Raw genomic sequence first — 86190 nt, 5'->3', positions numbered from 1 at the left:
CATTACCACGGGCCGTGACGCCAGCGTGTGCACCGGGCGTTCATTCCACGTGGCGTCGCTGCATTCCATCTCGATGTTCGCCTACCAGCAGGGCATGAAGTTTATCGCCAATGGGCGGGTCGATATCCAGTCGCAGAAAGATCAGATCGCAATGCAGGCGCTTGGCGATATCACGGTCAGCAGTTCGAACGGCAAGCTCATTCTGACCGCGGATCAGGAAGTGTGGATCGGCGCTGGCGGCTCGTATATTCAGATCAACGGCGGCGGCATTACCAACGGCTCGCCGGGGCCGATTCTGGAGAAGGGCGCGACGTGGGGCAAGCTAGGTCCGGTTTCGGCATCCATCGCATCGGCTATCGCTGGCGGTGCGGATTCAGGCATTTGTCTTGAATGTCTGCTGCACGCAGTTGAAAGCGGTGCGTCCTCCCTGGAGCGCGCATGATCCCCGAGGAAATTCAATCGCGTTTGCTTGCGCATTCAGAGCAGCATACGAACCTGCGGGTCTACGTGCTCGTCGATGGCATCCAGTTTCACAAGCACACCAGTACCGCTATCCAGCCCCAGGCGGGAAGTGTCATTGCGCTTTTTGCGGGTACGCTGGATGAGCGGCTGGCTCCAGCCGGGCCTTGGCTCATTGATCCGGTTCGTGCAAAGGGCCTTGCACGAATTATTGTCGAGATGGAACCGGACCTGCCTGGTGTCGTGTGGCTGATCACATCTCTGGATATCGACGCGCAAGCCGAATTGTTGCGCCTGAAAATTAGCGCACGCCTGCCGAATCAACGGGAACTCATGGTGCGGTTCTGGGACCCGCGTGCACTGGTGTCGCTCTATCAATCAGTGAGTCGCGAAAAGTGGCGCGCCTATTTCGATGGCGTACACGAGTGGCTTTTCATTCACGAAGGGAAACGGACTTTTATCGAAACCCATGCTTGAACTTACAGAAATGGAATGGGCTGCGCTTCAAGCCGCAGACGAACGAACATTCGTGTCCGTCGTTCGGAATGACATCGTGCGGGTCGAACCAGCACTCGTAGACGATCCGAATCTTCTGGATCGCCTCCATGTGGCTTACGGGCGTGCAAAGCAGCTCGGTTTCGTACACGACAAAGCGATTGTTGAGTTTCTGTACCTTGATGCGAGCGTACCAGGTTTTTACCAAAACCCTTCGATAGCAGGGTGGTTGGCGAAGCCGGGAACTACAGGCGAGGAGCGGTTCGAGATGTTTCTTTCGGTGTTGCGTGCAAAAGTGCGTGATAGACAGGAGAACAACTGATGGTTGCGTTGGCGGTCATACCACTTGAAATTGGTGCTGAATGGCTCCTTGCGGCATTGGGCGTCGCTGCGGTAGGTACCACAGCGGTAGTGGTATTGGATAAGTCGAAAACTGACGACAAGACTGATGCACCTGCGATACCTGATATAGCGACCCGAACGCGATCACGTAATTGTAAATGTCCACCAGACAAAGGAATTAAAATCCGAAGAAATCATGGCGTAAACTGGAATTCTTATAGGTACCAGGCGCGCATTACAGGTTTCGCATTCGATCAAGTTGGGTGTGCATGGAGCGAGGAGTGGAGTTGGCTCGGTCGCGATTTTGACGGGTACCAGCAGGGCGAATGTCTACTACAGGAAGCCAAAGGAAACTACGATCAGTTCCTCGACAGGAATGATCGACCACTTTCATTTTTCGAGGGATTCGAGAAGATGACAGAGCAAGTTGAAGAACAGGCAACAAGAGTACATGCCAATCCGCCAGCAAAACTCATGTGGTATTTTCAGACACCACGAGCAATGGAGTACATGATTCCCGTGCTTGCTGCTAATGCCGTACCATTCGTTTGCGTTCCTTAAATCCATGAATCTATTTTCTCAGCATCGAGATCGTGCCGATCTTCCAGGTGGAGATTTTTTTTATCATTTTGATCGTCTTCGACCTATTGTGAATCTATTGAGGCAGAAAGATCGTCACATGGAAGAATGGTATCTAAAGGGCGGAAACTTGAGCGATGCACTCCGATTTTCTGTTTATGGAGTGGATGAGAGACCGCGGAAAACGGCTGTTGATGAGCTAATTCGAAGATATAAAGAAAAGAAATCGGTTGACACAAAGGTTGTTGGGATTTGGAATGGTGAGAAGTCGGATGATGATGGTGCTTCGCTAGCCTTCTCTATAGATGGAGAGGGTGTACTTCCACGCCTGCTTGACTTTAATTTAAATGAGCGAGGTGAAGGAGTTTCCCGTCTAGGGAGTTACCAATCAGTCGCGGAAATTGTTGCCAAGGTGGCTGAAATATATGGATCTTCTTATGTCACATATGGACCTCGCAAATATGTTTCTAAAAAAATCTTTCAAGACCGCCCGGGTGTAAGCTGGATGCTTTATTTGCCGCGTGTGCTCACGGTAATGGACGTACCAGAAGCGCGTGCCCTGATTTCAGTCATGCAGGATGATGGCCGGCAGCAAGGCACGATCATCGTCAGTGTGACGGATGCCGTGTTTGATGTGAATAATCAGGCGCATGTAAAGGTCGCAAACGCAATCGAAATTCGTCTGGCCGATCAGGATATGTTGCCGCGATTTATTGACCTTTAAGAGCAAGGGAGGATTCATGGATTTCATCCGGCTTGGCGATACCACTGACCACGGCGGCGTAGTCGTGACTGCCTCAAACACGATGGACTACGATGGCAGGCCAGTCGCCCGTAAGGGCGACCTAATTGAATGTCCTCTGCATCCACAGATACAACCGAACGCTATCCTGGAAGGTGACGAGGAAATTAGCGACCACGGTATCCCCGTCGCTCGCCACGGCCATCACGCCACGTGTGGGTGCAGTCTGATATCGAGCATCACCTGAGCAACGGGTCCGCGCAAGCGGCCCTATCATTAACCGGGAACGAATCGATGGAACAGGTAGCACAACGCACCAGACTATTAGCAAAACTGATTGATTGGCTGCTTGCCTCTCCGTGGATCCACGCTTTCCTTGCCCTCATGCGCCGCATCAGTGTCAATCCGGCTATCGACCCGGTCGTCACAGCCATGCGTCCGCACGCGAAACCGTTTCGCGTCGGCCAGAAACCGAGCCTTATCTTCGCACCGAGCGAAGTGGCGGAAGCAAAGATCGGCGGACTGCATATCCGGCTTTACGGCCTGGGCATGCTCGGACCCAACGGGCTGTTGCCAATCTATGTCACCGAGATTGCCCGCGAGCGTGAGGAGCATCGTGGGGACGCTACGCTCAGCAACTTTCTCGACATCTTCCACCAGCGCTCACTGAGAATCCTGTGCCGCGCCTGGGCGGTGGGGCAGGCGACAGCAAACCGGGATCGCCTCGGGCACGACCGGTTTTCGTTCTACGTGGGCTGTCTTTCAGGTCTGTCGCCCAGACGGGGCGAACGGCATCGCATGCTTCCGCATGCACGGCTCGCGGCAACACTGCGCCTTACGAGCGAGCCGCGTAATAGCAAAGGACTGTGTAACTGGATCGCCCATCAGTTCGGTGTCCCGGTCAGCATGGTGCAATAGGCGCTGAACTGGCCCGTGCTACCGCCGGAGCTTCAATGCCGATCCGGCGAGGGGCGCAGGTCAGCCGCTCGGCGGCGGCGCGATCCTCGGTGAGTGCTTACCGAGCCGAACGCAGCGGGTCTCCTCACCCTCGGGCCGCTGGACATTCAGACGTATCACCGCTTCATGCCGTAGGGTGACGACCTGCTGATGCCGGTCGCGCTCATACGCGCTTCGTTGAACCCAAAAATCATACCCAGTGATTTCCCTGCATCAGCGGGGCAGGCAGCCACTGCCATTGTGCAGATCGGCCCCCTCCACCAAAGAAAGATGCCCGAATGCGCTCGTCCCAATCTCCAATTTAAAGAAATGCGGAATCCTGCCTAAATCTCGCAGCCTCCATTCTTCTCACACCCTCCAATAAACCAATAAATCAGACAAATACCCCACCAACAAAACATTACATAAACCAATCCACAAAATTACATTTCCATTAATCCAGTTGAATATAAAAAACCCCACATTTTGTAGCTGAAACGCATCAATCAATTGAAATAAACGGAAAGATCTGGAATGATACTGATTCTCATTTGCTTGCCCGGATCCACACCGTTCCGGGCTTGTTGAATCCAACCTAGCCAGCCTGTCGTCGAGCCTTCGTCAACTGAAGGGGCGGCCAGCCAGCCAACAGAATCCGCGTCGATCGCGCCTCCTTCGCGCGTTCCATCGACTGGCTTTTCGCCGCACAGGGACCCCCATGTTGAACAGGACGCCGCTCGCGAGTGCGCTCGCGCTGGCTTTTGCCGTACCTATCGCATCGCCCGCGTTCGCTCAGAGCGCGCCCATCGCCGCTTCGGCGGTGAGCGCCGCTGCGCCCGCCAACAAGAACGCCGCGTCGGACGGCGCCACGCTGCCCGCCGTCTCGGTGTCGGCCGATGCGCCGTCGCAGGATTTCCAGGCCGAGAAATCGTCGGTCGGCGCCAAGACGCCCACTGCGTTGCGCGATATTCCGCAGTCGGTCACGGTGATCAACAAGGCGCTGCTGCAATCGCAAGGCGCGACCTCGTTCCAGGACGCGCTGCGCAACGCGCCCGGCATCACGATCGGCGGCGCGGAAGGCGGCCAGATCGGCAACAACATCAACCTGCGCGGCTTCACGGCCCAGAACGACATCTATCTCGATGGTTTTCGCGACCGCAACCAGTACTATCGCGACACCTTCGACCTCGAATCGATCGACGTGCTGTACGGCCCGTCGTCGATGTTGTTCGGGCGCGGTTCGACGGGCGGTGTGATCAATCAGGTGAGCAAGCAGGCCGGTCTCAAGCCGATCACCGAAGTCTCGACGACGGTCGGCACCAGCGACCGCTATCGCGCGACCGTCGACGTCGATCGTCCGCTCGGCGACCACGCGGCGTTCCGCCTGAACGCGTTCGGTCAGTCGCTCGGCTCCACGCGCGACCAGATGAAGAACAAGGACTACGGTTTCGCGCCGACGCTGCGCTTCGGCATCGGCACGCCCACGGAAGTCACGCTTTCGGCGCTCATCCAGCACAACTACGATCAGCCCGATTACGGCGTGCAGTCGATCAACGGTCATGCGTTCGCGCCGTCGAAGGGCACCTACTACGGGCTCACCGACGACCGCACGATTCAGGACGTGCAGACCGTGTCCGCGCGCGTGGATCACAAGTTCAACGATCAGTTCAAGATCAGCAACCAGACGCAGTTCTCGCACTCGCTCACCGATGCGCGCGAGACCGCGGCGGGCGCTGTGCTGACCGGGCCGCTCGCGTCGAGCACGGCGCTCAAGAACGGTAACTACACGACGCTGCCGCTTTCCGATCTCTACGTGAAGCTCGCGAGCCACGATCGCGTGATCGAGAACCACTCGATCTACAACGATACGATGGCGACGTACAAGTTCAACACGGGACCGCTCAAGCACGAGATGCTCGCGGGCATCGAGATCGGTCACGACAGTTATACGAATCAGGCGTACACACGCAACAATCTGCCGATTGTGTCGCTGCTCGATCCGGTCTATATCCCGACACCCTCGAACGTCACGCAGACGGTCGGCAATCACGCGGAGTCGGGCGCGACCACGTTCGCGGCGTACTTCAACGAAACGATGTCGATCGGCGAGCACTGGAAACTGATTGGCGGCGTGCGCTGGGATCGCTTCCAGGCGCACATCGCGAATACGATCAGTGCTCCGAACTACGCGGATCAGACCAACACGTTCACTAGCGTGCGCGCGGGCGCGATCTATCAGCCGACCGACTGGCAGTCGTATTACTTCTCGTACGGCACCTCGTTCGATCCGTCGCTTGAAGCGCTCACGGTCACGAACAACACGCAGAATCTCGCGCCGGAGCACACCAAGTCGTATGAGGTGGGCGGCAAGTGGGATCTGCTTGGCGGCAATCTTTCGGTGACGTCGGCGTTCTTCCAGCAGGAAATGGACAACGCGCGCACGCAGACCTCGACGGGCGAGTACACGCTCGAAGGCGACATTCGCGTGCGCGGCTTCCAGGCGGGCGCGACGGGCCACATCACCGACAAGTGGCAGGTGTTCGCGGGCTACACGTATATGGACGGCATCGTGCTTCAGGCGGCCGACGGCACGCAGGGCCACACGCCCGCGAACACGCCGCGCAACACCTTCACGCTGTGGACCACCTACGCGTTCGCGCCGCATTGGGAAGTGGGCGGCGGTCCGACCTATATGTCCTCGCGCTACGCGGCCAACACGAATTACGTGGAAGTGGGCGGCTACACGCGCTGGGATGCGATGGCCGGATACCATGCGAAGAAGTGGGACGTGCGTCTGAACGTGCTGAACATCACGAACAAGTTCTACTACGATGCGCTGATCCAGTCGGACGGCGGGCGTTCGGTGCCGGGCGTTGGCCGCACGGTGCTCGCGACGTTCGACTACCGGCTCTGATCGGTTCGACGACTGGAGTTGCCGCGCCGTCGTGTGAGTAATCGTGTGCGCGCGCATCGAATCGGCGATGCTTGAACGTTGCTTCGATGCACGCGCGCACGGCAACGCGGATGTCACGCAAAGCCCGCATGATCATGCGGGCTTTGGCGCGTCCGGTGCGATCGACGTACGAAGCGAAGTGCACAATACCGCTTGAAACAAGGCCTGAAATACGGCGTAACACGTGCGGCGCGAAGTCAACTGTAAGCCAGCGAAGAAGGAAGCGATAATGCTGATTCACATCCCCAATGTACTGACACCCGAGCAGGTGCGCGCGGTGCGCGAACGGCTCGACAATGCGGGCGATGCCTGGGTCGATGGCCGTGCAACGGCCGGGTGGCAGGGCGCGCCCGTCAAGCGCAATCAGCAGATCGCGGAACACACGCCGATCGCGCGCGAACTCGGCGACGTGGTGCTGGCCGCCATCGAGCGCAATCCGCTTTTTATCAGCGCCGCGCTGCCCAATCAGGTTTATCCGCCGCTGTTCAATCGTTATGAAGGCGGCATGACGTTCGGCTCGCATGTCGACGGTGCGGTGCGCGTGCTGCCCAACGGCCTGAAGCTGCGCACCGATGTGTCGGCCACGCTGTTTCTCTCGGCGCCCGAGGAGTACGACGGCGGCGAGCTCGTGATCGAAGACACCTATGGCGTGCAGGAAGTGAAGCTGGCCGCGGGCGACATGATCGTGTATCCGGCCACGAGTCTGCATCAGGTGAAGCCCGTCACGCGCGGCGTGCGCGTCGGCAGCTTCTTCTGGGTGCAGAGCCTCGTGCGCGACGACACGAAACGCGCGCTGCTTTTCGACATGGATACCGCCATCCAACGCTTGAACGCGAGCGACGCCGACGCCCAGGCGCGGCGCAGTCTCGTGGGCTGCTACCACAATCTTTTGCGTATCTGGAGTGAGACGTGAGTTCTTCTGAATCGGCCGTTTTTATCGACGATAACCAACGCGCCGAACGCGCGAAACGTTCGCGCCGCGCCACCTTCATCAAGTGGCTGCGCAAGGTGCATGGCTGGGTGGGCTTGTGGGGCGCGGCTCTCGGCTTGCTGTTCGGCGTGACGGGCTTCGTGCTCAATCACCGCATGGAGCCGCTGCGCATTTCGCCGGGCGCGCCGCAGGTGTCGTCGATGCAGCTTCCCGTGCCCGATCCCGCGCCCGACACGCCGCGCGAGATGGCGAAGTGGCTCAAGTCGCAGCCCGATCTCAAGCTGCCGCAGCGCATGGGCCGCGTGCAGAAGGAGCCCGAGCACAAGGTGGCCTGGGGCGATCGCGAGACCGTGCAGCCCGAGCGCTGGCAGATGATGTTCACGGCGCCGCATGAAAACGTGGCCGTCGAATACTGGGTGGGCAACGATTTCGTCACGCTCAAGCGCACCGACAATTCGCTGATGGCGACCATCACGAATCTGCACAAGGGCGTGGGCATGAGCATCGGCTGGGTGCTGTTCATCGACACCTTCGCGGGCGCGCTGATTCTGCTTTCGCTCACGGGCGTGCTGCTGTGGACCGAGCTGAACAAGCGCAAGACCATCGGCGCGGTGCTGCTGATCGGTTCGATCGTCGTGGGTGTGTGCGTCGGGCTGGGTTGAATCCGCGCTTGATGCGCGCTCGATCCGCGCTCGATCCGCGCTCGATCCAGTCAGCCCAGATGCCGCGCGAGATAGTCGATGAATGCGCGCACTTTGGGCGGTAAAAAACGGTTGGGCGGATAGAGCAGCCAGACCGGGCCGAAATAGGCGCGCGCTTCGAACGTCCATTGCGGCAGCACTTCGACGAGGTCGCCGGCGCGCAACGCGTCGGCGGCGGTGAACTCGGGCAGGCAGGCAACGCCCCAGTCGTCGATGGCCGCTTCGAGCCGCGCGCCCGCGTGGTTCGCAATATAGCGGCCCTTCACCTCGACAGTCTGCGTCTGCGTACCGCGACGCAAACGCCAGCGATGATCGTCGGCGCTTTCTCCCAGCCACAGGCAATCGTGCCGCGCGAGATCGCGCGGCGTCTTCGGCGTGCCGCGCGTTTTCAGATAGGCGGGCGACGCGCACAGCAGCCAGCGCACCTCGCCCAGCTGACGCGCGGCGAGTCCCGGCGGCGGCGTGCGCGTCGGGCGGATCACGAGATCGAGCCCGTCGCGCAGCGGATCGAGTTCGTGATCGGCGAACACGAGCTGCACGTCCACATCGGCGTATTCGCGCAGAAAACCCGGAATCAGCGGATGAATCACGGTCTTCGCATAGGCCGTGGGCGCGCTCACGCTGACGCGGCCCTGCGGTTTGGCCGCGAGCTGGCCCGCCGCGTCGACGGCGCCCGCCGCCGCGCTCACCATGTCGCGGCAATGCCGATACACCTCCTCGCCCGATTCGGTCACGCGCACCTGACGCGTCGATCGCTCCAGCAGACGCGCGCCCAGCGCTTCTTCGAGACGCTTGATCTGGCGGCTGACCGTCGACGGCGTGCTGCCGAGCTGGCGCGCGGCCACAGAGAAATTGCCCGCTTCGACGACGCGCGCGAAGGCGGCGAGGTCGGGCAGCAGGGCGAACAGGGTGTTCGGATTCATCGTTTCCCGACGAAGCGTGGATGACGCGATTTGTGCGTTTGCGACATAAAAGCTGTGCGCGACGACCCGATTATCGCGACGAATGCAAGGCTGGACAATAGGCGCTCGCCGCTGTTTTCCGTCGCTTTGCGCTGCAATGTCCGTCAACGAGGTCCACGCCATGTCCGCTCCGCACCACCCATCGATGCATCTCGCCGACTGGCTGCTGCTCGTCGTCGCCTTCGTCTGGGGCACGAGTTACGGCGTGGTGAAGGACGCGCTCGCGTTCTATCCGGTGCTGGGGTTGCTGGCGCTGCGCTTCGGCATCACCTTCGTGCTGCTCTCGCCCGCGCTGCGGACGTTGCGCACGGCGTCGCGCCGCGCGCTCGGCGGCGTGCTGTGCGCGGGCGCGCTGCTGCTGGGGATTTTTCTGTGCGAGACCTTCGGCGTGATGCTCACGCGCGCGTCGAACGCGGCGTTCCTGATCAGCCTGTGCGTGGTGCTCACGCCGCTCGCGGAATGGGCGATGTTGCGGCGGCGTCCGTCGCGTGCGGAATGGGCGGCGGTGGCCGTCTCGCTCGCGGGCGCGTGGCTGCTGGCGGGCGGCGACTACCGGCCCAACGCGGGCGACGCGCTGATCCTGCTCGCGGCGCTGCTGCGCGCGGTTTCCGTCTGCGTGACCCGGCGCGTGATGCGCGACGCGGCGGTCGCGCCGCTCGCCGTGACCGCCGTGCAGGCGGGCTGCGTGGCGGCCGGCAGCGCGGTGATCGCCCTCGTATTCGCGCGCGGACAGTGGCAGCCGCTGCCCACGCTCGCCGCGCATTGGCCGTTCTGGAGCAGCGTGGCGTGGCTCGTCGGCGCCTGCACACTCTTCGCCTTCTTCACCCAGAACTACGCCGTGCGCCGCAGCAGCCCGACGCGCGTGGCCTTGCTGATGGGCAGCGAACCGGCGTTCGGCGCGCTGTTCGCCTGCGTGTGGCTCGGCGAGCGCCTGAGCGTGGCCGCGTGGACGGGCGGCGCGCTGATCGTCGCGGCGTCGCTGTTCGCGGTGGTGCCGTGGCGGCGCACGGCGGCGAACCGCGCGAGCGAAGCCGTCAACGCCTGAACGCGCGCATCGATAAATCGCTCGCCCTCGAACGCCCTCAGTCCTTCACGCCGCGCTTGCGCAGCAGATACGTATCCATGATCCAGCCGTTCGCCTCGCGCGCCTCGGCGCGCACGCGCACGATCTCGTCCTTCACATCGTCGAGCTTGCCCGCCACGAGAATTTCGTCGGGCGTGCCCACATACGCGCCCCAGTAGATGTCGAGATCCTCGCCATCGAGCTGCGTGTAGGCGTTCTGCGCGTCGAGCATCACGACCGCGCTATCGGCATCGGCCGGAAAGCCGTTTTCGACGAGCCGACGCCCCGTGGTGATGCTCACCGGCTTGCCGATGAAATTGAGCGGCACGCGATGCTTCGCGGCCAGCGCCTGCACGCTGCTGATGCCCGGGATGACCTCGAATTCGAACGCGAGCCGCCCTTCGGCGAGGATCGCATCGAGAATGCGGATCGTGCTGTCGTAGAGCGCCGGATCGCCCCAGACGAGGAACGCGCCGCATTGCCCATCGGCGAGTTCATGCTCGATCAGCCCTTCGAACACGCGCTGCTTGTCGCGATTGAGCTCGTCGACGGCTGCCTTGTATTCGACGCCGTCGCGCCGACGTTCGGGACTCGTCGCCTCGACGATGCGGTAGTTCGGGTCCTCGATAAAGCGCGCGCAAATCTCTTTGCGCAGCGCCACGAGCTTGTCTTTCGCGGGGCCCTTGTCCATCACGAAGAACACGTCGGCGGCGTTGAGCGCCTTGATGGCCTGCATGGTCAGATAGTCGGGATCGCCCGCGCCGATGCCGATGATGAGGATCTTTTTCACGTCGATAGTCCGGTGAGTGCGTCGTCCGCGCGCGTGCCGTAGATTGCCGCGCGCGGCGAGCAGAAGGCCGGAAATGATAGCGCGAGTTCGATCGCGCGCCCATTTCGCGATGTCGACGCGCTCACGGTCATTTTCTTCAATACGCGCGGGCGCGCGCTGCGTACGCTCGACGCTGAATCATCGCCGCCCGGCGTATCGAGGAGAATCGTGAGCACTGTCCTGTCCATGGCCGCCTTTGCGCTGGCCACTTCCATCACCCCCGGACCCGTCAACATCGTCGCGCTCGGCGCGGGCGCGCGCTACGGCTTGCGCGCGAGCCTGCGCCACGTGACGGGCGCGACCGTGGGCTTCGCGCTGCTGTTGCTGCTGATCGGTCTCGGCCTGCACGAACTGCTGGCGCAATGGCCGTTTCTCACGCGCGCGATCGAATGGGCGGGCGTGGCGTTTCTGCTGTACGTGGCGTGGCGGCTTGCCATCGACGATGGCCGTATCGACGCCTCGCGCGACGCGCGCGGCCCCTCGCTGATGACCGGCGCGGCGATGCAATGGCTGAACCCGAAAGCGTGGCTCGCCTCGGTGGCGGGCATGGGCGCGTACGCGGCGTCGGGCGAGAAGGCGCTGGTCTGGCAGTTCGCCGCGATCTATTTCGTGGTCTGCTACGCGTCGATTGCGTGCTGGGCGTGGGCGGGCGCGTCGCTGCGCCAGGCGCTGCGCGAGCCGTCGCGCGTGCGCTTCGTGAACCGGCTGATGGCCGCGCTGCTGGCGGCCAGCGCGTTGTGGCTGCTGTTCGGCTGATGCGTGCTTGACGCCGGCCCGAGCCTTCAGCCGCGATACTGCCCAGGCGTCGCCGCGACGAATTGCCGGAACGCGCGCTGCAGATGCGCCTGATCGGCGAAACCCGCTTCGGCGGCGACGTCGGCGATGGCGTGGCCGCGCCGCAATTGCGCGCGGCTGAACTCGATGCGCCGGTTCACGACATAAGCGTGCGGCGTCATGCCGTACTGCTCGCGAAACGCGCGGATCAGATGCGAAGGCGAGAGGTCGGCGGCGGCGCAAATCTCGTCGAGCTTGAGCGCGCGCGTGTAATTGCCGTCGATGAATTCGGCGGCGCGCGCGAGACGCGCGTTCGATTCGCGCGCGGCGAGCGGCGTGGGATCGGGCTGCATGGCCGGGTGCACGGCTTCGTGCGTGGCCTGAATCAGCGCCGTGAAATACGCCGTCACGGCGCGTTCCTTGTTCAGCACGCTTTCACGCGGATCGGTCAGCGTGTCGTACAGCGCGTTGAGCCCGGCGAACAAGGCGGGATCGCGCGTGAGCGTCGGCTCGAACGGGCGCAGGCCGTCTTGCGCGCCGAAACCCAGCGCGCGTTGCAGATTCGCGAGCCACTCCACATCGACATAAAACATGCGATACGCCCACGGTTCATCGGCGGCCGGATTGCACGCGTGCACGACGTTCGCGTTGATGATGACCACCGTTCCCGCGCCGATGTGCTGCAAGGTATTGCCGTTCAGATAGCTGCTGTGCCCGCCCGTGACCGCGCCGATCGAGAACGTGCTGTGCGCGTGACGGCCATAGCTGACCTTGCGGCCATCGGCGATGGCGCGCACTTCGATGAAGGGCAGGGCGTCGTCGCGCCAGAAGCTCGGGGTGCTCGGCGCCAGCGTGCTGGCAGCGTTGGCGGACGTGGACGGCATGGGCGGGCTCGCGGAAAAACAGCGTGAAGGCTTGATGGTAGCGCAAAGCGGGCGGGAATTCGGGCGAGGCGGGCAAGCGCGTCCGTGCTACCTTGCTCGCTCCCGGATTCGCCGCCATCGCCAGACTATGCCTATGAACGAAGTGCCGAACGCCGCGCTGCTCACCATCCGCACGCTCGCTGAAAACGATATCGATGCCTTTCGCGCCATGCGCGTGCAAGCCGCCGAAGACACGCCGTTCGCCATCGTGTCCACGCCCGAAGAAGAGGCGCGCTGGACTCGCGAGGAGAACCTTGCGCGCGTGCGCGAAACCGATCGGCAATGCGTGTTCGGCGCGTTCGACGGCGCGCGGCTCGTGGGCATCGTCGGCTGGCGGCGCGAGCCGCGTGTGAAGTTCGCGCACAAATCGCTCATCTGGGGCGTGTTCGTCGATCCCGCGTACCGGCGCACCGGCCTCGCGCGCCGCTTGATGGAAAGCGCCATCGAGCGCGCGGGTGCGTGCGGCGTGGAGCAGGTTCAGCTCAGCGTCAGTGCGCGCAATCCGCGCGCGCAGGCGCTCTACCGCGCGCTCGGCTTCGAAATTTACGGCACCGAACCTCGCGCGATGCGCATCGCCAACGACTATTTCGACGAAGACCTCATGGTGCTTTCGCTCGCCGCACCATTAAGCACAATAAAGAATTAGAGTCTGTGTGCTAGTACACGAATTAAGTACGTTCATCATTTCGTCATACGGATGCGCCGATAATTCCCTTTGAATAATTGGCCTCCCGTGTCACGAGCCGCGCAACCATTAGCGCGGCCGGCACGGTGCGGCTCGGGGGTTTTACACATGACCATTCGTCACCGCATCACGCTTCTCATCGTGCTGATGTTCGTCGCGTTGTCCGCCATCGGCGGCTACGCGGTCTATCAGACGCGCCGCAGTGCCACCGACGTCCATCAGGTCACGCAGGGCGTCGTGCCGAGCGCACTCGCTTCCTCCGACCTCGTCTCGATCGTGAAGGACGTGCAGCTCGCGACGATGACGCTCGTCTACGCGCCCGACGCGACCACCGCGCAACTCGCGCAGGACGACCTCAAGAAGAAGGAAGCCGACTTGCGCGCCGCGCTCGACGTGCAGCGCAAAGCCGCCGCGAGCCACGCGCAGGACGGCCTCGTCGCGCAGGCGCAGGAAAGCATCACGAATTATTTCAGCGCCATCGACGACACCGCGAAGATGAAAGCCGCGGGCAAGAACGAACTGGCGCAGGCCTATCTGTTCGCGAACGTGGCGCAGTATCGCGACGAACTCGAAGGCATCGTCACCACGATGCGCGTCGAGAAGAACCGCCAGAAGGACGACGCGATCAGCGCGCTCAACGGCATGCTCGACACGACCACCAGCGCGATCGCCGGTGTGACGGGCGGCGCGGTGCTGCTGCTCACGGTGATCGGCCTGCTGTTGTATCGCCAGATCACGCGCCCGCTCTCGCGCATGCAGCAGGAGATGAGCGAGATTGCCACGAGCCAGGACTTCACGCGCCGTGTGCCGGTGGGCCGTCTCGACGAGATCGGCCATTCGATCGTCGCGTTCAACGGCATGATCGAGAAGATCCAGCACAGCTCCGCGCAGCTCAAGCGCAAGACCGCCGACATTCAGGCGATGCTGCAGAACATGCAGCAGGGCATTCTCACGGTGGTCGAAGGCGCGACCATCCACAACGAGTATTCGGCCTATCTGGAAGCGATTTTCGAAACCAGCGAGATCGCGGGCCGCTCGCTGATGGACCTCGTGTTCTCGGACACGGAACTCGACGCCGACACGCTCTCGCAGATCGACGCCGCCGTGCATGCGTGCCTCGGCGAAGACGACGTGAACTTCGCGTTCAACCAGCATCTGCTCGTGAACGAAATCACGCGTACGATGCCCGATGGGCGCACCAAGGTGCTCGATCTGTCGTGGTCGGCGATCACCGACGAAAACGACGTCGTCGTGCGTCTGATGCTCTGCGTGCGCGACGTGACCGAGCTGCGCGAACTCGCGGCGGAAGCGGGCGAGCAGAAGCGCCGCCTGCAGATGATCGGCGAAATTCTCGCGGTCAGCGAAGAGAAGTTCCATCGCTTCGTGGAAAGCTCGAAGACGTTCATCCACGAAAACGAGCGCATCATTCGCCAGCACGATTGCGCCGATATGGACGCCGTCGCCGCGCTGTTCCGCAACATGCATACGGTGAAGGGCAACGCGCGCACGTATAGCCTTCAGCATCTCACGGGCGTCGTGCACGAAGTCGAGCAGCGTTACGACGCGCTGCGCCGCGAAGATCCCGATCACGTGTGGGATCAGCAGGCGCTGATCGCCGACCTGCATCGCGTGCGCGAAGCGGTCGATCACTACGCGTCGATCAACACCGACAGCCTCGGCCGTGGCGGCCGCACGCAAGACGGCAGCATCGCCATCGGCCGCGAGCAGATCGACGCGAGCCTGCGCCTGATCGACGACGCCAACGACCACGATCTCGACTCGCTGCGCGCGATGCGCGCCGAACTGCGCCGCGTGCTCGGCGCATTCGGCACCGAGAGCGTGCGCGACGCGCTCGCGGGCGTGCTCGATTCGCTGCCATCGCTCGCGCAGGAACTGGGCAAGGCCGCGCCGGTTGTGCAGATCGACGATCACGGCTGGCGTCTGCGCAGCGAAGCGGCGGGCACGGTCAAGGACGTCTTCACGCATCTGCTGCGTAATTCGCTCGATCACGGCATCGAAACGCCCGCACAGCGACGCGAACAAAACAAGGACGACGCGGGCCGCATTCATGTCGATGCGAACGTGATCGACGGCGCACTGCGTCTCGCTCTCGCCGACGACGGCCGCGGTCTCGCGCTCGAACGCATTCGCGGCATCGCCGTGCAGCGCGGCTGGCTCGCCGAAGACGACATGGCGAGCGATGACGCGATCGCGGCCTTTATTTTCCGCGCGGGCTTTTCGACGGCGCAGCAGGTGACCGAAGTGTCGGGCCGTGGCGTGGGCATGGACGCGGTGCGCGACTTCCTCGAACGCGAAGGCGGCCGCATCGAACTGCGCTTCACCGACAGTCGCGAAGGCGCCGATTACCGGCACTTCGAAACGATCGTGTATCTGCCGCGCGCATGGGCCGTCGAAGGCGAGCCGGCGCGCGCCGCGCAGCAGGAAGAGGAAGCGCTGAGCTAAGCGCGGTTTGGGGGGGGCTGTGGTGTTTCCTTATCTGATTGGCGCGCTGGCGGGCGCTGTGGTCGTGGCGATTTTCGCGGCGGTGCTGCATCTGCGCGTGCGCGCCCGCACGAACGCGGCTGCGCAACGACAACTCGCGCAACACGACGAAGCGCTCGCGCAGGCGCAAGCGCAAATCGACGACGCGCAGTCGCGCGCCGCCGAAGAACATGATGCGCTGGACGCGCAGATCGAGACGCTGCGCGCCGAACTCGCGCAACGCAAAGCAGTCGCCGACGCGATGGAAGCGGCGCTGGCCGCCGAACGCGCGCGCGGCGCCGACGCCTTGCAGCGCGTCGAGCGCATCGCGGCAGAAGCGGCGCGCCTCCGGCAGATGTCGATGACGTTCGAGCGCTGGCACGAGCAGATGATCTCGCTGATGGCGCAAAACCACGACATGCACCAGAAGAATCAGGAGCTCTCGTCGATCGTGAGCCATGTGCTGATCGTGTCGCTGAACGCGTCGATCGAAGCGGCGCGCGCGGGCCCGGCGGGCCGGGGATTTTCGATCGTCGCGGGCGAAGTGCGCACGCTCGCCACGCGCTCGCAGGAATTGTCGAAGAGTTATCGCGACAGCTTGCATCGCAACGATTTGATTACGGCGGCGACGTTCCAGGACGTGCAGGCGGGCGGCAAGATGATCGCGGCCTCGCTCGCGAGCGTGGATTCGCTCACGCAGCAGTTGCGCACGCAGCTCGACGAATCGCGTAACAGCCACCTCGATTCGCAGCCCGATTCGCACACGCAGGCGCACGCATGATCGGTTCGAACGCGCAGGACAGTTTCGAGCGCATTTTCTTCGCGGCGGCGCGCTCGCGGCTCGTGACCGATGCGCAGCACGCGTGCGAATTCACGTCGGCCTCGAACGAGGTGGCGCAGGGCGAGCACGTGATCGTGCTGACGATCTCGTCGATGCAGTTTCGTGTGTTGCTATTAATTCATCTTAAGGATGACGAAGCAACGCGCGCGTATTACACGGGCGAGTCGGCGGCGGGCGCGGGTCGGCCGCTCATCGAAACGTTCACGGAGTTCGGCAATCTGTGCTGCGGCTCGATGAACCAGCAGCTGGTCGAGCACTTTCCCGATCTCGGCATGTCCACGCCGTATGCGCTCTCGGGGCAGTGTTTGCCTTATCTGCGCGAACTGAAGCCCGATAGCGTGAAGTCCTGGGCGCTCACGCTCGATGGATCGGTGCGGCTGGGCGCGACGCTGTGCATCTGCACGCGCGCGCCGCTCGATTTCGTGGCTGCCGACATGGCGGTCGAGAGCGAAAGCGCGGGCGAACTCGAATTCTTCTGACGCGCCGCGTGCGCGTCGGTGACGTAAAGCAGGGAAGTCGGAAAGAGACGTATGAATACGAACAAGCCGGTCAGCAAGGTGCTGCTGCTCGAAAGCGATTCCGCCCGCGCGCTGGCGCTGGCGCAACCCGATGCCGCGCATCGCCTGATGGGCGTGCCGGTGCGCCGTGATGCGCTCGCGGCCGCGCTGCATGCGCACTACGACCTGGGCGGCGTGCTGCTCGGCGAGGACTTCGGCGGTTCGGCCGAAGCGGCGGCGGCGGTGGCCGTGGCGCTCGAAGTGGAGCGCCCGGAACTGCCGATCGTGCTGCGCCGGACCACGGACGGCGAATTGCCCGAAGCGCTGCGGCGCGTGCCGCGCGCGAGCTGGGACGAGCGCGATCCCGAGTCGCTGCACGCCGCGCTCGACGCGCATGTGTTTTCGCAGGACTACCCGGACCCGCTCGTGGACGGTATCGCCGACATGACGCTCGGCCGTCTGCGCGGGCTGTTTCCGGGCCTCGAAGTGAACTGGGACACGCCGAGCATCGTGCGCGACCGCATCATTTTCGGCGAGGTGCTCACGCTGATCCCGATCGAGACCGCGTGGTGCCGTGGCTGGCTGCTGATGCAGACCGAGGAGACGCCGCTCATCGACATGCTGCCGCCGCGCGAAGGGCGCGGCGCGCGCGAGGAAGCGAGCGATTTCCGCGATCTGAACGGTGTGCTCGGCGAACTCACGAATCTGGTGTGGGGCGCGTTTCGCAACCGCTATCTCGGCCACGCGCGTCATGCGGGTGCAGGTGCGGGTGCGGGTGCGGGTTCGGGTGATGAAGCCGGCGATGGCGGCTGGGTGCGTGCGCAGGTGCAGGTGCCGCTGCTCATCAATCATCGGCGGCGCTATTTGTCGTTCGGCTCGGACAATCCGCAGCTGTGCATCAAGTACCGGCTCACGTGTCCGAAGACGGGCCGCGAGGCGGTGATCGATCAGCGTTTCGTGTTCAGCCTCGGCTGGTCGCGCGAAGGTTTCGACGAGACGGCCGCTCTGGCCGCGGCCGCCGCCGAGCCGGAACCGGTGAGCGGCGAACTCGAACTGTTTTGACGTCAAGATGCGCCGCACACGGCGCAAAGGAAAGAGACAACATGGCAAAGATTCTGGTGGTGGACGATTCGAGCACGGTGCGCGACGAAGTCGCGGGCTTTCTGCGCAAGAACGGCCTCGACGTCGATACGGCGGTGGACGGCAAGGACGGCCTCGCGAAGCTGAAGGCGAATCCGGGCGTGAAGCTCGTCGTGAGCGACGTGAACATGCCGAACATGGACGGCCTCACGATGGTCGAAAAGATCCGCAGCGAACTCGCGAACACGGCGGTCAACGTGGTGATGCTCACCACGGAAAGCAGCCCGGCGATGAAGGAGCGCGGCAAGGCCGCCGGCGTGCGTGGCTGGATCGTCAAGCCGTTCAAGGGCGAGGCGGTGCTGGAGACGTTCAGGAAGATGGCGGGGTGATCGCTGACTGAGCGATTCGTGCGCCCATGAAAAAAAGGCCTGCGTTTGCAGGCCTTTTTCTTTTGATTCCGCATTCATGGCCTGTTTTCGTGAGCCATCCATGTGGATGTAAATAACGAGTGAATGGAATTTCTCATTTTTATCACTAAGTTATCCAAAATATTAAATCTGAGCGGTATCGAAAGCAGTCGGTCCATTAACGCGATGGAAATGTGTTGGCCCCGAAACGCGAAGTCGTTGCCAGTGTGTTTCAAGGAGTCGAGCAGGCCGTGGTGTGGCGCGATGAACCGCCATCGATCGTCGGCGTTTGTCTCAAAACGCCATTTTTTACGAGGCCGTTTATGGATACGTCAAGTGATTTGAATTTCGCATGACGAGGGTCGTGTGCGGCGCAGCTTTCTGTTAAGCGATGTCAAATCCACGTCTTGAAAATTGAGTCCGACCCTCTTCGGTGATATCTATTGCCGAGGCCGTTGTCTGCACAACAAATGATGCTGCGCGTCGCGCAGGCGCAATCACCGCAATCCGCAACGGGCCAGTTTTCCACTGAAACCCGGAGCGAGGACGGCGCAGATGAAAGACACACACGGTCGCGACATGGCACGGCTTGGCGACACCACCGATCACGGCGGCAAAGTCATCCAGGCCTCGGGGGATCTGACCCACATGGGTATCCAGGTCGCGCTCGATGGTCATCTCGTGATGTGCCCGAAATGCGGCGGCCCTTTCCCGATCATCGCCCTCGGTCAGCGTACTCACGCGGGCACCCGTGTCGCCTATCTCGGCGACAAAACCGCGTGTGGCGCCACGCTCGTGCGCGCCTGATCTTCGTTTCCCGTCATGTCCATGTACACACCCTCGCAGCCACGCACGCTTGCCCTTTCGGGGGCTGCGCTTCCCACGACTTTCGACGGCAAGCCCGTGCTCGTGCCCACGGGTCTTTGGGGCACCGAGGCGCTGGGCAAGCTCTCGCAATACACCATCGAGGCGAAGACGCCGGATGCGCTGAACTTCTCGCGCAGCGTGGGCGCCAATGTCGATCTCGATGCGCTGGTGGGCACGGAAGTGACCGTGTCGATCGAAATCACGGGTATCGGCACCTTCATTCCCGGGATGCCGGGCAACCTCGGCGCGGGCAATATTGGCGCGTACACAAGGGAGATCACCGGGCTGGTCGATTCGGCGTGCATCGTGCGGGAGGAAGGCCGCTCCATTGTCTACCGGCTCGTGATCCGTCCGTGGCTGCATCTGGCGACCCGTTCGCAGGACTGCCGGTTGTTCCAGGGCATGGACGTCGTCGAGATATCTGGGACGGTGCTGAAAAAGTACGGGTATTCCCATGAGCTGCGCCTCGCCGGTCCCGGATTGAAGGACGGTTATCCGAAGCGCGATGTGCAGCGGCAGCACTTCGAAACCGACTTCGATTTCCTGCAGCGCCTGTGGGAAGAGTGGGGGCTCTGGTGGTGGTACGAACACTCAGGCGGCTTTCATCGTCTGATACTGGCCGACACGCTGGGCGCGTTTCGTTCTCACGGTCCCGCGCATGAAACGGTCCGCTATCTTGCTCCGGGCGCGAGGCGCATCGACGAAGAGCACATCGATGCGTTTTCGGTAACGAGCACGCTCACGACCGGCAAGGTTACGAACGTCGATTTCGATTACATGTCGCCGCGCATGGGCGAGCAGTTCACGCCCTTTTCGGAACGTAGCGAGATGCCGCGCGATACGGCCAACGCGAATCTCGAGGTCTATCAGTGGGGGGATTTTGCCCAGCCGCTGGCGGGCTGGAGCGGGCTGAGCGGCGAACCGAACGACGGGCGCGCGGAGGCGGCCCATCTGGCGCGCGTGAGCATGGAGGCCCTGCATTGCGAAGGGCTGCGCACGAAGGGGCACGGCAATCTGCGCGGGCTTGTGACGGGCCGGAGCTTCACGCTCGAGGGCTATCCCCAGCAGAAGGCCAATCGCGAATATATCGTCGTTTCCTGCACGCTGGACATCCGCGAAGTGGGCGTCGAGGCCGGGGCGCCCCAGACGTTCACGTGCGAGTCCGACTTCGAGGCGCTGCCGTCGAATATCTACTTCCGCATGCCGCAAACCGCCCGCAAGCCGCGCACGAGCGGGCCGGAATATGCGGTGGTGGTCGGCCCCGAAGGCCATGACGTCTGGGTCGATGCCCAGCATCGCGTGAAGCTCCAGTTTCCGTGGGACCGTCTCGGGCAGTTCGACGAAAGCGCAGGCATCTGGGTGCGCGTGGCCATGCCGTGGCAGGGCAGCCAGATGGGGGCATCGTTCATCCCGCGCATCGGCACAGAAGTGCTGGTCGATCACATCAATGGCGATCCCGACCTGCCGATTATCGTGGGCTGCCCGGCCAACGGCGCGAATCCGCCTTCGTGGAGGCTGCCGGGCAACCAGACCGTTTCGGGCATGCGTAGCCGGAGTTTCGATGGCGGCGGCCAGGCCAACCACCTTGCCTTCGACGACACGAAGGGCGAGTTGCAGGCCCAGCTGTTCAGCGACCACGGCGCATCCATCCTCAGCCTGGGATTTATTCGCCGGCTGCTGGGCAACCAGGGGCGGCAGGACGCACGCGGCACGGGCTTCGAACTGCGCACCGACCTGTGGGGCGTGCTGCGCGCCGCAAAGGGCTTGCTCGTGTCGACCGAGGCGCGCAGCAATGCAAAAAATCACGCGAAGGACATCGGCGAGACGGTGACGAGGCTCACGCAGGCGCGTGATCTTCAGGAAAGTCTGGCCGGACTGGCGCAGGAGCATGGCGCCCAGCAGCACGATGCCGACCAGAGCGATGTCGCGAGGTCGCTCAAGGAGCAGAACGACGCCATCCGCGGCAGCGGCGACTCCGACGGCAAGGATTTTCCCGAGTTCACGGCGCCGCACCTGGTACTGGCCAGTCCCGCCGGTATCGAAACCACGACGGCAGGCAGCACGCACATCGCGAGCGACCAGAATCTGGCGCTGACCACGGGCGGGCACATCGGCGTTGCGGCGGGCAAATCGTTTCTCGCCAGCATCGCCAACGTGTTCTCGGTCTTCGTGCAGAAGCTCGGCATCATGCTGGTCGCTGCTTCCGGCAAGGTGCATGTCGAAGCGCAGGACGACCGGATCGAGATCATCGCGAAGAAGGCGCTGGAACTCATCAGCACAACTGACTGGATCGAGCTGAGGGCGAAACAGGGCATCCGCCTGAACGGCGGCGGCACGGAGCTGGAGATCAGCCCGCAGGGGTTGCTCGGTTTCACGAACGGCCAGCATCACATTCACGCAGCGGGCCACTCCACCGATGGCCCGCAGGCGAAGGGCAGCGGCTTTCCGGCGTCGCCCCGCTCGGGACCGGGCCAGCTCGAAATATTGCGGAAGTACGTCACGGGTGCGCCGGTGGGCGGCAGTGACTTCAAGGTGACGGACAGCCTGGGCGCAGTGCACAGCGGCACGCTCGATTCAAACGGCCGCGCCCTGGTCAGCAACCTCGCGCCGGGCGCGGTGAGCGTGGCGCTCGGTCACGATCCGCACGATCCGTGGGTGATCGGCAGCTACCAGGATCCGCCGGCGTGGCAGCCCGCCGATGCACAACCCATCGACGCACAGGCCGCCGCGGTTTCCTGAACCGCCATCGGCGTCCCCGAAGAACCGAAGAACAAGACCTCCGTCATTCATGGCCTCCCAGCAATCCGTCAACGCCGCTGTCGACGCGGCTATCGTCCCGCTGAACAATGTGCTCGTCGCCGACCTGGCCTCGGGCGAGCAGCGCTTCGACCACTGGCTGCGCGAACAGACCGGCGACTATGTCACGCTGGAGCGTGTCAAGGAATTCTCCGCCGCCTTGCCGATACTCGGCAACATCATCGCGGCCGTCGACCTGTGCGGCGACATCGTCACGCTCTACGAGAGCCGTCACACGCACCGGCCCGCGATCGAGCAGGCGCTGGACTGGGCGAGCCTCGGCATCAACCTGATCGGCGTGCTGCCCATCCCGCCGGGCACGGCGGCGGCGCGCATGTCGCTGCGCCCGACGCTGGGCATCGTTCGCCAGACCGTGAAGGCCGGGTCGAAGGAACTGGGTGACGCGATTGTCGGCGTGATTGCCGCGCACGTCACCGCCACGCTCATGGGTGAGCTCCAGCCGTTCGTCGAGCAGGCGAAGGCCCGGCTGGCGGAAATCCTGAACGCCTGCGCAGACAAGGCCGAAGAGATGCTGCGCAAGCTCGCCGATGGGCTGGACCAGATCGCGGTGCGCATCGCGAGCGGCCAGCTGACGCATCCGGGTGACAACCTGCGCGCGGCGCGCAAGCACGCGTCGCAGGTATCGGCCAGCGCGCTCGTGCATTCGCCGTTGAAGACGATCGACAACCTGTTCGGCGCGGTGCAGGAGGTCGGCAAGGCGGCGCTGAAATCGGAAGCCAATGTGATGGCGGGTGCGGTGGCCGGCGTCCTGCCACAGAGCGCCACACAGCAGGTCCATGAGCTGGCTGCGGACTTGCGCCGTTTCATTCCGGCGGTCAGGGAGAAACTCGCGAGCCTGTCGCGCGACGATGCCGGCACGATCATGTACATGATCAACATCCTGATCCGCGCGCTTCAGGTCTATGAGAAAAAACGGCGCGCCATTGAGGCGACCGTGAAGCGCAACGACCCCAGTCAGGCAAAGAAGCAGCACGACGGGAACCAGGTCGAGTCGCGTAGCGATGAAGCGATGGCGCAGAAGCCGCCGCCGGGGTGCAAGCTCTGCGCCCAGGGCCAGCCGGCGCCGGGCACGCCGCTGTCGATCGGATTTGCGCTGGGCGAAGAGACGTTCACCCATACCGACTTCGTGCTGCCGGGCGTGATCCCGGTGGAATGGGCGCGCACCTATCGTTCGAACTTCGGCGCGCATGACGGGCAAGGCCCGATCGGTCCGCGCTGGACCACACCGTTTCACGCGAGTCTTGAAGTCGACGGCACGAAGCTCGTGCATCACGACGCGTCCGGGCGCAGCGTCACCCATCCGTTACCGGCAGCCGGCAAGTCGCACTACGATCCGGTCGAGCAGATCACGCTCACGCGCGTCTGCGCCGACGAGATCACGCTGCGCCACGGTGCGGTGATCACGGAGACGTTCCGGCGCGAAGGCGCGCGCTACCGGTTGACGCAGGTCGCGGACCGCTCGGGCAACGCCATCGCGCTCGGGTATGCCGGCGGGCAACTGGCGAGCCTCGTGACCGGCGCGGGCGAGCGCATCGCGTTCACGCACGACGAAGCCGGGCGCATCACGCGCATTGTGCTGCTCGACGACAAGGGTCAGCCTGCGCGCACGCTCGCGTCCTACCGCTACGACGAAGCGGGTGACCTTGCCGGCGCGAGCGACGAGAACGACGCGTCGTGGTCCTATGGATACGCGCATCATCTCGTCACCCGCTACACCGATCGCACCGGGCGCGGCGTGAACCTGCAGTGGGACGGGACGGACCTGGATGCGAAGGCCGTGCGCGAGTGGGCCGACGACGGCACGTTCGACACGCGCCTGGCGTGGCATGACCGGCTGCGCCTGACGTTCGTGACCGATGCGCTGGGCAATACCACGCAGCAGTATTACGACATCAACGGCTATCCGTATCGTGTCGTCCATGCGGACAGCACGGAGGAATGGTTCTTCCGCGACGCGGCGAAGAACGTCACGCGCCACGTGCATCCCGACGGTACGGAAGAGTCGTTCACGTGGGACGAGCGCAGCAACCTCGCCTCGCATACCACGCAGGACGGCCGCACGACGTACTACGTGCATGACCGGCACGACAATCTCACCGGCATCCAGGACGCGGAGGGCTATCGCTGGGAGCGGTACTACGACAGCAGGGGCAACGTCATCGAGACGACCGATCCGCTCGGGCATGTGACGAAGTACGAGTACAGCCGCGAAGGTCTGCCGACCGGCATCATCGACGCGAAGGGCGGCAAAAAGCAGATCGCGTGGCGTGCGGACGGCCAGATCGCCAGCTTCACCGACTGCTCGGGCAAGACCTCCACGTGGAAGTACGACGCACGCGGGCGGCTCATCGAGGCGAAGAACGCTGCGGGCGAGGCGACCCGCTACGGGTACGAGGCCGGGCAACTGGCCGCGCTGATCCACCCGGACGGCTCGCAGGAAGCGTTCGCGCGCGACGCCGAAGGTCGCTTGCTCACGCATACCGACGCGCTCGCGCGGCAGACGCAGTACCACTACACGGACGCGGGCCTGCTCGCGAAGCGCGTCAACGCGCGTGGCGATGCGCTGGAATATGTCTGGAACCGGCTCGGCCAGATCACGAAGCTGCGCAACGAAAACCGCAGCGAATACGTGTTCGGCTATGACGAGTACGGCCGCCTGAACGCGCAGACGGATTTCGACGGTCGTACCACGCAGTACTATCGCGCGCCGAACGGACAGGTGACACATCGCCTTTGCGGCGGTGTGATGCAGTCGTTCGGCTACGACGCGATGGGGCGCCTTGCGCGCCGCCGGGGCTGGCAGGCGCAGTCCACTGACCGGGGGCGCGTGTTCACTGAGCCGCAGGGCGATGTGCACGTGGATGAGGAGACGTACGCCTACGATGGCTTCGGGCGCGTGCTGCAGGCGCTCAACGGCGACGCACGTGTGAGGCGCACCTACGACGCCCTGGGCAACCTCGCACGCGAGGAAGTGCACATGCTGGGCGGGAGCGAGGCTCGCACGTTCGTGTGGCGCCACGAATACGACGAACTGGGCGTGCGCCGGGCGACGGTGCGCCCGGACGGCCACCGCCTCGACTGGCTGACCTACGGGAGCGGCCATGTGCACGGACTGCTGCTCGATGGCGCGACAGTGGCGGACTTCACGCGCGACGACGCGCACCGGGAAACCGGACGTGAACTCGCGAACGGCCTGACGCAGACCACGGCGTACGACGAGGCGGGCCGGCTCGCTCGCCAGGTGTTGCAGGGCACGGGCGGCAAGGTGGCCGAGCGCCGCTACGGCTTCGACGCGGCCGGCCAACTGACGCAGATCGCCGACATGCGACGCGGCGAAACGCGCTATGCGTACGACCCGCTGGGTCGGCTCACGCGAGCCCAGGGCGCGTACGGCGAGGAGAAGTTCGGCTTCGACCCGGCGAGCAACATCCGCATCCCGACCGCGCTCGATGAGCACGGTATCGGTGTGCTGGGCGGCAAGCTGTCCGCGCCGCTGCTGGACAACCTGCTGAAGGAGTTTGCGGGGACGCACTACGCGTACGACGATCGCGGCAACCTGAGCGAGCGCAGTCACAACGGCGAGCGCATGACGTTCGACTGGGACAGCTTCGACCGGATGGTCTCGGCGAGCGACCGGAAGATGCAGGCGTCGTACCGCTACGACGCGCTGGGGCGGCGCATCTCGAAGCACACGCAGCCGCACGTGGCGGTCTCCAGCGCGGCGGGCAGCGGCTATCGGGATATGCTGCGCGCGCGCCTGAAGGCAGAGCACGGCTACGGGCTGACGGTGTACGGCTGGGATGGCGATACGCTCGCGTGCGAGTTGGACTGCGAGCAGCGCGCGACGACGCACTATATCTACGAGCCGGGCAGTTTTACGCCGATGATGCTGGCGCGCGGGGCGCTGGTGATGGATTCTGCGGATGCGGCCGAGGTGCCCGACGTGCCCGACGTGCCCGATACGCCGCAGCCGTTCACGGCGCTGGCGTACTACCATTGCGACCAGATCGGCACGCCGCGTGAGTTGACCGATGCGTCGGGCGAGGTGGCGTGGAACGCGTACTATCAGGCGTGGGGCAAGGCGCACGAAGCGATCAGCGAGGCGGCGAGGAAGGCCGGGATCACGAATCCGCTGCGCTTTGCGGGGCAGTATTTCGATCGTGAGACCGGGCTGCATTACAACCGGCATCGGTACTATGATCCGGGGACGGGGCGGTTTGTGAGCAAGGATCCCATTGGGTTGGCGGGGGGGATCAATGTTTATGCGTATGCGCCGAATCCGACGGGGTGGGTCGATCCGTTCGGATTGAAATGTGGGATTCCATTTGGGTTCAAAAGCTTTGGCCAATTCAAACAGTTTGGTCAGGCGCTTCAAGCAGGACTCAGCAAAGCCGGGTTTCCTGGAGCCACGTCGTACATGCAGGGCAGCGCCACGTCAGGAGTTAGCTTTTCGACAGGACAGCCGTTCGACGTTGGCCGCGTGAGTGATTTTGATGTGGCAATTTCACATCCTGACCTGTATGAGAGGGCCGAAGCGTTAGGAATAGGAAAAGGTGGTCGTACCAGACCTATTGAGATGGGTAGCGATCTAGCTAAGCAGCTAGGAATTGATGATACATTGCAAAAAATGTCCAAGATGTCAGGTGGTCGAGATGTCAATGCAATGATTTTTGCGTCACCGGATGATGTTAAAGCTAAAAACAGTAATGGAATTCGTATTCCGGGAAGGTGTGGAGAGTAAATGATGAGGAAATCCTACTTCCTGAAGTACGGTACTGATAAAGACAAAAGCGAAATTCGTGCTCTTCTTGGGTCAATTATGGATCTAATGTTTGTGGAGCATGATAGCGAATATTTTGGAGTATATTTTTTATATTCTGGTTTGTACGCGGATAGGTTGAAAATCGGAGATAACTACGTCTCTCATGCGAAAGAGTGGGTGGATGGGGTGAGTAGATGTAAGACACTTATAAATCTATCTTTTACTGAAGGAAAGAACGCTGATAAATTGAGTAGATTCAAATACATGAAAGATGTATTCGAAAATCTTGATGAATTAATATTTCTTGATGAGCAATGCCTGGAAGATGAATCGTAGAAACACATGGGGACGCTAACGCGGCCCTATGTGTTTCTACTCGACGGTATGGTTAGTCGCCCGTATTCAATGTTGATCCTTACGCGCTGCCTGGAGTGAATCCGGCGCGCTCGATCTAGTCGGCGAGCGCATGACGTTCGGCTGGGACAGCTTCGACCGGATGGTTTCGGCGAGCGACCGGAAGATGCAGGCGTCGTACCGCTACGACGCGCTGGGGCGGCGCATTTCGAAGCACACTCAGCCGCACGTGGCGGTCTCCAGCGCGGCGGGCAGCGGCTATCGGGATATGCTGCGCGCGCGGCTGAAGGCGGAGCACGGCTACGGGCTGACGGTGTACGGCTGGGATGGCGATACGCTCGCGTGCGAGTTGGACTGCGAGCAGCGCGCGACGACCCACTATATCTACGAGCCGGGTAGCTTTACGCCGATGATGCTGGCGCGCGGGGCGCTGGTGATGGATTCCGCGGATGCGGCCGACGCGCCCGATGTGCCCGATACGCCGCAGCCGTTCACGGCGCTGGCGTACTACCATTGCGACCAGATCGGCACGCCGCGTGAGTTGACCGATGCGTCGGGCGAGGTGGCGTGGAACGCGTACTATCAGGCTTGGGGCAAGGCGCACGAAGCGATCAGCGAGGCGGCGAGGAAGGCCGGGATCGCGAATCCGCTGCGCTTTGCGGGGCAGTATTTCGATCGTGAGACCGGGCTGCATTACAACCGGCATCGGTACTATGATCCGGGGACGGGGCGATTTGTTAGCAAGGATCCCATTGGGTTGGCGGGGGGGATCAATGTTTATGCGTATGCGCCTAATCCGACGGGGTGGGTCGATCCGCTGGGACTGGCTCGTAAATGCCAACTCGGCACTTATGGGGCATTAACTGGAAAGGCGAATTCTGGTGATGGGTTAGATACACATGAATTCGTGCGAAATGAAGCTTTGGAGCAAATGGGTTTAACTCCCGAAGGAGTTCGCAACAAAGCAAACCCGTCAATTGCTCTCCCGCGGTCGATGCATACTGAAGTTCACAAAAACGAGAGCGTACTGGCAGTTCTTCATTTGAAGGTCGGCCGCGATGAGTTCCAATTTGGCCCAGACGGCTTGCCTACGAAGCGTCAGATGGATGTTTGGCAAGGGGCTTTGCGCCAAGCAGGTGTTCCTGCCTCGCGTGCCCGTGAGCTTAGAAAGCAGGCGCAAAGTTTTTTGTCGGGCTGCCCTTGTCCATGTAACTAGGAGAATCGTAGATGTTCAACGAACTAACCTTCGTCGACGGGACACCAACCCCATCCGTTGCCTATTTCGGCGGTAATCCATTCTTTCCGGAATCGCTCAATTGGCCTGTCGATTCGAGCGGAGCTCCGATGCTTCATGTGGCGACTTTTCCCGCAGAATTTCTTGACAAATATGTTCCGACGCTGCGAGTAAGAAGTGATTTGGTTGTATCTGTCTTCTCGCCATATTCGATTGCAGATGATGGATACATCGATAGGGTCATGACCGAGGGCGGTGTTGCGCTGGCGTACCGGCCAAGTAGCACCTCTATTGATAGATATGGGAGCCCCATCGCCCCCCCAAAACTGATTAACGTTATAGCGAATCCTGAGGACGACAGTGAAGAAAACGGTGTTGCAAAAATCGGTGGAGTTCCAGCATGGGTACAAGACGAGGAGCAGAGAGACGCGATGGTCTATGTCCTTCAGCTTAACAACTCTCGTTTGAATCGAGCAGCGTCTACACATAAGAGCATTCTCGTAGGTGGAATCGGCTACCTGCTCTTGAAAGCAGATCTGCATCACGAAGACCTTTATGCTGGGGTGCTTATCATCCAAACATCATGATTCTTTCGCTCAATCAGCGGTAATGGTCAGCCGCCCTTTTTCGGCGTTGATCCTTACGCGATGCCCCCGCCTCAAAGCCCGCATGCTTTGAACCCATGGCCCTGCGAGATTCATCCATTGATAAAGCGGCGGCGTGTAACGAGTTCCCCATTTGCGTAGTTGTCGCTGTGACATTGACGTAGTTGACGCTGAAGTTCACAGGATCCCCGGGCTTTAAGCAGAGCGCATGACGTTCGACTGGGACAGCTTCGACCGGATGGTCTCGGCGAGCGACCGGAAGATGCAGGCGTCGTACCGCTACGACGCGCTGGGGCGGCGCATCTCGAAGCTCACGCAGCCGCACGTGGCGGTCTCCAGCGCGGCGGGCAGCGGCTATCGGCATATGCTGCGCGCGCGCCTGAAGGCAGAGCACGGCTACGGGCTGACGGTGTACGGCTGGGATGGCGATACGCTCGCGTGCGAGATGGACTGCGAGCAGCGCGCGACGACCCACTATATCTACGAGCCGGGCAGTTTTACGCCGATGATGCTGGCGCGTGGGGCGCTGGTGATGGATTCCGCGGATGCGGCCGACGCGCCCGAAGTGCCCGATACGCCGCAGCCGTTCACGGCGCTGGCGTACTACCATTGCGACCAGATCGGCACGCCGCGTGAGTTGACCGATGCGTCGGGCGAGGTGGCGTGGAACGCGTACTATCAGGCGTGGGGCAAGGCGCACGAAGCGATCAGCGAGGCGGCGAGGAAGGCCGGGATCACGAATCCGCTGCGCTTTGCGGGGCAGTATTTCGATCGTGAGACCGGGCTGCATTACAATCGGCATCGGTACTATGATCCGGCGAGTGGTCGTTTCATATCCAAAGATCCGATTGGGCTGGCTGGTGGGATCAATGCGTTTCAGTACGCACCGAATCCGATTAGTTGGACTGATCCTCTTGGCCTGACGCGTTGTAAATGCCCATGTCCAGACGGCACTATTGATCCCGCCAGCGTGCACTTTATGCAAAGTAGCGCGAAGAATACGACGGGCGATTACACCGTTCGCGGAAACGCACAAGCTCTGCAAGACGGGACGCTTGACGCCAGTATATTGAAAGCCAAGATTTGGAAGGATAACGCGGGCAAGCTATAGAAGGTTGGCTGCGTTCAGGTTGGCACGCAAATGCATGCCATATCAAATGGCATCGAAAGCTGAAGTTGATGCGCAAATGTGGAAGATGACTACCAAAAATGGTGGTAAGTCAATTCGACTAAAAATGGAGGACGGTCAATCAATGACCGTTGAGTGAAGTCATGATTGACCAGAAAAGAGTTGCTGCAATGAAGACGAGAGAAGACTTTATTGAGTTCATGAGAATTTTTGTGAACTCAATAAGAGATGGCGAGCCGATAGAAAACGCCTCTACAGGCGCGTATCTTGATGGAATCACTTCTTGGGTGGAAGATATGGACGGTTATTACGAAAATATGGGAATAGCAGATGAGGTAAAGCTTGACGCGATGAACTGGCGAGTTGTCGCGGACATCTTGGTTGCTGCGACGATGTATGAATGAACGAAGGGGCGCTAATGACGCGGCCCTTCGTGTTTTTACTCGGCGGTAATGATAAGCCGTCCGTGTTCCACATTGATTCTGACGCGCTGGCCTGCCTCGAATCCCGCCTGCTCAACCCACCGCCCGGCGAGTTTGAGCCACGGGTAAAGCGGCGGTTTGGGTCGCTGCCAGTAGGGTTTCTTCGAGCGGCTATCGCGTCGAGATTCCTGAACGGTCACGAAGCGTTCCGTAACGTGTGGACGTGCTTTAAGATTGGCATTCGCCATGATCAACTCCAGTGTTGAGTTGTTGGTGGTCAGCGGGCTGTATGGGTTGCCGCCCATGCAGTCCGCGTTCTTTACAACCGGCATCGGTACTATGATCCGGGGACGGGGCGGTTTGTTAGCAAGGATCCCATTGGGTTGGCGGGGGGGATCAATGTTTATGCGTATGCGCCTAATCCGACGGGGTGGGTTGATCCGCTTGGATTGTCAAAGACGCCGGGAGGTGCCGGAAGAAAACAAGCGTCTTCAAAGGCGAATCAGAACGCTAAATGCCCATGCAGGAACAAGTGGGAAGTGAACCGCTTTGATCGGGTCTGTGAGGCAATGTTAAACGGAATGCGCGTGAAATATCTCCGTGACCCCACTACAGAACTATGGTGGTCTCAAGATACCGAAGGGCATGGAGGATCTGCCTGGAAGGTAATGGCCCAAGTTGGCAACAATCTTGTTCATAAACAAGACGCTGACATTTACGGCGACTACATGAGTAAGCATAAGGGCGATACCGGCAAATCAATGCCCATGGGTAATATGAAGTGCCGAGATGCCAAGGGAAACGGGGAATGATTCATAGCGCGGAAGAATTCAAGCGATATGTTGAAAGCGATAACGAAGATGAGTTTCTAAAATCTCGCGAAGCCGCTTCAGATGACGTATGGTTTGATGTATTGTCGAAGTATCCCGAACTGTCTCGACAAGTTGCGTTTAACAGCAGCATTTCGGGACATGTTCTTGAGCGTTTATCGGAAAGCAGCGACAGTGAAGTCCGCTGGGACGTGGCAACAAAGCGAAGAATAAACCGTACTACATTTGAGCGTTTGGCGCACGATATCGATGCAAGTGTTAGGCACAGGATTGCATGCAATCCAAATGTGCCAGAGGACATTCTGGTACAGCTTGCTTCTGACGAAGATGAGCTTGTTTCTGAGGCGGCGAAGAAAAGACTGAAGGCTTCACCATGATGAATTTGGGGCGGCTAACGCGGCCCCTCGTTCATTCAGCGGTAATGGTGAGCCGCCCGTGTTCGATGTCGATCCTTGCATGCTGCCTCCGTGTGAATCCCGCATGCTCGATCTATTCACGGATAGAACTGCGGCGTATAACCGACTCTCCAGTCGCGCGGCTGGCGCGGTGGCTGCTGGATCGTCATGAACCGTTCTATGACGTTTGACCGTGCCTTGAGATTGGGCGTCGGAACTGTCGGGGACGTCGGGCAAGGTGGCCGAGCGCCGCTACGGCTTCGACGCGGCCGGCCAACTGACGCAGATCGCCGACATGCGGCGTGGCGAAACGCGCTATGCGTACGACCCGCTGCGTCGGCTCACGCGAGCCCAGGGCGCGTACGGCGAGGAGAAGTTCGGCTTCGACCCGGCGAGCAACATCCGCATCCCGACCGCGCTCGATGAGCACGGTATCGGCGTGCTGGGCGGCAAGCTGTCCTCGCCGCTGCTGGACAACCTGCTGAAGGAGTTTGCGGGGACGCACTACGCGTACGACGATCGCGGCAACCTGAGCCAGCGCAGTCACAACGGCGAGCGCACAACCTTCGGCTGGGAAGCTTCGACCGGATGGGCTAGTCGAGCGACCGTAAGAAGCAGTCGTCGTACCGCTACCACGCACTGGGCCGGCGCATCTCGAAGCTCACGCCGCCGCACGTAGCGGTCCCCAGCATGGCGGGCAGCTTTACGCCAACGATGCAAGCACGCCCAAAGCGGCAATCGGCGCCCACTAAAGCAGCGCCGCCTAGCGAACCCTCGCAAACCCTCAAGCCGCCAACGCCGCCGCCCCCGCCTTCGCCGGCATCAATAACACCGGAATCGACTTCGACGTCGGCGTGCCCGCGCCATCCGCGATCGACTCCAGCGGGACGAGCGGATTCGTCTCGGGATAGTACGCACCCAGACAGCCGCGCGGAATGTCGTACTCCACGAGCATGAAGTCGGTCACATGACGCTCGATGCCATCGTCCCAGACGCTCGTGATATCCACGAACTGGCCCGGCTCGAAGCCGAGCATCGTCATGTCCTCGCGGTTCGCGAACAGCACGCGGCGCAGGCCGTACACGCCGCGATAACGGTCGTCGAGACCGTAAATCGTCGTGTTGTACTGATCGTGCGAGCGCGTGGTCATCAGCGTCATGAGCTTCTGGCCGTGTTCGGCGCGCGCGCGGTGGATCGGCGTATCGAGCGCAATCGCGTGCACCACGAACTGCGCCTTGCCGCTCGGCGTCTTCCACACGCGGTCGCGCGACGCGACGCCCAGGTGGAAGCCGCCCGGATGCTTGAGGCGCTCGTTGTAGTTCTGGAAGCCGTCGAACACCTGTTCGATGCCGTCGCGGATCTTCGCGTAATCGCCGGCCTGATCGAGCCAGTCCACCTTCTCGCTGCCGAGCGTGGCGTGCGCCATGCGCGCGACGATGGCGATTTCCGAAAGCAGATTGTTCGACGCCGGACGGTTCATGCCGTACGAGATGTGCACCATGCTCATCGAGTCTTCGACGGAGACGCCTTGCGGCACGCCGTTCTGCAGGTCGATTTCGGTGCGGCCGAGCGTCGGCAGGATCAGCGCGTCCTCGCCATGCACGAGATGGCTGCGGTTGAGCTTGGTCGTCACGTGCACCGTGAGCGCGCACGAGCGCATCGCGTCGAAGGTGCGCGGCGTGTCGGGCGTGGCGATCGCGAAGTTGCCGCCGAGGCCGATGAACACCTTCACGTGGCCTTCGAGCATCGCGTGAATGGTTTCGACCACGTCGTAGCCGTGCTCGCGCGGCGGCTCGAAATCGTAGGCCTTGCCCAGACGGTCGAGGAACGCCTGAGTCGGCTTTTCCTCGATACCGACCGTGCGGTCGCCCTGCACGTTCGAGTGGCCGCGCACCGGGCACAGGCCCGCGCCGCGGCGGCCGATATTGCCGCGCATCATCATCAGATTCGAGAGCAGCTGAATGGTCGCCACCGAATTCTTGTGCTGCGTAATGCCCATGCCCCACGTCGAAATGACGGCCTTGCCCTTGATGTAGATGTCGGCGAGCTTGAGCACTTCTTCGAGCGGCACGCCCGCTTCGGCGACGATCGTGTCCCACGATTCGGCGCGCAGATCGGCGGCGAAGCTCTCGAAGCCCACCGTATGCTCGGCGATGAAGGCGACATCGAGAATGCGTTCCGTGCCTTGCGCCACGGCTTGATCGTCGACTTCGATCACGCGCTTGGCCATGCCCTTGATCAGCGCGAAGTCGCCGCCGATGCGCGGGCGGATGAACACCGAGCTGATCTCCACGCCCTTCGGCGAGAGCATGTCGAGCGTGTGCTGCGGGCTCGCGAAGCGCTCCAGGCCGCGTTCCTTGAGCGGATTGATCGAGACGATGGTCGCGCCGCGCTTGGCGCATTCGCGCAGTTCGCCGAGCATGCGCGGGTGATTGGTCGCGGGATTCTGACCGAAGATCAGCAGCGTGTCGGCGTGCTCGAAGTCGTCGAGCGTGACCGTGCCCTTGCCGATGCCCACCGTGCCCGGCAGGCCGCGGCTGGTGGCCTCGTGGCACATGTTCGAGCAGTCGGGGAAGTTGTTGGTGCCGTACATGCGCACGAACAGCTGATAGAGGAACGCGGCTTCGTTGCTCGCGCGGCCCGAGGTGTAGAACGCGGCGCGGTCTGGATCGTCGAGCGCCTTGAGGTGCTTCGCGATCAGCGCGAACGCGTCGTCCCATTCGATCGGCACGTAGCGGTCGCGCTGGGCGTCGTAGACCATCGGATCGGTCAGGCGGCCGTGCTGCTCCAGCTCGTAGTCCGACTGCGCCATCAGTTCGGTGACGGTGTGCTGCTCGAAGAAGGCCGGCGTCACGCGCTTGCTGGTCGCTTCGGCGGCCACGGCCTTCACGCCGTTCTCGCAGAATTCGAAGGTCGAGGCGTGCTCGCGGTCCGGCCACGCGCAGCCGGGGCAGTCGAAACCGTCCGGCTGGTTCTGCTTGAGCAGCGTGCGGTAGTTGCCGCCCGAGACCTTCTCCTTGATCAGGTTGATCGCGACCTGCTTGAGTGCGCCCCAGCCAGCGGCGGGGTGGTGATACGGTTCGATGCGACCTTGCGGCTTCTTCATGCTTCGGCTTCGGATTCGTGAGGGCGGATGGCCCGATGAGGCGAGACTACTGTGTTCCTGTGTCCCTGGTGATCACAGAAATCTGGAAAGCGGAGGGATACAGTTGCGACGATTTGTCATAGACTGGCGGGGTTTGCGCCGGCCGCCCCCGCCGGCCTCCTTTCGCTTGCCTTTCTCATGCCCGCGCCGCCTTCCTCCCTGACCCGCTACGAGCAGCTCGCCGACGACATCGAAGCCGCCGTGCGGCGCGGCGTGTTCGGGCCGGGCGAGCGCGTGCCCTCGGTGCGGCGGGCGAGCCAGCAGCACGGCGTGAGCATCAAGACGGTGCTGCACGCCTACGCGTTGCTGGAGAGCCGGGGCGTGATCGAATCGCGGCCGCAGTCGGGCTTTTTCGTGCGCGCGCGGCCGGTGGCGCGCGGGACGGGCGAGGCGGGGCGTGACAGTGGCGGCGAACGGGGCCACGAAGGCAGCCGCGTGGCGCACGACGCCCGCGCGCGCCGTCCGGGCGGCGCATCGAAGGCGCCGGTCGCACCACCCGCGCCGCCCACGCCACCCGCGTCGGCGCCCGCGCCCGTCGACGTCAGCCGCCTCGTGCTCTCGACCTTGCGCACCATCGGCGCGCAGGACGCGGTGCCGCTCGGCTCGCCGTATCCCGACCCGGCGCTGTATCCCTGGCGGCGCATCAACCAGTACGCGAATGCCATCGCGCGCCGCCACGCGAGCTGGAACCTGATCGACGACCTGCCGCCCGGCAATCCCGAACTGATCCGCCAGATCGCGCGCCGCTACGCCGAAAACGGCGCGACCATCGACCCGGACGAGATCGTCATCACCGTGGGCGCGACCGAGGCCATCAACCTGAGCCTGCAAGCCGTGGCGCGTCCCGGCGACACCGTGGCGGTCGAATCGCCCACCTACTACGCGATGCTGCACGCGATCGAGCGTCTGGGCATGCGCGCGATCGAGGTGAGCACGCACCCCGACACCGGTATCGACCTCGACGCACTCGAACGCGTGCTCGCGCGCCAGAAGGTCGCCGCCTGCATGGTGATGCCGAACTTCCAGAATCCGCTCGGCTTTCGCATGCCGGATGCGAACAAGGCGCGGCTCGTCGAGATCGCGCAGGCGCACGATCTGCCGGTGATCGAGAACGACGTCTATCAGGAGCTGTACTACGGCGAGACGCGGCCTTCGTCGCTCAAGCAGTTCGACACGCGCGGGCTCGTGCTGCATTGCGCGTCGTTTTCGAAGAGTTTGTCGGCTTCGTACCGGATCGGCTGGGCGATGCCGGGGCGCTACCGCGCGCAGGTCGAAAAGCTCAAGTTCCTCAACACGCTCACCACGCCTTCGGTGCCGCAGGTGGCGCTCGCCGACTATCTGCGCCATGATGGCTACGACCGTCATCTGCGCCGATTGCGACACTTCTACCGGCTGCAGGCGCGGCTCATGACGGCGATGGTCGAGCGTTTCTTTCCGGCGGGCACGCGCACGTCCGATCCGCAGGGCGGCTACGTGCTGTGGGTGGAACTGCCGCCGCGCGTGGATTCGATGCGGCTTTACCAGGCCGCGCTCGCGCAGGGCATCACCATCGGGCCGGGTTATATGTTCTCGATGCGCAACGACTTTCACCACTACATTCGCCTGAACTATAGCTATCCGTGGACCGCGCAGACCGAGGCGGCGCTGAAGACGCTCGGCGAGCTGGCCGCGAAGATGGCCTGAGGAGACACACGATGCACGACGAAGACAACGACGACGACCTGCACAACGGCAATGGCGCGCCGGATGACGAAGCAGGCGAAGCCGGCGAAGTCGATCCCGCGCTGGTCTCGATCCTCGAACAGCTCTGGCGCGCGCATCGCGAGACGCCCGATCGCGAGTGGTCGCTGGCCAAGCTCTCGAAGCAGGCGGGCGTGCCGATGAGCGGCCTGCGCCGCCATCTGACCGGACTCGTCGACAGCGGCCTCGTGGTGACCACGCTCGCCGAGGACGGCACGGGCCGCGCGAGCCTCTCGGAAGACGGCCGCGCGTTCTGCCTGGAGGTGTTCGGCGGCGCGGAACGGTCGGACTGAGCGGAACACGCGGGCGCGCCGGGCCTGCATATCAGGCGAGTACCCAGGCGAGTACCTTAAACGCGCCAAGCGCGTTTGCGCGCGGCGCATTACACTCGCTCGAACTTCATCGTCATCGCCATGGACTATATCGACACCTTGCGGATCTTCCGTTCCGTGGTCGAGGCGCGCAGCTTCACGCGCGCCGCGGACATGCACGGCCTCGCCACGCCGGTCGTCTCGCGCGCGATCGCGCGGCTCGAAAAGCGCCTCGGCAGCCGACTGTTCCACCGCACCACGCGCGCGGTTTCGCTGACCGAAGCCGCCGAGCGCTTCTACGACGGCTGCTGCCGCGTGCTCGACGACCTCGACGCGCTGGAGGCGGGCGCCACCGAGCAGACGCGCGAGGCCAACGGCGTGCTGCGTCTCGTGGCGCACACCACGGCCACGGTGAACCGGCTCGTGCCGCTCATTTCGAGCTTCAAGCGCGCGCATCCGAAGGTCACGCTCGACGTGATGCTGACCGAGCGTCAGGTCGATCTGGTCGCCGACGGCTACGACCTCGGCCTCGTGCTGCCGTTCATGCTCAACAACGACACCACGGTGACGAAGCTGCTCGAACGCATTCCGCTCGCGCTCGTCACCTCGCCCGCGTATCTCGCGGCCACGTCCACGCCGCGCCATCCCGCCGACCTCGCGCAGCACGTTTTCGTGCCGATGCCACCTTCGCTGCGCAAGCCCACGCTCACGTTCCGCGGCCGCGACGGCGAGGACGACGTGACCGTGCAACTGAAGTACGAAATCGCCTCGAACAACCCCGAGTTCAATCGCGCGATGGTGCTGGAAGGTTTCGGCATCGGCATCTTGCCGAACGCGCTGGTGCAGGAGGATCTGGCGGCGGGCCGCCTCGTTACGCTGCTCGACGACTTCCCGATCAGCGACATGCAGATCGAGATCCGGCTCGCGTACACCTCGCGCACGCTGCTGCCTGCGAAGGTGCGCGCCTTCATCGACCACGCCACGGAATTTTTCGGCGGCGTCACGCATGCCGAGCCGCGCACCCAGGCGCTCGCGGACGCGCAGGCGCAGCAGGTCGACTGAAAAGTAAGCGCGCGCTTCAATCGTCGTGTGAAAGGGATTATTGCCGCCGCGGTCATAAAGTGATGCCGCGCGCGGCAGTTGTCGCGGCCCCGCATGCCGTCTAATCTGTGCGTATGCACACTTCTGACCGATCCTCGCTCGCACAGCCGCATTGCGCTCCGTCTCTGGAGCACGACGACTGCTTCGCGGTGCGCCAGGCGGCCCGCCATCTCTCGCAGCTTTACGAGCGGCATCTGAGCGCGGCGGGGCTCACGCCGACGCAGTTCAGCATCCTCGGCGCGCTCGGTGCGCTCGGCTCGCTCGGTGCGACAGACCCGGCCGACGGCAAAGCTTCGCTGACGATGGCGCAACTCGCCCGCACGATGGTGATGGAACGCACGACGCTGGTGCGCGCGTTGCGGCCCTTGTTGCGCAGCGGTCTGGTCGCCGATCGGGCAGGTTTGCAGGACGCCGGAGGTGCAGCGGCACGCACGGATTGCCGCCGCCGCGAAGTGTCGCTCACGGCGGCAGGACGCGAGCGGCTGGGCGAAGCGGGCGTGCATTGGCGCGCGGCGCAGGACGAATTCGAGCGCCGTTTCGGTGCGCCGCGCGCCGCGTGGCTCCGGCGCGAATTGCTGCGCATCACACGGGCGGTGTGACGCGCCGCCATTTTTTATCTTCAACAGTGCATATACACAGGTGAACGTCATGTCGAGTCCTTCCACTCCTGCCACGGGTGCCGCGCCGCGCGAACGCGCGCGTCTGCCCTGGATGCGCCTCGCGCTCGGCGCCGTGGCGCTCGCGCTCGCGGCGGCGCTTGGCTACTGGTTCCTCGTGCTGCGTTTCGTGCAGTCCACCGACGACGCCTACGTGGGCGGCAACGTCACGGTGATGGCGCCGCGTGTGAGCGGCTTCGTCGCCGAAATCGACGTGCAGGACAACCAGCGTGTGAAGGCCGGGCAAGTGCTGATCCGGCTCGACGCGCGCGACTACGACGCGAAGCTCGCACAGGCCGACGCCGAACTCGCGAGCGCGCGTGCCGCCGTGGACGAACTCGACGCGCGCCGCACGCTGCAAGCCGCCGTCATCAACCAGAGCCAGGCCGAGGCGCGCGCCTCGAACGCCGAACTCACGCGCAGCGCACAGGACCAGACGCGTTACCGCGCGCTGGTGAAGGACGACGCGGTGTCGAACCAGCTCGTTGAACGCGCCGACGCCGACGCCGCGAAAGCGCAAGCCTCGGTCGCGAAAAGCGGCGCGTCGGTGGTGGCGGCGCAGCGTCAGCTCGACGTGCTGGCCGCGCAGATCGTCGACGCACAGGCGCGCGTGGCGACCGCCGAAGCGAGCCGCCGTCTCGCCGCGCTCAACGTCGACTACACGACGATCCGCTCGCCGGTGGACGGCTTCATCGGCAATCGCACGGCGCGTGTGGGCATGCTCGCGAACGTGGGCGCGCCGCTGCTGACCGTGGTGCCCGCGTCGGACCTCTGGGTGGATGCGAATTTCAAGGAGGATCAGCTCCGCAAGATGCACGCGGGCGATGCCGCCGACGTCGAACTCGACGCCGCGAGCGGCACGCTGCACGGCCGCGTGGAAAGCCTCGCGCCGGCCACGGGCGCGACCTTCAGCGTGCTGCCGCCCGAGAACGCCACCGGCAACTTCACGAAGATCGTGCAGCGCGTGCCGGTGCGCATCCGCGTGCAGGTGCCGCCGGGCATGGAGGGCGTGCTGCGTCCCGGCCTCTCGGCGACGGTGACGGTGCATCTGGACCGCGGCACGCAGCACGCCGCCGCGCAATGAGCGCTTAAACACGAGGCCAACCGACATGAACGCCCCCGTTTCCGAACTCGAAGCGCGTCCCCCGCTGACCGCGCGCGAGCTTGCGCCCGAACTTGCGCCCGCGCCGCGCGCGCTCCAGCCGCATGAGCAGCCGATGGCGCAGCGCTCCTTCGCGTTCGCGCTGATGTGCATCGGCTTCTTCATGGCCACGCTCGATATCCAGATCGTCGCTTCGTCGCTGCGCGATATCGGCGGCGGACTCTCCGCGAGCCAGGACGAACTCTCGTGGGTGCAGACCGCTTATCTGATCGCGGAAATCATGGTGATTCCGATGTCGGGCTGGCTCTCGAAAGTGTTCTCGACGCGCTGGCTGTTCGTCGGCTCGGCGGTCGGCTTCACGATCACGAGCATGCTGTGCGGCCTCGCGTGGGACATCAATTCGATGATCATCTTTCGCGCGCTGCAAGGCGCGCTCGGCGCGGCGATGATTCCCACCGTGTTCACCACGGCGTTCGTGCTGTTTCCGGGCAAGCAGCGCATCGTCGCGTCGACGACCATCGGCGCGCTTGCCTCGCTCGCGCCCACGCTCGGCCCCGTGATCGGCGGCTGGATCACGGACCAGTGGTCGTGGCACTGGCTGTTCTATCTGAACCTCGTGCCCGGCATCGCCGTGGCCGCGCTGGTGCCGAAGTACGTGCACATCGACGAACCCGATCTCTCGCTGATCAAGCGCGGCGATTATCTGGGCATCGTGCTGATGAGCGCGTTTCTCGGCTGCCTCGAATACGTGCTCGAAGAAGGCCCGCGCAAGAACTGGTTCGGCGACGACGTGATCGTGCTTTGCACGTGGATCGCGGCCATTGGCGGGTTTCTGTTCATCGTGCACGCGCTCACCGCGAAAGATCCGATCGTCGATCTGCGCGCGCTCTCGGTGCGCAACTTCGGCATCGGCAGCGTGCTGTCGTTCGTGACCGGTATCGGCATCTTCGTGGCCGTGTTTCTGACGCCGCTGTTTCTCGCGGAAGTGCGCGGCTTCAGCTCGCTGCAGATCGGACTCTCGCTGCTTTCGGTGGGCGCGTTTCAGTTGATTGCGCTCGGTTTCTACGCGTTCGCCACGCGCTATTTCAGCATGCGCGCGCTGCTGCTGTTCGGGCTCGTGTGCTTCGGGCTCGGCTGCTATCTCTATGTGCCGCTCACGCACGATTGGGGCTGGCAGCAATTCCTGCTGCCGCAGGCGCTGCGCGGTATCGGCCAGCAGTTCGCGGTGCCGCCCATCGTGACGATGTCGCTCGGGTCGCTGCCGCCTTCGCGGCTGAAGTCGGCGAGCGGGCTGTTCAATCTGATGCGCAATCTGGGCGGCGCGATCGGCATCGCGGTGAGCGCGACCATGCTCAACGACCGCCTGAATTTCCACTATCTGCGTCTGAACGAGAGCGTGACGCACGGCGTGCCGCAAGTCGAATCGCTGCTCGCGGGACGCACGGCGTACTGGTCGGCGATGGCGGGCAACACGCTCGACGCCGCGCAGGCGGGCATCGCGCAACTGCACGCGCTGGTGCTGCGCGAAGCGCTGGTGATGACGTTCTCCGATACGTTTTTCGTGCTCTCGCTGTGCTTCGTGGTGGCGATTGCCTGCGTGGCGTTCTCGCGGCCGATCACGACCGCCGCGCCGCCGCCCGACGCACATTGATTCCGCAATGAGTTCGCACTGAGTCCGCATCGAGTTTCCGAGGTCCAACATGTCACCTTCGACGCTTTCCCCTTTGAAGCCGCTTCGTCTCGCGCTGTCGGCACTGGCTGTTGCCGTGCTCGCGGCCTGCGCCGTGCAGCCCGCGCAACATGCCGATTTGCCCGCAACGGTGCACGAGACCGCGCCCGCCGCGTGGCGCATCGACGCCCCGCAGGACGCTATCGACGCGCGCGCCTGGTGGGCGCAATTCGACGATCCGACGCTCGACGCGCTGCTTGGCACAGTGCTGAGCGGCAATCTCGACTTGCAGGCCGCCGCCGAGCGCGTGAAGCAGGCGCAATCGATCACCACGCAAAAGCACGCGGCGCTGCTGCCGCAACTCGACTTCACGGCGCAGGGCGCGTACACGCGGCAGAACACGCCGCCGCCGCTCGGCTACGTGAAGCAGGCGGGCGCGGGTCTCGCGCTGAGCTGGTCGCCCGATGTGTTCGGCGGCGAGCGGCTCGATCTGCTGGCGGCGCAGTCGAATCTCGTCGGCCAGCAGCATGCGCTCGATGCCGTGCGTCTCGCGCTGGCGGCGGATACCGCATCCGCGTATGTCGATTTGCGCTGGGCGCAGGCGGAACTGAAGATTCTTCAGGATAACGTAGGAATACGGCAGCGCACCTTGCAGCTCACGCAGGACCGCCTGAAATACGGGCTTTCGACGCAGCTCGACGTCACGCGCGCGCAAACGCAGTTGAGCGAACTTCAGGCGCGCATTCCGCGCGCGCAGGCGAGCATCGACCATCAACTGAATCTGATTGCGGTGTACACGGGCCGCACGCCGGAAGCCGTCGCGCAACTCGCATTGACGACGCCCGCGCCCATTCCGTCCGCGCCCGCGAGCGTGCCGCAATTGCTGCCGTCCGAAGCGCTGCTGCGCCGCCCCGACGTGCAGGCCGCTTACGCCACGGTCCAGCAGCGCGCGGCGGAAGTGGGCGTGGCGCGCGCGGAGCGCTATCCGAAGTTCTCGCTCAATCTCGCGGATGGTGTGCTCGCGGCCTCGTATCTCGGTCTGCCCACGCTCACGGACAACCTGTTCAGCGCGGCACTGAGCGCGACGAGCCCGATCTTCAACGCGGGCCGCATCACCGCCGATATCGAGCAGAGCGAAAGCCGCATGCGCGAATCGCAACTGAAGCTGCAACAGACGATGCTGCAGGCGCTGCGCGAAGTCGAGGACAGCCGCACCGATCTCGTGAGCACGGCCGCGCAGACGCAGCAGCTGCACGATGCCGTGACGGCGTCGGCGCAATCGCTCAAGCTCGCGAATCAGCTTTACAAAGGCGGCGCGACCGATTTTCTCGACGTGCTGAGCGCGCAGCAAACCTGGCTCGCCGACGCCGATCTGCTCAACAACGCGCAGCGCGAGCGCGCGCTCGCGGCGGTCGCGCTGTACCGGTCGCTCGGCGGCGGCTGGAGCGAAAGCGGCGAGGTGGTGGCGTCGTCGCCAGGCGCCGCGCGTGGCGGCTGAGCCGATGACCGCGCGCTCAGGCCTCGGCGCGCGCGGCGGCGCGCCATTGCGCGGGCGTCATGCCGACGTGGCGCTTGAAGCCGCGCTGGAACGCGGCATCGGATTGATAGCCGACGAATTCGCCGATCTCGGCCACGGGCTGGTTGCCCTGCGCGAGCAGACGGCCCGCGAGCGTCATGCGGATATCGGTGAGCACGTCGGCGGCCGAGCGTCCGATCGCTTCGTCGAAATGGCGCGCGAAGGTCGCGCGCGACATATGGCAGAGCGCGGCGAGATCGGGCAGCGTCCACGGGCGGCCCGGCGTCTCGAACATGGCGTCGATGGCCGGTTGCAGGCGCGGCTGCCGGGCGAGCGCGAGCAGGCCGCGCGGCGGCGCGTCGGTGCCGCTCGCGTAACGCAGCGTGAGCGCGAACAGCGCGCCCGAGAGATGGTTGACGAGCGAATCGCTGCCCGGCCCCGCTTCGAGCGCCTCGTCGCGCAGCAGCGCGATCAGGCGCACGAGCCGCTCGGGCGCGTGGCCGCCCGCGGGCGCGCTGTGCACGACGAGACGGCCGGGCAGGTTCTCGCGCAGCAGCCGCTGCGGCACGGCGGGCAGCAGGAAGCGGCCGCACAGGACATCGGTGCGATGCGTGTCGGTCTGGTTTGTCGCGACTTCGAGACCGTTTTCCACGCGCTTTTCTACCGCGGAAGGCGTCTCGCCGCTGCCGTCGTGGAGCACGTGCGCGCCGCCCGCCGGGAACAGCACGATGTCGCCCGCATGCAGCGCGGTGGGCGTGCCGTGCGCGTCCTCGACGATGGCCGAACCCGCGACCAGCACGTGATAGCGGATCTCGCGCGGGCCGGCACCCGGCTCGTCGATGCGCCACGGCGCGCCGAAGTGGCAGCGCACGTCGAGTCGGCCCGCGACGGGCATGAGCGAGAGCAGGCGGCTGAGGATGTCCATGATCGGCGGCGGCGTGGGTGGCTTGCGTGAAAGGACGGTGAGACGATCGAGCATGAATTCGCGCCATTCTGGCATTAAAAGCGTCGGCGTGCGCGCCTAGACTGGCGTCATGCCATCGACGATGGCGGTGCAGCAGAAACGCGATGCCGGGCACCTTCCGCGCGGCGCGCCTTTTCAACGAATTCAGCGAATTCAACGAATCAGGAGTCGATCATGTCCCGTCTTTCTTCCATCAAGCCCGAAGCCGCCACCGGCGCCGCCGCCGACGTCTTCGCGAAGATCCGCAAGGCCGTCGGCAAGGTGCCGAACGCGTACGCCACCATCGGCACGCATAGCCCGGAAGCGCTCGCCTCGATCCTCGGCGTCGAAGCCGTGCTCGCGGGCGGCTCGCTCTCGAAGCCCGACATCGAAGCCGTGAAGCTCGCCGTGAGCGAAGTGGCGGGCTGTGATTACTGTCTCGCCGCGCACACGCTGGCGGGCAAGTTCGCGGGCCTCGCGCCGGAGACGATGAAGCAGATCCGCGCGGGCGACGCGACCGGCGACGCGAAGCGCGACGCGCTCGTGCACTTCGTGCGCCTGCTCGTGCAAACGCACGGCACGGTCGACGAAGCCGAGGTGCAGGCGATCCGCGACGCGGGTTATACGGAGCGCCAGATCGTCGACATTTCGCTGGCGATTGCGTCGATCACGTTCACGAATCTCGTGAACCGCATCAACGATACGACACTCGATTTTCCGGCCGTCGCGTAAGCCGTTTCATCAGCCGTTCGCCGCGAGGCGAACGAGTAGGTCAAGCGACAGGCCATCCGCGCTGCATGCGCCGCCGACATAAAACGTGCCACGAATCACGAGTATCGATTCGATGAAACCGTTTGGACGTGTGCATATGCATACATAGAATGAAGTCGTGCATGCAGCGGTTTTGCTGTTCCATCGAATGACTCTGGAGAGAACACGATGAGCCTGTCGCAATCCACTTCTAATTCCCCGCTCAATACGAGCACGAACGCCGCGCGCGAGATCGTCCTCTGCCATCCCGTGCGCACGGCGATCGGCGCGTATAACGGCGCGCTCAAGGGCGTGCCCGCCACCGAACTCGGCGCGATCGCGGTGCGCGAAACGCTCGCGCGCGCGCAGCTCGATCCCGCGCTGCTCGGCTCGGTCGTGCTCGGTAACGTGATCCAGGCGGGCAACAAGATGAATCCCGCGCGCCAGGCGGAACTGGGCGGCGGCGTGCCGGTGCAGGTGCCCGCGCTCACGGTGAACCGCGTCTGCGGCTCGGGCGCGCAGGCGGTGGCGAGCGCCGCGCAGGAAGTGCTGCTCGGCCTCGCCGATGTCGCGCTCGCGGGCGGCATGGAGAACATGGACCGCGCGCCGTATCTGCTCGACGGCGGCCGCTGGGGCTATCGCATGGGCAACGCGCAGATTCACGACAGCATGCTGCGCGACGGTCTCGTCGATGCGTTTTCGGGCGAGCATTCGGGCTGGCATACCGAAGACCTCGTGACGAAGGCCGAACTCACGCGCGACGAGCAGGACCGCTGGGCCGCGCGCTCGCAGCAGCGCTTCGCGGCGGCGCAGGCGGCGGGGCGCTTCAAGGAAGAAATCGTCGCCGTGGAGTTGAAGGGCAAGAAGGGCGTGGAGCGTTTCGATACCGACGAAGCGCCGCGTCCCGACACCACCTTCGAGGGGCTCGCGAAGCTCAAGCCCGCGTTCCGCCCGGACGGCACGATCACGGCGGGCAACGCGCCGGGGCTGAACAGCGCGGCGTCGGCGATGCTGGTGGCCGAGCGCGGTTTCGCCGAAGCGCACGGCCTCGCGCCGATGGTGCGCCTCGTCGCGTGGGGCGTGGCGGCGGTCGAGCCGGGCCTGTTCGGCCTCGGGCCGGTGCCCGCCGTGCAGCTCGCGCTGCGGCGCGCGGGCTGGTCGCTCGGCGACGTCGAGCGCTTCGAGATCAACGAGGCCTTCGCGGCGGTGCCGCTCGCGGTCATCAAGCAGCTCGGCATTCCCGCCGACATCGTCAACGTGGAAGGCGGCGCGATCGCGCACGGCCATCCGATCGGCGCGACGGGCGCGATCCTCACCACGCGGCTGGCCTGGTCGATGCAGCGCGACGGCGTGCGCCGGGGCGTCGTGACGCTGTGCATCGGCGGCGGCCAGGGTATCGCGCTCGCGCTCGAGAAAGTATGATGGCCGGGCGCGCGCGTCGGGCGCCACGATGGCTTCGACGCGCGCGCCCATGATCCACGATATCCACGAAACGGCGAACGAAGCACGAGAAGGTGAACGGCGATGACGAAGCGAGTGACGCGCGAAGAATGCAACTGTTTTGCACTGCGGCAGGCGGCGCGATTCGTCACGCAGCTCTATGAGCGCCATCTCGCGCAGGCGGGCGTGACGGCCGCGCAGTTCACGATACTCTCGCGTCTCGCGGGCCGCCCCGACGCCACCGCCGCCGAACTCTCCGACGACCTCGTGATGGACCGCACCACGCTCGTGCGCGCGCTCAAGCCCTTGCAGCGCGACGGCCTCGTGCTCACCGCCGCCGCCGAACACGACACGCGCACGCTCGTCTACCGGCTCTCCGCGAGCGGCCTGCGCCGCTACGACAAGGCGCACGCGCTCTGGCAGGACGCCCAGGCGGAATTCGAAAAGCATATGAAGCGCGACCGCGCGAAGGCGCTGCGCGCCGAACTGTTCGCGCTGACCAAAGCGGCGGCGTGATGCGCATTGCGTAAGCGCGCGCCGGATGGGCGGGCGGCGCTTACGTAGCTTTCAGCCGGGCGGCACCCTCGCAAACACCAGCGTCCCGATCCGGCGCGAAAATGGCATGATGGGGTTCCTGGAGTTCGACGCATCGCCGCCGGGTTCTCATGAGACGAGATCGTCCACCTTTGCCGCATTTCATGCGCGACACCTCGCACCCCGCGTGGCGCGATATCGCGCTGTCCACGCTGCCGGTCGTGCTGTTCTGCATCGCCGTGATCGCCGTGGTCGTGTGGCTCGTCGATCCGGCGCCGCCGCGCGCCATCACCATCAGCGCGGGCCCGCGTGACAGCTCGTTCATGCAGATGGCCGAGGGCTATCGCACGGTCCTCGCGCGCAACGGCGTCAAGCTCAAGATCGTCGAATCCGATGGCTCGGTGCAGAACCTTCAGCGTCTGCTCGATCCCAAATCGAAGGTCGATCTCGCGTTCGTGCAGGGCGGCGTGGCCGACGGCGTAGACACGCGCTCGCTGATGTCGCTCGGCAGCGTGGCCTATCTGCCGATCGTGGTGTTCTATCGCGGCCGTGGATTCACGCAGCTTTCCGATCTCGACGGCAAGCGCATCGCCATCGGCCGCGTGGGCAGCGGCACGCGCGAGCTCTCGCTCAAACTGCTGCACGCGAACGGCATGGACCCCGGCGGCGACTCCACCTTCCTGCCGCTCGACGGCATGGAGGCGGCCACCGCGCTGGTCTCGAACCGCGTCGACGTTGCCATGCTCAGCGGCGACTCCACCACGCGCACGCTGATGCTGCGCCTCTTGAACATACCCGGTATTTCGGTGATGAGCTTCGAGGAATCGGCCGCGTATACGCGGCTCTTTCCGTATCTGGAGGGCATCGACCTGCCGCCCGGCGTGCTCGATCTGCGCCGCCGCGTGCCGCCGCAGACCGTGCATCTGATCGGGCCGACCGTGGAGATCGTCGCGCGCGACACGCTGCATCCGGCCATCTCCGATCTGCTGATCGAGGCCGCGAGCGAGGTGAACGGCGTGCCCGGGCTGATGCAGCGCGCGGGCGAATTTCCGAGTCCGGTGGCGCACGATTTCCGCATCAGCGAAGACGCCACGCGCTACTACAAGTCGGGCAAGAGCTTTCTCTATCGCACCTTGCCGTTCTGGCTCGCGAGCGTGGCCGACCGTCTGCTCGTGCTGCTGCTGCCGCTCGCGGTGCTGGTGTTTCCGGCGCTGCGCGCGATTCCCGCGATGTACCGCTGGCGCGTGCGCTCGCGCATCTATCGCTATTACGGTGCGCTGATCGCCATCGAGCGCGACGCGCTCAAGCACACCAACGAAGCGGAACGTCATGCGCTGATCGAGGAGCTCGACGAGATCGAGCGTTCGCTCAACACGCTGCGCATGCCGCTCGCGTACGCCGATGCGTTCTATGTGCTGCGCGAGCATATCGGTTTCGTGCGCATGCATCTCGTGCCGAAGCAGCGCCGCACCGCGCACGCAGAGCATTGATTCGACACTACGCTTCGATGCCGCGCGGATTGTTGCGTTCGGCGCATTCGACAGCTTCATTGATACGTCTCCTGAAACGCCGCGCTTTCGCGTGTGCGCAATTGACATTGCCGCCGCGCGCCCTTTATTTTGGGCCGGTACGTTTTGCGCGCAGCCTGGTGCACAAGTGCGTTATATAGCAGTACGTCGCGGCTGCGCATCGTCTGGATTCGTGCTGCGACGTTGCGACGTCATGCGCTGCATAAGGCAGGGCGCCTCGCCTCGTGCGTCATGGCAAGCGTCACAGCAAGCCTCACAACCTGCATTGCATCGAGCATCACATCGTGCCCATCAGCAACCAGGAGGACCGTTACGTGAAATCGTCCGGTGTACGCCAGCGTGCTGCCTGGCTCATGTGCGCCGCGCTCGCGGCCGCACCGCTTTTCGTCGGCCCGGCCGGGCCCGGCGTCGCGCTCGCGCAGAACGCCGCGCATCTGTCGAATCAGCAACTCGATGCGCTCACCGCGCCCGTCGCGCTCTATCCCGATGCGCTGCTCGCGCAGGTGCTGATGGCCACCACGTTCCCGCAGGACGTGCAGGCCGCGGCGGCATGGTCGAAGGCCAATCCGAAGTTGCAGGGCGACGACGCCGTGAAGGCCGTGGCCTCGCAGCCGTGGGACCCGAGCGTGCAGTCGCTGGTGGCGTTTCCGCAGGTGCTGGCGACCATGGAGTCGAAGCCCGACTGGGTCGAGCAGATCGGCACGGCGTTTCTCGCGCAGCCCAACGACGTGATGGATTCGGTGCAGCGTCTGCGCGCGCAGGCGCAGAAGGCGGGCAACCTCAAGTCGAACGAGCAGCAGAAGGTGGTCGTGCAGCAGGCGCCCAGCAGCACCACGCAGACCATCGTGATCGAACCGGCGAATCCGCAGGTGGTGTACGTGCCGACCTATAACCCGACGGTGGTGTACGGCACGTGGCCGTATCCGGCGTATCCGCCTGTCTATATGCCGCCGCCTCCGGGCTATGCGCTCGCCACCGGCTTCGTCAGCGGGCTCGCGTTCGGCGCGGGCGTGGCGGTCGCCAATTCGTTGTGGGGCGGCTTCGGCTGGAATTCGCATGACGTGAACATCAACGTCAATCGCTACAACAACATCAACGTCAACAACCGCATCAACACGACCAACGGCACGGCGAACTGGAATCGCAACGCCAATGTCGAGCGCCGCAATGCGAACATCAACAACGCGAATCTGAACGGCCAGCGCAACAACTTCCGCGGCTACGACCAGTCGCGCTCGCAGGCCATGCAGACCTTGCAGAACCGCACCGGGCAGAACATGGGCGGCAACGCGAGCGAGCGTCTGCAAGGCATCCAGCAGGGCGGCAACCGGGCCGGCGCGAACGGTGGCGGCAATGCGCTGAATAACCGCGGCGAAGGCGGCCGGGCGGGCGGGCAGGGTGCGCAAGGCGGACGCGTCGGCGGCCAGGGCGGCACGCAGAACAACGCCGCGAACCGCGCGCAGAACGCGAACCGCCAGAACGATATCGGCAACCGCGCGCAGAACGCGAACCGCCAGAACGACATCGGCAACCGCGCGCAGAACGCAAACCGCGACAACGCATTGCGCGGCGCGGGCGACGGCGGCGCCGCGCGCGCCGATGCGCAGCGCGGCCAGCAGAGCCGTCAGGCGCTGCAGAACCGCGGCGGTGGAGGCGGCGGCTTCAGCGGCGCGCAATCCGGCGGCGCGCGGCCCTCATTCGGCGGCGGCGGTGGAGGCGGCGGCCGGATGGGCGCAGGCGGTGGCGGCGAACGCCACATGGGCCGTCACCGTTGAACCCCGACAGGAGACTCGCGATGATCCGCAATCAAGCACGCCGTTTGCCGCAAGGCGCGCCGCGCCGCGCCTTCGGCTGGGTTCGCGCGAGCGCGTCGGCTGCCGCCGCGCTCGCGTTCGCGCTGGGTGCCGCACCCGCCGCGTTCGCCCAGGCCGTCTATCCCACGCCCGACGCCGCCGCCGAAGCGTTCACGAACGCGCTCGCCAGCAACGACCACGAAGCGATGAAGCACGTACTCGGCGGCGACTTCGAGCAGTTCATTCCCACCCAGAACATCGGCCGCGACGATATCGACGACTTCCTCGGCGCCTGGTCCAAGGGTCACGAGGTCGTGCCCGATTCGCCGCCGGTCGCGGGCAAGGCGAGCGCGCATCTGGCCGTCGGCGACAGCGGCTGGACGCTGCCGATTCCGATCGTGCAGGGGGCGGGCGGCTGGCGCTTCGATCCGCGCGAAGGCGCGACCGAAGTGCTCACACGCCGCATCGGCCGCAACGAGCGCTCGGCCATGCTCACCGCGCTTGCCTATGTCGACGCCCAGAACGAATACAAAGGCCAGATGCAGCACTACGCGCAGCGCCTGGTGAGCACGCCCGGCACGCACGACGGCCTTTACTGGCCGGCCGGCGAAGGCGACACCGAAAGCCCGCTCGGCCCGCTCGCCGAGACCATGCCGCACGACGCGAAGATCTCGCCGAAGGACGGCTATCACGGCTATCACTTCCGCATCCTCGCGGCGCAGGGCGCGCACGCGGGCGGCGGTGCGCGCAGCTATGTGCAGAACGGCCAGTTGACGGGCGGTTTCGCGCTGGTGGCGTGGCCGGCGCAGTACGGCAAGACGGGCGTGATGAGCTTTATCGTCAACCAGGACGGCAAGCTGTATCAGAAGAATCTGGGGCCGAACGGGGCGCGCGTCGCGGCGTCGCTGAAGGCCTTCGATCCCGATCCGTCGTGGCAGCCGACATCGCCTTGAGCGGGTGCGCGGGCGACTCGCCCGCGCTTCCCTTGCCGGATTTCAACGCCCGCTTACGATAAATCGGGCAGAATCGTTGCGGAGTGGGATGCGGCTCGACGCAGCCGCCCCGCTTGCGCCTGAGGTTGGAGCGGCGCGGCGCCCGTCTGAAGCCGGGCACGCGGATTGCTGTACCTCAGCGCAAACTCTCATTCGTGTGGAGATAACGACATGCAACGACGCAACTTCATGCTTTCGGCGGCCGCGGCGCTCGCCACCGGCGGTTTCGCGCTCGCCGGCTGTACGACCACAGGTACGAACACCTCGAACGCGGCGACGGATATGTCGAAGCGCCAGTCGATCGACGCCAGCGTCGATAACGCCATGACCAAGCTGTACTCGACGGTACCGGGTTCGCACGAACTGATCGCCAAGTCGCGCGGCGTGCTGGTGTTCCCGTCGGTGCTGCAAGCCGGCTTCATCGTCGGCGCGCAGTACGGCGAAGGCGCGCTGCGCGTGGGCGGCGCGACCTCGGGCTACTACAGCACCGTGTCGGGTTCGTTCGGACTGCAGGCGGGGGCGCAGTCGAAGGCCATCATCTTCGCCTTCATGACGCAGGACGCGCTCGAAAAATTCCGCTCCACCGACGGCTGGGCCGCGGGCGCCGACGCTTCGGTCGCGCTCGTGACGATCGGCGCGAACGGCGCGGTCGACACCAACACGGCCACGCATCCGGTCGAAGTGTTCGTGATGACCAACGCAGGCCTGATGGCCGACGTCTCGCTCGCGGGCACCAAGGTCTCGCGTTTGAAGATTTAAGGCGGACGCCGGCCCGCGGGCTGGCGGCGTATGTAAAAAGGGCAAGGCGAAACGCCTTGCCCTTTCTTTTTTACAGCGACGAATTTGCCATCGTCGGCGCACCGAACCCGAACCGCCCGACCGCCGCCGACCACGCTCACGCCGTTTATGCCGCTTACGCCGTACAAGTCCAAAGTTAGCGTAATATATCAGCGGACATAACGGGGGCGGAATCTTGCGGGCGTGTCATCCGAAGCGGTGCGCCGCCCTCCGAATCGGGAGACAGGCGATGTTCATCCGTCAACTCAACTACCTCGTGACGTTGGCCAGGGAGCAGCATTTCGCGCGCGCCGCGGAACTCTGCAATGTCACGCAGCCGGCGCTTTCGTCCGCGATACGCAGCCTCGAAAACGAACTCGGGCTCGTGATCGTGCGGCGCGGCCGCCGCTTTCTCGGTCTCACCGAGGAGGGCGAACGCGTGCTCGGCTGGGCGCGGCAGACCATCGCGGCGCTCGATCACATGCGGCAGGACGTCTGCGCGTCGAATCTGCTGACCGGCACGGTGCGAATCGGCGTGATTCCCACGACGATGCCGGTCGTGAGCATGCTGATCTCGACCTGTCGCGAGGCGCATCCGAGGCTGAGCTTCGCGGTGCGCTCGCTGAGTTCGGACGCCATCCTGCGGCAGCTCGACGACTACGAACTCGACATCGGCTTCACCTATCTCGACGATCACACGCAGGCCGGGTTCGAAGTGCATTCGCTGTATCGCGAGCGCTATGTGCTCGTGTCGCCATCGGGAACGGGCAAGAGTCTGTGCTCGGGCGCGCGCCGCTGGGATGCATTGGGCGAATTGCAATTCGGTCTTCTGGATTCCTCAATGCAGAATCGTCAGGTGATCAACGCTGCGTTTCGTCGCGCAGGCGTGCAACCCAAAGTCGTGCTCGAAGCCGATTCGCTGCTCACGCTGATGTCGAACGTGCAGCATGCGGGTCTTCATACGGTGCTGCCGCATAGCGTGCTGAGCGTCATGGACGGCACGCAGCGCGATGCGGTGACGCCGCTCGAACCCGAACTCACGCGCGAGATCGGCCTGATCGCGCGCGATCTGCCGTCGCGACCACCGCTAGTCGCGGCGCTGTGGAAAGCCGCGAAACACCTTGATTTGCAGGCCCGTTTCGATGCCTTCATCGAGCGGCCGCGCGTGTCCGTCGAAGCGTCGTCGGCCGTTTGATAAGTCTCGCTTATCAGCTCATACATCGAAAGAATTGGATCGCTATCGAGCTTCTCGTCGACACTCTGTCCGTCGATCGATCGCATGCAGCGCGGTCGTACAGCCGGCGGCGCCAAGGGCCACCGGATTCTCGCCCCTCAGAGTGGAGACAACATCGTGGCAAAAATTGTTTGTGTGCTTTACGACGATCCGGTCAACGGTATGCCGAAGCAATACGCGCGCGACTCGCTTCCTGAAATCACGCGCTATCCCGACGGACAAACCACGCCGACGCCGCGCGCCATCGACTTCACGCCGGGCCATTTGCTCGGTTGCGTGTCGGGCGAACTGGGCCTGCGCCAATATCTGGAATCGCACGATCATCAACTCGTGGTGACGTCGAGCAAGGACGGCGCGGACAGCGTGCTCGACCGCGAACTGCACGACGCCGAAATCGTGATCTCGCAGCCGTTCTGGCCGGCCTATATGACGGCCGAGCGCATCGCGAAGGCGAAGAAGCTCAAGATGATCGTCACTGCCGGCATCGGTTCGGATCACACCGATTTGCAGGCCGCGATGGATCGCGGCATCACCGTGGCGGAAGTCACCTATTGCAACAGCAATAGCGTGGCTGAGCACGTGGTGATGACGACGCTCGCGCTCGTGCGCAACTATATTCCCTCGCATAACTGGGCCAATAACGGCGGCTGGAATATCGCCGATTGCGTCGAGCGCTCGTACGATATCGAGGGCATGCACGTGGGCACGGTGGCGGCGGGCCGCATCGGTTTGCGCGTGCTGCGTCTGCTCAAGCCGTTCGACATGAAGCTGCATTATCTCGATCGTCACCGTCTGCCCGAGTCGGTGGAGAAGGAACTCAATCTCACGCATCACACGAGCCTCGAAAGCCTCACGCGCGTCTGCGACGTGGTCACGCTGAATTGCCCGCTGCATCCCGAGACCGAGCACATGATCAATGCGCAGACGCTGAAGAATTTCAAGCGCGGCGCGTATCTGATCAACACGGCGCGCGGCAAGCTCTGCGATCGCGACGCGATTGTCGACGCGCTGAAAAGCGGCCAGCTGGCGGGCTATGGCGGCGACGTCTGGTTCCCGCAGCCCGCGCCGGCCGATCATCCGTGGCGCAGCATGCCGAATCAGGGCATGACGCCGCATATCTCCGGCACCAGCCTTTCCGCGCAGGCGCGCTACGCGGCGGGCACGCGCGAAATTCTCGAATGCTATTTCGAGGGTCGTCCGATTCGCGATGAATATCTGATCGTGCAAGGCGGCAAGCTTGCCGGTGTGGGCGCGCACTCGTACAGCGCGGGCAACGCGACGAAGGGCTCGGAAGAAGCGGCCCGCTTCAAGGTGGCCTGATCGCTCATGACGACTCCGTCCGCCGCTACCGCGAGCGCCAACGGAGCCTCGACGTGGCGCACCCAGGCGGGCGGCATGCTGCTTGCCGGCCTGGGCGCATTCGTTGCGTTGGCGCTCGTGGGCGTGTTGGCGCAAGAGACCTCGGAACCGTGGATTCTCGGTTCATTCGGGGCCACCTGCGTGCTGCTGTTTGGCTTTCCGTCCAGCCCGTTTTCGCAGCCGCGAAACATCATTGGAGGACATGTTCTGACTTCGCTGACGGGCCTGCTTTGTCTGCATCTGTTCGGACCCGGCACGATGCCGATGGCGATCGCCGCCGCTTGCGCGCTGATGCTGATGATGCTGACGCGAACGGTTCATCCACCCGCTGGAAGCAATCCGGTCATTATCTTCGCCGCGCAGCCGGGCTGGTCTTTCCTGGTACTCCCAACGATGTTAGGCGCCGTGATGCTGGTTGTGATCGGCTGGGTTTACTGGTCGGTCGTCCGGCGCGGGGCGTGGCCGCATCGGGCGAAGTGATGCGTGAAGTTCGTGATGACGCCGGCGCGGAGGAGTTCTCTGTGCCGGCGCATCAGCAATGCGATTAAACAGCGGGGTTATCCCGCAAGCCGGTTCTCGCGCGCAATCGCTTCCGTTACGGCCAAAAATTTCGCAATATCGCTCGGCGCGTGGCAATGCAGCGGCGAGATGCGCACCGCGCCGTCGAGCTTGAACGACTTCAACATGCGCCCGGAATAGAGGCTCGTTGCGATCCGCTCGTAGACGATCACGCCGCGTTCTTCATAAGCGCGCACGGCGGCGGTCGGATCGAGATGATCGAAGCCGATGCCCGCAATCAGATCGCGGCGCGTGAGGTCGTCGTGATCCCAGAACACGCTGACGCCTTCGATGGCGCGCAGCCCGCGCTGCTCGTCCACGCCGTCGAGCAACAAGGCAAGCAGGGCGCGCTCGTGCATTTCGATGCGCTGCATGCCTTGCACGAACAACTCGCGGCGGTCGTTAGCGTCGCTGAATTGGGCGCCGATCCACGTCACGTAATCGACGATTGCGCTCACCACGGCGAACTGCGCGGGCGCGGGGCTGCCGAGTTCCCAGACGCCGTTTTCCTTGGCGGCGAGCCGATGATGCGGAAGCGTAGCGAGCCGTTCCGATAGCCACGTCACGCCCGCGCCGCGGCAGCCGAAGAACTTGTACGGCGCGAAGTTGATGCCGTCCACGGGCGTCTTTTGCAGGTCGATGACCGCGTGCGGCGCGTGTTGCACCGCGTCGACGATGATGAAGAGATCGGGCTTGCGCGCACGCGCACGTTCGACGATCGCGGCGATATCCAGCTTCGCGCCCGAAATATTCGAGGCATACATCACGCTCAGTAGCGCGGTATCGTCGTCGATGAGCGAGACGATGGCATCGACATCGACGCCGCCGGTTTCGGCATTGCTGGGCGCGACGCGCAGCGTTTTGCCGGTGCGCTCGCAGTACATCGTCATCGCATCGAAGGACGACGGATGTTCGAGTATGGTCGTCACGGCGTTCGTGCCCGGCACGTTCTCCATGACGGCTCGCACCATCTCGAACATCGCCGCCGATGCGGTCAGCGAAAGATACACGCTGCCGTTGCGCGCGTTAAGAATACGGCGCACGTCGTCTTCACCGCGCGTTTGAATGTCCTGCAACACGAGCGCGCGTTCGTGAATGCGCTCGGGACAATCGGGCAATGCATCGACCTGGGCGAAGGCTTCCAGCGCCGATTTCAAACGGAACGAACCGCCGGCATTATCGAAGAAGAGACGCGCACGGCCGTCGATATCGTGATCGACAAAATGAAAGCGGCGCTTGATTTCCTCCATGATCGAATCGGAAAACAACTGCCCGCGAATACGGCTCATCTCATTTGCTCCTCGTTCCATGATTGCTGTTCCTGACTAATCTGCTTTTTCGAATTTCACGCGTCCAGCGACGCGATATAGGCCTTGCCCTTTTCCGCGTCGTACTGGCCTTCCCATTTGGCGATGATGAGCGGCGCGAGCGCGTTGCCGACCACGTTCAGCGCCGTGCGTCCCATATCCATGATCCGGTCGACGCCCGCAATAAACGCGAGCCCTTCGAGCGGCAGTCCGGCGCTCGCAAGCGTCGTCAGCAAGATCACGAACATGAAGCCGGGCACGCCTGCCGCGCCTTTCGATGTGATCACCATCGTCAGCACGAGCACGATCTGTTCTTGCAGGCCGAGATGCACGCCATAAAGCTGCGCGACGAATAGCGTGCCGATGCCGAGATAAATCGAGGCACCATCGAGATTGAACGTGTAGCCCGTGGGCACCACGAACGTCGTGATGCTTTTCGGCACGCCGAAGTCCTCCATCTTTTTCATCAGTTGCGGCAGGACCGTCGCCGAACTGCAGGTGGAAAACGCAATGATCAATTCGTCCTTGATGACACGCAGCAGCGTGAAGATATTGAAGCCAAACAGCCGCGCCGCGATGCCGAGCACGAACACCGCAAACAGAATGATCGCGAGATAAGTCACCGCGACGAGTTTAATGAGCGGCAACAGCGAACCGAAACCGAAACTCGCGACCGTTACGGCGATCAGCGCGCACACGCCGAACGGCGCGTAACGCATCACCATGCCGGTGACCTTGAACATCGCATCGCTGATGCCTTTGAAGGTCGCGAGCACGGGCTGGCGATATTCGGCCGGTACGGATTGCAGGCCGAGACCGAACAGCACGGAAAAGAAAATCACCGGCAGCAGATCGCCGCGTCCCATCGCCATGACGATGTTGTCGGGAATGATGCTCAGCAGCAGCGCCATGAAGCCGTGATGGCCCTGGGTCTGCTGCGTGGTCTGCTGATAGCGCGAGATATCGGTGTGGCCGAGCTGGGAAAGATCGGTGCCGAGACCCGGATGCAGCACGTTGCCGAGCACGAGGCCCATCACGATCGCGATAGTCGTGACGATTTCGAAATAGAGCAGCGTTTTGAAGCCGATGCGGCCGAGCGAGCGCCCGTCGCCCACGCCCGCGATGCCCATCACCATGCTCGTGAAGACGATCGGCACCACGACCATTTTGATCAGACGGATAAAGATATCGCCGGCCGGTTGCAGAAAGCCGTTGATGACGGATTCGCGCGATTCGGGAAAACGGTTGAGCACGAGCCCCACCGCGATGCCGACAACGAGCCCGATAACGATTTGCCACGCGAGCCCGACGCGCGGCTTGCGCGCCGCGTGCTCGGCTTGGGGTGCTTCCATGACGGATTCCATGCGTTCTCCAGACACGTATCGATGGATAGGGATAAACCGAGCCTCGTGCGGGACTCGTTGAGGGAAAAGTAACCAGCCAAAATGAACTAAAAAAGCGATTTTTTTCTATGAGAAACTATCGCTTTTAGTGATGTGAAATTCGGGCCATGCTGACATTCAAACAGATGGAAGCCTTGTACTGGATCGTTCAGCTCGGCTCGTTCGAGGCCGCGGCCACGCGGCTGAACACCACGCAATCGGCGATATCGAAACGCGTGCAGGAACTGGAGCGCGCGTTCGATGTGGCGGTTTTCGACCGCGCGAACCGTAGCGCGCGTCTCACGGAAAAGGGCACGGAATTCTTCGAGCACGCGAGGGAGTTGCTGGAGCGGCGCGATCAGCTCGTCGAGCGCATGAGTTCGAAGGAGACGCTGGTTCGGCAGATTCGCATCGGCGTGACGGAACTCACGGCGCTGACCTGGCTACCGCGCTTGATCGCGGCGATTCAGGCCGAATACCCGAAGGTGCAGGTCGAAGCGGAGGTCGATCTCAACGCGACCTTGCGCGAGCGGCTGGCGGCGGCGACGGTGGACGTCATCATCGTGCCGCAGACGCACGAGGTCGAGCCGTATGCGTCGACGCTCGTGGGGCAGGTGCAGAACGCGTGGATGTGTGCGGCGAGTCTCGCGCCGGGCAAGCGTGCCATTCCGCTCGCGGACATCGCGAAGTTTCCGCTGATTCTGCAAGGCGGATTGTCGGGGACAGGCTTTGTGTACAGCCGATTTCTGGCGGAGCAAGGCGTGGTCTTGCAGAAAGTGCTGGCGAGCAATAGCCTCATTGCGCAAGTCGGCCTCACGCTTTCGGGGCTCGGGGTGAGTTATCTGCCTGAGGCGTGTCTCGCGCGCATGCTCAAGCGGCGCGCGCTAGTGGTGGTGCCGACGCGGCCGGCATTGCCGCCGGTGAAATACGTCGCCATGCATCGCGCGGAGCAGTCGCATTCGCTGAGCGCCGCTGTGGCGCGGCTGGCGGCGCAGTCGTGCGACTTCTCGTCGAATTTGCTGGATCCGGGGAGTTGAAGCAGGGAAGGGGAAAGCACAGCAATCGAAGCACGCCCACCGCCTTCATACGTGGCGTGGGCGTGCTCACTCGCGAAGCGATCTTAGAGGTGAATCCAGTGCGCCGCGCTGGCGAGGCTCACCACGACGCCAACCAGGGCAAGACCCGAAAACACCGTGCTGATCCGCGCCAGACGCTGAACGCGCAAGTTCGCCTCGTTGGCCTTGGTCGCATTCAGATTCGCGGTGCTCTCGGCTTTTTCCAGCTGCGCCTGCAAGTCGTGCGCCTGCATCTTGCTCGCTTCGAGTTCCGATTTGAGTTGAGCGAGCGACTCGGCATGAACGCCGATACGCGTGCCATTCGCTTCAATGCCGGCATTCATGGCTTGCTGGCGCGCGAGCAGACCGTCGATGGCGAGCTGCGTTTGCGCGTGCCGCGCGTCCGTGGCTTCGAGGCGCGACACGAGCGCTTCGCCTTGCTTCTGCGTGTGGCTCACGTGCCCGTCGAGCGTCACGCTAATCTCGTCGAGACGCGCGGCGCCGTGGGCCTGCGCGGCTTCGAGTCGGCTGGTCAGTGCGGCGCATTGCGCGGCAACTTGCTGACTCAATTGCTCGTTCTTTTCCGTCACTGATGCGCTGAGCGAGGCGGCAACGTCCTTGACGAACTTCTCCAGTACGGCGTGCTCGTCGCGCATGTTGGCGGCGGTCGCCTGCACCGATTCGATCAGCTCGTTGCGCGTTCCCTTCACCTCGGCAGCGATGGTGATGAGTTGCCTCGCGCCTTCCTGCGTCAAGCCGCGCAGCTCGAAGAATTGCGTGACCAGATCCTTCAGTTCGACCGCCTGAATATGCAGCTTTTGTTGCTGCTGGTCGAGCTGCACCGTATGCGATTCGAGACGCTCGGTCTGACGCTTCAGTTCGCGCTGCTGCGACCCGATCTGATCCTGCTGATGCGCGAGCCGCTGCGCCTGCATCATGCTGATGACCATCAGTTGCGCGAGGCTCTTGGAGAACTCGGCCTGCAACTCCTGCGCGTCGAGTTGCGCATCCTTCAGCTTGTCGTTGTGCCACCAGCGCATGAGCGCATTGCGCTGCTCGTGCTCGTTGCGTGCGCGCTTCAGTTCGTCGAGTCGCTTGAAGTTGTTGCGGAACTTCGCCAGCACGTCGTTCACGTCGATCTGGGAAAGCAGATCGTGGGGTACGTCAATCTTCGCGATGTCCAGGATAAGGTCGTTCATGGTTTCAAGGTTTGGTGCAATAGTCTGCGAGCAGGCGCTCGAGTTCGTCGTCCATCTGCTTCATGTGTTCGAGACCGCCGCTGAGCGCTGCATGCGTGCTCGCGCCGATCTCGATGGAGGCGGCCGCCGTGTCCACGGCGGCCATCAAGTGGTGTTCGGCTCTCTGCAGGTCTTCGGCCATCGCCTCATAGCAGGCGAGCATTTCCTGGTAGCGCTGCGAGTGCTGATACTGTTGCTCGATGAAGGTGGCGAGCCGCTCGCCGAGCGCCGCGTCGGCTTCGAGCGTGTCGATCTGCGCCTCGAGATGTTCGGTGCCGGTTTGCGATAGCCAGTCGAAAAGCCGATCGATCGCGTAGACCGTCAACGCCGTCATCAGCCCGGTCAGAATGCCGGTGATGACGGGCGCCACGTAGGCGGCCAGCGGCGCGAGAAAGGGAATGCTGATCAAGAAGCCCTTGATGGACTGCTCGAACAGCAGTCCGACGCTGGTCGTGATCACGCCTGCAATGATCTTCGTGGCCTGGCGCGCGGCCTCCATTGCGGAGAGGCCCTTCGGCGGGAAGCAGAGGATCTTGATGGCTTGCCAGAGGCCCTTGAAGCTTTCGCGAATGACGGTGACGATCTTCGCGGACGTTGTGACGACGTTATTGATGATGAACGTGAGCAGATTGCTCACCGCGCCTTGAACGCCGCCTTCGATGAGCGCGTCGAAAGCGTGGCCGAGCTTGGCTGTGACACGATCCAGCGTGCGCTTGAGCGCCTCGGTCACACGGTCGACGAAATTCTCCGTGGGCGCGGGCGAGCGGACGATGATCGCGACTTCCACATAGCTGCTGTTGACGAACTCGTGCAGCAGCACGCCGATCGCCTGACGCAACGCGTTTTTGCCCGCTTCCGTGGCGCAGGTCGAGGCGAGTTCCGCGCCTTGCTTCTTCGCCTGGGCCTTGAGCGTTTCGATCTTGCGGTGGTGATCGGCTTTGTCCTGCGTCTTCTTGACCAGATCCACGTCGACGCCGAACGATTCCGCATTGGTCTGGCCTGGCGTCTTCTTGCGCTCGGCCTTCGCCCAGTCGAGCTTGACCTTGTCCTGCATCGACTGGTTGATGTCGTGCTCGGCCGGAACGAGATTCTCCGGCGCGTTCGCCATCTCCACGCGCTGCGCTTCGTTCATGAAGAGATTGGCGCGGCTGTCGATCTCGATGCTTTTGACCGAATTCACGTGATCGAGATGCGTGCGTCCGTCGCGTGGCAGTTCCTTGCCCGTGTACGCGCTGATGATGGGCTCGTCCTTCTGGAACATCGCCTTGCGCTTCGCGGGAAAGGTTTTGCCGTACGCCGTCCGGTCGATCGGATTCGACTGCTTGTCCTGCCATTCCGAATAGGCGGCGGCGTCGTTCTGCGTCGCCGTGATGCCTTTTTCGAAATTGTGTAGCGTCGTGACATTGCCGCCGGTCTTGTCGTCGAACATGGCCGGCGTGAGGCCGAACGGGCCGATGATCTGCTGCAGCGTTTGTTGCTTGCAGCTTTCAAGCAGTTCATCGAGGCGACGCTCGCGCAATTCGCGCGAACTCGGTGCCGATGTTTCAGTGGAAAGCGCGGTGCGGCTCAACGAAGCCGCGACAGGTTCTAATGTAGTCATATCGGAACGCAATCCGGGTCAAAAAGAGAATGCTTTAGTCAGGCTACGGCCAAGTGCGGCAAATCAAGTCGGACTGAATACCGTCGAGATATCGGCGGTAAGTCATCTTTCTTGAGGAGCGTTAAGCCGATAACGATATTCGGAGGGACAGAAATTCGTGGCGGTGAATTCGAGAGATCTTTAAGGGAATCAATATTTGGAGCAATTTATGTGAATTGAAACGTTTGCAGGCAGCAATTGCGCGCGAATGGAAATTCGAATGAGATGAGAGGTGAACGATAAAAAATTCTTTGAGCATTTTTTTCAGGCCATTACGAGGATGCAGGGAGCGGTCTTGCGGGCACGGCTTCCGCTCGTGTCTGGCTCTGGCGGTTGAAAGCGGCAAAGTCGTGCATTAATCTTCGCTCCCAGGCTTACAAAACCCCATCTCCAGGCCATCACTCATGCTGACGCTCATATCTAACCTGCATCGAACCAGGAAACGGAATCACCTCGCGACCTTGCGCAAACTTTTCGCGGGTGCGGAGCGCGTGGTGCTCTGCTCTGGCTGGCTGAAGCGAGGCGGCGTGATCGCACTTCTGGCGGAACTGCAAGACGCGGTTCAGCGCGGAGTCCGTGTGACGGTGTATTCGAACCGGCCAGCCGACAAGCAAGAAGAAACTGAGGAGATGGCGATCAGCGAACTTGCCCGACTCGGTATCGATCACGTTATCGTCGAGCAGGACTTTTACCTACACGCGAAGATCTATTACTTCGAATCGCAAGGGCGTTATCACGCGGTGCTCGGGTCGGCGAATCTCACTAATGGCGGTTTGCAACGAAACGAAGAAGTGTCGGTATTGCTGAGCGGAGAATTGGGCGACGCGCAGCACCAGGAAATTGCTGACTATCTCAAGCATCTCGATCGACGCTGCCGACGCGCCGTGAATCGGAGGCGCAAAGCCATTTCACTCAATGCGACTTGAATCTCACTATTACGGAAATTGCACGAATTTCCCAATAATTGAAATCGCCGCGCGATATATCTTCATTGCCTCATGGATATCCCCTATACGGGGATGAATCAAACCTGCCGTTAGTCCCTGCGAAGCGCGAGATTGCGCGGGCGGCTGCATGCCGCGATAAAAAATCCAGGAGACCGACCAGATGCTCAGGAATATCACGATTCGCGGAGGGCTTACCCTCGTCATCAGCCTATTCGTTGCCTTTCTGCTGGTAGTGATCGGCGTGGCGTACGGGGCGCTCAAGCTGACCAACGAGAGCCTCGTCGATACGCAGCGCAGCGCCCAGTCGCTCGCCGCGCTCAAGACGAGTTCCGAGCGGCTTTTGCAGGTGCGGCTCGCGCTCGGCGGCTACGAGACGCTGTTCAGCGTCGGCAAATCCACGGAAGGGCTGCTCGAACAGGCGCACAAGGTGCTCGTCGATTCGAGCAAGGATTTCGCGAGCTACAGCGCCGGTCCCTTCGCCGACGATGAAGAAGCGCGGCTCGCCAAGGCCGTCGCGCAGGCGCGCGCGGCGCTCGTCGCGCAGGCGCTCGAACCCGAATACAAGGCGCTCGTCGATAACGACTTCAACACCTTCCGCACGATTCAGGGCGAGACCGCCGACCGTTATTACGCCATCTACGCGAAGGCCATCGACGCGCTCGAACAATGGCAGACCGCTCGCGAGCAGCGCGACGGCGAAGTCGCGGCCACGCGTTTCCAGATGTCGATCATCGTATTCGGCGCGATTGGCGTGATCGGCATCGTGCTTGGCCTCGTCGCGCGCAAGGGGCTCGCGGCGGCCGTCGTGAAGCCCGTCGATCAGGCGATTCGCCACTTTCAGCGCATCGCGGCCGGCGACCTGACCGTGGACGTGCGCGTGCGCTCCAGCAACGAAATGGGCCAGCTGCTCGGCGCGCTCGCGCAGATGCGCGAAGGTTTGATCGGTACGGTCGCGCGCGTGCGTGGCAGCACGCATGAAATTACGCTGGGCGCGGACCAGATCGCTTCGGGCAACGCCGATCTGTCGAGCCGCACTTCGCAGCAGGCGGCCGCGCTGGAGGAGACGGCGGCGAGCCTGGAGGAATTGTCGTCGGCGGTGCGCCAGAACACCACGGCGGCCAAGGAGGCGAGCGGGCTCGCGCAAGGCGCGCTCGACACCGTGTCGCGCGGCGCCGACGTGGTCGCGCGCGTGAACGAGACGATGAACGATATCTCGTCGTCGTCGCGCAAGGTCGAGGAGATCACCGGCATCATCGAAGGCATCGCGTTCCAGACCAACATCCTCGCGCTGAATGCGGCGGTCGAGGCCGCGCGCGCGGGCGAGGAAGGGCGCGGCTTCGCGGTGGTGGCCGCCGAAGTGCGCAGCCTCGCGCAGCGCTCGGGCACGGCGGCCAAGGAGATCAAGGAGCTGATCACGGCGTCGGTCGCGACGGTGGGCGCGGGCGCGCGTCTCGTCGACGAGGCGCGTCACACGATGGGCGCGGCGCGCGACGCCGTTGCGCGCGTGAGCAGCATCATGAGCGAGATCGAGGCCGCGACGCACGAGCAGAGCGACGGCATCGAGCAGGTGAACCGCGCCGTCGCGCAGATCGACGAGGTCACGCAGCGCAACGCGGCGCTCGTGGAAGAAGCGGCGGCCGCGGCGCAGTCGCTCGAAGCGCAGGCCAACACGCTGCGCGAGGCGGTGGCCGTGTTCAATCTCGGCGGTGCGCAGGGCCACGGCGCGCGCCGCATCGCGCAGGACGCACAGGCCGCCGACGGCGCGCTGCGCGCGGGCGCGGAGCCTGCGCTCGCGTGAGTGCGCGCCGCGCGGCCTGTGCGCAGGACTTAACCTGAAGTTATATCCCCCGCGCAAATCGCAATTGAGTTCCGTTTTTTGCCTGGTAAGACTGGTGCCGTGGATGCTAAACGAGCACCAGACGAGAACCAGGCAGGAACAAACGGGCTATGCGAATTTGCGTGTTGGGCGGCGGCGTCATCGGTGTGACGACCGCGTATTTTCTCGCTCGCGATGGACATCAGGTGACGCTCGTCGAGCGTCACGCGGACGTGGCGCAGGAGACCAGTCACGCCAACGGCGGCCAGCTGAGCTATCAATACGTGGCGCCGCTCGCCGATCCCTCGGTGCTGCCGAAGCTGCCGCACTGGCTGTTGTCGCGCGATGCCGCGCTGCGTTTCGTGCCGCGTCTCGATCCGCATCAGTGGCGCTGGTGTCTGGCGTTTCTGCGTGCCTGCACGCGTGCGCGCAGCCGGCAGACCACGGCGGAATTGCTCGGGCTCGGCTTGCTGAGCCGGCGTTTGATGCATGAGATCGTTGCGCGCGAGGCGCTCGATTTCGATTACGTGCGCAACGGCAAGCTCGTCGTGTATCGCGACCGTGAAGGCTTCGAGGGCGCGCGTCGCCAAGCGGATTATCAGGCGCAATTCGGCTGCGAGCAGCATGTGCTCGACGGTGCGGCCTGCGTTGCGCTCGAACCGGCGCTCGCGCATATCGGCAGAGAAATCGTCGGCGGCATCCATACGCCCGGCGAGGAGGCCGGCGATTGCGACCGCTTCACGCGCCATCTCGCGCGTGCCGCGCAGCGCGACGGCGTGCAGTTGCAGCTCGGCGCGGAATTGTCTGGACTCCGTACGAATGGATCGGTAGTGCAGGCGGCGATCACGTCGCAAGGCGAGATCGAGGCCGATGCCTTCGTGGTGTGCCTCGGTTTCCAGAGTCAGCCGATGCTGGCCTCGCTCGGCGTGAGCGTGCCGGTCTATCCGCTCAAGGGTTACAGCCTCACGCTGCCCGACGCGCGCGAACACGGCGCGCCGCGTGTGTCGGTCACGGACGCGCATCACAAGGTGGTCTACGCGCCGCTCGGCGAGCGCTTGCGCATTGCGGGCATGGTCGATCTCACGGGCATGAGCGCGCACGCCGATCGCGAGCGCATCGCGCTGCTCACGCGTCAGGCGCGCGAGACCTTCCCGGAGGCCGGCGACTACGGCGCGATTCAAACCTGGACGGGCATGCGGCCCGCCACGCCGGACAGCAAGCCGCTGATCGGCGCCACGCAGTTTCGCAATCTGTGGCTGAACACGGGGCATGGCGCGCTGGGCTTCACGCTCGCGTGCGGCAGCGCGCAACTGCTGGCGGACCGGCTTGCGAACCGCACGCTGCCGCTCGACGGCGCGGCCTTCGCGCCTGGCCGATGAGCGCATTGAACGAAGACGTTGAACGCATATTTTCACTACACCAGTCGGGAGAACAGGACGATGATCGGCATGAGAAAAATCGGCGTGATGGGCGTGATGGGCGTGATCGGGGCAAGCGCATTGGCGGCGACGATGTTCGCGAGCGCGGCGCAGGCGGAAGAACTCACGGGCACGCTCAAGAAAGTGCACGACAGCGGCGTGATCGTGCTCGGCACGCGCGAGTCGTCGATTCCGTTTTCGTATTACGACCAGAATCAGAACGTGATTGGCTATTCGCAGGAAATCGCGCTGAAGATCGTCGATGCGATCAAGCAGAAAACCGATACGCCGAACCTCAAGGTGCGCACAATTCCCATCACGTCGCAAAACCGTATTCCGCTGGTGCAGAACGGCACGATCGACCTCGAATGCGGTTCGACCACGAATACGTTCGAGCGTCAGAATCAGGCCGCGTTTTCGAATAGCATTTTTCTTTACGGCATTCGCTTTATCACGCGCAAGGATTCGGGCGTGAAGGATTTCGCGGATCTCGCGGGCAATACGGTCGCGACCACGGCGGGCACGTCCGACGAACGCATGCTGCGCAAGATGAACGAAGAGAAGCGCATGAACATGACGATCATCAGCGCGAAGGACCACGCCGAGTCATTCCTCAATGTGACGACGGGCCGCGCGGTGGCCTTCGTGATGGATGAGCCGCTGCTCTACGGCGAGCGCGCGAAGACGAAGAATCCGCAGGATTATGTCGTGGCGGGCACGCCGCCGGTATCGGAAAACTACGCGTGCATGCTGCGTCGCGACGATCCGCAATTCAAGGCGCTCGTCGATGAGACCGTCGCGAAGATGCAGACCTCGGGCGAGATGGCGAAGCTCTATACGAAATGGTTCACGCAGCCGATTCCGCCCAATGGCATGAATCTCGACTATCCGCTTTCACAGCAGATGAAGGAATTGTTCGCGCATCCGAACGACAAGGCGCTCGATTGATTCGGTGATTTGGCGTGGCGATTGGTGCGCGCGTGATGTTGCGCGCTGTTGCGTGATGTTATTCGCGCGCGCTGAACGCGCACGCTGAACGCGCAAAAAGAAAATGGCGCAGACCCGTGAAGGAATGCGCCATATTCACTGCGTAAGCATGATAAAGCCGCTACGCGATACCGCTATATTCGTTGGTAGGCTCGATTGGATTCGAACCAACGACCCCCACCATGTCAAGGTGGTGCTCTAACCAACTGAGCTACGAGCCTGTTGAGAGCGCGAATTATAGAGACACTCCCGCAGGTGCGCAAGCCCCTTTTTGAAAATTGCGTGAATTGCTGGAAAGGGCGTGGGCAAACAGGCTCACGCCTCGCCTTCCTGCCGCTCCATCGCCTCCACCATTTCCTTCGCCGCGCGCTGCAGTTCCGGCACGAAGCGGCGCACCGCTTCCTGCGGCGGCATGGCCTGCTCCAGATAGATCACGTTGAGGCTCGCGAGCACGCGGCCATGCGCTTCGATGGCGACCGCGAGCGCGCCGATCTTGCGCTGGTCGGCCCAGTCGCCGTGATTCGAGCCGAAGCCGTCGGCGCGCGTCTGCCGCACGAGATTGCGGATGAACCCCGGGTCCGATGCGAGCTTCTGCTGCTGCTCGCCGCCCGCGCCCGCGCGCAGCAGATCGAGCATGTCCTCGCGTTCAGCCTCGGGGCACATCGCCAGATAGACGCGGCCCGCCGACGTGAGCAATAGCGGCAAACGCCGCCCGACCATCGAGCGGTGAAACGAGAGCGGGCTGAAACGGTGCGTGGTTTCGCGCACGATCATCGCGTCGCCGTCGGGTGTCGTGAGGTCGGAGGGCCACACGATGCGTTGCATCATCTGCGCCATGATCGGCGGCGCGACGGTGGCGATCAGTTCGTCGTCGGTGAAGCCTTCGCTCAGCTCGCGCACGTTGAGCGTGAGGCGAAAGCTGTCGTCGGAGGCACTACGCCGCACGAGATTCTCTTCGACGAGCGTCTCCAGCAAACGCCGCACGGTGGTGCGATGCAGGCCCGTGGCCTCGCTCAGTTGCTGGCTCGTCGCGCGCCCGTTCTCCATCGCGTTGAGCGCCCGGAGCACCTGCAGGCCGCGCGCGAGACCGCGCACGTTTGCATACTTTGTCATTAAAAATCTCTTTTAAATCAGTCATGTGCATTCTATGCACATTTCTTCGAAATTGTTGAGCGGGCGTAGGCACGCCCCTAGACTCGCTTTCATTCACCGGTCTGCGGCAAAACGCCCGAGCCGGTGATTCGTTCCAGGCAAGACCTGTCAGCACCCGCAGCGGCCGCCGAGCCGCGCGACAGTTCTGCATGGGACCGCACGCGGCGCACGAGCGCCTGGGCGGTCCAAACAGGAGACAACATGCACACCACGCCTCATCAGGCGGATTCCGTCCGCCCTCGCCAGCACGTCACCGACGTCGCCATCATCGGAGCGGGTCCGGTCGGCCTCACGATCGCCAACATTCTCGGTCTGCAAGGCGTGCGCGTCACGCTCATCGAAAAGCTCGACCAGATTATCGACTATCCGCGCGCAATTGGTTTGGATGACGAAGCATTGCGCGTGTTCCAGTCGATCGGTCTCGCTGACGCGCTCGTGCCACACACCACGCCCGACCACTGGATGCGCTTCGTGACGAAGGACGGTCACTGTTTCGCGTCGCTCGAACCGCGCACCGACGAATTCGGCTGGCCGCGCCGCAATGCCTTTATTCAGCCGCTCGCCGATTGCGTGCTTTACGAAGGCCTCGCGCGCTTCGAGCATGTCGACGTGTTGTTCGGTCACGACGTGAACGGTTTCGTGCAGGACGCGCACGGCGTATCGATCGACGTGAGTGATGCCAATGGCGAGCGCCGCGTGATTCGCGCCGCGTACCTGGTGGGCGCGGACGGCGGCAATAGTTTCGTGCGCCGCGCGCTGAACGTGCCGTTCGAAGGCCGCACGAAGCCGAATCAATGGATCGTCGTGGACGTGCGCAACGACCCGATCGGCTCGCCGCACATCTACATGCATTGCGATCACACGCGGCCTTATGTGTCGGCGGCGCTGCCGCACGGCATTCGCCGCTTCGAATTCATGGTGATGCCGGGCGAGACCGAAGAAGAACTCTCGAAGCCCGAGAACATGGCCGCGCTGATCCGCAAGGTGGTCGCGGACCCGGACAAGGTCGATTACATCCGCAAGCGCGTCTATACGCACAACGCGCGGCTGGCCGAAACGTTCCGTGTGGACCGCGTGCTGCTCGCGGGCGACGCCGCGCACATCATGCCGGTGTGGCAAGGACAGGGCTATAACAGCGGCATTCGCGACGCGAACAATCTCGGCTGGAAACTCGCGATGGTCGCGAAGGGTCTCGCCGATGGCCGTCTGCTCGACACCTATACGGTCGAGCGCCGCGCGCATGCGCGCTCGATGATTCACCTCTCGGAAGTCGCGGGCGATATCTTCGCGCCGACCACGCGTTTCGGCGCGCGCTTTCGCGATGCGTTCGTGAAGTCGATGAACGTTTTCCCTTCCGTGAAGCGCTATTTCGTCGAAATGCGTTTCAAGCCGATGCCGCGTTACGAAGCGGGCGTCGTGCTGCTGCCGCCGCCGCAAGCGAAGGGCGGCTGGCTCGCGCGCACGCTCGAAGGCGCGGGCAGCGGGCCGATCGGCCGCCTGCTCGGGCTGATGAGCCAGAAGCGCGATTCGCTGCTCGGTCGTCTCGCGTATGGCCGCGATCCGCTCGCCGCATCGCCGGTTGGCCGCATGTTCGTGCAGCCGCGCGTGCGTCTCGCCGATGGCCGCGTCGTGCGTCTGGACGATGCGATCGGCAACGGCTTCGCGCTGCTCGCCTGGGGCGCGGACCCGACCTTCGGGCTCACGCCGCAAGCACGCGCGCTGTGGGAACGCCTGGGCGCGCGCTTCGTGGTCGCGAAGCCGGACGTGCAGCTCGATTACGGCGACGACGTGCCCGCCGACGTGCTCGCGGTCGGCGACGTGCAAGGCCGCCTCAAGGACTGGTTCAGCCGCTTGCCGGAGTCGGTCGTGCTGCTGCGCCCGGACCGCTTCGTCGCGGGCGTGTGCACGCCGCAGCAGGTCTCGGACGCGATCGTCGAACTCGCGGGCAAGCTCGGCATGACCGATGTCGGCGTGAAAGCCGCCGTTGCCCCGACACGCCGCCCCGCGCTTGCCGACGTCGCCGTCGCGCGCGCCGCCGAAGCCTGAGCAGGAGCCACACGACATGCCCATTCACCTCGAATGTCTTTCGCACACGCCTTTGCACGGCTATTTCGATCCGCGTCCCGACGTGGTCGAGGAAGTCGAGCGCGTGGGCCGCGCGGCGCGTGCGCGCGTCGCCGCCTTCAATCCCGATCTGATCGTGGTGTTCGCGCCCGATCACTTCAACGGCTTTTTCTACGACATGATGCCGCCGTTCTGCATCGGCGCAAAAGCGCAGGCGATTGGCGACTTCAAGAGCCTGGCCGGCGAATTGCCGGTGCCTTCTGCGCTCGCGCATGAACTCGCGGAGCAGGTGCTCGCCTCCGATATCGACGTGGCGCTCTCGTATCGCATGCAGGTCGATCACGGCTGCGCGCAGGCGCTCGAAGTGCTCACGGGCGGTCTCGATCGTCATCCGGTGATTCCGGTGTTCATCAATTCGGTCGCGCCGCCGATGGCGACGCTGCGCCGCGCGCGTCTGCTCGGCGATGCGATTGGGCGCTTTCTGGCGCGTACGAACCGGCGTGTGCTCGTGGTCGGCTCGGGCGGCATTTCGCACGAACCGCCGGTGCCCGAATTGATCGGCGCGACGGCCGAAGTGGCCGAGCGTCTGATCGCGGGCCGCAATCCCACGGCCGAATCGCGCGAGGCGCGCCAGGCGCGCACGGTGGCGGCGGCGCGGGCGTTTTCGCAAGGCGACAGCCCGCTGCATCCGCTCAATCCCGAATGGGACCGTGCGTTTCTCGCGCAGCTCGCCTCGGGCGAACTGACCGCCGTGGACGGCATGACCAACGCGGCCATCACGCGCGACGGCGGCAAGTCGGCGCACGAGATCCGCACCTGGGTGGCCGCGTTCGGCACGCTCGCCGCGTATGGCGACTATCGCGCGTCGCTCGATTACTACCGCGAGATTCCCGAGTGGATCGCGGGCTTCGCCACCATGCATGCCTCGCCCGCGGATGCGAAGTTCGCGGCGGCGGCTTGATCGACACAGATCGACAACGATCGACAGCAACAAGGAGAGTTTGCATGACCGATCAGCATCGCAATGAGAGTCGCATCGCGGCATTAGCGGCGCGTTTGCGCGAAGCGGAACACACGCGCAATGTCATCGAGCCCGTGCGCGGCGAAATCGCGCTCGACGACATCGCCACGGCCTACGCCGTGCAGCAAGCGAACGTGGATCTGCGCGTGAAAAACGGCGAGCGCATCGTGGGCCGCAAGATCGGCCTCACGTCGCTCGCGGTGCAAAAGCAACTGGGCGTGGACCAGCCCGATTTCGGCGCGCTGTTCGCGAGCATGGCGCACGGCGATAGCGAACCCATTTCGTTGGCGCAACTGATCCAGCCGAAAGTGGAAGCCGAAATTGCGCTCGTGCTCGCCCGCGATCTCACGCACGAGAAACACACGTTCGTCGATATTCTGAATGCGAGTGCGTATGCACTCGCGGCGATCGAAATCGTCGATAGCCGGATTCAGAACTGGGACATTCGTTTCGTCGATACGGTCGCCGACAACGCATCGAGCGCGCGTTTCGTGGTGGGCAGCCGCCCCGTGCCGCTCGCGCAAATCGATTTGACCGCTTGCGCAATGGAATTGTCGCGCGACGGCGAAGTGCTGTCGCGCGGCAACGGCGCGGCGTGTCTCGGCAATCCGCTCAACGCGGCCGTCTGGCTCGCCGACCGCATGGTGCAACTCGGCACGCCGTTGCGCGCCGGCGACGTGGTGCTCACGGGCGCGCTCGGCCCGATGGTCGCCGTGAAGGAACCCGGCACCTATACCGCGCAGATCGAAGGCCTCGGCAGCGTTCGCGCGACTTTCACTGCCTGATAGACAGGCCGAAACAGGAATTACCATGGCTTCTGAAAAACTCAAGGCGGCGATTATCGGCTCCGGCAATATCGGCACGGACCTGATGATCAAGATCATGCGCAACAGCCAGCATCTGGAAATGGCGGCGATGGTCGGCATCGATCCGAACTCCGATGGTCTCGCGCGCGCCGCGCGGCTCGGCGTGGCGACCACGCACGAAGGCGCGGAAGGGCTCACGCGTCTGCCCGTGTTCAACGAGATCGACTTCGTGTTCGATGCGACTTCCGCGGGTGCACATATCAAGAACGATGCGCTGCTGCGCAAGCTGAAACCGTCGATTCGCGTGATCGATTTGACGCCCGCTGCCATCGGCCCGTATTGCGTGCCGGTCGTGAATCTCGACGCGCAGATCGACGCGCCCAACGTGAATATGGTCACGTGCGGCGGGCAGGCGACCATTCCCATCGTCGCGGCGGTTTCGCGCGTGGCGAAGGTGCATTACGCGGAAATTGTCGCGTCGATCAGCAGCAAATCGGCGGGTCCGGGCACGCGCGCGAATATCGACGAATTCACCGAAACCACCTCGAAGGCGATTGAAGTCGTCGGCGGCGCGGCGAAAGGCAAGGCGATCATCGTGCTGAATCCGGCCGAGCCGCCGGTGATGATGCGCGACACCGTCTACACGCTTTCAGAACTCGCCGATCAAGACGCGATTGAAAAATCGATCGAAGAAACGGTGGCGAAAGTGAATGCCTACGTGCCGGGTTATCGCCTCAAACAAAAAGTCCAGTTCGATGAAATTCCGGCGAACGCGCCTTTGAATATTCCGGGCCTCGGCAAATTCAGCGGCCTGAAGACCTCGGTGTTTCTCGAAGTGGAAGGCGCCGCGCATTATCTGCCCGCCTATGCAGGCAATCTCGACATCATGACGTCCGCCGCGCTCGCGACCGCCGAGCGCATGGCGCAGACGCTGCTGAGCGTGCAAGGCGCGTAACGCGCATAAGGAGCACAAGCGATGAGCAAGAAAATTTATATCTCCGATGTGACGCTGCGCGACGGCAGCCACGCGATTCGCCATCAATATTCGATTCAGAACGTGCAGGACATCGCGCGCGCGCTCGACACGGCGAAAGTCGATTCGATCGAAGTCGCGCACGGCGATGGTCTGCAAGGTTCGAGCTTCAATTACGGCTTTGGCGCGCATAGCGATCTCGAATGGATCGAAGCCGTCGCAGACGTGGTGAAGCACGCGAAGATCGCCACGCTGCTGTTGCCCGGCATCGGCACGATTCACGATCTGAAGGCCGCCTATCAGGCGGGCGCGCGCGTCGTGCGCGTGGCCACGCATTGCACGGAAGCCGATATTTCGAAGCAGCACATCGAATACGCGCGCGAACTCGGCATGGACACGGTCGGCTTTCTGATGATGAGCCATATGACCACGCCCGCGAATCTCGCCGTCGAAGCGAAGAAAATGGAAAGCTACGGCGCGACCTGCATTTACGTGGTCGATTCGGGCGGCGCGCTCACGATGAACGATGTGCGCGATCGTTTTCGTGCCGTCAAACAGGTGCTGAAACCCGAAACGCAAACGGGCATGCACGCGCATCACAATCTCTCGCTGGGCGTGGCGAATTCGATCGTCGCGGTGGAAGAGGGCTGCGATCGCATCGACGCCTCGCTCGCGGGCATGGGCGCGGGCGCGGGCAATGCGCCGCTCGAAGTCTTTATCGCCGCCGCCGAGCGCATGGGCTGGCATCACGGCACCGATCTCTACACGCTGATGGATGCCGCCGACGATATCGTGCGCCCGTTGCAGGACCGTCCGGTGCGCGTGGACCGCGAAACGCTCGCGCTCGGCTATGCGGGCGTGTATTCGAGCTTCCTGCGCCATTCGGAAGTGGCGGCGAAGAAATACGGCCTGAAAGCCGTGGATATTCTCGTCGAACTGGGCAAGCGCCGCATGGTGGGCGGCCAGGAAGACATGATCGTGGATGTCGCGCTGGATTTGAAGCAGCGCGCCGCCACGCATCAGCAGTAAGACAGCGCCGCGTATCGTCATCGAACGATGCGCGGCGTTGTTACGAAGTGCGAAGCAATCATCGAATAACAGCCGGCGAAAAAAGATCGGCTGAATCACAATTCTGGAGACTTTTCACATGACGTCGCGAATCAGTGGTGATGGAGGCGGTAATACGCGCTCGGCGAGCAACAAGGTCACGATTGGCCTGTGTCTCGCGATTGCGCTGCTCGAAGGACTCGATCTGCAATCGGCGGGCGTGGCCGGGCCCCGCATCGCGAAGGAGTTCGCGCTGACCGTCGCGCAGATGGGCTGGGCGTTCAGTGCGGGCGCGATCGGCCTGCTGCCGGGCGCGGCGTGCGGCGGACGGCTCGCCGATCGTTTCGGCCGCAAGCGCGTGCTGATGGTGTCGGTCGCGCTGTTCGGCGTGTTCTCGCTCGCGACCACGCTGGTCTGGAACTTCGAAAGCCTGCTGATCGCGCGTCTGTTGACGGGCCTTGGACTCGGCGCGGCCATGCCGAACCTGATTGCGCTGTGTTCGGAAGCCGCGGGTCCGCGCCAACGCAGCACGGCGGTCGGCGCGATGTACTGCGGCATGCCGTTCGGCGCGGCGATCGCGGCGCTCATCGGCATGCTCGGTGCGAGTCCCACTAGCTGGCGCGACGTGTTTTACGTCGGCGGCATCGGGCCTATCGTGATGCTGCCGCTGCTCGGCGCGTTCCTTCACGAGTCGCAGCAGTTCGTGGCGGCGCGCGCCTCGCGCGTGGCGCACGCGTCACGCGACGACGTACCCGGCGTGGCCGAAGCGCTCTGGCGCGCGGGCCGCGCGCGCACGACGCTCGCGTTGTGGATCAGCTATCTCGGCACGCTGATCGTGCTGTATTTCCTGATGAACTGGCTGCCTTCGATGGTGCTCGCGCGCGGCCTCACGCGTGTGCAATCGAACATCGTGCTGATGATGTTCAACATCGGCGGCGGCATTGGCGCGGTGACGATCGCTACGGTGATGGACCGCTTCGGGCGTCGGCGCACGGTGATCGGCATGTATGTGGGGATCGCCGTGGCGCTGGCGGCCCTCGCGAGCGCAGGCGGCGCGACGGCGATGGCGTGCGGCGGCCTGCTGTGCGGCTTGTTCCTCGTCGGCGGCCAGTCGGTGCTCTACGCGCTTGCGGGCCACGCGTATCCCACGGAAGTGCGCGGCACGGGCGTGGGCGCGGCGGTGGCGGTGGGGCGGCTCGGCTCAATTCTCGGGCCACTTGTGGCGGGGCAATTGTTCGCGATCGGACAGAGCCCGTCGATGCTGGTGGCGTCGAGCATTCCGCTCGTCGTGATCGCGGCGCTCGCGGCCTTGACGGTCGTGGGCGGCTTCGCGCGGCGAGAGTCAATGGAACAGTCGGCAGAAAATCCGGCGCAAAATAAATCGCCGGAAATTCAGGGTATCTAACTAATTGGCGGAGAAGGTGCGGCCTTCTCCATGACGAGAGTTTTACGGCAAGGACATCATCATGACTGCGACTGCATCAGCGATTACGGAAGCCTCGACGAGCCGCTTTGCGAGCGTGAAGGACGGCGAGCACACGCTGCGGATTCACTACAACGACACGGGCGCGCCCGCTGCGAACGCGAACGGCGAAACCGTGGTGATGCTGCACGGCTCGGGCCCGGGCGCGAGCGGCTGGGCGAACTTCAACCGCAACGTCGAGCCGCTCGTGTCGGTGGGCTATCGCGTGATCCTGATGGATTGCCCCGGCTGGAGCCAGAGCGATCCGATCGTCTGCACGAGTTCGCGTTCGGAACTGAACGGCCGCATCCTCAAGGGCCTGCTCGACGAACTCGATATCGAGCGCGTGCATATTCTCGGCAATTCGATGGGCGGCCACAGCGCCGTGGCGTTCGCGCTCGGCAATCCGCAGCGCGTGGGCAAACTCGTGCTGATGGGTGGCGGCACCGCCGGTCCGAGCAGCTTCGCGCCGATGCCCACCGAAGGCATCAAGCTGCTGCAGGGGCTCTATCGCGAGCCGACCATCGAGAACCTCAAGCGCATGATGAACGTGTTCGTCTACGACGCGAGCGCGCTGACCGAGGAACTGATGCAGGCACGTCTGGACAACATGCTCGCGCGCCGCGATCACCTTGAGAATTTCGTCAAGAGCCTCGCCGCGAATCCGAAGCAGTTCACCGACTACGGCCCGCGCCTCGGCGAGATCGCCGCGCCCACGCTCGTGATCTGGGGCCGCGACGACCGCTTCGTGCCGATGGACACGGGCCTGCGCCTGCTCGCGGGCATGCAGAACGCGCAACTGCACGTCTTCAATCGTTGCGGCCACTGGGCGCAATGGGAGCACGCGGACGCGTTCAATCGCATGGTGGTGGATTTCCTCGCGCATTGAATTCGTGCCAGGGCGTGGCGTTGACGTCACGCCAGAACGGCGCGCTTCGGGCTTCGGCCTGGAGCGCGCCGTTTTGCATTTGGCGCCACGCATGCCCACCTCCGCCCCGAGCGGCGTACACTGGCTGAACCCGGCGGCGCGCGATGCGTGCTGCATGGCGCCCGGGACGTCCAACCGCTTTGCACAGGGTCGTCATGAAGAAACTGGTCAATCACCCGTCCGACGTCGTGCACGAAATGCTCGAAGGCATCGCGTTGCTGGCGCCCAACGTCGTCATCCTCGGCGGCGAAAACGTGCTGATCCGCAGGGATATTCCCGAACCGGCCACGCGGCCCGTCGCGCTGATCTCGGGCGGCGGCAGCGGCCACGAGCCCGCGCATGCGGGCTACGTGGGCGCGGGCATGCTGAGCGCGGCCGTCTGCGGCGAGGTTTTCACGTCGCCGCCCACCAGCGCCGTGCTGGCCGCGATCCGCGCGACGGCAGGCCCGAAAGGCGCGCTGCTGATCGTCAAGAACTACACGGGCGACCGCCTCAACTTCGGCCTCGCGGCGGAACTGGCGCGCGCCGAAGGCATCCCCGTCGAAGTCGTGACCGTCGCCGACGACGTGGCGCTGCGCGGCCATGCCGAGCGCAGCCAGCGGCGCGGCATCGCGGGCACGGTGCTGATCCACAAGATCGCGGGTGCAGCGGCCGCGCGCGGCGCGACGCTCGAAGTGGTGGCCGCCGTGGCGCGCGACGCGGTCGCCAATCTCGGCACGATGGGCGTGGCGCTCGACGGCTGCACGCTGCCGGGCGTCGCGCAATCGAGCTTCACGCTCGCCGACGACGAGATCGAACTCGGCCTCGGCATCCACGGCGAAAAAGGCGTCGAGCGCAGCGCGCCCTTGCCCGCGAACGAATTGACCGAAGCGCTGCTCGTCAACATCCTCGACGAACTCGCGATCACGCGCGGCGAGCGCGTCGCCGTGCTCGTCAACGGTCTGGGCGCGACGCCGCAGATGGAACTCGCCATCGTCTTGCGCGCGGCCTGCGCGAGCCTCGCGCGCCGCGAGTTGCGCGTGGAGCGCGCGTGGGCGGGCACGTTTTTATCGGCGCTGAACATGCCGGGCTGCTCGATTTCGCTGATGCGCGTCGACGACGGCAAGCTCGCGCTGCTCGACGCTGTGACGGAAGCGCATGCGTGGCCCGGCAAGGGTTGCCTGAATCGCACGATACGTCTCGATACGTCCGGCGTGCATCGCGAAGATCACGCCGCGCCGGTGCTCGATGCGGCGGGCACCGAACGGGCGAAGCGCATCAAGGCCGCACTCGATGCGGTGGCGCAGGCGCTGACCGACAACGAGACGCGTCTCGCCGATCTCGACGCGCAAGCCGGCGACGGCGATCTCGGCGCGAGCATGCGTCGCGCCGCCGAAGCGATGAGCGCCGCGCCGATGCATGCGCTCGCGACCGCGCCCGATGCGTTGTCGTCGCTGGGCGTGAGTTTGCACAAGGCCATCGCGGGCAGTTCGGGGCCGTTCTACGCGACGGCGCTGCTGCGCGCGTCGCGTCATCTGCAGGGCTCGGCGCAGCCCGCGCCGCAAGAGTGGGCGCAGGCGCTGCGTGGCGCAATCGACGCGATCAGCGAACTCGGCGGCGCAAAGGCAGGAGACCGAACGATGTTGGACGCGCTGATTCCTGCGAGCGATGCATTCGAATCGGCCCTGAAACAAGGGCTCGACGCGCGGCGCGCATGGGCCGAAGCGGTGGCGGCGGCGGAGCATGGCGCGCAGGCCACGGCGCATATGCATCCGCGCGTGGGGCGGGCGAGTTATCTGGGCGAGCGCGCCGTGGGATCGCCCGATGCGGGCGCGGTGGCGGTGGTGTGCTGGCTGGCGGCGCTGCGGCCGCATGTGGGGAAGTGAAGGCGCGCGTTCGCGCTTGCTCAATGAGCAGGCGCGAACGCGGCGAACACGTTAAACAATCCCCGTCGTATAAAACACCGCGATCACGAAAAACACCGCGAGCGTTTTAATCACCGTGACCGCGAAAATATCGCGGTACGACTCGCGGTGAGTCAGTCCCGTCACCGCGAGCAGCGTGATGACCGCGCCGTTATGCGGCAGCGTATCCATGCCGCCGCTGGCCATCGCCACCACGCGATGCAGCACGTCGAGCGGAATATTCGCGGCCTGCGCGCTCTTGATGAACAGATCGGACATCGCCGCGAGCGCGATGCTCATGCCGCCCGACGCCGACCCCGTGATGCCCGCGAGCGCGCTCACCGAGACGGCGGCGTTCACGAGCGGATTCGGAATGCTCTTGAGCGCGTCGCTCACCACGATAAAGCCGGGCAGCGCTGCGATCACGCCGCCGAAGCCGTATTCCGAAGCGGTATTGAGCGAGGCGAGCAGCGCGCCCGCGACGGCCGCTTTCGTGCCGATCGCGAAGCGTTCCTTCACGCGCGAGAACGCGGTCAGGACCACGAACACGATGCCGAGCAGCAGCGCGCCTTCCACCGACCAGATCGCCACGACCTGCTTGACCGTGGTGGTCACGGGCGCGTGAATGCCGGGCAGCACGTCGGGCGCGATGGTGTACGTGTCGCCGTACCATTGCGGAATCCAGCGCGTCAGGAAGAAGTTCGCGACGCCCACCAGCACGAGCGGCGTGATCGCCAGCAGCGGATTCGGCAGATGCTCGGTCTGCACGTGCTCGGGCTCGTTCACGAGCGAGGTGCCGTAGCCTTCGCCCTTGGCCATCGCGCTGCGGCGGCGCCATTCGAGGTAGGTGAGGCCCACCACGATGATGAACAGCGAGCCGATCACGCCGAGCGCGGGCGCGGCCCATGCGGTCGTCTTGAAGAACGTGGTCGGAATGATGTTCTGGATCTGCGGCGTGCCGGGCAGCGAATCCATCGTGAACGAGAACGCGCCGAGAGCGATGGCGCCCGGCATCAGGCGCTTGGGAATGCCGCTCTGGCGATACAGTTCGGCGGCGAACGGATAGACCGCGAACACCACCACGAACAGCGAAACGCCGCCGTAAGTGAGCAGCGCGCAAACGGCCACGATCACCGCGTTGGCGCGCGAGCGGCCGATATAGCGGATGGCGGCCGCGACGATCGCTTCCGAATACCCGGACAGCTCGATGACCTTGCCGAACACGGCGCCGAGCAGGAACACGGGGAAATAGAGCTTCACGAAGCCCACCATTTTCTCCATGAAAATGCCGGAGAACACGGGCGCGACGGCCGCGGGATCGGTGAGCAGAACAGCGGCGAGGGCGGCGACGGGCGCGAACAGAATCACGCTGTAACCGCGATAAGCCGCAAGCATCAGAAATGCCAGGGCGGCGAGAACGATAATGAACGACATGGAGTCTCCTGCAATGCGTGTTGCACTTCGTCGATGCACTTCTATTGCATGTTTTTGGCGGCACCGATCGTTCATGGTGCGCCGCAGCGATTGTACCGAATCGGCTCGCCGCCGCGAGGGAGATTGCGCGGCCCGCCGCGGCGGAAATTGGGGTGCGCATCAAGGTGCGCTGCGGAAGATGTTTCGCGGCGCGGTTCGCGTCACGATTGTGTCCGCATCGATGTCGATATCGCTGGCCGCGTCGGCGCAGGACGGCGCGAGCGCGGCGTCGACGCTGGCCGTCGATCCTGGCGAAATCCGCAACTGGTACAACGATCCGTTCTTCGCGCTGTCGACGGCGTCGGGCGCGTGCCCGCAGCCGCTCGGTCCGCGCATGACCAAAGCCGAAGCCGACGACGACGCCCACTATCGCGTCGAGCGCGGCACGACCTGCTGGCTCGCGCACACGTGCACGAAGCCGAATTCGTATCTCTATGACGCCGATATCGCGAACGCAATCCGCGCCGCGTTCACCGACGACGCCACGCTCGCGGGCACGAGCATCTGGATCACGGTGCAGCGGCGCTTCGTCTACGCGGAAGGCTGCGCGTCCGCCGCGTTCGACCGCGCGGCGCTGGAGCGGCGCCTGGCCGCAATCGCCGACGTCGAGCAGGTATTCGTGCGCCTCGCGCCCGATCCGCGCGCGCCGCTGCCCTACAAGACGCTGACGACGCCATCCGCGCCCGCCCCGGCGCACTGAACCCATCGAAGCCACCGGGCACATCGAGCGCAGCGGGCACACTGAGCGCGCTCATCATCGTCGCGCCGATGCGTCCCGGATGCCGCGCAGGCGCGACGCGGCATGGCACAATCGCATCGTCGAAAAACTAGAAAGCCCCCGGGGTACTCCATGACTCGTTTCGGTTCGTCGTTGTTCCGTCTTCGCAGGTTGCCGTTCGCGGCGGGAGCCTGCGCGCTGCTCGCGGCGCTGTCCGCATGCAGCAGCGGCCCGCCGCTGTTTCTCTCCGATGGCCGCCCGACGGTCCAGGTCCAGTGTCCGGCTGCCGGCGACCGCGACTCCTGCGTGCAGCAGGCCCGCGCGCACTGCGGTGGCACCTACGACACCGTCAACAGTTCGGTCAACGGCGACACGTACACGCTCGTGTTCGCCTGCCGCGCGACGAAGTAAGCGCAGCGTCTCGTCCGCGCCCGGAGCGTTCGTCGAGATGCGCGACGTCCGGGCGCCGGTCTCCAGGTCCGGCCTTCAGTCGCCAGGCGGCACGAAGGCCGGCAGGTTCATCAGCAAACGCAGCAGGTCGGGCTGGCGGCGCGTCGCGGTCTTCTGAAAGATCGACTGTAGTTGCTTGCGCACCGTGTCGTGCTGCACGCCCACGCGCGCGGCGATCTCCTTCTGCGTGTGCCCCTCCACGAGTAGATGCACGATCCGGCATTCGGCCGGCGAGAGGTCGAACGCTTCGGCGAGCACCTGCTCGTCCACGGCGGGCGCCGAGCGCGGGTGATAGAACATCAGCGCCGCGACGGCATGCGGCTCGGCGGCGGACGCATCGCCGGGCGTCAGCACGTTGTAGAACGCGTAGAGCACTTCGGGTCCGCTCGCGCCGGATAGGCCCGGTGCGCCCGGTACGAGCAACGCCGTGTCGATGTCCTGCGCGACGCCTTCGAGCCCTTCGCCCGCGACGATGCGCAGCGCGCGCAGCCGCGCCGCCGCCGCGCGCGCGCCGCTCACGCGGTTCTTCAGGCGCGCCTCGCTGATCGCCACGTCCTCCAGAAAGCGCGCCTGATGCGGCGCGGCCAGCGCGAGCCGGCGGCCGCGCACGCGCACGAGCGAGGTCGCGCGCAGCAGGCGCTGCGCGGCGTCGTTGCTGTCGAGCACTTCGCCGCCCGCGTTCACCAGCATGGCGGGTGCGCGGGCGCGGCTCGCGAGCGCGTCGGCGTCCGGCACGTGGCGGCGCGCTGTCACACGCGCCGCGCGCATCAGATGCGGCGTCAGGCGTTCGAGCAGCGCGCGCGCCGGTTCGGGAAACGGGCCGTTTTGCGCGTCGCCGCGCAAGGCGAGGATCGCCGTGAGCGTGCCGCTGTCGATCAGCTTGCACAGCGAGACGTAGCGCGGACCCGCGGCGAGCAGGCAAGTCTCCGGCGCCGGCGCGCGCGCGTCGGGCGGATGACGGTTTGTGTCGTCGCGCGCATCATGCGGGGACGGTTGCGGGCCGCAGTGCCGCCACGCGCCAGGCGGCGCGCGGCGCAGCCAGTCGAGCCGCGGATCGTCGCGATAAAGCGGACGGATCCGTTCTAGCGGCTCCGTTTCGAGCAGGCTGAAGCCGTCGGCCCAGGAAAACAATTCGCGCTGCCGCTCGAATGCGCAAAGGTGCACCGACGCGGCCCCCGTCGATTTCCTCAATTCCGCGCAAAAATCCTTCCAGGCGGAAGGCCGCTCGATTGTTTCGTAAATCGTGTGCAGCAGCCGGTCGTATTGCAATTCGTTCGATTTCACACCGTTCTCATTCTGATGCCCGGTGCGGCCTGCCGGTCGTGGAAAATGCGCAATGCATATTTCTTCCACAATTGAGGAATATACAGGACGAATAGCCGCCGCTAATCTTCGATCCTTAAAGTTGACCGGACGGTCATTATCCTGAGTGCCCCGTGCATGAAGTTCCGTGCGCCAGGCAACGGATTGGCGGGCGCCCCGACTTTATTCTTGATAAGCGATGCGATTTGAATGTTCACTATCCTGGACAGATAGCGGCAACACGGCATGAGATTAAGGCGGCGAGTAAATATTAATCGAAATCGGGCAGTAAATCATCGAATGCGCGGACACGTTTTGAATGGGCGTCGTCCATAAAGGCAGATCAGCCGGGGGCAGTAATGAATCACCATCAACTTGAAAAGGATTTAGAGCATCTCGAACATGTGATTGCAAGGCTTTCAGGCCAGGACCGCATTCCACTTTCTTATTGGCGCGGCCGTCTCGATTCGGTGCAGGTGTCCAGTCTGGTGCCTTCGCAAATGCAGCGCGTCAAGCGCCTTTCCGAAGCGCTGTGTGCGTTGGAGCGCCGCGCCAAGGGGTGTTCTTCACACGAATCGGCGCGTTAGTCTTCGCACGGTTTTTGGGCGTTTATGTAATAAATCGCAATGAAAAACGGAGATGTGCGAGAAAAATGCGCGATAAGCAGCACTCTTTGGCGCCGGAACGGTCACAATGGCGATGTGTGACCGAACTGGAGATCATTTTTTATGCCGAGCTACAAGCAATTGACCGCGCAACTCGAAAAACTCCATAAGGAAGTTGCGGCGGCTCGCGAAAAGGAAATCGAGCTGGCCATCGAGGAGATCAAACAAAAGATCGCCGAATACGACATCACGCCCGAAGAACTGGGTTTCAGCGCGAAGCGCGCGCCCGCGGCGCGCAAGAAGCCGCTGCCGGCGCGTTATCAGAATCCCAAGACCGGTGAGACCTGGAGCGGCCGAGGCCGCGCGCCCGCCTGGCTGTCCGGCCTGAAGAACCGCGATCGTTTCCTCATCAAGGAATGAGCGGGCGCGGGAAGCCGGTCGTGTAACGTGGCCCGTGCTTCCCGTAAAAGCTCACCCGTGGCGCGCCGCGCGCCGGCCGTCGCGCGCGCAAGCCGCCGCCGTCAGGGTCCATCCCGCGCTGTTGCTACTGGCTGTTGCTGCGGGATTCCGGCTCGAATCGAGCCGCCTGATCCGGCATTGCGCCGTCGCTTGATCGTTCGCGGGCGGCGTTCGCGAGCGTCCTCGACTCTCCCGTAAAAGCTCACCTCAGCGCGCCCGGCGGGCCGTCGCCGCAGTGCGTGGCGAATCGCTGCGGAAATCCGCGCACTCATCCATGCAGGATTGCGCCGCCGCGTTCGTCGAACTTTTAGTCGGGGGCGGTAATGACGTGTATCATTCGTCCCCTGGCGCATTTCCGCGCGCACGCCGGCCCCGGTTTTATCGACCGCTCGTGCTATTTGCCGGTCAGGCCCGCCTGACCCGGCGCGCAGGCCGCCCCCGCAACCCCCGCCGTGCGGCAGGTTGCCCGAATTCATCCGTGATACCCGCTCCATCCATGTCAGTTGCTGAACTCAGACGCCGCCGCACGTTCGCGGTCATTTCTCACCCGGACGCGGGCAAGACCACGCTCACCGAAAAGCTGCTGCTGTTCTCGGGCGCGATTCAGATCGCCGGTACCGTGAAGGGCAAGAAAAGCGGCCGCTTCGCGACCTCCGACTGGATGGAGATCGAAAAGCAGCGCGGCATTTCGGTCGCGAGCTCGGTCATGCAGTTCGAGTACGGCGACGCCGTCATCAACCTGCTCGACACGCCGGGCCACGAGGACTTCTCGGAAGACACGTACCGCGTGCTGACCGCCGTGGACGCGGCCGTCATGGTGATCGACGGCGCGAACGGCGTGGAAGCGCAGACGCTCAAGCTGCTCGAAGTCTGCCGCAGCCGCAAGACGCCGATTCTCACCTTCATCAACAAGCTCGACCGCGAAGTGCGCGAGCCGCTCGACCTGCTCGACGAAATCGAGCAGCACCTCGGCGTGGCGGCGGTGCCGTTCACCTGGCCGATCGGCATGGGCAAGGAATTCCAGGGCGTCTACGACATCCAGCGCGATCAGGTGCGCGTGTTCCGCGCGGGCCAGGAATCGCTCGGCGGCGCGGTGGAAACGCTGCAGAACATCAGCGACGCCGATGGCGAAGCGCGCTTCGGCTATCACTGGAAGCGCACCAAGGAAGAAGTCGAGCTGATCACGGGCGCGACGCCCACGTTCGATCGCGACGCCTTCCTGGCCGGCGAGCAGTCGCCGGTGCTGTTCGGCTCGGCGATCAACAACTTCGGCGTGAAGGAAATTCTCGACGCGCTCGTCGATCTCGCGCCGCCGCCGTCGCCGCGCATGGCCGTGCAGCGCGCGGTCTCGCCGGACGAAGCGAAGTTCACGGGCGTCGTGTTCAAGGTGCAGGCCAACATGGACCTCGCGCACCGCGACCGCGTGGCGTTCATCCGCGTGTGCTCGGGCCATTTCGAGCGCGGCATGCAGTTGAAGGTCACGCGCAACAACAAGACCTTCCGCGCCAACAACGTGGTGAGCTTTCTCTCGCAGCGCCGCGAAACCGTGGCCGAGGCGTACCCTGGCGACATCATCGGTATTCCTAATCATGGCACGCTGAGTCTCGGCGATACGCTGACCGAAGGCGAAGACCTGCAATTCACGGGGCTGCCGTTCTTTGCGCCGGAAATTTTCCAGACCGTCGAAGTCGTCGATCCGATGCGCGCCAAGCAACTGGGCGAAGCGCTCAAGCAGCTCGGCGAAGAGGGCGCGATCCAGGTGTTCCGCCCGATCCACGGCGGCGCGACGATTCTGGGCGCGGTCGGCCAGCTGCAGTTCGAAGTGGTCTCGCATCGCCTGTCGGCCGAATACAAGGTGGCCGTGCGCCTGATGCCCGCGCGCTATCGCCTTTCGCGCTGGGTCACCTGCGACGATCCCGCCGAGCTGCGCCGCTTCACCGATTCGTACGAAGCGCGCATGGCTTACGACGCGTCGAATGCGCCGACCTATCTGGCCTCGCACGTGTCGGAAATCGAAGTCGCGCAGAAGGCGTGGCCGAAGATCGTGTTCAACGAACTGCGCGAGCATTCGGGCGCGCCGTTCCGCAAGTCGATGTAATGCGCGGCGCGCGGGCCATCCGGCTCGCCGCCACAAAAGCCAAGGGCCGCTTCGAGCGGCCCTTTTTTTATGCGCTTTTCGCGATGCGGCTTTTACACCGGCGATGTAAATCCGCGACTCACACCCGCGACGACCGCTCGATCCCCTGCGCCAGTTCGAGCCGGTTGCCGCCCAGCGATTTCGCGCGGTACAGCGCCGAGTCGGCGGCGGCGAGCAGGTCGGTGAGCGTGGCCGCTTCGGCGTGAGCCTGCGCGCCGTGCGTGAGCGCGAGGCCGATGCTGACCGTCGTGCGCAGGCCCGCGGCATCGGCGGGCTGCGCGGCGCTCGCGAAGCGGGCCGCGATGGTTTCGCCGAGCGCCTGCACTTCGGCCTCGTCGCGCCCCGCGATCAGCGCGGCAAATTCTTCGCCGCCGATACGCGCGAGCAGCGTCTCCTGGCCGAGCGCCGCGCGGGCGATGCTGGCGAAAGTCTTGAGCACGTCGTCGCCGGTCTGGTGGCCGTAGCGGTCGTTGATCGCCTTGAACTGGTCGAGGTCGAACGCCAGCAGCGCCACGCGCTCACGCGTGCCCGCGCGGCTCAGCACGCGCGCGCCTTCCTCGAAGAACCAGCGGCGATTGCCGAGCCGGGTCAGATAATCCGTTTGGGATTCCTGCAAAAGCTGGCCGTGCGTTTCGTCGCGCACGAGGCGCAGCAGCGTCATCGGCAGCACGACCGAA

77 protein-coding genes, 1 tRNA gene and 2 pseudogenes (1 of these 80 running past the window's edge) are annotated in these 86190 nt (G+C 63.9%); 65 read left to right on the top strand and 15 right to left on the bottom strand.

The features are described 5' to 3' along the window. The 10 genes from U4Y88_RS30845 to U4Y88_RS30800 all read left to right on the top strand — a co-directional run. A partial coding sequence (locus U4Y88_RS30845; protein WP_321788597.1) for a DUF2345 domain-containing protein occupies positions 1 to 442 on the top strand: 442 nt, incomplete at its 5' end. Further along, positions 439 to 936 (top strand): DUF4123 domain-containing protein, encoded by a 498-nt coding sequence (locus U4Y88_RS30840; protein WP_321788595.1) that lies wholly within the window; start codon positions 439 to 441, stop codon positions 934 to 936. The genes U4Y88_RS30845 and U4Y88_RS30840, both read left to right, overlap by 4 nt. Then, on the top strand, positions 929 to 1276 hold the full coding sequence (locus U4Y88_RS30835; protein WP_321788593.1) for a hypothetical protein: 348 nt from the start codon (positions 929 to 931) through the stop codon (positions 1274 to 1276). The genes U4Y88_RS30840 and U4Y88_RS30835 overlap by 8 nt, the downstream gene beginning before the upstream one ends. After that, positions 1276 to 1857 carry a restriction endonuclease fold toxin 5 domain-containing protein gene (locus U4Y88_RS30830; protein ID WP_321788591.1) on the top strand — a complete coding sequence of 194 codons (582 nt, stop codon included), beginning with the start codon at positions 1276 to 1278 and terminating at the stop codon, positions 1855 to 1857. Before U4Y88_RS30835 ends, U4Y88_RS30830 begins: the two co-directional genes overlap by 1 nt. Then, a complete protein-coding gene (locus U4Y88_RS30825) occupies positions 1829 to 2599 on the top strand; it encodes an Imm52 family immunity protein (protein WP_415774521.1) in 771 nt (256 codons plus the stop codon). Before U4Y88_RS30830 ends, U4Y88_RS30825 begins: the two co-directional genes overlap by 29 nt. Before the next feature lie 16 nt (positions 2600 to 2615). Next, positions 2616 to 2864: a PAAR domain-containing protein gene (locus U4Y88_RS30820; RefSeq protein ID WP_321788588.1), complete on the top strand. Its 249-nt coding sequence runs from the start codon at positions 2616 to 2618 to the stop codon at positions 2862 to 2864. Positions 2865 to 2911: 47 nt separating this feature from the next. Beyond that, positions 2912 to 3535: a type VI secretion system baseplate subunit TssG gene (tssG, locus tag U4Y88_RS30815; protein ID WP_321788586.1), complete on the top strand. Its 624-nt coding sequence runs from the start codon at positions 2912 to 2914 to the stop codon at positions 3533 to 3535. Between the two features lie 736 nt (positions 3536 to 4271). Continuing rightward, a complete protein-coding gene (locus tag U4Y88_RS30810; protein ID WP_224006399.1) occupies positions 4272 to 6467 on the top strand; it encodes a TonB-dependent receptor in 2196 nt (731 codons plus the stop codon). 268 nt (positions 6468 to 6735) lie between these two features. Beyond that, positions 6736 to 7419 (top strand): Fe2+-dependent dioxygenase, encoded by a 684-nt coding sequence (locus tag U4Y88_RS30805; RefSeq protein ID WP_224006402.1) that lies wholly within the window; start codon positions 6736 to 6738, stop codon positions 7417 to 7419. Further along, positions 7416 to 8099, top strand: a complete 684-nt coding sequence (locus U4Y88_RS30800; protein ID WP_321788584.1) for a PepSY-associated TM helix domain-containing protein — start codon at positions 7416 to 7418, stop codon at positions 8097 to 8099. Before U4Y88_RS30805 ends, U4Y88_RS30800 begins: the two co-directional genes overlap by 4 nt. A gap of 50 nt (positions 8100 to 8149) precedes the next feature. On the opposite strand, the gene U4Y88_RS30795 is transcribed toward U4Y88_RS30800, so the two are convergent. Then, positions 8150 to 9061, bottom strand: coding sequence for a LysR family transcriptional regulator (locus U4Y88_RS30795; RefSeq protein WP_321788582.1), 912 nt, complete (start codon positions 9059 to 9061; stop codon positions 8150 to 8152). Between the two features lie 160 nt (positions 9062 to 9221). Here U4Y88_RS30795 and U4Y88_RS30790 point away from each other — a divergent pair, with 160 nt between their 5' ends. Continuing rightward, a complete protein-coding gene (locus U4Y88_RS30790; protein WP_321788580.1) occupies positions 9222 to 10145 on the top strand; it encodes a DMT family transporter in 924 nt (307 codons plus the stop codon). A gap of 37 nt (positions 10146 to 10182) precedes the next feature. On the opposite strand, the gene cobF is transcribed toward U4Y88_RS30790, so the two are convergent. Continuing rightward, complete coding sequence (gene cobF, locus U4Y88_RS30785; RefSeq protein ID WP_321788578.1) at positions 10183 to 10953, bottom strand: precorrin-6A synthase (deacetylating); 771 nt, start codon at positions 10951 to 10953, stop codon at positions 10183 to 10185. A gap of 207 nt (positions 10954 to 11160) precedes the next feature. On the opposite strand from cobF, the gene U4Y88_RS30780 reads away from it, so the two are divergent. Then, positions 11161 to 11748 carry a LysE family translocator gene (locus U4Y88_RS30780; RefSeq protein ID WP_321788576.1) on the top strand — a complete coding sequence of 196 codons (588 nt, stop codon included), beginning with the start codon at positions 11161 to 11163 and terminating at the stop codon, positions 11746 to 11748. Between the two features lie 26 nt (positions 11749 to 11774). Here U4Y88_RS30780 and U4Y88_RS30775 read toward each other — a convergent pair whose 3' ends face one another. Next, a complete protein-coding gene (locus U4Y88_RS30775; RefSeq protein ID WP_321788574.1) occupies positions 11775 to 12650 on the bottom strand; it encodes an AraC family transcriptional regulator in 876 nt (291 codons plus the stop codon). A 133-nt stretch (positions 12651 to 12783) separates the two neighbouring features. On the opposite strand from U4Y88_RS30775, the gene U4Y88_RS30770 reads away from it, so the two are divergent. From U4Y88_RS30770 to U4Y88_RS30705, 14 genes and pseudogenes are all read left to right on the top strand, one after another. Next, positions 12784 to 13335 carry a GNAT family N-acetyltransferase gene (locus U4Y88_RS30770; protein ID WP_321788572.1) on the top strand — a complete coding sequence of 184 codons (552 nt, stop codon included), beginning with the start codon at positions 12784 to 12786 and terminating at the stop codon, positions 13333 to 13335. Positions 13336 to 13482: 147 nt separating this feature from the next. Then, on the top strand, positions 13483 to 15837 hold the full coding sequence (locus U4Y88_RS30765; RefSeq protein ID WP_321788570.1) for a HAMP domain-containing protein: 2355 nt from the start codon (positions 13483 to 13485) through the stop codon (positions 15835 to 15837). A gap of 19 nt (positions 15838 to 15856) precedes the next feature. Continuing rightward, positions 15857 to 16636 carry a methyl-accepting chemotaxis protein gene (locus U4Y88_RS30760; RefSeq protein ID WP_321788568.1) on the top strand — a complete coding sequence of 260 codons (780 nt, stop codon included), beginning with the start codon at positions 15857 to 15859 and terminating at the stop codon, positions 16634 to 16636. Then, positions 16633 to 17175: a hypothetical protein gene (locus U4Y88_RS30755; protein ID WP_224006445.1), complete on the top strand. Its 543-nt coding sequence runs from the start codon at positions 16633 to 16635 to the stop codon at positions 17173 to 17175. Before U4Y88_RS30760 ends, U4Y88_RS30755 begins: the two co-directional genes overlap by 4 nt. A 51-nt stretch (positions 17176 to 17226) precedes the next feature. Continuing rightward, the gene (locus U4Y88_RS30750; protein WP_321788566.1) at positions 17227 to 18255 is read left to right on the top strand and encodes a chemotaxis protein CheX; all 1029 of its coding nucleotides are present in this window, start codon (positions 17227 to 17229) and stop codon (positions 18253 to 18255) included. A 41-nt stretch (positions 18256 to 18296) separates the two neighbouring features. After that, positions 18297 to 18662 carry a response regulator gene (locus tag U4Y88_RS30745; protein ID WP_065064350.1) on the top strand — a complete coding sequence of 122 codons (366 nt, stop codon included), beginning with the start codon at positions 18297 to 18299 and terminating at the stop codon, positions 18660 to 18662. A 573-nt stretch (positions 18663 to 19235) separates the two neighbouring features. Then, a complete protein-coding gene (locus U4Y88_RS30740) occupies positions 19236 to 19487 on the top strand; it encodes a PAAR domain-containing protein (protein WP_321788564.1) in 252 nt (83 codons plus the stop codon). Positions 19488 to 19508: 21 nt separating this feature from the next. Then, positions 19509 to 22286, top strand: a complete 2778-nt coding sequence (gene tssI, locus U4Y88_RS30735) for a type VI secretion system Vgr family protein (RefSeq protein WP_321788562.1) — start codon at positions 19509 to 19511, stop codon at positions 22284 to 22286. Between the two features lie 49 nt (positions 22287 to 22335). Continuing rightward, complete coding sequence (locus U4Y88_RS30730) at positions 22336 to 27105, top strand: RHS repeat-associated core domain-containing protein (RefSeq protein ID WP_321788560.1); 4770 nt, start codon at positions 22336 to 22338, stop codon at positions 27103 to 27105. After that, positions 27106 to 27462 (top strand): hypothetical protein, encoded by a 357-nt coding sequence (locus tag U4Y88_RS30725; protein WP_321788559.1) that lies wholly within the window; start codon positions 27106 to 27108, stop codon positions 27460 to 27462. A 130-nt stretch (positions 27463 to 27592) separates the two neighbouring features. Beyond that, positions 27593 to 28696 carry an RHS repeat-associated core domain-containing protein gene (locus U4Y88_RS30720; protein ID WP_321788557.1) on the top strand — a complete coding sequence of 368 codons (1104 nt, stop codon included), beginning with the start codon at positions 27593 to 27595 and terminating at the stop codon, positions 28694 to 28696. Positions 28697 to 28707: 11 nt separating this feature from the next. Next, positions 28708 to 29301, top strand: coding sequence for a hypothetical protein (locus U4Y88_RS30715; protein WP_321788555.1), 594 nt, complete (start codon positions 28708 to 28710; stop codon positions 29299 to 29301). Between the two features lie 424 nt (positions 29302 to 29725). After that, positions 29726 to 30247, top strand: a pseudogene (locus tag U4Y88_RS37815) (RHS repeat-associated core domain-containing protein); the annotation flags it as partial. A 344-nt stretch (positions 30248 to 30591) separates the two neighbouring features. After that, a complete protein-coding gene (locus U4Y88_RS30705) occupies positions 30592 to 30852 on the top strand; it encodes a hypothetical protein (protein WP_321788552.1) in 261 nt (86 codons plus the stop codon). Positions 30853 to 30887: 35 nt separating this feature from the next. On the opposite strand, the gene U4Y88_RS30700 is transcribed toward U4Y88_RS30705, so the two are convergent. Further along, positions 30888 to 31202, bottom strand: a complete 315-nt coding sequence (locus U4Y88_RS30700; protein WP_321788550.1) for a SymE family type I addiction module toxin — start codon at positions 31200 to 31202, stop codon at positions 30888 to 30890. Between U4Y88_RS30700 and U4Y88_RS37810 the strand changes: the two are divergent. The 4 genes and pseudogenes from U4Y88_RS37810 to U4Y88_RS30685 form a co-directional block, all read left to right on the top strand. Then, positions 31191 to 31334, top strand: a pseudogene (locus U4Y88_RS37810) (RHS repeat-associated core domain-containing protein); the annotation flags it as partial. The gene U4Y88_RS30700 and the pseudogene U4Y88_RS37810 sit on opposite strands and share 12 nt — an antisense overlap. 123 nt (positions 31335 to 31457) lie before the next feature. Then, positions 31458 to 31682, top strand: coding sequence for a hypothetical protein (locus U4Y88_RS30695; protein WP_321788548.1), 225 nt, complete (start codon positions 31458 to 31460; stop codon positions 31680 to 31682). After that, the gene (locus U4Y88_RS30690) at positions 31679 to 32077 is read left to right on the top strand and encodes a hypothetical protein (RefSeq protein ID WP_321788546.1); all 399 of its coding nucleotides are present in this window, start codon (positions 31679 to 31681) and stop codon (positions 32075 to 32077) included. Before U4Y88_RS30695 ends, U4Y88_RS30690 begins: the two co-directional genes overlap by 4 nt. Positions 32078 to 32333: 256 nt before the next feature. After that, on the top strand, positions 32334 to 32774 hold the full coding sequence (locus tag U4Y88_RS30685) for an RHS repeat domain-containing protein (RefSeq protein ID WP_321788544.1): 441 nt from the start codon (positions 32334 to 32336) through the stop codon (positions 32772 to 32774). A gap of 105 nt (positions 32775 to 32879) precedes the next feature. On the opposite strand, the gene U4Y88_RS30680 is transcribed toward U4Y88_RS30685, so the two are convergent. After that, positions 32880 to 35201, bottom strand: a complete 2322-nt coding sequence (locus tag U4Y88_RS30680; RefSeq protein ID WP_321788542.1) for an FdhF/YdeP family oxidoreductase — start codon at positions 35199 to 35201, stop codon at positions 32880 to 32882. 198 nt (positions 35202 to 35399) lie between these two features. Between U4Y88_RS30680 and U4Y88_RS30675 the strand changes: the two genes are divergently transcribed. The 7 genes from U4Y88_RS30675 to U4Y88_RS30645 all read left to right on the top strand — a co-directional run bounded on the left by U4Y88_RS30675 (position 35400) and on the right by U4Y88_RS30645 (position 43317). Beyond that, positions 35400 to 36923 (top strand): PLP-dependent aminotransferase family protein, encoded by a 1524-nt coding sequence (locus U4Y88_RS30675; protein WP_321788617.1) that lies wholly within the window; start codon positions 35400 to 35402, stop codon positions 36921 to 36923. 11 nt (positions 36924 to 36934) lie between these two features. Then, on the top strand, positions 36935 to 37273 hold the full coding sequence (locus tag U4Y88_RS30670; RefSeq protein WP_224018121.1) for a helix-turn-helix domain-containing protein: 339 nt from the start codon (positions 36935 to 36937) through the stop codon (positions 37271 to 37273). Between the two features lie 120 nt (positions 37274 to 37393). Further along, a complete protein-coding gene (locus U4Y88_RS30665; RefSeq protein ID WP_224018119.1) occupies positions 37394 to 38353 on the top strand; it encodes a LysR family transcriptional regulator in 960 nt (319 codons plus the stop codon). 113 nt (positions 38354 to 38466) lie between these two features. Beyond that, positions 38467 to 38991: a MarR family winged helix-turn-helix transcriptional regulator gene (locus U4Y88_RS30660; protein ID WP_321788540.1), complete on the top strand. Its 525-nt coding sequence runs from the start codon at positions 38467 to 38469 to the stop codon at positions 38989 to 38991. Between the two features lie 49 nt (positions 38992 to 39040). Next, positions 39041 to 40132: an HlyD family secretion protein gene (locus U4Y88_RS30655; protein WP_321788538.1), complete on the top strand. Its 1092-nt coding sequence runs from the start codon at positions 39041 to 39043 to the stop codon at positions 40130 to 40132. Between the two features lie 133 nt (positions 40133 to 40265). Further along, on the top strand, positions 40266 to 41801 hold the full coding sequence (locus tag U4Y88_RS30650) for a DHA2 family efflux MFS transporter permease subunit (protein ID WP_321788615.1): 1536 nt from the start codon (positions 40266 to 40268) through the stop codon (positions 41799 to 41801). 49 nt (positions 41802 to 41850) lie between these two features. After that, positions 41851 to 43317, top strand: a complete 1467-nt coding sequence (locus U4Y88_RS30645; protein WP_321788536.1) for an efflux transporter outer membrane subunit — start codon at positions 41851 to 41853, stop codon at positions 43315 to 43317. A gap of 16 nt (positions 43318 to 43333) precedes the next feature. Here the strand turns inward: U4Y88_RS30645 and U4Y88_RS30640 are convergent, their stop codons facing one another. Then, complete coding sequence (locus tag U4Y88_RS30640; protein ID WP_224018111.1) at positions 43334 to 44314, bottom strand: AraC family transcriptional regulator; 981 nt, start codon at positions 44312 to 44314, stop codon at positions 43334 to 43336. A 159-nt stretch (positions 44315 to 44473) separates the two neighbouring features. Between U4Y88_RS30640 and U4Y88_RS30635 the strand changes: the two genes are divergently transcribed. The 10 genes from U4Y88_RS30635 (at position 44474) to U4Y88_RS30590 (ending at position 55166) form a co-directional block, all read left to right on the top strand. Then, positions 44474 to 45010: a carboxymuconolactone decarboxylase family protein gene (locus tag U4Y88_RS30635; RefSeq protein WP_321788534.1), complete on the top strand. Its 537-nt coding sequence runs from the start codon at positions 44474 to 44476 to the stop codon at positions 45008 to 45010. Between the two features lie 207 nt (positions 45011 to 45217). Then, a complete protein-coding gene (locus U4Y88_RS30630; protein WP_321788532.1) occupies positions 45218 to 46450 on the top strand; it encodes a thiolase family protein in 1233 nt (410 codons plus the stop codon). 102 nt (positions 46451 to 46552) lie between these two features. Next, positions 46553 to 46984, top strand: coding sequence for a MarR family winged helix-turn-helix transcriptional regulator (locus tag U4Y88_RS30625; protein ID WP_065064334.1), 432 nt, complete (start codon positions 46553 to 46555; stop codon positions 46982 to 46984). Between the two features lie 149 nt (positions 46985 to 47133). After that, a complete protein-coding gene (locus U4Y88_RS30620) occupies positions 47134 to 48492 on the top strand; it encodes a TAXI family TRAP transporter solute-binding subunit (RefSeq protein WP_321788530.1) in 1359 nt (452 codons plus the stop codon). Between the two features lie 392 nt (positions 48493 to 48884). Further along, positions 48885 to 50306: a DUF3300 domain-containing protein gene (locus U4Y88_RS30615; RefSeq protein WP_321788613.1), complete on the top strand. Its 1422-nt coding sequence runs from the start codon at positions 48885 to 48887 to the stop codon at positions 50304 to 50306. Positions 50307 to 50326: 20 nt separating this feature from the next. Further along, complete coding sequence (locus U4Y88_RS30610) at positions 50327 to 51277, top strand: DUF2950 domain-containing protein (RefSeq protein ID WP_321788528.1); 951 nt, start codon at positions 50327 to 50329, stop codon at positions 51275 to 51277. A gap of 210 nt (positions 51278 to 51487) precedes the next feature. Then, positions 51488 to 52075, top strand: a complete 588-nt coding sequence (locus U4Y88_RS30605; RefSeq protein WP_224018101.1) for a YSC84-related protein — start codon at positions 51488 to 51490, stop codon at positions 52073 to 52075. A gap of 268 nt (positions 52076 to 52343) precedes the next feature. Beyond that, complete coding sequence (locus U4Y88_RS30600) at positions 52344 to 53288, top strand: LysR family transcriptional regulator (RefSeq protein WP_321788526.1); 945 nt, start codon at positions 52344 to 52346, stop codon at positions 53286 to 53288. 156 nt (positions 53289 to 53444) lie between these two features. After that, a complete protein-coding gene (locus tag U4Y88_RS30595) occupies positions 53445 to 54647 on the top strand; it encodes an NAD-dependent formate dehydrogenase (protein WP_321788524.1) in 1203 nt (400 codons plus the stop codon). A 6-nt stretch (positions 54648 to 54653) separates the two neighbouring features. Then, positions 54654 to 55166, top strand: coding sequence for an HPP family protein (locus U4Y88_RS30590; RefSeq protein WP_321788522.1), 513 nt, complete (start codon positions 54654 to 54656; stop codon positions 55164 to 55166). 77 nt (positions 55167 to 55243) lie between these two features. Here U4Y88_RS30590 and U4Y88_RS30585 read toward each other — a convergent pair whose 3' ends face one another. Both U4Y88_RS30585 and gltP read right to left on the bottom strand, forming a co-directional pair. Then, positions 55244 to 56533 carry an aminotransferase class V-fold PLP-dependent enzyme gene (locus U4Y88_RS30585; RefSeq protein ID WP_321788520.1) on the bottom strand — a complete coding sequence of 430 codons (1290 nt, stop codon included), beginning with the start codon at positions 56531 to 56533 and terminating at the stop codon, positions 55244 to 55246. 56 nt (positions 56534 to 56589) lie between these two features. Continuing rightward, positions 56590 to 57915 carry a glutamate/aspartate:proton symporter GltP gene (gltP, locus tag U4Y88_RS30580; protein ID WP_321788518.1) on the bottom strand — a complete coding sequence of 442 codons (1326 nt, stop codon included), beginning with the start codon at positions 57913 to 57915 and terminating at the stop codon, positions 56590 to 56592. Between the two features lie 146 nt (positions 57916 to 58061). Here gltP and U4Y88_RS30575 point away from each other — a divergent pair, with 146 nt between their 5' ends. Continuing rightward, the gene (locus U4Y88_RS30575; RefSeq protein ID WP_321788517.1) at positions 58062 to 58970 is read left to right on the top strand and encodes a LysR family transcriptional regulator; all 909 of its coding nucleotides are present in this window, start codon (positions 58062 to 58064) and stop codon (positions 58968 to 58970) included. Positions 58971 to 59053: 83 nt separating this feature from the next. Here the strand turns inward: U4Y88_RS30575 and U4Y88_RS30570 are convergent, their stop codons facing one another. Both U4Y88_RS30570 and U4Y88_RS30565 read right to left on the bottom strand, forming a co-directional pair. Beyond that, on the bottom strand, positions 59054 to 60187 hold the full coding sequence (locus U4Y88_RS30570; protein WP_321788515.1) for a hypothetical protein: 1134 nt from the start codon (positions 60185 to 60187) through the stop codon (positions 59054 to 59056). Between the two features lie 4 nt (positions 60188 to 60191). Then, on the bottom strand, positions 60192 to 61826 hold the full coding sequence (locus U4Y88_RS30565) for a hypothetical protein (RefSeq protein WP_321788514.1): 1635 nt from the start codon (positions 61824 to 61826) through the stop codon (positions 60192 to 60194). 443 nt (positions 61827 to 62269) lie between these two features. Between U4Y88_RS30565 and U4Y88_RS30560 the strand changes: the two genes are divergently transcribed. The 4 genes from U4Y88_RS30560 (at position 62270) to U4Y88_RS30545 (ending at position 66994) form a co-directional block, all read left to right on the top strand. Next, the gene (locus U4Y88_RS30560) at positions 62270 to 62791 is read left to right on the top strand and encodes a phospholipase D family protein (RefSeq protein WP_321788511.1); all 522 of its coding nucleotides are present in this window, start codon (positions 62270 to 62272) and stop codon (positions 62789 to 62791) included. 181 nt (positions 62792 to 62972) lie between these two features. Continuing rightward, the gene (locus U4Y88_RS30555; RefSeq protein WP_321788510.1) at positions 62973 to 64610 is read left to right on the top strand and encodes a methyl-accepting chemotaxis protein; all 1638 of its coding nucleotides are present in this window, start codon (positions 62973 to 62975) and stop codon (positions 64608 to 64610) included. Between the two features lie 149 nt (positions 64611 to 64759). After that, positions 64760 to 66007, top strand: coding sequence for a D-amino acid dehydrogenase (locus U4Y88_RS30550; RefSeq protein WP_321788508.1), 1248 nt, complete (start codon positions 64760 to 64762; stop codon positions 66005 to 66007). Between the two features lie 96 nt (positions 66008 to 66103). Continuing rightward, positions 66104 to 66994, top strand: a complete 891-nt coding sequence (locus U4Y88_RS30545) for a glutamate/aspartate ABC transporter substrate-binding protein (protein ID WP_415774522.1) — start codon at positions 66104 to 66106, stop codon at positions 66992 to 66994. Positions 66995 to 67177: 183 nt separating this feature from the next. Here U4Y88_RS30545 and U4Y88_RS30540 read toward each other — a convergent pair. Beyond that, positions 67178 to 67254: transfer RNA gene (locus U4Y88_RS30540), tRNA-Val, on the bottom strand. A gap of 94 nt (positions 67255 to 67348) precedes the next feature. Then, positions 67349 to 68146, bottom strand: a complete 798-nt coding sequence (locus U4Y88_RS30535; RefSeq protein ID WP_321788505.1) for a DNA-binding transcriptional regulator — start codon at positions 68144 to 68146, stop codon at positions 67349 to 67351. Positions 68147 to 68386: 240 nt separating this feature from the next. Here U4Y88_RS30535 and U4Y88_RS30530 point away from each other — a divergent pair, with 240 nt between their 5' ends. The 8 genes from U4Y88_RS30530 to U4Y88_RS30495 all read left to right on the top strand — a co-directional run bounded on the left by U4Y88_RS30530 (position 68387) and on the right by U4Y88_RS30495 (position 78351). Next, positions 68387 to 70231 carry a bifunctional 3-(3-hydroxy-phenyl)propionate/3-hydroxycinnamic acid hydroxylase gene (locus tag U4Y88_RS30530; RefSeq protein WP_321788504.1) on the top strand — a complete coding sequence of 615 codons (1845 nt, stop codon included), beginning with the start codon at positions 68387 to 68389 and terminating at the stop codon, positions 70229 to 70231. Positions 70232 to 70247: 16 nt separating this feature from the next. Beyond that, entirely contained in the window at positions 70248 to 71210 is a 963-nt protein-coding gene (locus tag U4Y88_RS30525; RefSeq protein WP_321788502.1) for a 3-carboxyethylcatechol 2,3-dioxygenase, read from the top strand. A 44-nt stretch (positions 71211 to 71254) separates the two neighbouring features. Further along, the gene (mhpD, locus tag U4Y88_RS30520; RefSeq protein WP_321788500.1) at positions 71255 to 72055 is read left to right on the top strand and encodes a 2-keto-4-pentenoate hydratase; all 801 of its coding nucleotides are present in this window, start codon (positions 71255 to 71257) and stop codon (positions 72053 to 72055) included. A gap of 25 nt (positions 72056 to 72080) precedes the next feature. Next, complete coding sequence (locus U4Y88_RS30515; protein ID WP_321788498.1) at positions 72081 to 73031, top strand: acetaldehyde dehydrogenase (acetylating); 951 nt, start codon at positions 72081 to 72083, stop codon at positions 73029 to 73031. 21 nt (positions 73032 to 73052) lie between these two features. Further along, positions 73053 to 74078 (top strand): 4-hydroxy-2-oxovalerate aldolase, encoded by a 1026-nt coding sequence (gene dmpG, locus U4Y88_RS30510; protein ID WP_321788497.1) that lies wholly within the window; start codon positions 73053 to 73055, stop codon positions 74076 to 74078. 118 nt (positions 74079 to 74196) lie between these two features. Further along, positions 74197 to 75501 (top strand): 3-(3-hydroxy-phenyl)propionate transporter MhpT, encoded by a 1305-nt coding sequence (gene mhpT / locus U4Y88_RS30505; RefSeq protein ID WP_321788495.1) that lies wholly within the window; start codon positions 74197 to 74199, stop codon positions 75499 to 75501. Between the two features lie 61 nt (positions 75502 to 75562). Continuing rightward, entirely contained in the window at positions 75563 to 76447 is an 885-nt protein-coding gene (locus tag U4Y88_RS30500; protein WP_321788493.1) for an alpha/beta fold hydrolase, read from the top strand. A gap of 194 nt (positions 76448 to 76641) precedes the next feature. After that, complete coding sequence (locus U4Y88_RS30495; protein WP_321788491.1) at positions 76642 to 78351, top strand: dihydroxyacetone kinase family protein; 1710 nt, start codon at positions 76642 to 76644, stop codon at positions 78349 to 78351. 51 nt (positions 78352 to 78402) lie between these two features. On the opposite strand, the gene U4Y88_RS30490 is transcribed toward U4Y88_RS30495, so the two are convergent. Next, entirely contained in the window at positions 78403 to 79803 is a 1401-nt protein-coding gene (locus U4Y88_RS30490; protein WP_224018066.1) for a GntP family permease, read from the bottom strand. Between the two features lie 220 nt (positions 79804 to 80023). On the opposite strand from U4Y88_RS30490, the gene U4Y88_RS30485 reads away from it, so the two are divergent. Beyond that, a complete protein-coding gene (locus tag U4Y88_RS30485; protein WP_321788489.1) occupies positions 80024 to 80542 on the top strand; it encodes a BON domain-containing protein in 519 nt (172 codons plus the stop codon). 150 nt (positions 80543 to 80692) lie between these two features. Continuing rightward, the gene (locus tag U4Y88_RS30480) at positions 80693 to 80971 is read left to right on the top strand and encodes a hypothetical protein (RefSeq protein ID WP_224018062.1); all 279 of its coding nucleotides are present in this window, start codon (positions 80693 to 80695) and stop codon (positions 80969 to 80971) included. A gap of 75 nt (positions 80972 to 81046) precedes the next feature. Here U4Y88_RS30480 and U4Y88_RS30475 read toward each other — a convergent pair whose 3' ends face one another. After that, positions 81047 to 82294: a helix-turn-helix transcriptional regulator gene (locus U4Y88_RS30475; RefSeq protein ID WP_321788488.1), complete on the bottom strand. Its 1248-nt coding sequence runs from the start codon at positions 82292 to 82294 to the stop codon at positions 81047 to 81049. Between the two features lie 377 nt (positions 82295 to 82671). On the opposite strand from U4Y88_RS30475, the gene U4Y88_RS30470 reads away from it, so the two are divergent. The 3 genes from U4Y88_RS30470 (at position 82672) to U4Y88_RS30460 (ending at position 85474) form a co-directional block, all read left to right on the top strand. Beyond that, a complete protein-coding gene (locus U4Y88_RS30470) occupies positions 82672 to 82899 on the top strand; it encodes a hypothetical protein (RefSeq protein WP_224018058.1) in 228 nt (75 codons plus the stop codon). A gap of 141 nt (positions 82900 to 83040) precedes the next feature. Further along, positions 83041 to 83337, top strand: a complete 297-nt coding sequence (locus U4Y88_RS30465; protein ID WP_224018056.1) for an H-NS family nucleoid-associated regulatory protein — start codon at positions 83041 to 83043, stop codon at positions 83335 to 83337. Between the two features lie 535 nt (positions 83338 to 83872). After that, on the top strand, positions 83873 to 85474 hold the full coding sequence (locus U4Y88_RS30460) for a peptide chain release factor 3 (RefSeq protein ID WP_224018054.1): 1602 nt from the start codon (positions 83873 to 83875) through the stop codon (positions 85472 to 85474). 118 nt (positions 85475 to 85592) lie between these two features. Here the strand turns inward: U4Y88_RS30460 and U4Y88_RS30455 are convergent, their stop codons facing one another. Further along, positions 85593 to 86190, bottom strand: the 3' portion of a protein-coding gene (locus U4Y88_RS30455) for a sensor domain-containing diguanylate cyclase (RefSeq protein WP_224018052.1). It continues 590 nt past the right edge of the window; the window shows 598 of its 1188 coding nt (coding positions 591-1188); its start codon lies beyond the right edge, outside the window; the stop codon is at positions 85593 to 85595.

The organism is Paraburkholderia sp. J94, from assembly GCF_905220285.1.
Taxonomy (GTDB): domain Bacteria; phylum Pseudomonadota; class Gammaproteobacteria; order Burkholderiales; family Burkholderiaceae; genus Paraburkholderia; species Paraburkholderia tropica_A.
The sequence above is the reverse complement of the archived record's forward strand: the minus strand, read 5'-3'. Positions and strand labels throughout refer to the sequence as shown.

Bases quoted from the DNA above. Each gene is read 5' to 3' on its own strand.
- U4Y88_RS30600 (WP_321788526.1), top strand. From the start codon at position 52,344: ATGTTCATCCGTCAACTCAACTACCTCGTGACGTTGGCCAGGGAGCAG.
- U4Y88_RS30745 (WP_065064350.1), top strand. From the start codon at position 18,297: ATGGCAAAGATTCTGGTGGTGGACGATTCGAGCACGGTGCGCGACGAA.
- U4Y88_RS30555 (WP_321788510.1), top strand. From the start codon at position 62,973: ATGCTCAGGAATATCACGATTCGCGGAGGGCTTACCCTCGTCATCAGC.
- U4Y88_RS30835 (WP_321788593.1), top strand. From the start codon at position 929: ATGCTTGAACTTACAGAAATGGAATGGGCTGCGCTTCAAGCCGCAGAC.
- U4Y88_RS30705 (WP_321788552.1), top strand. From the start codon at position 30,592: ATGATTGACCAGAAAAGAGTTGCTGCAATGAAGACGAGAGAAGACTTT.
- U4Y88_RS30690 (WP_321788546.1), top strand. From the start codon at position 31,679: ATGATTCATAGCGCGGAAGAATTCAAGCGATATGTTGAAAGCGATAAC.
- U4Y88_RS30730 (WP_321788560.1), top strand. From the start codon at position 22,336: ATGGCCTCCCAGCAATCCGTCAACGCCGCTGTCGACGCGGCTATCGTC.
- U4Y88_RS30700 (WP_321788550.1), bottom strand. From the start codon at position 31,202: ATGCCGGTTGTAAAGAACGCGGACTGCATGGGCGGCAACCCATACAGC.
- dmpG (WP_321788497.1), top strand. From the start codon at position 73,053: ATGAGCAAGAAAATTTATATCTCCGATGTGACGCTGCGCGACGGCAGC.
- U4Y88_RS30805 (WP_224006402.1), top strand. From the start codon at position 6,736: ATGCTGATTCACATCCCCAATGTACTGACACCCGAGCAGGTGCGCGCG.
- mhpT (WP_321788495.1), top strand. From the start codon at position 74,197: ATGACGTCGCGAATCAGTGGTGATGGAGGCGGTAATACGCGCTCGGCG.
- U4Y88_RS30575 (WP_321788517.1), top strand. From the start codon at position 58,062: ATGCTGACATTCAAACAGATGGAAGCCTTGTACTGGATCGTTCAGCTC.
- U4Y88_RS30715 (WP_321788555.1), top strand. From the start codon at position 28,708: ATGTTCAACGAACTAACCTTCGTCGACGGGACACCAACCCCATCCGTT.
- U4Y88_RS30825 (WP_415774521.1), top strand. From the start codon at position 1,829: ATGCCGTACCATTCGTTTGCGTTCCTTAAATCCATGAATCTATTTTCT.
- U4Y88_RS30630 (WP_321788532.1), top strand. From the start codon at position 45,218: ATGAGCCTGTCGCAATCCACTTCTAATTCCCCGCTCAATACGAGCACG.
- tssI (WP_321788562.1), top strand. From the start codon at position 19,509: ATGTACACACCCTCGCAGCCACGCACGCTTGCCCTTTCGGGGGCTGCG.
- U4Y88_RS30525 (WP_321788502.1), top strand. From the start codon at position 70,248: ATGCCCATTCACCTCGAATGTCTTTCGCACACGCCTTTGCACGGCTAT.
- U4Y88_RS30480 (WP_224018062.1), top strand. From the start codon at position 80,693: ATGACTCGTTTCGGTTCGTCGTTGTTCCGTCTTCGCAGGTTGCCGTTC.
- U4Y88_RS30830 (WP_321788591.1), top strand. From the start codon at position 1,276: ATGGTTGCGTTGGCGGTCATACCACTTGAAATTGGTGCTGAATGGCTC.
- U4Y88_RS30635 (WP_321788534.1), top strand. From the start codon at position 44,474: ATGTCCCGTCTTTCTTCCATCAAGCCCGAAGCCGCCACCGGCGCCGCC.
- tssG (WP_321788586.1), top strand. From the start codon at position 2,912: ATGGAACAGGTAGCACAACGCACCAGACTATTAGCAAAACTGATTGAT.
- U4Y88_RS30840 (WP_321788595.1), top strand. From the start codon at position 439: ATGATCCCCGAGGAAATTCAATCGCGTTTGCTTGCGCATTCAGAGCAG.
- U4Y88_RS30570 (WP_321788515.1), bottom strand. From the start codon at position 60,187: ATGAACGACCTTATCCTGGACATCGCGAAGATTGACGTACCCCACGAT.
- gltP (WP_321788518.1), bottom strand. From the start codon at position 57,915: ATGGAATCCGTCATGGAAGCACCCCAAGCCGAGCACGCGGCGCGCAAG.
- U4Y88_RS30650 (WP_321788615.1), top strand. From the start codon at position 40,266: ATGGCGCAGCGCTCCTTCGCGTTCGCGCTGATGTGCATCGGCTTCTTC.
- U4Y88_RS30725 (WP_321788559.1), top strand. From the start codon at position 27,106: ATGATGAGGAAATCCTACTTCCTGAAGTACGGTACTGATAAAGACAAA.
- U4Y88_RS30470 (WP_224018058.1), top strand. From the start codon at position 82,672: ATGAATCACCATCAACTTGAAAAGGATTTAGAGCATCTCGAACATGTG.
- U4Y88_RS30485 (WP_321788489.1), top strand. From the start codon at position 80,024: ATGTCGATATCGCTGGCCGCGTCGGCGCAGGACGGCGCGAGCGCGGCG.
- U4Y88_RS30655 (WP_321788538.1), top strand. From the start codon at position 39,041: ATGTCGAGTCCTTCCACTCCTGCCACGGGTGCCGCGCCGCGCGAACGC.
- U4Y88_RS30550 (WP_321788508.1), top strand. From the start codon at position 64,760: ATGCGAATTTGCGTGTTGGGCGGCGGCGTCATCGGTGTGACGACCGCG.
- U4Y88_RS30545 (WP_415774522.1), top strand. From the start codon at position 66,104: ATGGGCGTGATCGGGGCAAGCGCATTGGCGGCGACGATGTTCGCGAGC.
- U4Y88_RS30810 (WP_224006399.1), top strand. From the start codon at position 4,272: ATGTTGAACAGGACGCCGCTCGCGAGTGCGCTCGCGCTGGCTTTTGCC.
- U4Y88_RS30820 (WP_321788588.1), top strand. From the start codon at position 2,616: ATGGATTTCATCCGGCTTGGCGATACCACTGACCACGGCGGCGTAGTC.
- U4Y88_RS30620 (WP_321788530.1), top strand. From the start codon at position 47,134: ATGAGACGAGATCGTCCACCTTTGCCGCATTTCATGCGCGACACCTCG.
- U4Y88_RS30755 (WP_224006445.1), top strand. From the start codon at position 16,633: ATGATCGGTTCGAACGCGCAGGACAGTTTCGAGCGCATTTTCTTCGCG.
- U4Y88_RS30680 (WP_321788542.1), bottom strand. From the start codon at position 35,201: ATGAAGAAGCCGCAAGGTCGCATCGAACCGTATCACCACCCCGCCGCT.
- U4Y88_RS30535 (WP_321788505.1), bottom strand. From the start codon at position 68,146: ATGACAAAGTATGCAAACGTGCGCGGTCTCGCGCGCGGCCTGCAGGTG.
- U4Y88_RS30585 (WP_321788520.1), bottom strand. From the start codon at position 56,533: ATGAGCCGTATTCGCGGGCAGTTGTTTTCCGATTCGATCATGGAGGAA.
- mhpD (WP_321788500.1), top strand. From the start codon at position 71,255: ATGACCGATCAGCATCGCAATGAGAGTCGCATCGCGGCATTAGCGGCG.
- U4Y88_RS30530 (WP_321788504.1), top strand. From the start codon at position 68,387: ATGCACACCACGCCTCATCAGGCGGATTCCGTCCGCCCTCGCCAGCAC.
- U4Y88_RS30790 (WP_321788580.1), top strand. From the start codon at position 9,222: ATGTCCGCTCCGCACCACCCATCGATGCATCTCGCCGACTGGCTGCTG.
- U4Y88_RS30590 (WP_321788522.1), top strand. From the start codon at position 54,654: ATGACGACTCCGTCCGCCGCTACCGCGAGCGCCAACGGAGCCTCGACG.
- U4Y88_RS30605 (WP_224018101.1), top strand. From the start codon at position 51,488: ATGCAACGACGCAACTTCATGCTTTCGGCGGCCGCGGCGCTCGCCACC.
- U4Y88_RS30460 (WP_224018054.1), top strand. From the start codon at position 83,873: ATGTCAGTTGCTGAACTCAGACGCCGCCGCACGTTCGCGGTCATTTCT.
- U4Y88_RS30625 (WP_065064334.1), top strand. From the start codon at position 46,553: ATGACGAAGCGAGTGACGCGCGAAGAATGCAACTGTTTTGCACTGCGG.
- U4Y88_RS30665 (WP_224018119.1), top strand. From the start codon at position 37,394: ATGGACTATATCGACACCTTGCGGATCTTCCGTTCCGTGGTCGAGGCG.
- U4Y88_RS30720 (WP_321788557.1), top strand. From the start codon at position 27,593: ATGACGTTCGGCTGGGACAGCTTCGACCGGATGGTTTCGGCGAGCGAC.
- U4Y88_RS30565 (WP_321788514.1), bottom strand. From the start codon at position 61,826: ATGACTACATTAGAACCTGTCGCGGCTTCGTTGAGCCGCACCGCGCTT.
- U4Y88_RS30750 (WP_321788566.1), top strand. From the start codon at position 17,227: ATGAATACGAACAAGCCGGTCAGCAAGGTGCTGCTGCTCGAAAGCGAT.
- U4Y88_RS30560 (WP_321788511.1), top strand. From the start codon at position 62,270: ATGCTGACGCTCATATCTAACCTGCATCGAACCAGGAAACGGAATCAC.
- U4Y88_RS30610 (WP_321788528.1), top strand. From the start codon at position 50,327: ATGATCCGCAATCAAGCACGCCGTTTGCCGCAAGGCGCGCCGCGCCGC.
- U4Y88_RS30615 (WP_321788613.1), top strand. From the start codon at position 48,885: ATGTGCGCCGCGCTCGCGGCCGCACCGCTTTTCGTCGGCCCGGCCGGG.
- U4Y88_RS30770 (WP_321788572.1), top strand. From the start codon at position 12,784: ATGAACGAAGTGCCGAACGCCGCGCTGCTCACCATCCGCACGCTCGCT.
- U4Y88_RS30740 (WP_321788564.1), top strand. From the start codon at position 19,236: ATGAAAGACACACACGGTCGCGACATGGCACGGCTTGGCGACACCACC.
- U4Y88_RS30500 (WP_321788493.1), top strand. From the start codon at position 75,563: ATGACTGCGACTGCATCAGCGATTACGGAAGCCTCGACGAGCCGCTTT.
- U4Y88_RS30490 (WP_224018066.1), bottom strand. From the start codon at position 79,803: ATGTCGTTCATTATCGTTCTCGCCGCCCTGGCATTTCTGATGCTTGCG.
- U4Y88_RS30660 (WP_321788540.1), top strand. From the start codon at position 38,467: ATGCACACTTCTGACCGATCCTCGCTCGCACAGCCGCATTGCGCTCCG.
- U4Y88_RS30795 (WP_321788582.1), bottom strand. From the start codon at position 9,061: ATGAATCCGAACACCCTGTTCGCCCTGCTGCCCGACCTCGCCGCCTTC.
- U4Y88_RS30765 (WP_321788570.1), top strand. From the start codon at position 13,483: ATGACCATTCGTCACCGCATCACGCTTCTCATCGTGCTGATGTTCGTC.
- U4Y88_RS30645 (WP_321788536.1), top strand. From the start codon at position 41,851: ATGTCACCTTCGACGCTTTCCCCTTTGAAGCCGCTTCGTCTCGCGCTG.
- U4Y88_RS30465 (WP_224018056.1), top strand. From the start codon at position 83,041: ATGCCGAGCTACAAGCAATTGACCGCGCAACTCGAAAAACTCCATAAG.
- U4Y88_RS30670 (WP_224018121.1), top strand. From the start codon at position 36,935: ATGCACGACGAAGACAACGACGACGACCTGCACAACGGCAATGGCGCG.
- U4Y88_RS30495 (WP_321788491.1), top strand. From the start codon at position 76,642: ATGAAGAAACTGGTCAATCACCCGTCCGACGTCGTGCACGAAATGCTC.
- U4Y88_RS30515 (WP_321788498.1), top strand. From the start codon at position 72,081: ATGGCTTCTGAAAAACTCAAGGCGGCGATTATCGGCTCCGGCAATATC.
- U4Y88_RS30775 (WP_321788574.1), bottom strand. From the start codon at position 12,650: ATGCCGTCCACGTCCGCCAACGCTGCCAGCACGCTGGCGCCGAGCACC.
- U4Y88_RS30640 (WP_224018111.1), bottom strand. From the start codon at position 44,314: ATGCTCGATCGTCTCACCGTCCTTTCACGCAAGCCACCCACGCCGCCG.